The following is a 105080-nucleotide window of genomic DNA, read 5'->3' as shown; positions in this document are numbered from 1 at the left end:
GGGGGGGTCGCAAGCGCTTTTTCAAAAGAAATACGAAGTTTTTGGGGAAGTGAATAATTTCAATATGTTATGCGGACAAAAAGTTCCCACTCTGCCATGTATTCGGCCTCCGAGACCGATATCTGGCTCAGAATCGCCCGTTTTTTCGCCGGATTCGGATTCGAAAACCTCCAGAATCCCCGGAATCCCAGCCACGACTCGCCCTGGATCCCGCGACAAACGCCGGAAGTTCCGTCCCCTGGAGGACGCCGATACGAGCCCATCTCTACAGGCGCTATATATAAGTAGTATAACATCGCGGATCTGCCCCCGGTTTCTGCGCTCCCGGTGCGTGTCGCTGCAAAAGACATGGCGCCATGCAGAATCCTCCCTTCCCCCGCGTCGGCCTCGCTGATATGAGGCCCGCGCACATAGTAGGAGAAGGACCGATGGGTTATCGTGTCGTTGTCGCCGGTGCCACGGGTAATGTGGGCCGCGAAATGCTGAATATCCTGGCCGAACGCCAGTTCCCCGTTGACGAGATCGTGGCTCTCGCGAGCCGAAAATCTCTCGGCACCGAAGTCAGCTTTGGCGACAAGACTCTCAAGACCAAGGATCTCGACACGTTCGATTTCACTGGCTGGGACATGGCGCTTTTTGCTGTCGGCTCTTCCGCTACCAAGACCTACGCGCCCAAGGCGGCCAAGGCTGGTTGTGTCGTGATCGATAACAGCTCGCTCTATCGCTACGAGCCGGACATCCCCCTGATCGTGCCCGAGTGCAACCCGGATGCGATTGTGAACTACAAGAACCGGAACATCATCGCGAACCCAAACTGCTCGACGGCTCAGATGGTCGTGGCGCTAAAGCCGCTGCACGACCGGGCCCGCATCAAGCGGGTGGTGGTTTCGACCTACCAGTCCGTTTCCGGCGCAGGCAAGGAAGGGATCGACGAGCTCTGGGATCAGACCAAGGGCATGTATGTCCCCGGTCAGGAAGTCGCGCCGTCCAAGTTCCAGAAGCAGATCGCCTTCAACGTCATTCCGCATATCGACGTCTTCATGGATGACGGCTCGACCAAGGAAGAGTGGAAGATGGTCGCCGAGACCAAGAAGATCATCGATCCGTCGATCAAGGTCACCGCGACTTGCGTGCGCGTGCCGGTCTTTGTTGGCCACTCGGAAGCGGTGAACATCGAGTTCGAGGACTTCCTCGACGAGGACGAGGCCCGCGATATCCTGCGCGAAGCCCCCGGCATCATGGTCGTCGACAAGCGCGAGGATGGTGGCTACATCACTCCGATCGAGAGTGTAGGCGAATACGCCACATATATCAGCCGGATCCGCCAGGACTCGACGATCGAGAACGGCCTGAACCTGTGGTGCGTCTCGGACAACCTGCGCAAGGGCGCGGCGCTGAACGCGGTGCAGATCGCCGAACTGTTTGGAAACCGGATCCTCAAGAAGGGCTAAGCCCCTTCGATGAAATGAAATTCGGGATCGGGCGGGTTTTCCCGCCCGTTTTCATTCCCGGCATTTCAGACCGGGGTGAACTCCCCCAGCTCGGGCAGGTAATGCTCCAGCGTCCCCGCGCCGATATCGACCCATAGTCCGTGCAGCGACAGTCGTTCCGCCTCGACCGCTTCACGCACGAAGGGGAAATCCCAGAGGTTCTCAAGCGAGACCACGACGGTCTCCTTCTCCAGGGCGCGCAGCAATTTATCTTCTTCCTTGATATGGGCCACGCGTTCGTGACCGGGCCGCAGGATTTCCAGCCACCGGCCGACGAAGCTTTCCTTGGCCTCCAGTGCCGGCGCGTGCCCCGAGCACATGTCGTGGCAGCCCTTGACGCCACCACAATCCGAGTGGCCGATCACGATCACATGCGCCACCCGCAGCACACTGACTGCATATTCCAACGCCGCCGATGTGCCGTGCGGATCCCCGTCCGGCAGGTAGGGCGGGACGACATTGGCAATGTTGCGATGCAGGAAGATATCACCCGTTTCGGCGCTGAAGATACCATTTACATTCACCCGGCTATCGCAGCAGGCGATGGCCATGATGCGCGGGTTCTGTCCGTCCTCGGCGAGCCGGCGATACCAGACCTTGTTCTCGGTATACTCCGTCGCGCGCCAGCCGTTGTAGCGTGTCGCAAGGTAGGGCGGCAGTGCGGCCGCGTGAACAGTGCTACTCAGCTTCTTTTCACTCTCGTCGGTCATAGCTTCTCTTCCTGTTGCTTACACTTACCTAGGACGGGATTTTACGAAATTCGAGTGCAATTATCGGTTTGATCCTAACCGAATGTTCAACCACGGCGCCGATGCTGTTGTCCACCCGTGGGGGCGGTGCAAGCTTGTTGAGAGGTGTCCGGTGGCGAATTACGCAAAGCTAGATCATGACGAACCCATCCGGCTCGATCCCGATAGTCTCGAGTCCCTTTATCTCGAACTCGGGCCGGCCGGCGCAGAGAATGTCGTTTGCCGCGCAATGGAAGAACTCGCCCTGCGCCTGTCGGACCTGCCGAAGCTTCACCGCGCGGGCCGTTGGGAGGAACTTTCCCGCGTTGCGCGCAGTATGATCGCCATTTCCCGACAAGTCGGGCTGACCGGTTTTGCCCGTGTCGCGGGCGACGTTGCCAAATGCGCCGCGACAGGCGACCCGATAGCGCTGAGCGCCACGCTGTCGCGACTGGAACGTATCGGGGAGCGCTCACTCACAGCCGTTTGGGACCTTCAGGATCCACCGATCTGATACCCCTTGCGGGCAGGACCGGAAACGCTACCTTTTCCCCAGCCCGAAACCGGTCCGAGGACAGCCACCATGACGCTTCGTTTTGCCGACGAATCCGCCCCTTCAACGCCGCTTCATCTCGTTTCTCAAAACGAATTGGACAGCTGGCGGGAGACGCTGGACGAAACGGCGAGGGGTTGGCTCGAGCGTATCGCATTCGGCGCGGCCCTCGGTGAAACGGCGCTGCTGCCAACCGGTGACGGCGCGATCGCGGTGGCGGGCTACGGGACGGAGCAGGCTCGCCTGCGCGACCGGTTCCACATTGCGACTGTCGCCGCCAAACTGCCCGCCGGAACGTACGAGCTGGTCACGCCCCTGCCGCAAGCCGCTTTGGAAGAATGCGCCCTGGGCTGGCTCCTCGCAGGATACAGCTTCGAGCGCTACAAGGCGAAGCCCGCGCCGCAAGCCCGGTTGAAGGCCCCGACCGGCATCGATGCCCCCCGCGTGGAAGCCATTGCGGCCGGCGAAGCGCTGACGCGGGACCTGATCAATACGCCCTCCAACGACATGGGTCCGGAGGAACTGGAACAGGCCGCCCGCGAACTGGCCGCGCGCCATGGGGCGCGCTTCTCCGTGGTGCGCGGTGACGACCTGCTCTCCGAAGGCTTCCCCCTGATCCACGCCGTCGGACGCGCTTCTCCCCGCGCACCACGGCTGATCGAGTTTACGCATGGCACCGATGGGCCAAAGCTCACGCTGGTCGGCAAGGGCGTCTGTTTCGACACCGGTGGGTTGAATCTCAAGCCGGGCGCCTCGATGGGTTTGATGAAGAAAGACATGGGCGGGGCGGCAACCGTGCTGGGCCTTGCCAGCATGATCCTGTCGCTCGGACTGAAACTGCACCTTCGCGTGCTGATTCCGGCGGTGGAAAACAGCGTCTCCGGCAATGCCTTCCGTCCGCAAGATGTTCTCCCCTCGCGAAAGGGGTTGAGCGTCGAGATCAACAATACCGATGCGGAAGGCCGTCTCGTTCTGGCCGATGCCCTCGCGCTGGCCTGCGAGGAGGATCCCGACTGCCTGATCTCCATGGCCACGCTCACCGGCGCCGCCCGTGTCGCCGTCGGGCCGGATATCGCACCCTTCTATTCGACCGACGAGCGCTTCGCCTCCACGCTTGCGGCCTCCGCAGCGCGCGTGGCCGATCCCGTCTGGCGGCTGCCCTTCCATGATCCCTACGAGACCATGATCGAACCCGCGGTTGCCGACCTGGACAATGCGCCCAAGGGTGGCATGGCCGGTTCCATCACCGCCGCGCTCTTCCTGCGCCGCTTTGCCGAAGGGGCCCGTAGCTACAACCATTTCGACATCTATGGCTGGCAGCCCACTGCCGCGCCCGCCCGCCCGGTTGGCGGCGTGGGCCAAGGCGCGCGCGCCATCCTTGAAGCCCTGCCAGAGATTCTCGACCTATGACCGATCGCCGTTTGCATCCCGCCAATGACCAAGTCGCCGCCTCCGAGCTTGAGGGAACAGTCGAGTCTCTCCGTTTCGTCGATGGCGACGGGCACCGTATCGCCCCGCCCGTCGCGGACCTTCTGGCTACGCCCGGCGGCAAGCGCGACCGTCAGCTTCTGCATGGCCAGCGCGTTCGGGTCCTTGAAATCCACGATGGCTTCGCCTTCCTGCAATCCGGGCGCGACGGCTATGTCGGCTATTGCCGCGCCAACGCGCTGACCGAAGACGCCGCAGCAACGCACCACGTCGTCGCCCCCGCAACCCACCTCTATTCCGCGCCCGATCTGAAATCGCCGGAAACAGGCTGGCTCTCCCATGGCAGCCAACTCACCATCACGGGGACATCCGGCGACTGGTCCGAGACGGATTTGGGCCGCTTTGTCTTCTCCGCCCATCTGAGTCCGCACAACGCCGCCCCGGTCGATCCGGTCAAGACGGCGCGGCTCTATCTGGGAACGCCCTATCTCTGGGGCGGCAACTCCCGCGACGGAATCGACTGCTCCGGCCTCGTTCAGGCGGCCCTGCTCTCGGCCGGTGTAGCCTGCCCCGGCGATAGCGACCTTCAGCAGGAAGTCCTCGGGCGCTTCCTGCCGGAAGGAACGCCTGCGCAACGCGGTGACCTGTTCTTCTGGAAGGGACACGTTGCCATGGCGGCCGACGCCGAAACACTCATCCATGCCAACGCGCACCATATGGCCGTCGCGCTCGAACCGCTCGACACTGCACTGACTCGTATCGCTGCCCGCGAGTTCGGCGCGTTGCTGGCGCATAAGCGCCTGGACTGAGCCCTGCCGCGTTTCGAGTTCCCCCCGAAACGCTCTATTCCACTGCGCGGATCAGCTTGCGTTCCAGCACGCGCAGCACCACCTTCAGGTCTTGCCCGCGCTTCAGGATCTGCCCATCCATGCCGATCACGCAATACATCCCCTGTTTGTGCCGCAGCTTGGGGCGTTTCTCGATCCGGTAGAGCGGAGATTCGGCGGTACGACGAAAGATCGAGAAGACGGCGACTTCTCTCAGGCAGGAAATGCCATAGTCGCGCCATTCCCCCGCTGCCACCATGCGCCCGTAGAGGGTGAGGATTACGCCCAGTTCCTTGCGGTCGAAGGCCACCTGTTCTGGCAGGTGGCCGGGACGAAATGGGGTCGTGGTTTCCATGTTCATGTTGCAACATTGAATCAGCGCAGGCCCCCAAATCAACCCCCGCCGCATTTCAGCCACAAAATGACCGCGAGTCTTTCACCGTTTGCTCGCATCCGCGCCAAAGGTTGGAGTCAATCTATCAACATGTAGAGAGCTTTGGCTCAGTCCGGTGCCGCGGAGCAACAGCCCCCACCCAGTTCGCGGCACCGGAGCTACATCCCTCCCCAGAATCCGGATGCACAGGCCCTCCACGGCTTGGCTTCGCCATTGACAGCGGCCCACTCCGCGCGATACCCCGCCGCCCTTAACGCACGAGGGGCATTCCATGGCACGCAGACGCAAGGGGCGCGATATTTCCGGTTGGGTGATCGTGGACAAGCCGTCCGGCCCGACCTCCACGGCGGTCGTCAACAAGGTCCGCTGGGCTTTTGACGCGAAGAAAGCGGGCCACGCCGGCACGCTGGACCCTGCCGCAACGGGCCTTCTCGCCATCGCGCTCGGAGAGGCGACCAAAACTGTTCCCTATGTCACCGACGCGCTGAAGGCTTACCTTTTCACCATACGTCTCGGCCAGGCCACCAATACCGACGATGCCGAAGGTGAAATCATCTCGGAATCAGATGCCCGCCCCTCCGATAACGAGATTCGCGCCGCGCTGCCTCCCTTCATCGGTGACATCATGCAGGTGCCACCGAAATACTCCGCCGTGAAGATCGACGGTGAACGTGCTTATGCCTTGGCCCGCGACGACGAAGATTTCGAGATCGCCGCCCGCCCGCTCTATGTCGACAGCCTTGAGATGATCTCCCGGCCCGATGCGGACACGGCCGTTCTGGAGATGGTCTGCGGCAAAGGCGGCTATGTGCGCTCCATCGCACGCGACCTCGGCGAGGCCCTCGGCTGCTACGCCCATGTAACCGAACTGCGCCGCGTCTGGTCCGGCCCGTTCGAGACCGAAGGCGCGCTGAGCTGGGAGGAAATCGAAGAGAAAGCGCGCACGCCCGAGCTCGACGCGCATCTGCGACCGCTTGAGGAAGGTCTCGTGGACCTTCCAATGCTTCGTTGCACGCCCGAGGGCGCCATCCGGATGCGCAATGGCAACCCGGGCATGGTGATGGCTGCAGCCGATGTCGAATATGGCGACACCGCCTGGGCCAGTTACGAGGGCAAGCCGGTCGCCATCGGCATCTATCGTAGCGGCGAGCTGCACCCAGCCCGTGTGTTTAACCTGACCGAAGAGGCATGATCACCCGCTCTCACGTGAAGGAGGACGCCCCCTCAACCGCGCTCTATTCTGATTGCGAGATCTATCGCTATGCACTCACCCGTTGCTGGGACGAGGGCGGCAAGCGGCTGCTCTACATCATGTTGAACCCGTCCAAGGCGACGGAAATTGCCAATGACCCGACAATCGAGCGCTGCGAACGCCGGGCCCGCGCGCTCGGATATGGTGCTTTCCGGGCCTGCAACATCTTCGCCCTGCGCGAGACCGACCCGGCTGCCTTGCGCCGGGCCGCCGAGCCGACCGGCCCCGAGAACGATGCGATCCTTGCCGAAAGCGTGGGTTGGGCCGATGATATTCTCTGCGCATGGGGCGCCCACGGAGAGCATCGCGGTCGTGGCGCAGAGGTTTCAGAGCTGCTTCGTCAAACGGGCCACCCGCTGCTGTGCCTCGGACAGACCCGCGCCGGCCACCCGCGTCATCCTCTTTATATCTCTTATGGAACAAGGCCTGAGCCTTGGTCGGCCACGCCCTGAACAGGCTCCCTTCGCAAGATCCAGATCCGTTACCCGGAGATTGCGGTCGCTATTCACGACCCCTTCCATTTTCCGGAAATTTCCATTACACGCGCCCATCCTTGTTCCGAATCCGGGCAAGGACCTTCTCCAAGGGCTCTGCTGGACGACATCCCGGCTTGCGCCATGAACACCAACCAATAGGAGACCCCGATGTCGATTACTGTTGAAGAAAAGAACCGCGTCATTGCCGAATACGCAACCAAGGAAGGCGACACCGGTTCGCCCGAAGTTCAGGTTGCGATTCTGACATCGCGTATCAACACCCTGACCGAGCACTTCAAGACCCACAAGAAGGACAACCACTCCCGCCGTGGTCTTCTGAAGCTCGTCGCCCAGCGTCGTAAGCTGCTGGACTACCTCAAGGGCAAGGAAGAGAGCCGTTACCAGGATCTCATCCAGCGCCTCGGCATCCGCCGCTAAGTTTCCCGATCTCCCAAGATCGGACAACGCCCGTTCCGCAAGGAGCGGGCGTTTTGCGTTGATGAACCGGCCGCATATCCTGTGGCCGAATCCCCGGCACCATGCTAGCTCTTGTGGCATGAATGCTACCCGCCCCAACATAGGCCAAGATCGCCAACTTCCGATCATCCGGCAGCTTGACGAGACGATCATCAACCGGATCGCCGCCGGCGAGGTGGTTGAGCGCCCCGCCTCCGCCGTGAAGGAACTGGTGGAGAACGCGCTCGATGCCGGCGCTACCCGCATCGAGGTGGCCTTTGCCGATGGCGGCAAGCGGATCATCCGGGTGAGTGACGACGGCTGCGGGATGTCCGCCAGCGACCTGCCGCTGGCCCTCGCACGCCACGCCACGTCCAAGATCGACGGCTCGGACCTGCTCGATATCCGTTCCTTCGGTTTTCGCGGCGAGGCGCTGGCCTCGCTCGGCGCGGTCGGACGGCTCACTGTCACCAGCCGCGTTCGACACAGTTCCGAAGCCGCGCGCATCGCCGTCACCGGCGGCGAGATGGCGCCCGTCAGCCCTGCCGCATTGGCGCGTGGAACGGTGGTGGAGTTGCGCGACCTGTTCTACGCCACGCCGGCACGTCTCAAATTCATGCGCACCGACCGGGCTGAGGCGCAGGCGATCACCGACGTGATCAAGCGGCTGGCCATGGCCGAACCCGCGGTCTCCTTCACCTTGCGCGACATCACCACCGATGGCGAAGGGCGCATCACGTTTCGCGCCGATGCCGAGACAGGCGACCTTTTTGATGCGCTGCGCGGACGGCTCTCGCGCATCCTCGGCTCCGAGTTCACCGAGAACGCCATCGCCATAGATACCGAGCGCGATGGGTTGCGACTCACCGGTTTCGCCGCGCTGCCGACCTACTCGCGCGGCTCCGCCGTTGCGCAATATCTCTTCGTCAACGGCCGTCCCGTGCGGGACAAGCTGCTCACCGGCGCCCTGCGCGCCGCCTACATGGATTTTCTCAGCCGGGATCGGCACCCCGCCGCGGCCCTGTTTATCGACTGCGACCCGCAACTGGTGGATGTGAACGTCCACCCCGCCAAGGCCGAAGTGCGATTCCGTGAGCCGGGCACGGCGCGCGGGCTTATCGTCTCCGGGCTTCGCCATGCGCTTGCCGATGCCGGGCACCGCGCCTCGAGCACCGTTGCCGGCGCAACGCTCGGCGCCTTTCGACCCGAACCGAGCGGTCCGCCGCGAGTCTACCAAATGGACCGGCCAAGCCCCGGCGCCCTGCGCAGTGCCTACGCGGCGCAGGCGCCACTGGTCGAACCCGAAGGCTTTGCCGAGGCCGCCTCACCCTCGGCCCGAATCGAACCGGCGCCCGCCGATTCCCCGATTCAGGATCTGCCGCTCGGCGCAGCCCGCGCACAGGTGCACGAGAATTACGTTATCGCCCAGACGCGGGATGGCATCGTCATCGTCGACCAGCACGCCGCGCATGAACGCCTCGTCTATGAACGGCTCAAGCGACAGATGGCGGAGAACGGAGTCGCGGCACAGGCGCTGCTCATTCCCGAGATCGTGGAGCTGGGTGAAGGCGATTGCGCCCGGCTGATGGCTGTCTCCGACGAGTTGCGTCTACTGGGCCTGACCATCGAGCCTTTCGGCGGCAGCGCGGTCGCCGTGCGCGAAACTCCGGCGATCCTCGGCGAGGTAAACGCTAAAGCTCTGCTGTCGGACATTCTCGACGAAATCGCCGATCTCGGAAACTCCACCGCGCTCGGCGCCCGAATCGACGCCGTCCTGAGCCGCGTTGCCTGTCACGGCTCGATTCGCTCCGGTCGGCAGATGCACGCCGAGGAGATGAACGCGCTCCTGCGCGAAATGGAAGCCACCCCGCATTCGGGCCAGTGCAACCACGGTCGGCCGACCTATGTCGAACTGAAGCTGGCCGATATCGAGAGGCTTTTCGGCCGGACATGATCACGATTGGCGAGACGACATTTGCGCTGGATGACCCGGCGATGATCGCGGCGCTGCTGACGGCTTCGGTCTTGGTGATCCTGATCGTGCTTCTGGTGCTGACCGTCCGCCGCGCCGTGCGGGCCGCCGATATGGCACAGCCCATGATTGAGCATATGGACGCACTTGCCGGCCGGATCCAGATGCTCTCAGACGGCCAACATCAACTCGCCGGTGGCCTCACCCATGTTTCCGAGGCGCAGGCGCAATCGCAGGTGCAGATGCTGCAACTCATGGAAACCCGGCTCGCCGAGGTGACGTCCAAGATGGGCGAGAGCCTGCAAGGATCCTCCACCCGCACCGCGCGCTCCCTGGGCGAGCTGCACCAGCGACTGGAAACCATCGACCGCGCCCAGGCCAATATCGAGAAACTCTCCGGCGACGTTCTCTCGCTGCAGGACATCCTGTCGAACAAGCAGACCCGCGGTGCCTTTGGCGAGATCCAGCTCAAGGATATCGTCTCCAAGGCCCTGCCGGCGGACAGCTACGAATGGCAAGCGACTCTCTCCAACGCCAAGCGCGCCGATTGCCTGATCCGCCTGCCGAACCCGCCGGGGCCAATCGTGATCGACAGCAAGTTTCCGCTGGAAGCCTATGAAGCGCTGCGCAATGCAAACACGCAATGGGAGCAGGCCGAGGCGACCAAGGCGATGCGCGTCGCGGTCAAGGCGCATATCAAGGCAATCTCGACCAAGTACATCATCGAGGGCGAAACCGCCGACGGCGCGCTGATGTTCCTGCCCTCAGAGGCCGTCTATGCCGAATTGCACGCGAATTTTGGTGAACTCGTGCGCGAAGGCTTTGCCGCCCGAGTCTGGATCGTTTCGCCAACGACCTGCATGGCCACGCTCAACACCATGCGCGCGATACTCAAGGATGCCCGAATGCGGGAACAGGCCGGCGCCATTCGTAAGGAACTCAGCCTGCTGCACGCCGATGTGGAACGGCTGGAGATGCGAGTCGGCAATCTCGACAAGCATTTTTCCCAGGCCGCCAAGGATCTTGGCGAAATCCGTATCAGTGCAGAGAAGGCCGGGAAACGGGCCCGTCGGCTGGACAGTTTCGACTTTGAGGAACTGGAGGCGGAGGTTTCGCCCACGCCCGTGCCCGGACGCAGCCCGGTCCAGATTCTGCGACCCGGGCAGGAGAGTACGGCAGACTGACCGCCCGCGGGAAATAGGCCTCCAGCGGCAAGATGTTTGCGCTCTCCGCTACGCTTTCTCTTGCAGTTGTCGTCAGGGCACGTGAAAAATGAGAAAACAACATGTGAAAAGGGGGAGGGCCATGCTGGAAATCAGCACCGGAAAGTTGGTGAGGGTTATTGCACTGGCGCGCGAATACGGCCCCGAAAACGCGCATCTGCGCGACTATATCTCTGGGTTGAACGTGGACGAGCAGGTGAACCTCGTGGCGCTTGTCTGGATCGGGCGTGACAGCTTCGCCGCGGACGAGCTGGAAGACGCGCTCGACACCGCGCGACGCGAACGCTCCGCGCCGACCGAGGACTATCTCGGTGGCATGCCGGACCTGGCGAATTTCATTGAAGACGGCATGGAAGCGCTCGGAATGAACGTCGCCCACGAGGAAGACCATCTGCGCGAACGGGACTAACGGGTGATGTGCAAAGCCAGTTGACCGAATCTCGATTTTACGGCATAGCCCCGATCGCTACGTTATAAGCTATCGATCTGCATTCTCCTTTCCGGCGACTGGCATTCGATCTTGCCTGACGACGCCGAGCTGTCGCATGTTGCGGACAGTGATACTTTTAAGGAGAACACGGAATGGCCACTGGCACCGTAAAATGGTTCAACTCCACCAAGGGTTACGGCTTCATCGCCCCGGATTCCGGCGGGAAGGACGTTTTCGTCCATATTTCTGCTGTCGAACGTTCGGGTCTGACCGGCCTTGCTGACAATCAGAAGGTTACCTACGACCTCGAATCCGGTCGGGACGGGCGCGAGAGCGCAAAGAATATCAGCCTCGCCTGATTTTCCACGATACCTTTTTCGAGAGGGGCGCGCTTCGGTGCGCCCTTTTTCATTTCGGGGCATTGTCAGCGACTCGACCGGGTTTCATCGGTTGAAGGGGGCGCTGCCCCCGCGCCTAAAGGCGACTGTCACCGCCAATCACGCCAGATGATCGACGACCATCATATGTTGCGCCTGTACATCCACCGCCTCGAGCCACCGCTCGACGAGGCGCGGATCACTCGGGGCCGCGCTGACACCGGGAGCAATCTCGCGCGCCTTGGCCGATTCGACGGCCAGCGATACTGGCTGCGAGACGAGACGCGCCATCGCACTGCCGCGCGCGTCGCCCCAGGCATCGAGAAGGTAGGTCTTGTGATAGCGGGTCTCGCCCTGCTGGCTCACCTTCAGGGCGACGCAAAGAATCACCCGGTCCGGCTCGCCTTCATCATACGCATTCGCGGCCCAAAGCTGGTCGGACATCTCCTTGAGGCGGGCATCGCCCTCTGGCCCTTCCAGCGTCTCGATCTCGGAGAATATCTCCGCCCAAGCCTCCGCCCAGCCATTCAGACGGAGCGTTCCCCGCACGAACTGGCGTAGTTTCCAACCTTCATCGAAGCCGTATTGCTTCATGAAAGGGAGCGAATCGCGGTTTGGATAGACCTCGAAGCTCTCCGGTTGCGGCAGCGGCGCGTCATAGCGCGAAACGGCATCCCAAGGGCGCGCGATATCGAGCACGGAATAGTCGCGGATAGAGCGTGAGGGCGAACGCAACGCCTTGAGAACGCCCAGCGGCGACCAGCTGAACTTGTAGCGGAAAGCGTTGGGTTCTTTCGGCACGCCGCCGCAATAGGAGATGAATTCATACTCCGCATCGGGTTGCACATGCCCGCCCTTGCGCATGTCGGCCACCAACCAATGGGCCATGAGATGGTCGATCCCCGGATCCAGCCCCACCTCGTTGACAAGACACACCCCGGCTTCCTTTGCAGCACCGTCCAGCGCGGCCATTCCGGGCGAGATATAGGAAGAGGAGACGAAATGTGCCCGTTCCTCGATACATGTCTTGGCCAGCGGCACATGCCAGTCACCGGGCAGCATCGAAACGACCACGTCACCGGGGTTCAGCGCCTCGCGCAATGTCGGCAGGTCGAAGGGTTCGATCCAGTCGGTCAGATCTCCCACCGTTTCGTGCGCCTTGGCGACGGTACGGTTCCAGACACAGACCTCGTTGTTGAATTCCAGCAGCCGGCGCAGGCCGGGAATGGCACTCAAACCGGTGCCGCACCAATGAATCGTCATCTGTCTTCCCCTCAAACTTCGGCGACGTGCCGGTCGAATTCGGCCTTTGCACGCCCCCAGACCCCGGATTCGAGTTTGTCGAGGCCCATAAGCGAGGGCAAGAGTTGCGTGGCGAAATCTTCGGAGCTCTCTGCCGGCAGCATGGAGGGCAGGTTGTCGATGGCGGTTACATCCAGCACCGGATCGTCATGGACACGCAATGCGGGCGCGGCCCAGTCAGTCACCCGATCATAGACCTTGATCGGAGAAAAAGCGCTCGACGGATCACAGGAGATATCGCCGATCACCGAAAGCTTTCGCGGATCGGTCTTTGCGGAAGCCGGCACGAAGACCGGCGTTCCCGGGCGGGCGAGGATGCAGTTCAGGAACAGCTCATGCCCAAGAACCTCCGGGAAGGGGCCGCCATGGGCGGTTTCCTCCATGTCCCAGCGGGTCGTGGCGACGCCCATCGCCTCGCAGAGATCGGCCGAACCGGTACCCACGCGCCCCATGGCGCCAATGATCAGCGCGGAAGGCCGCGCCCGGCCGGTGGCCGCAAGCTCGGCTCCCAGTTCCTCAAGCAACGCGGCTTGCCCGGAGTAGACACCGACCGGCCCGCAGATGTCGCCCCGTTGCTGCGCAGCCCAGCACTTCAACAACACTGCCGCCCCGGCATAGCCCGCCCAATAGCCGAAAGCCGCCACGCGGCGGCCGGACTCATCGACGAGATATTCGAGGTCATAAAGCGCCCCACCACCGGCCTTGAAGAGTTTCAGCAACTCGCGCCCATCGGCCTGCCCCTTGTAGGCATGACCGAACATGATGTGGCGGTGCCTGAGCGGCTGTCCGTCCAACGGCAGCTCCTTGAGGCCAAAGACGATCGCATCGTCGGGCGCCTGCCGCCAACTGCCGGCTTCGGCAATCTCGGCACCTGCCGCACGGTAGGGTTCCAAAGGCAACGCGCGGACCGGGCTGTTTTCCACAGTCACCCGGAACCCAGCGTCGCGCAGCGCCTTTACGCCCTCGGCAAGGATGCCGACCCGCTCTTCATTCGGCCGTTCCTCGGCGCGCACCCACAGATGTGTCATCGGAAGCCCCCATCTTTCGCGTCTTTCCTGTTGGCGCGCACAAAAGAGGGGTTCCGAGGGGATTGCAAGGGGCGCGGCAGAGCGCCGCCATGGCTCAGTTTGTCGCTTCCAGCCCCTCGGGTTTTCCGACCACGACGAAGTGCAACTGCTCCGGATCGACCAGTTCGGCGGCCACGCGGCGGATATCCTCCACTGTCACCGCGTTGATCTTGTCATTGCGGGTGCGGAGGTAATCGGGCGTCAGCCCGTCCATCTGCATGCCGACAAGGATATTCGCGATTCGGCCATTGCCGTCGAAGCGCAAAGGATAGGCACCGGTGAGGTAAGTTTGGGCACGATCCAGCTCTTCCTGGCTGACGCCTTCCTCGGCCAGCCGTCTCCACTCGTCCTGTACCACGGCCACGGTTTCCGCGGCGCGGGCGTTGACGGTAGAGACCATGCCCATGAACATCTCCGAGAGGTCCATCGGGTAGATATAAGCCGCAACCCCGTAGGTCAGGCCGCGTTTCTCCCGCACTTCCTCCATCAGCCGCGAGCTGAAGCCGCCACCGCCGAGGATCTGCGCCATGATATAGGCGGGGAAGAAATCCGGATCATGCCGTTTCATACCGCGTTGGCCGAAGATCATGACCGATTGCGGGGTGTCGAAATCGACGACCGTCACGCCGCCACCGAGCGTGTAGTCGATCCGGTCGGGCATGGGCGCCCCTTCGGCCGGCAGTTCGCCCAGCAGCGTATCCAACAGGTCTGACAGCTCATCCGCCGTGATGTCGCCCACGGCGGATACATAGACCCGGTCGCGGGCCAGAACGGCCGCATGGGCGGCAACGAGATCATCCCGCGTCAGCGCCGCGACACTCTCCTCGGTGCCATCCGAAGACGTGCCGTAAGGGTGATCGCCGAAGGCCAGCGCGTGGAATGTCTTCGAGGCGATCGCGTCCGGATCCGTCTTGTCGGAATCGATGGAGGCCAGGACCTGCCCGCGCACCCGCTCGACGGCATCACCGTCGAAACGCGGGCTGACAAGCGCCTGCCGCAGCAGCTCCATGGCCTCATCGCGGTTCTCGGTCAGCACCTTGGCCGAAACCGAGAGCGAATCGTCTTGGGCACGGAAACTGAATTCGGCGGCAAGGCTCTCCACGGCGATCGCAAATTCCTGCGAGTCGCGCTCGCCCGCGCCCTCTTCGAGCAATGCCGCCATCAGGTTCGTGGCCCCACGCTTGCCCGGGGCATCAAGGCTCGTGCCGCCGCGAAAGCGCAGTTCCAGCGCGACGAAGGGAATGGAATGCTCTTCGACCAGCCAGGCGTCGATGCCGCCTGGCGTCGAGACTTCCTGGATCTCGATCTCGGCCTGCGCCGGCAGGGAGGCCAGCACGGCAAATGCAAATGCGATCAGCGCGCGCATCATTGGTTCACCTCCTCGGCCATGGCCAGGTCCGTTTCTTGCAGATAGCCCGTCACCGCCTTGCGCTTGTCAAAGAGCCGCGCCGCGGCGGCCTCGACATCCTCGGGCGTTACCTGTTGCAGGATCTCTGGCCAGGCCTGCACATCCTCGACCGTCAGCCCCGAGGTCAGCGCCTCGCCATAGGCGCGCGCGAGTCCTTGCAGCGAATCCTTGCGGTAGATCTCGGAGGCGCGGAGCTGCATCTTCAGCCGCTCGAAGGTCGCCTCGTCCACGCCTTCGGCCAGGAAGGCCTCGATCACGCGGTCCATATCGGCTTCGGCTTCCGCAAGGCTCCGCCCCGGCACCGGCATGACCAGCACGTCAAAGGTCGTCGCGTCGAGCGACACGCCGTCATACATCGCGGTCGTGTAAAGCGCCGTCTTCTCGTCGAATTCGAGCGTCTGTCCCAGCAGCGACGAGGCGCTGGAGCCACCGAGCAGCTCGGCCAGGTAAACCAGCGCGGCCGCTTCTTCCTGAGACCCGGCCTTCCGCTGCGGCGCGAGATAGCTGCGCGTAACATAGGGTTGGCCGACGCGCGGGTCGCTATAGGCGAGGCGGCGCTCGGCGCGTTGCGGCGGCTCGCTCGGGCGGACGCGCTCCGGCAGGTCCGGATTGGCGGCGATCGGCCCGAAATGCTCTTCGGCCATCCCGCGCACATCTTCCGGCGTCACATCCCCGGCCACGATCAGGATCGCGTTGTTGGGCGCGTAAAACTCCTTGTAGAAATCCAAGGCGTCCTCCCGTGAAAGCGTCTCCATCTCGTGCTTCCAACCGATGATGGGAATGCCATAGGGGTGGTTGAGATATTGCGCCGCGCGTCTTTGCTCGCCGAAAAGCGCGCCGGCACTGTTCTCGATCCGCTGGTTGCGCTCTTCGAGGATCACGTCGCGCTCGGGCAGCACCACCTCGTCGGTCAGCACCAGCCCGATCATACGGTCCGCTTCCATCTCCATCATCAGGTCCAGCCGGTCGGCAGCCACGCGCTGGAAATAGCCGGTGTAATCCTGGCTCGTGAACGCATTGTCCGAGCCGCCATTCTGCTCGACCGTGTCCGAGAACTCGCCAGGCTCCAACGTGTCGGTGCCCTTGAACATTAGGTGTTCGAGGAAATGGGCGATGCCGGACTTGCCCGCCGGCTCGTCGGCGGCGCCGATGCGGTACCACACCATGTTCACGGCCACGGGCGCACGGTGATCCTCGATCACCACCACATCCATACCGTTTTCAAGGGTGAAACTCGTGACCTCCTCGGCCAGGGCCGGCAGGGTCATGGCGAAACTCAGAAGAAAAGCGGGCGCAATGCGTCGGTCCATGGAATCCTCGTGTTTCCTATCTGGGCAAAGATACGGTCAGGCGCGGCGCAATCAACCGACCCAACGAGGATGTGACCGACAGTGGCGGATTATTCTTCGACTTCAGGGTCCGGCGGGGCGGCCGAGGTCGGAACGCCCTTGGAGCGATATCTCCACAACACGCCGTGCTGGTCCATTTCCTGCTGCTCGTAGGCACTGTAATAGGTCGGCACGTTCAGCCAGCGTTCCAACAAGCGACCGCGGTTCTTCTTGCGGTATTCGAGATCGGCGATAGCGAGCTCCTTGCGGATCTCCGGGCTCACGCCGTAGCGGGTCGCCTGGCTGATCAAGGCGCCATCCGAGCCCAGCTTTCCGTCTGTCTCGACACGATTCGGGTTTCCACCCAGTGCGGCGACGGCCTCGGCCTTCGGATTCACGTCGGTGCGGTTGCCTTCCAGCGGCGCCGGCGGAGGAAGGGCGGTGAGATCTTCCGGCATCTCCATCGGCTTGCTCGGCAGGATCGCGAACTCGTCCGGCGTCACCTGACCACGCTGTGGATACATCATCTGGGAAACATCGCGTGAGCAGCCTGCCGCCAGAACGCAAAGTGCAAGCAGGCCACCTGCCCTTGCTACACTCGCTACCCGCATCCTTGCCTCCTGCACCGGTTTTTTGTTTCTTTACCGCAAGCGTGCGCCTTCGTCACGAGGGCTTTTTGCTGCGTTTCTTCTCTGTGCCGAAAATCACCAACCCGATCGCCCCCGCAAAGATGAAAACATCGGCCAGGTTGAAGACATAGGGGTTGGCGATCCCGCAGCAGGACATGTTGAGAAAGTCCCGCACGCCGGGGAAAATCAGCCGGTCCATCACGTTGCCCATCGCTCCGCCGATGATCAGCCCGGCGGAAAAGCGCTCGATCTTGAGCTGGAAGGCGCGCCGCGCCCAGATCCAGAGCGCGGTGCACAGAAACACGGACAGGCCAATCAGGAGCCAACGCTGCGCGTCGGAGCTGTCGGAAAGCAGGCCGAAATTGATGCCCGTGTTCATCCCCCTGCGGAAGACGAGCAGTGGCGGTGCGATCTCGATCCGGTCCACCATCTCCCGGCTGAACATCCCGAAGACGTAGAACTTGGACCATTGATCGAGCAGGAAGGCGGCAATCGCCGCCAGCCAGAGACCCCGCATGCGCTCAGTGCCGGAAATGGCGCATGCCCGAGAAGACCATGGCAATGCCGGCCTCGTCGGCCGCCGCAATCACCTGGTCGTCGCGCATGGAGCCACCGGGCTGGATCACCGCCGTCGCACCGGCCTCGGCTGCGGTCAGCAACCCGTCGGGGAAGGGGAAGAACGCGTCGGAGGCCACGACCGAGCCTTTGGTCAGCGGCTCCGACAGGCCCAGCTCGGCCGCCATGTCCTCGGATTTGCGCGCCGCGATCCGGGTCGAATCGACCCGGCTCATCTGGCCCGCACCGACACCGACCGTGGCGCCGTCCTTGACGTAGACGATGGCGTTGGATTTCACATGCTTGGCCACTTTCCAGGCGAAGAGCAGGTCCTTGAGCTCTTCCTCCGAGGGCGCGCGCTTGGTCACCACCTTCAGGTCCTCAAGCGAGACATGGCCGGTGTCCTTGTCCTGCACGAGGTAACCGCCGGAAACCTGCCGGATAGTCTGCGCCACCGCGCGCGGATCAGGCAGGCCGCCGGTTTCCAGAAGGCGCAGGTTCTTCTTCTTGGCAAAAATTTCCGCCGCCTCGGGGTCGATCTGGGGCGCAATGACCACCTCGGTGAAGATCTCCGAGATCACCTTGGCCGTTTCCACGTCCAGAGTTTGGTTCAGCGCGATGATGCCACCGAAGGCCGAGGTGCGGTCGCAATCGAAGGCTCGCGAGTAGGCCTCTTTCAGGGTCGCGCCACGGGCCACGCCGCAGGGATTGGCGTGCTTGATGATCGCGACAGCCGGCCCATCGGCCGGGTCGAACTCAGCCACAAGCTCGAAAGCTGCGTCGGTATCGTTGATATTGTTGTAGGAAAGCTCCTTGCCCTGAAGCTGCTTCGCGGTGGCCACGCCCGGACGGTCCGAACCGTCCTTGTAGAACGCCGCTTTCTGATGCGGGTTCTCGCCATAGCGCATGGTCTGGGCGAGCGTGCCGGCCACGGCGCGGCGACGCGGGTTTTCGATACCGATCGCATTCGCCATCCAGGTCGAGACGGCGGCATCATAGGCCGCCGTGCGGGCATAGGCCGTCTGCGCCAGCTTGCGGCGGAATTTCGGGCAGGTCGCACCGTCATGCTGGTCCATGTCGCCCAAGAGCTTCTCGTAATCCTCGACATCGACCACGACCGACACGAAGGCGTGGTTCTTGGCTGCAGCACGGATCATGGCCGGCCCGCCGATATCGATATTCTCGATGCAGGTGTCGTAATCGGCGCCCTTCGCCACGGTCGCCTCGAACGGGTAGAGATTCACCACCAGCAGGTCGATTTCGACGATGCCGTGCTCGGTCATCGCGGCGACATGCTCGTCATTGTCACGCAGCGCCAGAAGCCCGCCATGCACCTTCGGGTGCAGCGTCTTCACGCGGCCATCCATCATCTCCGGAAAGCCCGTCACCTCGGAAACATCGATCACCTCAAGTCCCGCCTGGCGCAGGGTGTGAGCGGTGCCGCCGGTCGAAAGCAGCTCCACGCCCCGGGCGGCCAGCGCGCGACCAAGGTCCACGAGCCCCTCCTTGTCGGACACGGATAACAGCGCGCGGCGGATCGGACGATTCTCGGACATGGCAGCTTTCCTCAGATTTCTTCGTCTTTCAGATGTTCGTCGTCATTGCGTATGACGTCGCGGATCGCCTGCGGGGTATCCTGTGCCTTCGCCAAGGTCCAGTCGATCCGGCTCGCACTGTCCAGAACACGCCCGGAAAGAACGATCTGTTTGCTTGCGCGCGGCTTCAGGCGGCCGGGTTCGAGGTAGACGCTCGGCTCCAGCGCCAGATCGGCCGGCCCGGTATAACGCAGCACCCAGATCTCGCCGCTGACCAGCGCCATCGAGACGGCACTCCCGCCCATGTCGAGCGTCGCATCCACATCCGGGTGCAGATGGAAGCGGATGGAATAGGGGACGCCTTGAAGCTGCGCCTCGGTCATGTGGCGTTCGAATGTTTCCTGGTCGGTTTCGGTCATCGCGCCGAGCGTGTCCACGCCTTCGAGCGTCCGGCCATCGCGCGAGAGCGTCAGTTCGCGCACATGGGTCAGGCCATGGGTGGCCACATAGCCGTCATGGCCGGCCAGCACGTGCAACGCCTCCGGGCTGGCCTCCTGCTGCACCCGGACCTCGGTCGGCAGGTCGTGCAGGATCTCGCCGCGCTTGCCGCGCCCGAGCCCCACGACCCCCAGCCGCGAAGAGGAAAACCCGTCGATACAGAGCGTGGAATGGCTTGGCGTGGCGCGCCCCGCCCGCCGCCATGTCTCGCCAAAGGTTGCGCCCGGACCGCAATTTACGATGACCGGGCGTCGGCCCGATGTCAGCTCGAAGGCAAGCGTGGAGGCATGGGCATTGACCGAGGCCTCGCCGGAGGGGGGAAGCGCCGCATCGAGGATCACCGAGCTGCGTCCCGAGGCCAGCCGGGCAAAGCCCATTGCCAGCCCCTCATGCGGTTCCGGTCGGATGCCCGAGGCCGCAAGCGCATGATCGAGCCTGCCCTCCATCCCGCGCGAGCCGCCATGGAACCGCGCCAGCGCGCCATCGGCATGGCGCAGCGCGCGCAGCGTGGGCGCCATGCGCAGCACGGCATTTTCCAACGATTTCTCCGGCCGCTTGCCAATATCCATCATCGCCTGCGCCGCCCAGATCAGCAGCGAGAAGACCTCCAGCAGCTCCTCCGGATTGCGCGTCGGCAGCCCGCCCTCGGCATCGATGCGGGCCTCGCATTCTTTCGAGAGCGCCTTGATCGCGGGTGCCGCGAAACGCTCCTGACCGGTCAGGGACAGGCTGGCATAGATCAGCCCGGCCAGCGCCTCGAAACGCGGCAGTCCGGGCGCGGCCACCTGCCAGCGACGCCCGAGAAAGGTCGTCTGCGCCGCGAGCGCGCCGAAGAACAGCCGCGACTGCTCCGGATTGCGCCCCTGCAGCAGGAAAAGCGCATGGCTGACCCAACGGATCAGCCGCCGTCCGACCAGGTCGGGCGTCCATCCCGGCCCCGCGCCGCGCCCGTAACGCGCGATCCATTCCCAGGTCCATTCCTGCGCCTTGGCCCGCGCCTTCGCATCGCCAACGGCGGCGAGATCGTCTAGCCAGCGAAAGCCGTGCAGTTCCGCCTCGAATCGCGGCGAGGGCATGTCGAGATCCCACATCGAGGCGCCAGGCGCCTCCGCGAGATGACCGGCAAAGAGGAAATTGCCCGCCGCAAGCTGTCGCCCCTTGGAAAAAACGCCGATCATGCGCGGCTCGGGCCGGGAAACGAAACCGGTCGCGGGTTGCGTGCGCGCCGCACGCCGGGCGTGCAGGCGGTTCATCAGGCGAATGCGCCGTTCCTGCCAGCTGGGTGTTCCCTCGACATGTTCCATGGCAGCGGCGGCGGCCCCTCGATCCTGTGTGCATCCCCGACGCGCAGAATAGGCGCCGCGGTCGGGAGTGTCAGGCCTTGCGCAGGGCGGCGATGAAGAATCCGTCCAGACCGCCGCGTTCGGGCCACATCTCCGGCGTCGTTCGCAGCGCTCCGAGGGCGGCCTGCCAGTCCGGTTCAAACCCGGCCAGGGCGTCAATGGCCGCCTGATCGGGCGAAAGCGCAGGATGGCGTTCCAGCATGGCTTCGAGCTGTTTCTCGCCCTCTTCGGGCAGCAGGCTACAGGTGCAGAAGACCATCCGACCGCCCGCTGCAAGCAACGCGACCGCGCGGTCGATCATCTGCGCCTGCAGGGCAAAGAGCGGTTTGATCCTCGCGCCGTCCTTGGCAAAGGGCAGGTCCGGGTGGCGGCGGATGGTGCCGGTGGCCGAACAAGGCGCATCGAGCAGGATCGCGTCGAAAGGGGCTTCCGGCTCCCATTCCAGCGCGTCGGCTTCGACGACATTGGCGGTCAGGCCGGTCCGGGCGAGATTCTCGTGCAGCCGCTCAAGACGCGCCTCCGATATATCCAGCGCAGTCACCTCGGCCCCGCTTGCCGCGAGTTGCAGCGTCTTGCCGCCCGGCGCGGCGCACAAATCCAGCACGCGCTCGCCCGGTTTTGGGGCCAGAAGGCGCGCGGGCAGCGCGGCGGCGGCATCCTGCACCCACCAATCGCCGGTTTCAAAGCCGGGCAGCGCGGAAACCTGCCCCGCCCTGGCCAGCCGCAGCGTGCCTGTGGGAAGCATCTCGCCCTCGGGCAACGTCGCGTTTTCGGATTTCGGTGTCAGGTCGAGCGGCGGGGTGGCTTCGAAAGCCGCTTCCATCCGGGACACCCGCGCATTGCCATAGGTCGCGCCGAGCCGTCCGCGCAGCCAGTTCGGCAGGCGCTGCGGCTGGGTCTTGTCCCAGCCCTCCTGCCCACCCTCGACCACCCGGCGCAGCACGGCGTTGACCATGGGCGCAGCCTTGGCATGTTCGCGCTTGGCCAGCGTCACGGCGGCATTGACCACGCCATGCGGGGCCTCGCCCTCGGCCAGAAGCTCGACCACGGCCAGCCGCAAGAGCGCCTGGATGCCGGGGCGCGGCGGGCGTTGCAGGAAAGGCTTCATCGCCGCGTCAGCGCGTCCGGCAAGCCGCAGCGTTGTCCGCGCCAGTCGCGCGGCGCGGGCGCGGATCTCGGCCGGTTTCTCGGCAAAATGCGGGTGTTGCTCCAGCTCCGCGAGCAGCATCTTCTCTTCCCAGACGCCCTGAAGCAGGTCCAGCGCCAGCTGTCGCGGCGCGGTGCCGCTCGGTTGCCCTTCGCCCATGCGACGGCCCTTCCCATTGATCCTTGATCCGCGGGAGGTATATCACCCTTGGATCATCGACAAGGACAAGCGCATGAGTGACGACACGCAGGAGCCGGTTCAGGAACCGCAGGAAATCGACCCCGTTGCCGCCGCCGAGGCAGAGGCCGAACGCCGCAAGGCGCTTCCGCCCGCCGCTCTGCGTGCGCTGGAAGAGGCCGAGGAACGACGGGCCAAGGCAGAAGCCGAAGCGGAAGAGATGCCCACGGAACTGGGCGGCCGTATCAAGGGCCTTGAACCCATCCGGTATGGCGACTGGGAGAAGAAGGGGCTTGCGATCGACTTCTAGTCGGCAGCCTCGCGGGCCGGTCGTTTCGCTCCCTCGGGCGGGCGTATCGCCATGAATTCGCATTCGACGGGCGCGAAACCGCAGCGGCGATAGATTCGGCCCGCTGCGCCATTGGTCTCGGCCAGGATGACCGGCAAGGCCTCCGGATCGTGCGCCGCCGCCCAGTTCAGCCCGGCCGAAACCATCGCCGCACAGATCCCGCGCCGCCGGTGGCTCTCGCGCACCTCGACATCCTGGAACCGTGCAAGCCCGTCGCCAACGAAGATACCGAGATCGCCCACCAGAAGATCGCCCTCAAAGGCGCCAAACCAACGGCCCCAGCCCTCGGCAACCTGCCGGCGGCGTGTCTCGAAACGTCCCTTGATGTAAGCGACGTAGCTCGCGCGCTCGAAGCCATCCGAAACGCCGATTTCGACCTGCAAATCAATGACCTGCGCCCAGTCGTTCTCTCGCTCCAGCGGACGGATCATGATGCCTTCGGGCGGCAATGTCCGAACCAAGGGTCCTGTCAACGTCAGCACATCGGTCCGATCGGGCTCAAAGCCCAGTTGCCTCAGGCTTGCCTCCTCCTCGGGCGACGGCATCTCGCCACTGTCCCACGCCAGCGCCACGTGTTTCGCTTCCGGAAAATCGGCCCGGAACTGCGCGATCTGCGTCTCGGCAGCGATTCCCGGCGCGCGAAAGATGACCATGTTCCCGCACCAAAAATCCGGCTGGGACGGGGTGCGCAGCACGATCCGGTCGGCATGGTCCTCGACCACGCTCACCCCACGCAGCACCATCAGGTCGCTGCGCAGGCCGAGGCTGCGCAGAGAGCTCATAGCCCCAGAACGTCCAGCATGGAGTAATGGCCGGGCATCTTGTCCTGCCCCCAGAGCGCGGCCTTGAGTGCACCGCGGGCGAATAGCGCGCGGTCCGAGGCGATGTGGCGCAGCACGATCCGCTCGCCGGCCCCGGCAAAGATCACGTCATGCTCGCCCACGATATCGCCACCGCGAATCGCCGAATACCCGATGGAACCGGGCGCCCGCGCGCCGGTGATGCCATCGCGCGCGGCGACGTAGCTGTCCTTGAAATCCAGCCCACGGCCTTCGGCGGCGGCCTCCCCAAGCATCAGCGCGGTGCCCGAGGGCGCATCGACCTTGTGGCGGTGATGGGCCTCGACCACCTCGATGTCGAACTCCTCGTCCAGCGCCGCCGCCACCTGCTTGGTGAGCTGCGTCAACAGGTTCACGCCAAGGCTCATATTGCCGGCTCGCACGATCACGGCATGGCGCGCAGCGGCGTCGAGCTTCTCGATATCCGCATCGGTCATGCCGGTGGTGCCGATCACATGCACCGCCCGCGCCTGCGCGGCGATCACCGACAGGTCCACCGTCACCTGCGGCGTGGTGAAATCGATCACCCCCTGCGCGCCGGCCATCGCCTCCAGCGGATCGTCGGTGACAAAGAGGCCGGTGGGCCGCCCGCCCATCGCCGCGCCGAGATCCTGGCCGATCCAGTCATGGCCCGCGCGCTCCACGGCGCCCACGAGCTTCATCTTCGGGTGCGCCGTGACCTCGCGGACGAGCATCTGCCCCATCCGTCCCGACGCGCCCATCACCACGATCCCCGATATATTGCTCATCTGCCTGCCTCCTGAAACTTGCGCCCGGTTTAGCCGAGCGTGACGTCACGCGCAAAGCCCTGCTTGCGCAGCGGGCCGCAGGGCCCTAGTTGAAGGACATGGCCAAGAACAAGTTTCATAGCGGGTCCGGCCCGTCGCAACGTCAGCTCCGAGTGGGCGAATTGATCCGTCGCAGGCTCGCCGATGTCCTGAACCATGGCGACGTGCACGACCCGGACCTGAACCGTTTGTCGATCACCGTGGCGGAGGTACGCACCTCGCCCGACCTGAAGATCGCCACCGCCTACGTGATGCCGCTCGGCGGCGACCGCGCGGACGAGGCGATGGAAGCGCTGATTCGCAACCGCTACGAGCTGCGCAAGGTCGTGGCCAAGGGTTTGGCGCTGAAACACACGCCGCAACTGCGCTTCGTGCTGGACGACACCTATGACCGGATGGACGAGACGCGGCGGATGTTCTCCGAAGAACGCGTACAGCGCGATATCGCCGCGACCCACGAGGATGACGATGCCTGACGAGCCCTTGCGGCGTCTCGGTGCCGCGCTGATCCTGCTCTGCGCAGGCGCGCTTGCGGCCAAGGCCGAACCCGATTGCCGCAAGATCGCCCATGACGGCAACCGCTACACCGTTTGCACCCTGCGGGCAGATCAGGACGAGATCCGGCTGTTTCACAGCGATGCGGATGGGAACCTTTTCGGAAGTTTCTCCAGCATCGACTCCGCGCTGGCCGCAGAGGGCAAGCAGCTCTCCTTTGCCATGAATGCCGGCATGTATCACGACGACCGCAGCCCGGTCGGGTTCTACCTGGAACGGGGCGTGCAGAGCGGCCCGCTGGTGACACGCGACGGGCCGGGGAATTTCGGCCTGCTGCCGAACGGCATCTTCTGCATCCGGGACCACTCGGCCGAGGTCATCGAAAGCCGACGCTACGCGGCAGCCCCGCCCGAATGCGTCTACGCCACGCAATCCGGCCCAATGCTGGTGATCGACGGCGCGCTGCACCCCCGCTTCCTGCCCGACGGGACCAGCCGTTACATCCGCAACGGGGTCGGCGTGGAAGCCGATGGCGTGACCGTGCATTTCGTCATTTCCGACAACCGGGTGAATTTCGACAGCTTCGGACGCTTCTTCCGCGATGCGCTGAAAACCCCGAACGCGCTCTATTTCGACGGCAAGGTCTCGCGTCTGCATGCGCCGTCACTTGGCCGCTCCGATAGCGGCTTCCCGCTGGGGCCGATCGTGGGTGCTGTTGCGCCGGTGGAGTGAGACCGGCCACAACCGTATTGGGCATTCAGCAGAGCACGAGGTAACGTCTCTGGCGTTTTGGCCGGCATCGCCGTATTGCCCGCATCTCTGCCGCCAAAGAACACAACTCGGCTATTTTCCCCGACGGTAAAAAATCGCCACCAATCAGTTTTTTACCTTCACGCCAAGAACTGATCGCGCAGCATCTCTCATTTCGATTCGTTTCTCGCCAGGAACCGCAAAAAGTTTACACAACGCGTGGGGTAATGGTGCGCATCCAGAAAGGCATCCTGAGATAGCGCTGGCGCGTCATGGGCCAGGCGATCCGGAGTGAAAACCGAAAAGCAGTGATCGTCGAAAAACTGCCACAAGCCTTGAGCGGAATATCCCAGACTATTGTCACCGACACCGGCGCTTTCGAACATTATCAGCGGACGTGAGCGCTCAAGAAGTTTCACTCCGCCGCGCAAGGCACCAAGCTCCGCGCCTTCGATGTCGATCTTGACAACGTCCACCGTCGCGTTGGGAAACAAGCGGTCCAGAGTTTCGACCTGGACATTGATTTCGCGCGTGTCTTCTATGTTTTTTGCCATTGAGTTATAGCCGGATTTCTTCTCGCAAATGAAAAAGGTCGCAATTCCTGCTTCCTCTCCAACGGCTTTCTCGATGACGGAGCAATAGGGAAATCTTTCCCGCAATGCTGACGCTTTTTCAGGTTCGGCCTCAATGGCAAATATCTCGATATCCGGGAAAGCGTAATGAACAGCAGAAAAAACGGAGCCAATATGCGCGCCAATGTCAAGAAATACAGATTTCCCCCGGCAAAGCCCTATGAGCAGCCGTTCGGCCAGGATGGCGTTGCTCACCGCGGCCGCCTGCTCCGGATTGGAAAACGAAATGCTGCGCAGGTTGAGATAGGATCGCCCCCACAGTAGCGCACGCCCAATGGAAGTTCCAACTAACCTCTGTTTCATTTCGCACTCCATGAGACGCTCGGCAGCTAACTAGCCCAGACCGGAAAGCCCCACAACTGCTTCACCCAGCCATGTTTGACCGTTTCGTTTCCGAGCGGGCGTCCGAGGCATTTTGCCGGAAGTCCATATGCCGTCTTTCGCTTTTCTCCGGGCTTTTTCCGTGTCTGGCCGGATCGGTTCTCACGCGAAACTCCCCTGGCAGAACCACCCCGCCGAGAGCGCTCCGCCATGGGCATAGAACAGCCAGAGTCGCTCGCCACTGCCAACTTCCATCCGCCAGTAATCGCGCGTGCCCGAGCGCCATTCCGGCTCGTCCAGCCACCATTCCGGCGCGATCCGCTCCGGCCCCGTCGCGCCGGTGATCTCGAAACGCCGCCGCCGCCAGCGGAAGCTCTCCGGCGGACGCACCGGCTGGGTGGGCGCGGCGTCCACATGGACCGGCTCGGGGCGAAAGAGCAGCAGCGGGCGGGCGAGCGGCGGCTGCGCCGTCCAGTCCCGCGCGGGTTCCGACCAGGCGGCAGCCAGTACCTTGCTGCCCTTTTCCGGGATATGGCTGTCGGCCGGGTGCAGCCGGGTGATCGCCTCCAGCCCGACCCGCGCCCCGAGTCGCCCGATCAGGTCATCGAGTCCCACGCCCGCCCCAGCCCGGCCACGCCGCGCCAACCCGTCGGCCGCAGCGCCCAGATGGCCGCGATGCTGCGTGGCGTGGACCGGTTCGGTCACATGCGCCTCCAGCCGGAGCACGTCGATGCCCGGCCCCGCCTCGATCTCGCCGAGCTTCATCGCCAGCAGCGGGCGCAGCCGCTCCGGATCGGCCGAGGGGCGGGCGAGGCCCACCTCCACCGGCTGCATCGTGTGATCGCAACGAAAGGCCTGTAGCCGCACCCGCCGCGCGCCGCGCCCACGCGCACGCAACCGCTCCGCGAGCGCCGGCAGCAGTCGGTCCAGCCCGGCGCGCACATCCTTCTCCAGCCCGATCGGCTCGGGCAAGGTCAGGCGGACGGCGAAATGATCCGGAGGGCGGGCCGGCGAGACCGGCTCCGGCACCAGCCCGAGCGCCTGATCGAGCCGCAGGACCACTTCCTGCCCGAAGCGACGCGCGAGCCCGGCGCGCGGCTGTCCGGCCAGTTCCTCGACTCGCCGCAGGCCGAGCCGGGTGAGCTGCACCACCGTGGCCTGCGGCAGGCGCAACGCGGCGATCGGCAGCGGCGCAAGGGCGGTGCGCGTCTGCCCCGGCGCTGCGATGCGCGACATTGCCTCCCCGGCCGATTGCGCTTTTGGTGTCGCGCCCCCGCGCTCCCAATGGCGCCGCTTCACCGCCCTTGCGCGGGTTGCGCGCGCCTCCTGGTCGATCGCATCGCCCGAGCGGCCCGCCTCCGCGCCGCGTCCGGCATAGCGCGCCAACGCCCAGGCCGCGCCCACCGTGTCGGCGATCCCGCCGCAGGCCGTGACGCCGAAATCGGCGCATTCCGCCTCGACCTGCGCCAGCAGCACATCCTCCCCACCGAAAAGATGCGCACAGCCGGTGATATCCACCATGAGCGACGCCGCCTGCCCCTCCGACACCCAGGGCGAGAACTTGCCTGCCCAGCGGCGCAGCACGGTCAGAAAAGCAGCCTCGGCCTGAGGATTGGACAGCCGAGTCAGCAGGTCTGGGCACATCGCCTGCGCATCGCGCAGCGGCTGCCCCTCCACCAGCCCGGCCTGCGACGCCTCCACGGACAGCGCATGCAGAAGCTGCATGTTCCCCACATCCCGCACCACGGCAAAGGGCCCCTCCAGCGTGCCGGCCTCCAGCCGCAGAACGCGCTCCGCTGCAAGGCGGGGGAACCACAGGGAAAGGATGCGCTTGGTCGTCATGGAGGGAATCGGGATATCTACATGTTCGCTATTTGTTCTAAATTTATCATTCACGGTTGGAGAGTCGAGTCACGGCTGATCGACCCAGCCCGGAAATCCAACTGGCAATCATCTTTCGACAAATATCCTGGGGGTTTGGGGGCAAAGCCCCCAATTTCCAATCGCTGACAAACCCGTCTCCAGACGGTTCAGAGATTATCCTCGACCCGGAAGCCTTCCGGAATCGCGTCCTTTCCTTCGAGCACCAGATCCGCCATCACCTGCGCCACCTTGGCCGCCATGCCGAAGCCGATCTTGAAACCGCCATTGGCGACGAATTGCGCGTCGCGTTCCGGCCACGCGCCCAGGATTGGCGCGCGGGACCGGGAGCGCGGACGAAGGCCGGCCCAGCGGGCGATGATTGGCGCGTCGGCCAGCGCCGGGCAGGCCGCCTTGGCGCGTTCCACCACATCATCGATCTGGGAATCCGTGCTGAACGCGTCGTCATACTCGCGCTCGGTGGTCGAGCCGATGGCAAAGGTCCCGTCAACATGCGGAATGCCGTGCGTGGAATCGGCGAGATATTGTGGTGCATCAGGCCGGTCGAGTTTCAGCAGCGCCGCCTGCCCCTTGATCGGCGCGCCGATCGTCTTGCCCATGTCGGCACTCAGGTCGGACAGGCCCTCGACGCCCGTCGCCCAGAGCAGCGCGCCCTCGTTTTCAGCCTCGCCGATCACCAGCTCGCCGCCTGCGCTCTCGAAGGCGGCGGCCAGCGCCGCGCCGGCCTTGCGCGGGTGCAGCCGCGCGGTCAACGTATCGTGGATCAGCCAGCCGGTCGGTGTGACCGGCGCCCAATCGCCGAATTCCTCGGCCCGGACCACGTTCCAGACCGCCTTGCCCTGCCAGAGCGTTTCAGCCTCCAGCGCACGCTCGCGGGCGCGGGTCAGCCCCTCTTCGTCCAGGATCTGCTGCAACCGGCCCGTGCGGGCGTAGCCCGGATCCTCTCCGGAGGCCTGCGACACATCGCGCCAGAACTCTTCCGCCATGATCAGGCTTTCGAACTGGAAGGCCTTCTTCGCGTTCCAGCGTTCCGGCACATGTGGCGCCAGCGCGCCCACCAACCCACCGGAACAGCCCGCGAACACGCCTTTGGTGTCGATCACGCGGATTTTCGCGCCGCGGCGCACCATTTCCCAGGCGCATGCCATCCCGAAGATGCCCGCGCCGCGTATAGTTACGTCGATCCTTGCCAAGGTCTCACCTCTTGCCCATTGTCCGCGCGTTTGAGGCCGGGATCTAGGACAGATGACAGACGAGGACCAGAGCAACTGCGTGATCTGGCAAAGCGGAGACGTTCCCGTCTCGCCGCGTTTCGACGATCCCTATTACTCGCTGGAAAACGGGCTGGCCGAGACACGCCATGTCTTTCTCGACGGCAATGACCTGCCCGCGCGGCTGCACCCCGGGTTTCATGTGGCCGAATTGGGCGTTGGCACCGGGCTGAACCTGCTGGCGCTGGCGCTGTGTGCGCAAGCGGCCGGGGTGGAGTGTGTTCGGTATACCGGGTTCGAGGCCTATCCATTGCCCAAAGAGGATCTGAAGCGCGCGCTTGCGCCCTTTCAGGAAGTGGCCCCGCTTGCCGGGGCGCTGCTTGATGCCTGGAACCCGGCCGGGTTCGAGGCCCGGATTGGCCCGCTCACGGCACGCATGATCGTGGGCGATGCGCGGCAGCGCCTGCCGGAATGGGACGGGGCCGCCGATGCGTGGTTTCTCGACGGCTTCGCGCCGGCGAAGAACCCGGAACTATGGGAAAGCGATCTCATGACGGAGGTCGGGGCGCATACGGCGGCAGGCGGCAGTTTTGCCACCTATACCGCGGCGGGCGACGTGAGACGCGCCCTCGCCGCGGCGGGCTTCGAAGTGGAACGCCTCCCCGGCTTCGGCCGCAAACGCCACATGAGCGTCGGAAGGCGGCCATGAGCCAGGAACAGAACAACCGGCTCGGCATCCTGCTGATGGTGTGCACCTGTTTTGTCTTTGCGATCCAGGACGGGATCTCGCGCCACCTTGCGGCGGAGTACAACGTCTTGATGGTGGTGATGATCCGCTACTGGTTCTTTGCCGCCTTCGTTATGACCGTCACCGCGCGGCGGGAAGGCAGCCTGCGTGCTGCGGCAAGGACGGTGCAGCCTGTCCTGCAGATCACGCGCGGCGTGCTGCTCGCTGCCGAGGTTTGTGTCATGGTCACGGCTTTCGTGCTGCTCGGACTGGTCGAGAGCCTCGCCATCTTTGCCGGCTACCCGTTGATCGTGGCGGCGTTGTCGGGGCCAGTGTTGGGAGAGCAGGTGGGCTGGCGACGTTGGACAGCGATCGGGATCGGCTTTGTCGGGATCCTCGTGATCCTGAAGCCGGGACACGGGGTGTTTTCTCCCTACGCGCTCGTCGCGCTTTGCTCGGCGACGCTTTTCGCGATCTACAGCCTGCTGACCCGACTGGCGGCCCGCAAGGACAAGTCGTCAACCAGCTTCTTCTGGACCGGCACGGTCGGTGCCGTGGTGATGACGGCGATCGGGATATTTCACTGGGAGCCGATGGCCACGAGCAATTGGGGCTGGATGGCGGCGCTCTGCGTAACTGGCGCGTTCGGGCACTACCTGTTGATACGCTGCTATGAAGTCGCCGAAGCCAGCGCGGTGCAGCCCTTCACCTATCTGCATCTCGCCTTCGGGGCGACGTTTGGCGTCGTTATCTTCGGCGAAGCCCTGCGCAGCAACGTTCTGGCTGGCACCCTGATCGTCGTTTCGGCCGGGATCTTCACCCTGCTGCGCGAACGAGGCCAGCGCTGAGGGCTCCGGGGGGGCTCCCGCCCACGGCACTGCGCGCAAGCGCTTGGCCGCGGTTGGGGGTGGCCGCGCCTGCGGCGCGGCAGTGGTGCGCATGCCGGTCCGGTTTTGCGGACGGTCAGCCTTTGCGCAGAAACTCGATCATATTGACCGAGGGCATCACGCCGTTCAGGCGCGCACGATAGACCATGATCGATTCCGTTACCCGCATCACGTAGTTCCGGGTTTCACGGAACGGGATCATCTCGATCCAGTCGATTACGTCCACTTCCTGCCCACGCGGATCGCCATTCGCCTTGACCCAGTCAATCGAGCGGCCCGGCCCGGCATTGTAGCCCACAGAGACCAGCACAGGCGCAGGGCCGAACACCTCGATCAGACCGGCGAGATAGGACGTACCGAGCGTCACGTTATAGGTCGGGTCTTGGGTCAGCGCGTCGCGGTCATAGGGGATCTTCAGTTCGCCAGCGACATCCTTGGCCGTGCCCGGCATGACCTGCATCAGGCCGCGCGCGCCGGCGGGGCTGACAACGACCGGGTCGAACTCGCTTTCGCGCCGGGCGATGGCGAGGGCGAGTTCCTTTGAAACCGGCAGATCGCGCTCCATCAGCGGACTGAGCGGGAAATAGGCCGCTGGCAGAACGACTTGGTTCCGGGCCGCCCGTTTGGCGATCATCAGGGCGATATGGGGCTGTTCCAGCGACAGTATGAGGTCCGCCAGCGTTCCAGCGCGCTCGCGATCAAGGGACTCGACCAGATGGGTCAGAAAGCGCTCCGCCAGCACCAGATTCCCGGCATCGAGCAGCAGCAGCCCGGCGACAAGCACGGAGTTTCCGCGAAGGTCGCTTTCGGCGAGAGGCGGGAAGCTCTCCGAGCCGTCCAGTGTCGGGTCCATCGGCAAGCCGGCCGCCTCGGCGGCGAGCAGGCCGTAGAAGCTCGTCTGGTGCTGTGCACCGTCGGCATAGGCGAGCTTGGCGGCTTCGGTATCTTCCATCGCGGCATAGGCGCGGCCCTTCCAGTAGCCGGCGCGACCGAGGCTGATCGGGGTCTCCACCGCGGTCTCGAAGCTGGCAAAATGCGTCAGGGCCTGCTCCGGGTCGTTCAGGAAGCGCAACGCGATGAAGCCAGAAAGCCATTCCAGATCGGCAAAGGCCGAGCCCTCGACCAGGAAATGCCGGCTCGCCAGCACATAAGCGGTTTCCGCCTCGCCATCGCGCAACGCGCGCCGTGCATAGATGCGCCGCCAGTTGGACCATTCCTCGGGCCGGCCGAGCGCCTCGAGCGAGGTGGACCGGGTCGCCAGAAGCGCCATGGCCTCTGCATGGCGCCCCTTTCGAGCCCGCCAGATGAACCGCTCATAGGCCAGGCCGGGATCGTCCTGCAGCTTGTCCGGCACCGCTTCGATCCGGGCATCCACGCCCGGCGCGCGGGCTGCCAACGTCAGGCGCGCCTCCGCCAGCTTGTCCCAGCCCTCCGGCGCCCGCGCGATGTTGCGCCGCGCCGCCGTCTCCTGACCACGCCAGAGCAGATCGTCCAGCCGAGCCGCATGGTGATCGGCCAGCGTGTCGCCGAAGCGCTCCAGAAGCGCGGCTTCTGTCTCGGCGGTCATGGTCCGGCTGTGCCAGGCCAGAACCGCCGTCGCCTTGGCCTCGCCCGGCTCGTCCAACGCGATATAGGCATCGACCAGCCGCAGGACGCCGGTGCCGGTGTTCGGCAAATCCCCGTCGAAATAGGCGACCACTTCCTGCGGCGCGGCGTCTTCGGGGATGGAGCCCTCACCCCGGGTGCGCAGCAGGTCCAGCCCCGGCCAGTCGGACCGGCGGGCAAGGAAGTCCCGATAGGCGTCGAACTCGGCCTGCCCGCCCCTGCGCAGCCGATGCCACTCGACGATGTCGCGCCCCTCGTCGCCGGCGGGGCGCGCGGAAACAGCCGCCGCGCGCCAGTTCTCAGTGCGGACATGTTCAAGCGCTTCGGCAAGCGCCTGCCCCTGTTCGGTGGGAGCGGCGAGGGTCGAGAAGGGCATACAGACTAGCAGGGCGAGTCCGACAAGAAGGCGCATTTTGAGGCCTGATCGCAGTTAACCGGGAAAACGTGCAACAAGAGTAGCTCACGCACATGCATCCGCAACTCACAAACTTGGCAAGGCGATTTCCTGCCTATAGGGTCCGCCGCGATTTACGTACACGACTCGGCCCGTCCCGGGCCACCTGACGCGCCGCGTGGCGCGGGAAACGGAGAAAGATCATGTTCAAAGGCTCACTTCCCGCTCTGGTCACGCCGTTCAAGAAAGGCGCGGTGGATTTCGAGACCCTCGATTCGCTGGTTGAATGGCATGTCGAACAGGGCTCGAACGGCCTCGTTCCGGTGGGAACCACCGGCGAGAGCCCCACACTGACCCATGCCGAGCACCGCGAAGTTGTCGAGCGGGTGATCAAGGCCGCCGCCGGTCGCATCCCGGTGATTGCCGGCGCGGGGTCGAACAATACCGCCGAAGGGATCGGGCTGATCCGTCATGCGGCCGAGGCGGGCGCCGACGCGGCGCTGATCGTCACGCCCTATTACAACAAGCCGACCCAGGCCGGGCTCTACGAGCATTTCAAGGCACTGCATGATTGCTGCGAACTGCCGATCATCATCTACAATATCCCCGGCCGCTCGGTCGTGGACATGTCGCCCGCGACCATGGGCAAGCTGGCGGAGCTGCCTCGGATCGTAGGCGTCAAGGATGCCACCGGCGACATCACTCGCGTGAGCAAGCAGCGCGAAACCTGCGGCAAGGATTTCGTGCAGCTCTCGGGCGAAGACGCATCTGCGCTCGGCTTCAACGCCCATGGCGGGGTTGGCTGTATCTCGGTCTCCGCGAACGTGGCGCCGAAGCTCTGCGCCGAGTTCCAGGCGGCGACGCTCGCCGGGGACTATGCGAAGGCGCTCGAGTACCAGGACCTGCTGATGCCGCTGCACACGGCGATCTTCCTGGAACCCGGGCTGGCGGGCGCCAAATACGGCCTGTCGCTGCTGGGCAAGTGTTCGGAGGATGTACGCCTGCCGCTGGTCGGGCTGACCGACGGCACCAAGGCCGCCATTCGCGCCGCGATGGAGCATGCAGGGCTGATTGACTGACAAGAGAGATCGCGGCGGTTGCGGGATCCCCGCACCGGAAGAATCTGTCCGTCACCGGAACAACACTGGACTGACCAGATATGAACGCCAAGCCAGTCGTCTACCACATCCCGGTCTGCCCGTTCTCGCAACGGCTGGAAATCCTGCTGGCGCTGCGCGGGCAGCTGGACGCCGTAGAGTTTCGTGTCGTGGACATCACCCGGCCACGCGCACCCGACCTCTTGGCCAAGACACGAGGCAGCACGGCGCTGCCAGTGCTGGAATTGCCCAACGGGACGATCCTTACGGAAAGCCTCGTGATCCTGCGATTTTTCGACGAGGCCCTAGCCGGCAGACCGCTTCGCCGGGTCGATCCCTGCGAACATGCGGTCGAATCCATGCTGATCGCCCGTGAAGGCGCCTTCACCATGGCCGGTTACCTCTTCGTGATGAATCAAGACCGGGCCCTGCGCGAAGAGCACAACGAAAAGCTTCTTGCGCTCTATCGAGACATCAACGGCTTCCTGTTGGAGCACAGCCCTGAAGGTCCCTACCTCTTCGACGCATTCGGTCTGGCGGAGGCCGTCTTTACTCCGATCTTCAAGCGTTTCTGGTTCCTGGACTATTACGAAGCCTTCGACCTGCCCGAAGGCACCGAATATGATCGCGTGCGGGTCTGGAAGGATGCCTGCATGTCCCATCCGGAGACCGGGCAGGTAACCCGGGAAGAGATCGTCAAGCTCTACTACGACTACGCGCTCGGCACGGGCAACGGCGCGCTGGTCGCCGGTCGAAGCGTTTCCAGCTTTACCTTCTCTCCCGAGTGGAAAGACCGGCCCTGGCCGCCCAGAGACAAACACGCGGGCTCGGCGTCCGACGCCGCATTGGGGCTGCTACCGGAGATCTTCTAGAGCGCCGCAACCACCCCGTCACGGACCTTCATTCGAAAGAAAAGGCCCGTACTTTCTCCGACAACCGACCTCGGTGCAGCAAAGCCTCTCTTGGAACTCTCCTGCAAAGCGCCTATATCCCGGCACCATGGCCAAACCGAAGGACAATCCCAACTACAAGGTAATCGCCGAGAACCGGCGTGCCCGCTACGACTATGCCATCGAGGATGACGTAGAGTGCGGCATTATCCTGACAGGGTCCGAGGTGAAGAGTCTGCGCACGACCTCGGCCAATATTGCCGAGAGCTATGCCGCGGTGGAAAACGGCGAGCTGTGGCTGGTAAACAGCTATATCGCGCCTTATGACCGCGCGATGTTCGGCCATGAAGAGCGGCGGCGGCGCAAGCTGCTGGTTTCGCGCAAGGAACTCAGCCGGTTGTGGAATGACACGCAGCGCAAGGGCATGACGCTCGTGCCGCTGGTGCTCTATTTCAACCACAAGGGCATGGCGAAGATCAAGATTGGCATCGCCAAGGGCAAGCAGAACCAGGACAAGCGTGCAACCGAGGCCAAGCGCGACTGGAACCGCCAGAAACAGCGCCTTCTTCGGCACGGAGAATAGCGCCGCCGGGCCGGTTACCCTTGCACCCGCCCCCGTCCGGGCTTAGCAATTTTGGACGAGAGCCGAGCTGGGAGGCCGATATGGACAATAGCGACCCGAAAACGCTTGTCAGCACCGAGTGGCTGGACGCCCATTTGCACAATCCGGACCTGCGGGTGATGGATGCATCATGGTATCTGCCCGCGATGGGACGTGACGCGCGTGCCGAGTACGAAGCGGGCCACATTCCCGGCGCCCGGTTCTTCGATATCGACGAGATTTCGGACCTGCGCTCCAGCCTGCCGCACATGGTTCCGCCGCCGGAAAAATTCATCTCCCGCATGCGCAAGCTGGGCGTTGGCGACGGGCACCAGATTGTCGTCTATGACGGGATGGGGATCTTCTCCGCCCCGCGGGTCTGGTGGCTGTTCCGCCTCATGGGGCATTCCGACATTGCCGTGCTGGACGGCGGTTTCGCCAAGTGGAAATCCGAGGGCCGGAAGATCGAAGACATGCCGCCGACGATCCGCGAGCGCCACATCACGGTCCGCCGCCAGTCGCATATGGTCAAGGACGTGACGCAGGTTTCGCTCGCGGCCAAGCTGGGCGACTGGCAGATCCTCGACGCCCGCCCCGAGGGCCGTTTCAAGGGTGTGGATCCAGAACCGCGCCCGGGCCTTGCGTCCGGCCACATCCCCGGCTCGATCAACATCCCCTGGGCGTCGCTTTCCAATGATGACGGGACGATGAAATCCACCGACGCCCTGCGCCGCATCCTGACCGGCGCCGGCGTCGATCTCGACAAGCCCGCCATCACCACCTGCGGCTCCGGCGTTTCTGCCGCGGTCATTTCGCTGGCACTCACACGGCTCGGCCATACCCAGAACGCGCTCTATGACGGGTCCTGGGCGGAATGGGGCGCCTATTCCGATCTGAAGGTCGCAACGGGATGAGCATTACTCCGGCCGGCACCGAGATTCAGTACACCGTCACCTGGCTGGAAATGACCGAGCGGCCCTCCTATGGCTGGCCGCACGAGCCAACAGGCGAACCCGCCTCGTTGCTCAAGGCCGACACCCCGCCCGCCTGGTTCTTTCTGATGCTCTACGATGCCGTGGGGCGGGACTATGCCTGGGAAGACATGCATGACAAGACTGAGGACGAATTGTCCGAGTGGCTCGCCGACCCGGCAACCTCGCTCTACACCTTGATGCGCAAGGGCTGGCCGCATGGGTTCTTCATGCTGGACCACCGCAAGCCGAGCATCTGTCATCTGGCCTATTTCGGGTTGGTGCCGCAGGCGATCGGCCGTGGCCTTGGCCGGTTCCTGTTGCAAAACGCGGTATTGACCGCGTGGGACCTGCCGGGCGTCAAGAAGCTCACCGTGAACACCAATACGCTCGATCATCCCCGCGCGCTACAGACCTACCAGCGCTGCGGATTCGATCCGGTACTGCGCACCGAGCACCGGCGCGTCCTGAAACGGGACGTTGACGCCAGCCGCATCCCCGACTGAGGACTTCCATGTTCGAAACCCACAAGGCTCCGGCGGCCGACAAGATTCTCCGGGTGATGAAGGTGTTCGCGGACGACCCCCGCGAAGGGAAGATCGACCTCGGCGTCGGCGTCTATCGCACGCCGGAGGGCCTTACACCCGTCATGACCGCCGTGAAGGCAGCCGAACGCAGGTTGCTGGAAGAACAGGCGACCAAGGGCTATGTCGGCCTCGCCGGCGATCCGGCCTTCCACGCCGCCCTTCGACAGCTGACGTTGGGCAACTCCGTTGCCGCCGACCGCGTCGCCGGGCTGGCCACGCCGGGCGGAACCGGCGCCGTGCGGCAGGCCTTCGAGTTGCTGAAGGTGCAGAACCCGGACGTGACCGTTCACACATCGGCGCCGACATGGCCCAATCACGAGGCAATTCTCGACACGCTGAACATCCGCTGGCAACCCTATCGCTACTACGATGCGGCGACCGGCGGGCTGGACCGGGAGGGGATGCTTTCCGATCTGGCGGCGGTCAAGCGCGGCGACGTGGTGCTGTTGCACGGCTGTTGTCACAACCCGACCGGCACCGATCTGGACCTGCCGGACTGGCAGGAGATTGCAGATACCCTGTCCCGGACGGGTGCGGTTCCGATGGTCGACCTCGCCTATCAGGGCTTCGGGCTCGGGCTGGAAGAAGATGTTGCCGGGCTGCGGCTGCTCGCTGCCGCCATGCCCGAACTGCTGCTGACCGTATCCGCATCGAAGAATTTCGGGCTCTACCGCGACAGGGTCGGCCTGTTGCTCGTCGTTACGCAAACCCCGGCCATCACCTTGGCGGTTCAGGGAACGCTGGCATGGCTCAACCGGCAATCCTACGCCTTCCCGCCCGATCATGGCGCCCGGGTCGTGACCGACATTCTCACCGACCCGTCCCTTCGGGCAGATTGGACAGACGAATTGCGTGAAATGCGCAACCGCGTCCTTGCCATGCGCGAGGCCCTCGCCAAGGCTCTGAAACTGGAAACGCAGTCGGATCGCTTCGATTATCTCCTCTCCCAGAAGGGCATGTTCTCGCGCCTGCCGGCCAGCGAGGAACAGGTCGAACAGCTTCGCCGCGACCACGCTGTCTACATGATCGGCGACGGCCGCATCAACATGGCGGGCCTCGTTGCGGAAACGGTCCGCCCTGCCGCGAGCGCCATTGCCCGGGTTCTGGGCTAAAAGAACATTTGACACACAGCTTTTTTGATTGACCCGCCGGCAAGGCGGGACCAAATCTCGCAGCATAGCCCCTCCATCATGCTCAGGAGATGATCATGCAAATCGAATCCACCCCGTACGGCGACCTGGAAACCTGGACCCCCGACGAGGTCGCCACGGCAATGCGTGCCGGCGAAGTCGCCATTATCGACGTGCGCACCATCCAGGAATACGCCTTCGAGCACATTCGCGGCGCCCTGCTGCTGCCGATGCATTTCTTCGAAGCCGAACGGCTGCCCTCGCAGGAAGGCAAGCGGATCGTCTTCCATTGCGGCTCGGGCATCCGTTCCGAAAAGGTCGCCCGCGCCGCGCTGCAGGCGGGCTTTGCGCCGGTTGCACATATGGCCGGCGGGTTCGCCGCCTGGAAGAACGAGGGGCAGGCCTATATGGGCACGGACATGGCGACCGGGAATACGGTTCGCGTCCCTGGCAAGAACGGCTGAACAGCGCGCCTGGCTCTTCATCTTTCAAGTAAATTCCTCCGCCGGAGGCACGATCCGAAGGGTCGTTTCCGGGAACAAAAAGGCCCCGGATGCGATGCATCCGGGGCCAGTCTTGGCTGACAGGAAGGGAGGTCAGCCTTTGTGGAACTCGGGGTAGGCTTCGATGCCCAGTTCGTGGATGTCGAGACCGTTGATCTCGGCTTCCGGATCGACGCGGATACCCATGGTGACTTTCAGGATGAACCACATGATCGCGGAGACAACGAACATGAAGGCGCCGATGGTTGCGAAACCGATGATCTGGGTGATGTAGGACGTTTCCGGGTTCGACCAGGCAACGATGAACGTACCCCAGAAGCCGGCGATCAGGTGCACCGGGATGGCGCCGACCACGTCGTCGATCTTCATCTTGTCGAGCATCGGGACCGCGAAGACCACGATCACACCACCGACCGCACCGATCAGGGTGGCTTCGGTCAGCGACGGCATCAGCGGTTCGGCGGTGATGGACACCAGGCCGGCCAGCGCGCCGTTGAGGACCATGGTCAGGTCGACCTTGCCATACATGACCTGGGTCATGATCAGCGCGGCGATGGCACCACCGGCAGCCGCCGTGTTGGTGTTGGCGAAGATGCGGGAAACGTCGGTCACGTCAGAGACGGTGCCCATGGCCAGCTGCGAGCCGCCATTGAAACCGAACCAGCCGAGCCACAGGATGAACGTACCCAGAGTGGCCAGCGCGAGGTTGGAACCCGGGAACGGATGCACGCGACCGTCCTTGTACTTGCCGATACGCGGGCCGAGGATGATGGCGCCAGCGAGGGCGGCGAAACCACCAGCAGCGTGCACCAGGGTCGAACCGGCGAAGTCGGAGAAGCCCATCTCGGACAGGAAGCCGCCGCCCCACTGCCAGGACGCCTCAATCGGGTAGAAGAAGCCGGTCAAAATGATCGTGAAGACCAGGAAGGGCCACAGCTTGATACGCTCGGCCAGCGTACCGGAGACGATCGACGCGGTGGTGGCGCAGAACATCAGCTGGAAGAAGAAGTCGGAGCCGACGGAAGCATAGTCGAGTGCTGCATCTTCCGCAGCCAGGCCAACAGGCTCAAGCGACGTGATGGAGAAGCTGCCGAGCACACCCGGGATGATCCAGGCATCGCCCGGGTACATCAGGTTGAAGCCGACAAGGTAATAGAGAATCGCGGCGAGAGAGAAGAGCGCCACGTTCTTGGTCAGCTGCATGGTGACGTTCTTGGAACGCACCAGGCCGGCTTCGAGCATGGCGAAGCCCGCGGCCATCCAGAAAACCAGGAAGCCGCCCACGAGGAAGAGGACAGTGGTAAGAATATAGGCGGTCTGCTCGCCCGGCGCCGCGGAGGCGGCCTCGGCGGCATCCTGCGCGAAAGCGAGAGCGGGGACCAGCGTGGCGGCCGCGGCAATCGCAGGAATGAACTTGGTAAGTTTCATGTCGTCTTGTTTTCCCTGTTTGGACCTGGGCTCAGAGCGCGTCGCCGTCGGTTTCACCGGTACGGACGCGAACGGCCTGTGCGACGTCGAGAACGAAGATCTTGCCGTCGCCGATCTTGTCGGTCTTGGCAGTCTTCTGGATGGTGTCGACAACCTGGTCGGCCATCGAGGCGGCGACGACGATCTCGAGCTTGATCTTCGGCACGAAATTCACGGCATATTCTGCGCCACGATAGATTTCGGTGTGGCCGGACTGCGAGCCGAAGCCCTTGATCTCGGTCACCATCATTCCGCGCACGCCGATTGCGGTGAGCGCTTCGCGCACCTCCTCGAGCTTGAACGGCTTGATTGCTGCAATAATGAGTTTCACTGTGCTCCCCTTCCGATTGGCCGGGAGGAGGACCCCGGCTGTGTGGTGATGGAGGAACACAGCCTTTGGACGCGGTGGGATTCAAGAAACGCCGGGGTAATGGACAGGCAGAAATCCGGGCTTGTTGCACAATTTTTGCACATTTTTGATTGCGTGCATAATTTTTAATCTATTACTGAACGCCAGATCCGACGCTGAGCGCTCCCAATCTGGCGCGTTTCAAGATAACAAGGCTTAAAACAAGAGCAGCAAACGGATCAGAGGCGCCAATGAGCTCCACAGGCGGAAAACGCCCGACTCTGCGGGCAGACAAGCGCTACCCATCTGGTGGAAGCGGCAGAAAACCCGCGAAAAAAAGTTCTCCCAAGGCGAGTTCGCCGAAGGCGGCTCCCGCGAAACGTACCGGTCGGAAGGCCACGGCACGCAAGAGAACGCGGACGCCGCGGCGCGGCGTAATCGGTTGGATTCGCGGCATGATCAGCTTCTTCCTGGGGCTGATATGGTCGACCATCTGGCGGAGTTCGGTTGTTCTTGGCCTCATTCTCGCGGGGGCGGTGCTGTATTTCTATGCACAACTGCCGCCCTTCACCGAGCAGATCGACGGACGCACGCGTGGCTCCGTAACCCTGCTGGACCGCAACGGCGAGGTCTTTGCCTGGCGTGGCGAGCAATTCGAATCGATCACCGATATCGGCCAGGTCTCCCGCCATGCCAAACACGCCGTCGTCGCGACGGAAGACCGCCGATTCTACTGGCATTTGGGCCTCAGCCCGCGCGGCATCGCCTCGGCCGTCCGAATCAACCTCTCCGAAGGGCGCTCGCCTCTCTCGGGTCATGGCGGCTCCACCCTGACCCAGCAAACGGCCAAGCTGCTCTGCCTGGGCGTACCCTATGACCCCGCCACGGGTATGAACGAAGCCGAGTACGAAGCCGATTGCCGCCGCACCACGATCGGCCGCAAGATCAAGGAAGCCGTCTATTCGATGGCGATGGAGCTGAAATACACCAAGGACGAGATCCTGGTGATCTATTTCAACCGCGCCTATCTGGGCGCTTCCGCTCGCGGCTTCGAGGCCGCATCGCAGCGCTATTTCGGTGTTCCGGCCAGCCAGCTTGAGCCCAGCCAGGCGGCGATGCTCGCCGGGTTGCTCAAGGCGCCCACGCGCTACGCGCCGACGAACAATCTGAAGCGCTCGCAGGACCGCGCCGATACGATCATCAAGCTGATGTATGACCAAGGCTACCTGACAGAGGCCGAGCGGGATCATGCCTGGGCAAACCCGGCCACCCTCAGCGAGGCCGCGCAGGCGCATGCCGGCGGCTATTTCGCCGATTGGGTCATGGATACCGGCCCGAATTTCCTGACGCGCGACACCACCGAGGACGTGATCCTGCGCACGACGCTGGATCAGGGCATCCAGCGCTCCGCCGAGGAAGCGCTGCAGTTCATCTTCCAGGAGAAGGTCCGCGACGGGTCGGAGGCGCAGGCCGCGATCGTGGTGATGTCGGCCGACGGCGCCGTGCGTGCCATGGTCGGCGGGCGCGAGACGCGTGTCTCGGGGGCCTTCAACCGCGCCACCATGGCCAAGCGCCAGACCGGCTCCTCCTTCAAACCCTTCGTCTATGCCGCCGCGCTGGATCTCGGCTACACGCCGCTGGCCACCGTCGTGGACGAACCCTATTGCATCTCGCTGCCGGGGCAGCCGAATTACTGCCCGAAGAATTACAGCCGCGAATTCAAGGGACGGGTGACGCTGACCAAGGCGCTCGCCGAGAGCCTGAACATCCCCGCCGTCAAGGTTTCCGAAGCGGTGGGCCGGGAGAACGTGCGCAAGATCGCCACGGATTTCGGCATCGACAACGAGCTGGCCGTCGGACCGGCACTGGCCCTCGGTGTGTCCGAGTCGACGCTTCTGGAGATGTCGGGTGCCTATGCGGGCATTCTGAATGGTGGCCGCTCGGTGACGCCCTACGGGCTGATGGAACTGCGGCTGGAAGGGGATTCGGAGCCGCTCATGGGCCAGGGTGGCGGTTTTGGCGAAAGGGTGATCTCGGATACGGCGGCACGCAATCTCGTCTACATGATGAACCAGGTTGTCGAGGCCGGTACCGGGCAGCGGGCCAAGCTTGGGGAACGCCCTGCGGCCGGCAAGACAGGCACGACGCAAGCCGCGCGCGATGCCTGGTTCATTGGCTTCACCGCTGATTACGTCACCGGCGTCTGGATGGGGTATGATGACAACACACCGCTCTCCGGCGTGACGGGCGGTGGCTTGCCGACCGAGATATGGCATGAGGCCATGGTGCGGATACACGAGGGAAAACCGATCAATCCCCTACCGATGGACATTCCGCAGAATGCCGCTCAACCCGATCCGCATAGCGAAGGCACGCCAGGAACCGCCCAATCGAGCAGCACCCAGGCGCCACCGCCGAAAAAGGACAACCTTGCGGAGCGCATCCTGCGCGATGTCGGTTCGATTTTCGGTCGCCGCAACTGACCTTGCCGCGCATGCGGCGCAGCCCCGCTCCCAAGCGGCGCTGCGCCTCCCGTAACGTCGCGACGGGTCAGCTTGCGGTCTTAAGATCCTGGATAAGCGCGTCGATATTGCCCTTGCGGCGATCCAGCATCGCACCGATCTCGGTGCGCTCCAGTTGCAGCATGTTCACGCCATCGATGGTCATGTTGTAGAACTTGCTCATCCCGTCGCGCACGAGGAAATCGACCTTGAAAGGCGACTCGCCCCTCAGATGCGCGACCGTGCGCACCTCGATGCTCTTCTTCACGGTTCGGGCGTCCTGCACTTCGAGGCGGCCACCGATGAATTCGCGGAACCGCTTGCCGTATTTGCGCGAGATATACCCCGTGTAGGCCTTTGTATAAGCGCTGAGCTGTGCCTTGCTCGCCCGACGGGCATCGGCGCCCAACGAATAGCGCGCAATGGTCGGCACGTCGGCATAACGGGTAAAAATTCTCTCGAATTCCCGGTACATCGCCGATTCGGATTTACCGGAGGAAATCACCTTGTTGATATCGGCGATAAGCGCTTCGACCAGCCGCACGGCTTTGTCGGGCGAAAGCGCCAGCGCTGCCCCCGGCATGGCCACGGCGGCAGCGCCCGCAAGTAGAACGCTAAGGGTGGAACGTCGGGAAAAATCAATCACCAAATAGCTCCTCATAAGGGTCAATATAGTCTTCTTCGGCCACGTCGCCTCGCCTCAACTCGAACCGGCGGTTCTGAAGGTAGATCAGGCGGGACTGGGCGTAGCTGTCCTCGGACTCATATAGGATCGATTCTACCGTATCCCCATAGCGAATGCGATCTGTCGCCTCCGCGGCCCAAGTGAACCCGTTCGCCACAAGGTTCTCCGGCCAGGGAAAAACATACCACAGCGGGTTGATGGCAAAGTCCACAACACTGCCAACCGTGTCACGTTGCGTGGACGGCCCCACGACCGGAAGCTCCTGGTAACTTCCCTCTCCCACGCCCCAGACATGCAGCGTTTCCCCGAAATCGGTGTCGATTTCCGGCAGGCCGCCGGCCCCGGCTATGTCCATCAGCCCGAGAATCCCGATGGTGGAATTGATACCGAAACGCATGGTGTTATGCGCCGCATCGCCGGGGCGCAGCTGAAGCAGGCTGTTCACGACCTTGCGCGGCGTATCGAGATTGGTGCCGAAATTGCTCACGGCGATCAGGAGCGGACTGGCCTCCTTGGCCGGCGCCTCGTCCTCCAGCGTCTCCACGCCGCCCTCGGACGCGTCTCCCGGCCCGCCGCCAAGCGCCTGATCCAGAGACTTGTTGAATTCGTGCACCCGACGGTTGGCGACCTCGTTGGGATCGTTGATCTCCGACGGGATCTGCGCGGGCCCACAGGCACTCAAGGCGAACACCGCCAGCAACGCCGTGGCACCGGCTATGCGCCCTCTGAAATCGGAATCGTGAAAGGACATACGTTTTATCAACAGGTTCATCATATTTTGCCATCCAGATCGACAGGCGACCCACCGGCCCCAAACGGACGGAAACCTAGCCGCGGCGGCGTCCGGAAACAACGTCTGAAAGCCACTGGAAGGCGAATATGCGCGAATCCGACATCGAAACAGGCCGGCGCGAATTGCGCAGGATCCGCCGGCAGAGCGGCGGGCTTCTCCTCGCTGCCTTTGTTTTCTCCATTTTCGTCAACATGTTGATGCTGACGGGCCCGCTCTACATGCTGCAGATCTACGACCGGGTGCTCAGCTCCCGCTCGGAGGAGACCTTGCTCGCCCTCTCGGCGCTCGTTGTGTTCCTCTACGCGATGATGGGCCTGCTGGACTATGCCCGCGGCCGGGTCATGGCCCGCATTGGCGCCCGCTTCCAGGCCCGGTTGGATCAACGTGTCTTCACCGCCGCAATCCGACGGGAGACCGGTGCGCCGGGGGCAACCGCACCCGCCGCACGTCTGCGCGATCTCGAGAATATCCAGCGGTTCTTCGGCTCCCCGGCAGCATTGGCGCTGTTCGACCTGCCATGGACGCCAGTCTTTCTTCTGGCGATCTATGTCTTTCATCCCTGGTTGGGCGGGCTCGCGATCTGTGGCGGCATCCTGCTGGTGTCCCTCACCGCCCTGAACCAGGCCCGCATCCGGCACCCGCTGGCGGAAGCGACGCAAGCCAGCCTGACAGCCGAGCGGATTTCGGGCCAGATTCTGGACGAGGCGGAGACGGTGGAGGCGCTCGGAATGCGTGCGGCGACGTTCGAACGCTGGCAAAGGGCGCGTTCCAGGAGCCTGCGCACGATGCTGGCCGCCGCAGACAGGGCGGGCACCTATACGGCGGCCTCCAAGGCGCTTAGGTTGCTGCTGCAATCGGCCATGCTGGGGCTGGGGGCGTATCTCGTCCTGCAACACGAGTTGACCGGGGGGGCGATGATCGCCGGTTCCATCCTGCTCGGGCGCGCTCTTGCCCCGGTGGAGCTCGCGGTCGGGCAATGGGAAGCCTATCAACGCATGACGCGCGGCTGGCGCAGCCTGTCCCAATTGCTGGGCCACGTCCCGCCAGAGACAAAGCGAACGGCGCTTCCCAAACCCGCAGCGCAGCTTGAGGCGCTGCAGGCAACGATCATTCCACCCGGAGACAACCAGGCCACCCTGCGCATGGTCAGTTTCCAACTGCCGCCAGGGCAGGCCATGGGCGTCATTGGCCCCTCTGGCTCCGGCAAGACCACGCTAGCGCGCGCCCTGACCGGCGTCTGGCCCTGCGCCGGCGGCAAGATCCGCCTCGATGGCGCGGCATTGGAGCAATATGACCCCGATGTGCTCGGCCAGCATATCGGTTACCTGCCGCAACGGATCCGCCTCTTCGATGGCACGATTGCCGAGAACATCGCACGCCTCTCTGCGAGCCCGGATGCGGAAGCCGTGGTCGCGGCCGCGCGCAAGGCCGACGCCCACGAGATGATCCTCAAGCTGCCGAACGGATACGACACCCCGCTCAAGGCCGCGTCGAATCGGCTCTCGGGCGGGCAGATCCAACGGCTCGGGCTGGCCCGCGCGCTCTATGGCGACCCGTGCATCGTGGTTCTGGACGAGCCGAATTCCAACCTGGACAATGAGGGTTCCGAGGCACTGAACCGGGCCATCCGCCAGATCAAGGAGGAGAATCGTTCGGTCATCATCATGGCCCATCGCCCCGCTGCCATCCGCGAATGCGACCTGCTTCTGGTGCTCGACAACGGAATTCGGCGTGCCTTCGGGCCCAGGGACGAGGTCCTGCGCGACACCGTCCGCAACGCCAAGCAGATCCATGCATTCAAGGGCAAGGGGGGCATTCAATGAACCGTCGCAACCGCCTGAGCGCGCGCTTTCCGCTCTGGCTAGGCCTGATTTCGATCGCCTTGCTGCTGGGCGGGTTCGGGAGTTGGTCGTTGACGAGCCGGATCGCCGGCGCCGTGGTCGCCTCCGGTCATGTCGAAGTCGATCAACACCGGCAGGTCGTGCAGCATCTCGATGGCGGGATCGTCAAGCGGCTGCTGGTCCAGGAAGGAGACCGAGTTCAGTCCGGGCAGAAACTTATCGAGCTGGAGGATTCGGAAATCCGCTCCGAGTTGACCATTGTCGAGGGGCAGGTCTTCGAGCTCATGGCCCGCGCCGGACGGTTCGAGGCCGAAAGAGATGGCGCGCAGGAGATCAACTACCCCGCCGAGCTTCTTGCCGCGGCCAGCACCCGTTCGGAGATCGCGGATCTTGTGGCGGGGCAGACACGGCTTTTTCAGGCGAGACTGGGAACACTGCAGAAAAAAGCCGATCAACTGGCGCGCCGACGACAACAGATCGAAAGCCAGGTCGACGGGATCGATGCGCAACGAACGGCTCTCACGGAACAGTTGTCCCTTATAGGGCAGGAGCTTCAGGACCAGCAGCACCTGCTGGACAAGGGGCTGGCCCAGGCCTCGCGCGTCTTGTCCCTGCAGCGGGAGCGGTCCGGGCTCGCCGGCTCACTCGGCGAACTGGCCGCCAGCCGGGCCGAAACCCTCGGGCGCATGACCGAGATGGATATCGAGATCCTGAAGCTTGAAACCGACAGGCGGGAAGAGGCCATTTCGCAATTGCGGGATCTCAAATCCAGCATCGTGGAGTTGAACGAGCGCCGGCATTCGCTAGGCAAGCGCCTCTCGCGGCTGGAAATTGCCGCGCCGGCGGCCGGGATCGTTCACGGGCTGGTCGTCAACACGCCGCGCTCGGTGATTCGCGCGGCGGATCCCGTTGCCTATATCGTCCCGCAAGATCGTCCACTGGTGATCACGGCCCGCATAGATCCGTTGCATGTCGACGAAGTTTTTGTCGGTCAGGAGGTGACCTTACGCTTCCCCGCCTTCGACTCGCGCCGAACCCCGGAGCTCGCGGGGCGGGTTTTCAGGATCTCGGCGGATGCCTTTTCCGACGAGCGCAGTGGCCAATCGTTTTATCGCTGCGAAATCGTCCTGGACGAGGACGAGATCAAAAAGCTGGGCGAAGGCAAGGAAGTACTTCCCGGCATGCCGGTGGAGGCCTATATCCGGACCGGTGAACGCTCGCCTCTGGCCTATCTGGTCAAGCCTTTCACGGACTATTTCAACAAGGCCTTCCGCGAGAGCTGAGGCCGCCGAAAGGAGCCTGCCAATGCCCGGCACGATCGAAACCCGCCTTGCCGAACTCGGCGTCACCCTGCCCGACGCCCCGGCTCCCGCCGCCAATTACGTGCCCTTCGTGCAGGTCGGTGACATGGTCTATGTCTCGGGCCAGGTGTGCAGCGGACCGGACGGGCTGATCATCGGCAAACTCGGGGCCGACATGGAAGTCGAGGCGGCAGCGGCAGCAGCAAAAAGCTGCGCGATCGCGCTTTTGGCGCAATGCAAGGCGGCCTGCGGCGGCGACCTGGACCGGCTCAAGCGCGTGGTCAAGCTGACCGGTTTCGTCAATTCCACCGCCGATTTCGGCGACCAGCCCAAGGTCGTCAACGGGGCTTCAGACTTCCTCGTCGAGGCGCTTGGCGATGCCGGCCGGCATGCACGCTCTGCCGTCTCGGCCGCCTCGCTGCCCTTTGGCGTTGCCGTTGAAATTGAAGCGATCTTTCAGATCGGCTGACGGTGTCGGACATGGATTTGCATTCGGACTTTCTCGCCCGTCCATTGGCTCATCGTGCCCTGCATGATGTGACCGACGGACGGCCCGAAAACTCTCGTGCTTCCGTGCGCGCGGCAATCGAGGCGGGCTACGGTATCGAGATCGACCTGCAATTGTCAGCCGATGGGCGCGCCATGGTGTTTCACGACTATGCGTTGCAGCGCCTGACGGCCAAAAACGGGGCGCTCCGGCAACGGAGCGCTGCCGAACTGGCCACTATTCCGCTCAAGGGCGGCGGCGAGGGCATCCCGACATTCGCCGAAATCCTGGCGCTGGTTAGGGGCCGCGTGCCGCTTCTGGTGGAGATCAAGGATCAGGATGGCGGCCTTGGCTCGAATGTCGGCCAACTGGAGCAGGCCGTCGTTCGCGATCTCGCGGGATATGACGGGCCGATTGCGTTCATGTCCTTCAACCCGCACTCGATGATCGCGCTCGGCCGGCTGGCCCCCGACACCTGTAGAGGACTGACAACAAGCGCCTTTTTACCGAAGGATTGGCCCGGCGCCCCCGAACCAACTCTCGCAAGGCTGGCCGGCATCCCCGATCTCGCGGAGGCCGGAGCCAGGTTCATCAGCCATGACGCCCGGGACCTGCACGCGGATCGCGTTTTGGAGATCAAGCAATCGGGACTACCCGTGCTGTGCTGGACAATTCGTTCGCAGCAGGCGGAAATCGCCGCGCGCGAGATTGCCGACAATGTGACCTTCGAAGGCTATCGCCCGGCTTGATCCCGCGCCCTCGGCGGGCAAACCTGTGCCGACGCCACCCACCGGATGCCCATGACCGAAACCGCGATAGACGTTGAACTCCTGCCCTCCATCGACGCCATCCCGGCGGCCGAGTGGGATGGCTGTGCCTGCCCCGAGGCGGCCGACGGGTTTCGCCCGGTCGATCCGTTCACAACGCATCGCTTCCTGAAAGCCCTGGAGGACAGCGGTTCGGTTGGCCCCGGTTCCGGCTGGCAACCCTCCTATCTCGCCGCGCGCCGCAATGGAGAACTCATCGCCTGCGCGCCGCTCTATGCCAAGGGGCACAGCCAGGGCGAGTATGTATTCGACCATTCCTGGGCCCATGCCTACGAGAATGCCGGCGGTACCTACTACCCCAAGATGCAGCTTGCTGTGCCCTTCACGCCCGTTACCGGCCGCCGTTTCCTCGTCAAGCCGGGGGCGGAGGCCATCGGCATGCCTGCGCTCGTGCAGGCCGCGGTGCAGTTGACGGCCAACAACAACATGTCCTCGCTCCATGTCACTTTCTGCACCTCCGACGAAGCCGCGGCTAGCCAGAAGATGGGCCTGATGCATCGCCGCGGCCAGCAGTTTCACTGGGAGAACGCCGGATACGAGAGTTTCGACGGCTTTCTCGCCGCGCTCTCCTCACGCAAGCGCAAGAATATCCGCAAGGAGCGGGCCACGGCGCAGGCGTTTGGTGGCACGATCCGCAACCTGACCGGGGACGAGATCGAACCCGGGCATTGGGAGGATGTCTGGGCCTTCTACCAGGATACCGGCAGCCGCAAATGGGGCAGCCCGTATCTCACGCGGCACTTCTTCGACATCGCGCATGAAACCCTGCGCGACGATATCCTGCTCGTTCTCGCCGAACGGAACGGGCACAACGTCGCTGGGGCGCTGAACTTCATCGGCAGGCACGCGCTTTTCGGCCGTTACTGGGGCGCGCTGGAGCATCACCCCTGCCTTCATTTCGAATTGTGCTATTATCAGGCAATCGACTACGCAATTGAACACCAATTGGAAACGGTGGAGGCCGGCGCGCAGGGGGAGCACAAGCTAGCGCGTGGCTATCTTCCGGTGCCGACCCATTCGCTGCATTGGGTGGCTGATCCGGGATTTGCCAAGGCTATCGCGCAGTTTCTCGACGCAGAGGCCAGAGCCGTGGATGAGGAGATCGAGATTCTCACCAGCTACGGACCGTTTCGCCAGACAGGGGAGGATCACGATTGACCGAGAAACTCACGGATCGCACGTCGCTCGAACCATTTCTAGCCGGCGGATGGAGCCTCGATGAGCATCGCGATGCGCTTGTGAAGACTTTCCTTTTCGCCGATTTCATCACCGCTTTCGGCTGGATGACACGTGTTGCCATTCACGCAGAAAAGATGAACCATCATCCCGAATGGGAAAATGTCTATCGCCGCGTGCGCGTTACCTTGACGACGCATGACGCGGACGGGTTGAGCGCGCTGGATATTGCTCTTGCCCGAAAGATGGACGAGGAAGCTGACCGTTCCTGAATGGGCGGTTTAAACGGTGTTTGAAGAAAGGGAATTTCCGAGATGGACGAACAGGTCATCATGAACGCGCTTTTGGCGCTTGGCACGGCCATTGGCGGCATCTGGCTCAGCGGTTTCGTATCGAAGCGCATCCTCAAACTGCCCGAGCAGAACGATAAATTCGACCCGATGCTGGCGCGTTTCATTGCCAGCGTCACCCGTTGGGCCATCCTGGTCTTTGCCGGCATTTTCGTGCTCGGCACCTTCGGCATCCAGACCACCTCGCTGGCCGCGGCCATCGGTTCGGTCGGTATCGCCATCGGTCTGGCCCTGCAGGGGACGCTCGGGCATCTGGCCGCCGGTGTCATGCTGGTTGTTTTCCGCCCCTTCAACCTCGGACAGTTCATCGAAGTCGCCGGGCATTCGGGGACCGTCAAACAGATCACGTTGTTCACGACCGAACTGGCCACACCCGACAACGTGCAGATCATCATTCCGAACGGCGATGTCTGGTCCTCCTCCATCATCAACTACTCGGCACATGACACGCGTCGCGTCGATCTCGTCTTCGGCGTCTCCTATGACAGCGACCTGAAGAAGACCGAGGAAATCCTGAACGGGCTGATCGCCGCCGACGATCGGTTCAAGAAGGACCCGGAGCCTTTCGTGAAGGTGACCAACCTGGGCGACAGCTCGGTGGATTTCACCGTGCGCGTCTGGTGCGACGCTCCCGATTACTGGGATCTGAAGTTCCAGCTGACACGTCAGGCAAAGGAAGCATTCGACACGGCGGGAATCGACATCCCCTTCCCCACGCAGTTGCAGATCAATCGCGAGGTCTGACCGGTCGGAAGCGATTGCATTCGCCGGCGCCGACGCTAGGTTCGCCCCAGCACAAATCAGTGGGGAGGATTGGCCATGCCGGGGATCGTGATCGTGGGTGCCGGACAGGCCGGGGCCTCTCTCGCGGCCAAGCTGCGCGCGTCGGGCTACACGGGCAAGGTGACGCTGATCGGCGAGGAGCATGCTCCGCCCTATCAGCGCCCGCCCTTGTCCAAGAAATACCTGCTGGGCGAGATGGAGCCGGAGCGGCTCTACCTGCGCCCCGAGAGTTTCTATGCCGAGAACGACATCACCCTGCGCACCGATTGCCGGGTGGATTCCATAGACGCAGCGGATCGCAAGATCGTTCTGGGCACCGAGACGCTGGAATATGAACATCTGGCCCTGACAACCGGCTCCGTGCCCCGACGCCTGCCGCCGGCGATTGGCGGATTACTGGAAGGCGTCCACGTTGTCCGAACCCTGCGCGATATCGACCGGCTCGCCCCGGAAATGGTGGCGGGAAAGCGCGTGCTGATCGTGGGTGGCGGCTATATCGGGCTTGAGGCCGCCGCGGTGGCCAGCAAGCTGGGGCTGGACGTGGTGCTGGTCGAGATGGCCGAACGGATCCTGCAACGGGTCGCCGCGCCGGAGACGTCGGACTATTTCCGCACCCTGCACCGCTCCCACGGCGTGGATATCCGCGAGGCAACCGGGCTGGAACGCTTGACCGGGGAGGGGCGCGTTTCCGGCGCCGTTCTGAGCGACGGGACGGAGATCAAGGTCGACCTGGTGATCGTCGGTGTTGGCATTTCGCCTGCAACCGAACTGGCCGAGGCGGCGGGGCTTGCGCTGGACAACGGCATCGCGGTGGACGGCATGGGGCGCACGTCCGATCCGCATATCTGGTCCGCCGGCGATTGCGCTTCTTTCCCGAGGCGCGGGCAGCGCATCCGGCTGGAAAGCGTGCAGAACGCGATTGATCAGGCAGAGTTGGTCGCGTCCAACATGCTCGGGGCCGAGGCGGAATATGATCCAAAGATCTGGTTCTGGTCTGATCAGTTCGACGTGAAGCTGCAAATCGCGGGGCTCAACACCAGCTATGACCGGGTCGTGGTGCGGCCGGGCGAGAAGGAAGGATCCGTTTCTCATTGGTATTTCGCCGGCAACGCCCTGCTGGCCGTAGACGCGATGAACGATCCGCGCGCCTATATGGTCGGCAAACGGCTGATCGATGCCGGCCGGAGCGCGGATCCGGCGGCGCTGGCCGACCCGGCCACCGATCTGAAGGCACTGATGCGCGGATGAGGATCATCGGCGGAAAAAACAAGGGACTGGCACTGGCCTCGGTTGGCAAAGGCGATACGGCGGCGCATCTGCGACCCACGTCGGACCGCGTGCGCGAGAGCCTGTTCAACCTGCTGGCGCATGGCCACGGCGATCCGGTCCCCGATGCGCGGGTGCTGGACCTGTTCGCCGGCACGGGCGCGCTTGGACTGGAAGCGCTCTCGCGCGGCGCGGCACAGGTGACCTTCATCGACGAAGGCGCCAAGGCGCGGGCGCTCCTGCGGGAGAATATCGAGAAGCTCCGCGCCTATGGCACAACCAAGCTCTATCGGCGTGACGCGACGCGGATGGGCGTCAATCGTGGCAGCGGTTTCGACCTGGTTTTCCTCGACCCGCCTTATGGCAAGAGGCTCGGGGAACGCGCGATTGCGTCCTGTGTCGAAGGCGGCTGGTTTGTGCCCGGGGCGCTGATCGTCTGGGAAGAGAATGCACCGCAACCGGTGCCCGAGAGCTTCGAGCTGCTGGACCGCCGGGAATATGGCGACACGCATATCACGATCCTGCGGGCCCCAGACGACGCGGCGTCATAGCTGTTCCCGGGACGTGACCTCTTCCCCGGTCCGCCCTTCACACTCGATTCTCCTGAACGGACGTTAAGGTTAACGCAGGTGGTCGGGGCACGCGGGCGCAACAAGAGCGACAAGATCGGTCGGCTTTTAATTGCTCGGCCTGTCGCACGGCCTGCTCCCATCCGGGCGCCTACTCCCAGGTTGGGTGGAACTTGCCCGCCGGCGACAGGGTAAAGATCTCGAAGCCGTCCGCCGTCACGCCGATGGAATGCTCGAACTGCGCCGAGAGGGATTTGTCCCGCGTCACCGCGGTCCAGTCATCTGCCAGAACCTTGGTCTCCGGACGGCCGAGATTGACCATCGGCTCGATGGTGAAGATCATCCCTTCTTCGAGCGTCGGGCCCGTGCCGGGGCGTCCGTAATGGAGCACGTTGGGCGGGGCATGGAATACGCGGCCCAGCCCGTGGCCGCAGAAATCGCGCACCACGCTCATCCGCTGGCCTTCGACATAGGATTGGATCGCGTAGCCGATATCGCCGAAGGTGTTGCCCGGCTTCACCGCCTCGATCCCCTTGAACAGGGCATCATGCGTCACCTGCACGAGGCGCTCGGCCTTGCGGGAAATCTTGCCGGCCACGTACATCCGGCTGGTATCGCCAAACCAGCCATCGACGATGACCGTCACGTCGATATTCAGGATATCGCCGTCATGCAGCGTCTTATCACCCGGAATCCCGTGGCAAACGACATGGTTCACGCTGATGCAGGTGGCGTGCTGATACCCCTTGTACCCGATCGTGGCCGAGGTCGCCCCGGCCTCGTTGACCATGTCCTCGACCGCCTTGTCGATGGCCGCCGTCGTCTGGCCGGGCACGACGAGCGGCGCCACGCGGTCCAGAATATCGGCAGCCAACCGGCCTGCCGCATGCATTCCCGGAAAATCCGACTTCTCGTAGAGCCGAATTCCGTCCTTGGTCAGCCGTGCCCGCGTATCGTCCACGTCGCCCTCTGTCTTGATCGTTTCAGTCCCGCGGAACATAGGGATATCCCGCCGGAAAGGCCAGATCGTGCTGCAACGGCAAAACGCAGCGGCGCGAAGACCCAGCTTCAGCCTTCTTCGTCCCAGTGTACCGAGTCCAGAAGCGAGGTTCGGGCCGACTGCAAATGCCTCCTGAAGGCGTCCCGCGCCTTCTGCCGGTCCCCCTCCCGTAGCGCTGCGATGATCTCCAGGTGTTCGCGCGTCGCGAGCCGGTTGCGCGCCAGTTCCCCTGATTTCCGCCACCGGTAGTGATAGTGAAAGACCATGGTGACGACGCCGAAGAAATCCTCCACGAAGCGGTTCTCGAGCTGTTCGAACAGCAATTTGTGGAACGCCTCGTCCATCCGCGGGAAATCCATGTAGCGTTTGTCGATATCCGCGCCCATGCGTTCGAGCGCGCCCTGCATGGCGACGAGCGCCTTCCAGGTGTTGTCCTCGGGGCCGCGTTCGAGCATCCGGTCAAAGGCGCGCTGCTCGAAAAGCTCGCGCACATCGAACAGCTCCTCGGCGAAACTGCGGGTGAAGCCGCGCAGAACCCAATGCCGGTTGGGTTCCTTCTCGATCAGGCCGAAACGGGAAAACCGGATCAGGAACTCACGTACCGCCGACGGGCTGGTGCCGAAGGAGCGGGCCAGTTCGCTCTCGCGCAGGATCGTACCGGGAGCAAGATCGCCGCCAAGGATTAGCTCCATGAACGCGGTTTCGACCTTCTCCGCCGTGGTGATGGTTTCCTCGTTGGTAAAGAAATCGTTGCCGCGCGGCAGCCGCAGGATCGCCTTGCGTCGGCCCTCCCAATCGATGATCCCGGTCTTGCTCAGCCTTTGCAGCACCGCCCGGACCGTCGTGCGGGAGATGCCCCATGTCTCGGCAATCTCGGTTTCGGGCGGCAGGTTGCCGCCGGTGCCGATCTCGGCGATGGCCTCAAGGCAGCGATTATAGCTGTCCTTGTAGACGGCGTTGCTGCGCGGCATGGTGCCTCCAATGCTCGGTGCAATCGCAGAAAATGCGCAAGCGGCTTCGCTGGGGCCAACCGGCGCGCCCCTTTATTGCATGTCGTGAGTAGGGTTTTCGCCCGCCGGGCGTCAATGTCCTTTCTCGAATAAAAGCAGAAAACCGGCGCTAGCGCGATACTGCCACTTGCCGGACCTCCTCGGCAATCTGGCGGAGTTGCGCATCCAACGGGCTGCTCTTGCGCCAGATCATGCCGATACTGCGCGACGGCCCCGGCGCGGGAAATTCGGCCACGCTCACCGGGGCGGCGCCCGTCTCGACGCCGACGGCCATCTCGGGAATGAGCGTCACCCCCATCCCGGCCCCCACCAGTTGTACCAGTGTCGAGAGCGAGCTGGCATCGAGCATTTCGCGCGGCTTGGCGGTCGATGTGGCGCAAAATGCCAGCGCCTGATCCCGGAAACAGTGCCCCTCCTCCAGCAGGAGCAGCTTCATCTCCCGCATCCCCTCCGAATCGGGAACGGGCTTGTCGGCATCTTCACGCGGCCGGACGAGGACGAAATTCTCCGAGAAGAGCGGAACCTCGGTCAGCGTGGGTTCCGAAACGGGGAGCGCAACGATAGCCGCGTCGAGCGCCCCCTCGGCGAGTTCCGCGATCAGGGTCTGGGTCAGGGTTTCGCGCACGCGAATATCCAGCCCGGAATGGCTCCGTGACAGGCTCGCCACGAGGCGCGGCAACAGGTAGGGCGCGATGGTCGGGATCACGCCAAGGCGAAACCGCCCGATCAGGCCATCATGCGCGCGCCGCGCAAGATCCCCCAATTCATCCACCGAACGGAGGATTTCCCGGGTTTTCAGCGCCACTTCCTCGCCGATCCCGGTCAGGCGGACCCGCCGCGTACTGCGGTCGAAAAGCGTTGTTCCCAGGGTTTCTTCCATTTCACGGATCTGGACGGAAAGCGCTGGTTGCGAAATGGAACAGGCCTCTGCGGCACGCCCGAAATGACCGTGACGGGACAGCGCTTCGAAATAGCGGAGCTGTTTCAGAGTGAGATTTATCATAGTTTTAAATTATCACGTCAATGAGTTAATGCAATTTCCTTTAATCATTCTTCCCTGCTAGCTTGGTGTTCGAACAGGGACTCACGACAAACCAGGGAGATCAAGATGGACGGCAACGACGCCCCGAACACCGGCAAATGCCCCGTCATGCACGGCACCACCAATGTAGGTATGCGTTCCAATAGCGACTGGTGGCCGAACCAGCTCAACCTACGGATTTTGCACCAGAATGCGCCTGCAACCAATCCTTTGGGCGCTGATTTCGACTATGCGGATGCGTTCCAGAAACTCGACCTGGCGGCAGTGAAGGCGGACCTCACCGCGCTGATGACCGATTCGCAGGATTGGTGGCCGGCCGATTACGGCCATTACGGCGGCTTGATGATCCGCATGGCTTGGCACAGCGCCGGCACCTACCGGACGGCCGATGGCCGTGGCGGCGGCGGTTCGGGCCAGCAGCGTTTCGCCCCGCTCAACTCCTGGCCGGACAATGGCAACCTCGACAAGGCACGCCGCCTGCTCTGGCCGATCAAGCAGAAATACGGCAACGCGCTGAGCTGGGCCGACCTCTACATTCTCGCCGGCAATGTCGCGCTGGAGAGCATGGGCTTCAAGACCTTCGGCTTCGGCGGCGGCCGTGCCGATGTCTACGAGCCGGAAGAGGATGTCTATTGGGGCGCCGAGACCGAATGGCTTGCCACCTCTGACGCGCCCAACAGCCGTTATTCCGGCGAGCGCGATCTGGAAAACCCGCTCGCGGCCGTGCAGATGGGCCTGATCTACGTCAACCCGGAAGGGCCGGACGGCAACCCCGACCCGCTCGCCTCCGGCGCCGATATCCGCGAGACCTTCGCCCGGATGGGAATGAACGACGAGGAGACCGTCGCGCTCACCGCCGGCGGCCACACTTTCGGCAAGACCCATGGCGCCGGTGACGCCGCGCTTGTCGGCCCCGAGCCGGAAGCGGCGCCACTGGAGGAAATGGGCTTCGGCTGGAAGTCCGCCTATGGTTCCGGCAAGGGCCGCGACGCCATCACCTCCGGTATCGAAGGTGCCTGGACGCCGAACCCGACCCAGTGGGACAATGGCTATTTCGACGTTCTTCTCGGCTATGAGTGGGAGCTGGTGAAGAGCCCGGCCGGCGCATGGCAGTGGACGCCGAAGGACATCAAGCCCGAGGACATGGCGCCGGATGCCGAGGATCCCTCCAAGCGCGTGCCGATCATCATGACCACCGCCGACATGGCAATGAAGATGGACCCGATTTACGGCCCGATCTCCAAGCGGTTCCACGAGAACCCCGAAGAGTTCGCCGACGCCTTTGCCCGCGCCTGGTTCAAGCTGACCCACCGCGACATGGGACCGAAAGCGCGCTATCTCGGCTCCGAAGTGCCCGCCGAGGACCTGATCTGGCAGGATCCGATCCCCGCTGTCGATCACCCGCTGATCGATGCAGCTGACATCGCGGCGTTGAAGAAGACTGTTCTGGCCTCCGGGCTGAGCGTGCCGGATTTGGTGTTCACCGCCTGGGCCTCGGCTTCGACCTTCCGCGGTTCGGACAAGCGCGGCGGGGCCAATGGTGCCCGCATCCGGCTTGCCCCGCAGAAGGATTGGGCCGCCAACCAGCCCGCGCGTCTGGCCAAAGTTCTGGAAGTGCTCGAAGGCGTCCAGGCCGACTTCAATGCCGCTCAAAGCGATGGCAGGAAGGTGTCGCTGGCTGACCTGATCGTTCTGGGCGGTGCTGCTGGCATCGAACAGGCCGCGAAGGAAGCCGGCCACACAGTCGAAGTGCCTTTCACCCCCGGCCGGACCGATGCCAGCCAGGAGGAAACGGATGTCGAGTCCTTCGCCTACCTGGAGCCGGAAGCGGACGGTTTCCGCAACTACCAGCGCACGTCCTTCACGGTGCCGGCGGCGGAACTGCTCGTCGACAAGGCGCAACTCCTGACGCTCTCGGCCCCCGAGATGACCGTTCTGGTCGGTGGCCTGCGCGCCATCGGGATCTCCGCTCCCGAAAGCTGCCATGGCGTCTTTACAGACCGTCCGGGCGCGCTGAGCACAGATTTCTTCGTCAACCTGCTCGACATGGGTACGGTCTGGGCGCCTGTCGCCGGCGAGGACAACCTGTTCGAAGGGCGCGACCGCAAGAGCGGCGAGTTGAAATGGACCGGCACCGGTGTCGATCTGGTCTTCGGCTCGAATTCGCAGCTGCGCGCGCTAGCCGAGGTCTATGCCCAAAACGGCTCTGGAGTCGCTTTCGTGCAGGACTTCATCGCCGCCTGGAACAAGGTGATGAATGCAGACCGTTTCGATCTGAAGTGATCTGTAACGCGTGAAAGAACCGAGGGGCGCGTCCGGAAAACGGGCGCGCCCTTTTCGCGCCTTGTCTGGCGGAGGGAAGGGCGAAACAGTGTCGCCGGACAAGGGGAGGCCAGCGCAATGTCAGAGATCGGGTCCTGGATCGGACGACGCGAAGCGCGGGATGACGTGCTTCTACTGCAACCAGCCCGCTTCATGCAGGCAACGCTAGACTGTGCACCCGACCTGTCTGACGGCGATCCGTTGCCGCCGCTCTGGCATTGGCTCTACTTCCTCGAAGCGCATCCGACATCGCAGCTTGGGCGCGACTCGCACCCGAAAAAGGGCGGCTTCTTGCCCCCGGTTGCGTTACCGCGTCGGATGTGGGCCGGCGGGCGGTTCGAGTTCCACTTGCCACTGCGGCTCGGCCAGCCCGTGCGCAAGGTTTCCACGATCACGGATATCGCCAAGAAGGACGGGCGGAGCGGAAAGCTCTGTTTCGTGACAGTCCGGCACGAGATATTCGACGGTGACCGCCTCGCCCTGACCGAAGAGCATGACATCGTCTATCGGGAAGACCCGTCGCCGGATGCCCCGCCGCCGGTTCTGCGCCCGGCACATGATGGGGCGGATGTGTCGGAAGAGGTCGTGCCGAGCGAGGTGATGCTGTTTCGCTATTCCGCGCTCACCTTCAATGGCCACCGCATCCACTACGACGTGGACTATGCCCGCAAGGTCGAAGGCTATGACGGGCTGGTCTTTCACGGCCCGCTCACGGCGACGCTGCTGATCGACCTCGCGATGCGCCATACGGGGCGGATGCCGCACAGCTTCTCCTTTCGCGGCCTCGCCCCGATTGCCGGCATGGCGCCCTTCCGGATCGAAGGTCGCAGCGATGGCGACGGGTTCGAGCTGTGGGCAAGGCGGGCCGATGGCGCGCTGGCCATGACAGCGCGGGCGGAGTTCGCCGGGTAAGTTCGTCAGAGACCGGGATCGACCGCTGCCGGCCGCCCGGGCAGCGTAAGCTTCGCCGTGCCGGCCGGGGTCTCGGAAATGACCTTGCCGGCGCGGATCACGGCAAGACGGGTCGCACGCAGGCGGATCGCTTCAATCGGATCGGGCGCTTGCAGGATGACGAAATGGGCTTTCTTGCCCTTGGCGAGCCCGTAGCCCTCCAGCCCCATGATCTCGGCCGAGTTCACCGTGACCGCGTCGAAGCACCAGCGCATGTCCTCGCGGCTGGATAGCTGGCCGACATGCAGCCCCATCGACGCCACGTCAAGCATGTCGGCGCGGCCCAGTGAATACCACGGATCCTTCACGCAATCGGAGCCGAAGCCGACCGTCATGCCCGCATCGCGCAGCTCGCGCACACGGGTCTGGCCGCGGCGCTTGGGGTAGGTGTCGTGGCGCCCCTGCAGCATGATGTTGATCAGCGGGTTGGGGATGACGCGCATCTCGCTCTCGGCCATCAGCGCAATGAGCTTGGAGACGTAGTAATTGTCCATCGAATGCATGGAAGTCAGGTGCGAACCGGCAACGCGACCTTGAAGCCCGAGCCGTTGCGTCTCGTAGGCCAGCGTTTCGATGTGGCGGGAATGCGGGTCGTCGCTCTCGTCACAATGCATGTCCACCATCAGCCCACGTTCGGCGGCAATCTCGCAAAGCTGACGGACGGACTCGGCACCATCGGCCATGGTGCGTTCGAAATGCGGGATGCCGCCGACGATATCCACACCCATGTCGAGCGCGCGGATCGTGTTGGTCATCGCCGTCGGGTCGCGCAGGACACCATCCTGGGGGAAGGCCACGAGTTGCAGGTCGATATAGTCCTTCACCTTCTCGCGTACTTCGAGCAGAGCCTGCACGCCGGTGAGTTTGTCATCGCAGGTGTCCACATGGGTGCGGATCGCGCCGATCCCCATGGAGACGGCGATATCGCAATAGTCCAGCGCGCGAGCGACGATCTCGTCCACGGTCTGGATTTCCTTCAGCTCGCCCCAGAGCGCGATGCCTTCGAGCAGGGTGCCCGAGACGTTCATCCGCGGGCGGCCGAGCGAGAGCGTGGCGTCCATGTGGAAATGCGGATCGACGAAGGGCGGCGAGACGAGGCGGCCGGTGGCATCGATGGTCTCGGCGGCTTGCGCCGTGATGTTCGGTTCGATGGCAGAGATGAAGCTGCCCGCGCAAGCGATATCCGCGATGGATCCGTCGGGCAGGGTGGCGTTTTTGACGAGAAGGTCGAGCATGTCAGTCCTCCACTGATGATCTGGAGCGAGAAGGGCGGCGCCCGACCCCAGGTGGGCGCATTCTGCCTATGAACGATGTGGCCCGGTTTGGGCACTCAATACAATGGTGTGGCGCGGGACGTGTACGATGCGCCCTCCCGGAGGGAGGGTCGGGCGCCGCCCGGCGTGCCGCCGGGCGATACCGGATTGAACGGTGCGCCATTCTTTAACGTTGTCCTTTGAACCAAGGCTTCAACAGCGCCCGCGGGTAATCCGCCTTCCGCGCCGCAATGATCAACGCGATGATCGACAGCACATAAGGCACCATCAGGAAGACCTGCCCCGGCACGACAGCGCCGGCCATGGTTTGCAACCGTACCTGCAACGCGTCGAACATGCCGAAGAGCAGCGCCCCGAGGAGCGCCTTGCCCGGCTGCCAGCTGGCGAAGATCACCAGCGCGATACAGATCCAGCCGCGCCCATTGACCATGCCGAAGAAGAACGCATCGAAGGCGGACATGGTCAGGAAGGCCCCGCCAAGCGCCATCAGCGCCGATCCCGCGACCACCGCGCCCATGCGCAGGCGCATCACCGACAAGCCTTGCGCGTTCACCGCGTCCGGGTTGTCGCCCACCGCCTTGATCGCGACGCCGAGCGCGGTGCGGTCCATCAGCCACCAGACGAGCGCCACCATTACCAGCGCCAGCCAGGTGAGCGCCGTCTGCTGGAACAGCACCGGGCCCAGAAACGGCAGGTCCGACAACACGGGGATGTCGAGCGCGCGGAACGGCTCGATGCGCGGCGGGGTGGCCACCTGCGGGAAGATCGTCCGGTAGGCAAAGGACATCAGCGCGGTGGCGAACATGGTTATCCCGAGGCCCGAGACATGCTGCGAGAGGCCAAGTGGCACCGTCAGAATGGCGTGAAACAGGCCGAACAGCCCACCCGAGAGAGCCGCCGCGATCACACCCAGCCAGAGCGAGCCGGTCAGGTAGGCCACGAGCCAGCCCATCATCGCGCCGACGACGAAGATACCCTCGATGCCAAGGTTCAGAACCCCGGAACGCTCGCACATCAGCGCCCCCAGCACGCCGAAGATCAGCGGCGTGGCGATGCGCAGCGACGCCGCCCAGAAGCTGTCGGAGAGGAAAATCTGGAGAAGGTCGATCATGCTGCGCCCTCCGTCCGCACACGGCGGATCTGGAAACGGGCGAAGAAACCGCCCAGCAGCACGCAGATGAGCGACATGGAGACCGTAAGGTCCGCGAGGAAGGAAGAGACTCCCATCGCCCGGCTCATGGAGTCGGTGCCGACGAAGACGGAGGCGATGAAGAGCGCCGCCGCCACGACCCCGAGCGGCGAGAGCCCGGCCAACATCGCCACGACGATGCCGGTATAGCCGAAGCCCGGCGAGAGGTCTGTGGTCAGGTATCCCTTCAGCCCCGCGACCTCCGAGACACCTGCAATCCCGGCCAGCGCGCCCGAGGCAAAGGCGACAGCCAGGAAGATCCGCTTCACCGGCATACCGGCGTGGCGCGCCGCGGCGGCATTCTCGCCCACGGCGCGGATGCGCAACCCCCAGACGGTCATCGCCATGATCACATGAGCGACGACGGCGGTGCCGATGGCCAGCAGGAAGCCCGCATGCAGGCGCATCTTGGCGATGAGCTGCGGCAGCACGGCTTCGTCGATGATCGGCTCCGATTGCGGCCAGCCGAGGCTCATCGGGTCCTTCAACGGGCCTTCCAGCATCATCTGCACGAAGATCAGGATGATGAAGTTCAGCAGCAGCGAGGTGACGACCTCATCGGCGCCGAAACGTGTCTTGAGCACCGCCGGGCCAAGCATCCCCAGCCCGCCCGCGATGGCACCCGCCAGCAGCACCAGCGGCACCATCAAAATGGGCGGACCCTCGATCATGCCGGAGCCGACCCAGACAGCGGCCATGGCACCCAGATAGAGCTGCCCCTCGCCGCCGATATTCCAGAGCTTCGCGCGAAAGGCGACGGCGGCGGCCAGCCCGGTGAAGATCAGCGGCGTCGCCCGCGTCAGCATCTCGGTGAAGGAAAACAGCGAGCCGAAGACGCCTGTGAACATCTGCCCGTAGGCCTCGATGATCGGCGCGCCGGCAAAGGCGAGCGGAATGGCCGCCAACAGCAGCGAGCCGATGGCGGCCAGCAGCGGTACGCCCGCCGTCAGGCGCCTCGATGGTTGCTCTCTTGGAACGATCTCGATCATGCGGCGTGCCCTGCCATGAGTTGGCCGATGGAGGCACGCTCCCGGCTGTCCGTTTCGACAAGCTCGCCGGCATGCATCACCAGCACGCGGTCGGCGAGCGAGAGGACCTCGTCGAGATCCTCGGAAATCAGGATGACGCCCGCGCCCCGGTCGCGCGCCGAGATGAGCCGGCGGCTCACCTCCGCGGCGGCGCGGAAATCGAGCCCGCGCGTCGGCTGGTTGGCGAGGATCACGTTCGGCTCGGTCTCCAACACGCGGGCCAGGATCATTTTCTGGATATTTCCGCCCGAAAGCAGCGCGGAGCGGACATGGATGCCGGGGCCGCGCACGTCATAGGCCTCGCTCAGAGCCTCGGCATTTTCCGCCATGGAGGCGCGCCGCAGGAAACCGCCGCGCTGCACATCCGCGTCGTCCAGCCGTTCGATCACGAGATTCTCGGCCACGCTCAACGCGGCGATGATACCGTCATGGTGACGATCCTCCGGAATTCGTCCGATCCCATGCGCAAGCGCCGCGCGCGGGTTCAAGGCGGAAAGGCTCTCGCCCCCCACTTCGATCCGGCCGGAATCCGGCGCCAGCAGGCCGGACAGGATTTGTGCCAACGCACTCTGACCATTGCCGGAAACACCGGCGATGCCCACGATCTCGCCGCGGCGCAGATCGAGAGTCACGTCCCGCAACCCCCGGGTTTCCCGTTCGGGATGCACCGACACGTTGTCGAGGCGCAACACCGTGTCGCCGGGCGTTCCGGGCGTGCGTTCCGGCATGTCATGTTCCTCGCCAATCATCATCCGGATGATCGAGGCGGTATCTGCCTCGGCGGTGCGCATTTCGCCGGTCTTCTTGCCGTGGCGCAACACGGCGATCCGGTCCGAGAAGGCAAGAACCTCGCGCAATTTGTGGGAGATGAAGATCACCGACAGCCCGTTTTCCACCATGGAACGCACAGAGGCAAAGAGCGTGTCGGCTTCCTGCGGGGTGAGCACGGCGGTGGGTTCGTCGAGCACGAGAATGCGCACATCGCGGTAGAGCGCCTTGAGGATTTCCACCCGCTGTCGTTCGCCGACCGAGAGGTCGCGCACCTTCCGGTCGAGCGGAGCCTCCAGCCCGGAATGGATCATCAGCGCTTCCAGCTTGGCCCGCGCCGCGCGGCGGTTGCGATGGAATTGCAGCAGACGCTCGGTACCGAGCAGGATGTTGTCGATGACAGTGAGGTTCTCGGCCAGCGTGAAATGCTGGTGTACCATGCCGATCTTGGCCTCGATTGCCGCCTGTGGCTGGCCGGGCGGCAGGATGATCTCGGCACCGCCTTCGTGCCAGACATGCACGCTGCCCGCATCGGCCGTGTACTGCCCGAAGAGCATGTTCATCAGCGTCGTCTTGCCAGCGCCGTTCTCGCCGAGAAGCGCAAGCACCTCGCCGCGGGCGAGATCGAGGTCGATATGGTCCGCGGCAAGGACCGAGCCGAAGCGCTTGGTCATGCCGCGAAGCGAAAGGACGGGTTTTGAAGTGGTCATCTCGTGACGGGTGTCCGAAGCGATGAGGGCCGCGCCCGACCCTGGGAGGGCATGCAGAACAGGCGAGATTGGCAATGCCATCGCAATCCCCCCGAGCGCCTGAACCGATTGAGCCGTCGCAATGCGCCCTCCCGGGGGGAGGGTCGGGCGCGGCCCGGCGTTTCCGCCGGGCCATATCCTTGAACGGACGCTTTCGCGCCGCTCGGCTTGCCTACATGTCCGAAACCGGGGCTTCGTCATTCACCTCGACGGTGAAGGCGCCCGAGAGGATCTCGGCTTCCTTGGCCTTCACGGCCTCCAGAACCTCGGCCGGCACCAGCGCCTCATCGACCGTGATCGAGCCGCCATCATGTTCCATGTAGGAATAGATGCCATAATCGGCGGCCTCGTAGCTGCCGTCGGCAACCTTTGCGATGGCCGTGTCGATGGTCGCTTCCATGTGCCAGATGGCCGACGCCAGGATCGTTTCCGGGTAATCGGCGGAGGTGTCGATTACGTTGCCGATGGCCTTCACGCCACGCTCGACGGCGGCGTCGGACACGCCGAAGCGCTCGGCATACATCACGTCCGCGCCGGCATCCATCATGGCGAAGGCGCTCTCCTTGGCCTTCGGCGGATCGTACCAGCTGTCAATGAAGTTCACGAGGAACTTGACCTCCGGGTTCACCTCGCGCGCGCCTTCCATGAAGGCGTTCATCAGCCGGTTCACCTCGGGGATGGCATAGCCGCCGACCATGCCGATCACGTTGGACTCGGTGGCCGCACCGGCGATCATGCCGGTCAGGTAGGAGGGCTCGTGGATGTAGTTGTCGAAAGCGGAGAAATTCGGCGCTTCCGGCCCGAAGGAGGAGCCCATCAGGAAACCCGTTTCCGGGTAGTCGGCCGCGACCTTGCGCGCCGCGCGTTCCAGACCGAACACCTCGCCCACGATCAGCTGGTGGCCGGCTTCGGCATATTCGCGCATCACGCGTTCATAGTCGGTATTGGAGACGTTCTCGGAGAAGACATACTCGATATCTCCCCGCTCGGCGGCGGTATTCAGCGCCATGTGAATGCGGCTGATCCACTGCTGCTCGACCGGCAGCGTGAAGATCGCCGCGACCTTCACCTTGTCGGCGGCAAGCACCGCGCCGCTGGTCGCAACCAGCGTCAAAGCCGTCGCGCCGGCGAGCAGCGCACGCCTTCCGATCCGGGACGTGAAATCGATCATCTGAACCTCCTGTTCCGTGGTGGGTCTTGGTTTACCCTTGTGTGAGTGGATCTGAGCGCCCGCTCGCAATCTTGGCAATTCCTTGCAGCGGCTTATCCGTTAACAAGGCCACCCGAACAGGGTTGAGCGCATGGTTGCGACACTATTAGGCGGGCGCCGCCCAATTCTTGCGCAGTCAGCAGGCATGAAAGGCATCGCCCCGTCAAGTTGCCGAAAAAAGCGGCAGCGAACCGCGACGGGCGTTCACGCGCCGCTACCGGCCAGCCGCCTCGGCCTGAAGCGCCTTGTTGTCATAGGTGAACCCGGCCTCCAGCTCCGCCGCCCGGCCGCCGAGGAAGGTGCAGGTGCCCGGCATCGCGCTGTCTGGGTATCGCTCGGCCAGATGCGCCAACCCCTCGCGATACCGCTCGGTGATCCGGCCATAGGAATAGTGCTGGAACCGCGCGGGCAGAACCATCACCGGAAGCCCGTGATTCTCCTGTGCGTTCAGGCAGAATTCCTCGGCATAGAGGTCGAAGCTCAACCCCTCGTCGAAGCGCAGCGTGGGCCGCGCGCGCAGCATGGCGGTGTGCAGCAGGATGCTCTGGCAATCCAGCGTGTCGACCCATGTCGGACCCGCGATCTCGATGCCGGTCTTGCGGGCATTGCTGCCATCCTTGTTGGAACAGGTATGGCGGCCATACATGCGCGGCTTGCGGCCTTCAAGCCGGGCGCCGAACGTGCCATAGACGGCCTCGGTCCGCAGCGCGGACAGCTCCGCCAACGGGCCAAGAAACTCGAAATCCTCGTGCAGGAAAAAGAGCCACGCATCGCGTTCCAGGTTGGCCGCGATGAATTCGTTATAGAGTACAGGCAGCCCCGCCCCGCGTTCGCGGTTGTCGAGCGGCGTGATGTCCACGCCTTGCAGATGCGGGTTCCCGATGAAAAACCGCTCCAACATTTCTTCGTTGATGAAGGGAACGGCCAGCCGGACGGGTGTGCCTTCGCTCATTGCGCTCAAGCCCCGCCGTTGAGACGATTACGGAGCCGATCCTCGAGCCGGCGCTGGTAACGGCGCAGGGTCGCCCAGCGGCCGATCTTGAACGGATTCTTGCGCAGCTCCTGACGCCAGTCGAGACCGGCAAGCGCGCCGCTCTCGGCCAGGCGGACAAGATCACGGGGCAACAGGTCGCGCAGCGTCTGGTTGAGGCGCAGAAGCTCGGTGTCGGGCGGCAGCGCTGTGTTGGCCGCGACCTGCCGGGGTTCGACGCAATCCGCGAGCGTTCCGGTCTGCGAGGTTGGCACGGTTGCCAATGCGGAACGTTCCGCCTCGCTCGGCGCCATCAGAAGCCGCATCAGCGCCGCACGGTTGGTGGTGCGAAAGGCGTCGGCATCGAGTTCGGCAAGGTCCGCGGAGGCATGGCGCAGGAAATCCAGCGTTCCGCCCTGCGCGTCCAGCTTTCCGGCCGCGCGCCGGGCGGATGCAATGCCGGCCATTTGCGGGGTGACGGAAAAGAGGAAATCCAGGATTTCGGACCCTTGCAGAAGGATCGCCGAGGTATCGTCCATTTCGGACCAGTCGATGAGGAAACCGGCCGGACCGTCGCCACTATGACCTCCCCCGATACCATCGGCGATAACAAGGCGGGACAGGGTCGCCTGTTTGGCCCCCATGATTTCGAGCCCTTGCTTGACCAACCGCGCCGCCTGCGCCGAAACAGCGACCGACCCGTCGCCGCCGTTCCCGAGCCTTTGCATGAGATCGAGGCAAAACCCCAGAAGGATCGGACCGCCCAGAAGGTAACCAAGCTGGTAGATCGGGGTCTCCTCGGCCTCCGACAGGGGCGTATTCAACGCCAACTTCCCAGCGATGAATGCTGCGGCGGGCCCCTCGACGGGCACCGCGAAACTCGGCGGGTGGTCCTGCAGATCCTCGCTCCGGCTCCGCATGGACAATGCGGTCATGCCAGCGCTTATGGCCGCCTCGGTCTCGGTCGTCTCGCTGCTGCCGACATGCAGCATGGCCACCGGCTCCACCTGTTCCATGGGAGCAATAGAGGCGAGGAAGGATGCCCGGTCCGAAGACGCCTGCGGTTCGTGCAAGCCGTCCAGCTCCAGCCCGCCCTGCTTCAACAGGTCGTCGAGATACGCCAGTGGCAAGGGATGCACATTCAGCCCGACAACGCGCCGGCCCGCCGTGCGCGCGGTCTCCAGCAGAGTGCGCATGGCCGGATCGGGAAGCAGGAAACGGCCCGCGGCCTCCTGCTCGATTTCGACGGTGATCTTGCCCTCGGGCATGAGTTCGGACAGCACTTCATGAATCTGCGGCAGCGAGACATGGGCATCGCCCCCCGTCCCGGACCGCCGACGGGCAAGCCACTCGGCTTTGATCCGCGCCTGTGCAAAACCGTCTGCCTGATGCTGGCGCTCCAACCAGTCGAACAGCCCCGCCTCGTCGCGCAGGCGCCAGCACAATAGCCCGTCGACAATCGGCAGCAGGACGACCTCATGCTGGGAGATCAGCTCCTCGATTGCGGGAAAGGACAGCGTGCTGCGCCGTGCCAGGCTCCTCTTTTGCCAGTTCATCCGAGCGCCTTTCCTGCCGCCAATTCGCTTTGGAGACCGCATATCGCCTGCCGCGGAACAAAGCCAGCGTGACGGCGCCTCAGGCCCGTTCGGTCAGCCAGGCCTCGACCGTGTCCAGTGCCGCGCGAATGGTGACATCCATGTCCATGTAGCGATAGGTGCCGAGCCGGCCGACAAATGTCACGTTGGGCTCGTCCTCGGCCGCCGCCTGATACCGCTCGAGCGTCTCGTCGCCCGAGACCAGATGCACCGGGTAGTAGGGAATGTCGTCCGCCTCGCAGGCGCGGCTGAATTCGCGGAACAGAATCGAGCCCTCGTGGCTCTCCCAGGGCGCGAAATGCTTGTGCTCGGTGATCCGCGTCCAGGGCACCGTCTCGTCGCAGTAATTCATCACCGCGCAGCCCTGAACGTCGCCCTCGGCCTCGATGCGTTCGAAATCCAGCGTGCGGTATTTCAACCGGCCATGGCGATAGTCGAAATAGCCATCCACCGGGCCGGAATAGAAGACATGGTCGTAGCTGGCGACATCATCGGCCGTGAGGGAGGAATTCAGCACCACCCGGATCCGGTCGTGATCCAGAATGCGCTCCACCATCGCGGTGTAGCCGCCCTCGGGCATGCCCTGGAACCGGTGCTCGAAATAGTCGTCATTGTAGTTGAACCGCACCGGCAGCCGTTTGAGGATGCTGGCCGGGATCTCGGTCGGCTCCAGCCCCCATTGCTTGCGCGTGTACCCGAGGAAGAACGCTTCGTAGAGTTCCTTGCCGATGAAGCGCAGCGCCTGTTCCTCGAAGCTCTGCGGGTCCTCGATGGAGCTGTCGGCGCGCTCGGCGATGAAGGCGCGTGCCTCTTCGGGCGAGAGCGTCTGGCCGAAGAACTGGTTGATCGTCAGAAGGTTGATCGGCAGCGAATAGACCCGCCCCTGTGTCGTGGCCTTGACCCGGTTGGTATAGGGCCGGAAGCGCTCGAACCGGTTGACGTAGTCCCACACCTCCTCGTCATTGGTATGGAAGATATGCGGGCCATAGGCATGGACGAAAACGCCCGTCTCGCCGTCGCGTTCCATGTGGCAATTGCCGGCGACGTGATCGCGCTGCTCGTGGATTTCGATGTCGTGGCCGGCCTCGGCGAGGGCGCGCGCGATGACCGCACAGGACAGGCCGGCGCCGGCCATTCCGATATGCATTCTCTCTCTCCCTCGGCCGGTCGGGCGCCTTCGACGAACGCGCCGAAGGCCGCCCTGTTACCTCATGACGATCAGAAGGTCTTCGTCTTGAACCCGTTGCCCTCGGCCAGGATGCAGATGATCCGCTCGATGGCATGGGGCAGCGTTCCGTCGGCCAGCCCGCGCTCGATATCGAAGGCGTTCAGGTCGATCTGCGTCAGTTCGGACAGCGCCTCGGGGCGGAACCAGAACATCGTACCGGCGGGGAACCAGCTGCCGTAGAAGCTTCGACCCATATCGGCGAGCAGTTTCTCGACCGTCTCCTGGTTGAAGCGCATGTTGTCGAACTTGTGCGGTTCCTTGGAATTGGGAACATCATGTTCGAGTTTCGAAGCTTCGGCGGCAAGGATGCCGAGATTCTCGTCCTTCTCGAACATCTCCACTGCTTCCATGCGCATGAGCGAGTCAAAGGCCTTGATCCGCAGCTCGTCGCCATCGGCGCGATAGACGGATTTCTTGCCATGCAGCTTGCAGACCACCTTGTAGCCCAATTTTTGCACCAGCTTGAGATGGGCGATGAAGGGACGCACGTCGCGGCCTCGATTGTCGAAGATCTCGACATGGGCATCGGGGTATTCGGCCACGACCATCTCGGCCAGTTTGCCGGAAGTCACCGAAACGAAGAGGTCGAACTGAACGCCATCCATGCGCTTGAGCGCGTCCGACAGCGCCTCCCAGGTGTCGGGATAGTGGCAGTGGAAGATCAGCGCGATATCGGATTTGCGTTTCTTCGGCGGTTCGGGTTGCAGGAAACGTTCCGAGGACTTCGGATAGCGATTGCAGACCCGCCTTGTGGTTTCGAGGTAGCCGAAACCGTATTTCTGGTCCGGTTCAAGGTGGGTGCCCTCGGCCCATTCGTTCCAGGCATTGACGAAGACGAAGCGTTCGTCGGGCGAGAGCTTCTCGTTCTTCACCACGCGTTCGCAGTTATGCGACAGCCATTGCGAATAGCGCAGCAGCGAGAAGCGGGCCTGCAAATGGCTGGCCTTGCCCTTGCGCGCGGTGTTGTCCCAGGACAGCATCGCCGTGGGATAGCACTTGTAGTCCTTCTCGGGCTGCTGGACGGACTGAGTAGCGAAATTGTCATAATCCCAGATCTTGCCAGTATGGCCCGCGACCAGGTTGGGCGCCTCTTCAGTGATTTCCTTGACGTGGATCTTGTGCGGCGGGAACTCCATCGCGGCCTCGAAGCCGTCGGCGGTGGGGTCTTCGTAGCCGAAAGTCTGGGCCGCGATCAGGTGCAGGCCGGGGAAACCCATGGCGCGGGCCTCATCCTGGAAGATGTCCATTGTCTCGTGCAGATCGGGTATGATCTCGGCACGATAGATCGACAACACCGGCTTGCCGTCGACGCGGATATAGCGCGGATCTTCGAAATACTGCTTCAGGTGGCGGATGAAGGCGCGCGAATCCTCGGGGGAATGGTCCTGCCCCATGAGCACGTCATGCTCCGCGCCATCCCATCGGCGGGTCCAGTTCTCGTTCGCCCAGATGAAGAAGAAGGGAATGTCCACTTCCGGCGTCTTCAGCATGTTCTGCAGCGGCGTCTCCAGCAGGGTCGTGCCCCCGAACCAGTAGAAGTAGTAGGCAAAGCCGTCGATGCCGTAATTCTTCGCCATCTTGGCCTGCTCGACCATGTTCTCGACAAGGCGCAGGTCGTAATAGCCCAGGTGGATCGGGCAATGCGGCTGGTAATGGCCGTCAAAGAGCGGCGTTGCCTTGCCGACATTGGTCCATTCGGTGAAGCCCTTGCCCCACCATTCGTCGTTTTCCGGGAAGGGGTGGAACTGGGGAAGGTAGAAGGCAATCGTCTTGATCGCCTTCTCGATCGGTTCGTGCTCCTGATAGGCGACGTATTCTTCCTTGATGTCGGAATAGTTCACCATTGGTATATGATAGCCGGAGCCGGGAAAGACAAAATTGCCGTCCACCACGCGGGATCCGCCGGAATAGGGCGATTCGGACGGGGGAAGCTGGAACACGTTTTCGGCGTCTGCGGACGGACCGGTCCGCTCGAGATAGACAACCGACAGCTTCGGCACTTCCACGGGAACCGGCACCTTTGCCAGCACTCTTGCCGCGGTTTTCGGCCATTTCTTCTTCGGCCGCCCCCGGCGTTCGCGCAGCCAGTTCGATGTCAGTCGCAAACCCTTGGTCCGCCGCCACCACTTGTCCTTGAGAACCTGGTCAAGCGCCTGGTAGAGCGCACCGACGCGCGCCTGCTCGCCGCCAAGCGCCGTCGCGGTTTCCCCGCGGATCCTTTCGAGTTCGACGTTGAAGTTCCGCAAATGGCCGAACTCATTGACCAGATTATCGTATTCTATCGTGAGGTTCTCGGCATGATCGCGCAGCCGCTCGTGGTGTTCGGCCATGGTCGAAAGCTCGGTGCCGACCTTGTTGCTGGCTTCGCGCTCTGCCGCGAGTTCGGCCTGCAATGCGGCGCTCTCTTCGCGCAGCGCCTGGGCGGCGTCGCGTTCTTCTTGAACCCTGTGTTCGATTTCCTGGCGCAGACCGAAAATCGCCTCGTCCTTTTCCTTGAACAGGCGTTCGGCGGTTTCCGGCACGACATCGCTGTCGCGCTCTTCGTAGATCGTGACGCCGATTTCCGGCAGATCTGAATCTGAGGCAAGGATCACGTCGTAACGGCGCAGCGCACCCGCATCCATTTCCTCTTCGTCGCGCATCAGCTTGACCGAGCCGTTTGTCTGGCTGTCCATGATCAGGGAGCCGCCGACAACACGCTGGCCAAGAAGGCGCGACTGGGCGAAATAGCGCCCGACCAGCGCCTCGAATTCCTCGGTGTAGAGTTCCTTCACATGGAAGGGATTCCGGTACCCCGTCTTGTCGGTGTATTCTTCTTTGTTCGGGCTCGAGATCATCAGCAAGCCACCGGGCTTCAGCACCCGCCGGATCTCTTCCATCATCTGTTCCTGCTCGGCCAGATGCTCGATGGTTTCGAAGGACACGACGACATCGACACTCGCCGGACGGAGGGGAAGTTCGGCGGCGCTGCCGACTCGGAAATCCAGCTTTCGGTCCGTGTAATGGTGCTTGGCATGGGCAATGGCATCTTCCGATATGTCGACCCCGATCACCGAATTGGCCTGATCCGCAATAAGGGCGGAGCCATAGCCCTCGCCGCAGGCAACATCGAGAACATCCAGCCCCTCGACCAGTTTCCGGGCCAGCCGGTAACGGTGCAGGTGTTCAAGGCGAATGGTTCCCTTGAATTCGGGGAGATAACGTTCGCCGGTCGTGGGCAGTTTGATGTCTGTCACGTGCGTAAACCTTGTGTCTTTTCCTACCGCTTGGCCAACGGCAATTGTCTGATCTTATGAACAACCACGGCCGCTAGAGCCATGTGCTAATGGATCGCTGCGGCTTTAACTGCTTGAAGCCACTTCACAGATCAACCGTTTTCCACCATTCAGGGCGGCAGTGCGGCGGAGCGTTGCCCAGAAATGGCAAAGCGGGACGCCAGAACGCCCCGCTTTTCAGACTGCGATGGTCCGAGTTCTCCGAACAGCCGGACCATTATTCCTCGAGCAGGGATTTCAGGTACTGGCCATAGGCGGTCTTCTTGAACAGATCCGCACGGGCGGTCAGGGCCTCGTCGTCGATCCAGCCATGCGACCAGGAGATCTCGTCCGGGCTGCCCGATTGCATGCCCTGCCGCTCGGTCAGGGTGCGGACGAAATTGCCGGCATCGAGCAGCGAGGCATGGGTGCCGGTATCAAGCCAGGCAAAGCCGCGCCCCATGGTCTCGACGTCGAGCAGTTCCTCTTCGAGATACATCTCCAGCAGCGAGGTGATCTCCAGCTCGCCGCGCGGCGAGGGCTGGACCTCGCGGGCCCGCGCCGGGGCGTCGCCGTCGAGGAAATAGAGCCCGGTCACCGCATAGCGCGAGGGCGGCTTTTCCGGCTTCTCGATGATGTGACGTACCTTCTTGCCCTCGAAAGCGACCACGCCGTAGCGCTCCGGATCGGCGACGCGATAGGCAAAGACCGTGCCGCCCTTCTGCTTCTTGTCGGCCGAGGCCAGCAGGTCCGGCAGGCCGTGACCGAAGAAGATGTTATCGCCCAGGATCATGGCCGAGGGCGCGCCGGCGAGGAAGTCCTCGGCCAGCGTATAGGCCTGCGCCAGCCCGTCCGGCGAATCCTGTACGATCCAGGTCAGCTCCAGCCCGAATTGGCTGCCATCGCCAAGCAGGCGCTGGAACTGATCCTGGTCTTGCGGAGTGGTGATGATCGCGATCTCGCGGATGCCCGACAGCATGAGCACGCTTAGCGGGTAATAGATCATCGGCTTGTCATAGATCGGAAGCAGCTGTTTCGAGACGGCCATCGTGATCGGGTAAAGCCGCGTGCCGGAGCCGCCTGCGAGGATGATGCCCTTGCGTTGCATGAATAGCTTTCCTTCTAATTCGGTTTCGTCGCGCCCAGTTCGGACAGAACCTCGGCCAGCGCAGCTTTCCAGTTGGGCGGCTCGATTCCGTGGGTCCGTGTCAGGCGCGAGCAATCCAGCCGCGAGTTCAGCGGACGTGCGGCGGGCGTCGGATAGGCAGATGTCGGAATATCCTCGACCGCGCAGTCCACCCCGGCCTGGGCAAAGATCTCGCGGGCAAAATCGGCCCAGCTTGCATCCGGCACACCGGCGAAGTGGAACAACCCGCCTTCGGCCTCTGGTCCGGCCTTGGCAATCGCCAGAAGCGCCTCGGCGATATCGGCGGCGGCGGTCGGCCCGCCGACCTGATCGGCAACGATGGTGAGCTTGTCGCGGTCGGCGCCGAGCCGCAGCATGGTTTTCACGAAATTGCCGCCATGGGCCGAGAAGACCCAGCTCGTGCGCAGGATCGCGTGCCAGCCACCGGCCGCGGCCACCTGACGCTCGCCATCGAGCTTGGTGGCGCCATAGACGCCCAGCGGCCCGGTCGGATCGTCGGTGGTGAAACGCGCCTCGCCGGAGCCGTCAAAGACGTAATCGGTGGAGATATGCAGGAAGGGAATGCCCTTCTCCGCCGCGACCTTCGCAACCGCGCCCGGCCCGTCGGCATTGATCAGCTGCGCGAGCTTCTCCTCGCTCTCGGCCTTGTCGACGGCGGTATAGGCGGCGGCGTTGATGATGACGTCGCAGTCCTTGCCACGCACCAGCGCGGCCGCGCCTTCGGGATCGGTGAAATCCAGCTCGGGCACTTCGAGCGCCTCGACCTCGATGCCATGCGCGCCGGCGCGGCGCAGGATCTCGGTGGCGACCTGTCCGTCACGGCCCAGCAGAAGCGCCTTCATTTCGACACCCCCAGACGCTCGCCCACACCCTGGCGGGCCTGAAGCTTCTTCCACCAGTCCTCGTTGTCGAGATACCACTGGACTGTCTGCTCAAGACCGGTTTCCGGCGTGTGCGACGGACGCCAATTCAGCTCCTTGCGGATGCGGCTCGGGTCGATCGCGTAGCGGCGGTCATGGCCCGGACGGTCGGTGACGAAGGTGATCAGCTCGTCATAGGGCCGCGCGCCCGGGCGCAGCATGTCGAGCACCGAGCAGAGCATCTTCACCAGGTCGAGATTGGTCATTTCGTTCTCGCCGCCGATGTTGTAACTGCGGCCCAGTTCGCCCTTTTCCAGCACCAGCAACAGCGCCTCGGCGTGGTCCTCCACATGGAGCCAGTCACGGATATTGTCGCCCTTGCCATAGATCGGGATCGGCTGGCCGGAGAGCGCCTTGAGGATCACCACCGGGATAAGCTTTTCCGGGAACTGGAAGGGGCCGTAATTGTTGGAACAGTTGGTCAGGACCACCGGCAGCCCATAGGTCTCGGCCCAGGCGCGCACGAGGTGGTCGGAGCCGGCCTTGGACGCCGAATAGGGGGAGTTCGGCTGGTAGGGGCTGTCCTCGGTGAAGAAGCCGGTCTCGCCCAGCGAGCCGAAAACCTCGTCGGTCGAGATGTGGTGGAAGCGGAACCCTTCGGGCTTGCCGCGCGCCATCCAATAGGCGCGGGCGGCCTCCAGCAATACGTAGGTACCGGTGATGTTGGTGTCGATAAAGGCGGCGGGGCCATCGATGGAGCGGTCCACGTGGCTTTCGGCGGCAAGGTGCATGATCGTATCGGGTTCATGCTTGTCGAGCACTGCGGCCATGGCCTCCGCATCGCGGATATCGGCCTGCTCGAAGGCATAGCCCGAAGCGTCGGCCACGCAAGCGACATTGTCCAGGCAGGCGGCATAGGTCAGAACATCGACATTGACCACGGAATGGCCGTCAGCGATGGCCCGCCGAATGACAGCGGAGCCGATGAAACCGGCGCCGCCGGTAACCAGGATCTTCATGCGTTTTCCTCAAATGTGAAGGGGCTGTCCAACGCGCGCAGAAGCGGCGCGACGGCGTCCTTGCCCGAAAGTTGCGGCTCAGTCGCGTCCAGAGGCCAGTCTATTCCAATATCCGGGTCATCCCAGCGGATCGCGCCCTCGGTCTCGGGGGCGTAGGTATCGGAGCATTTGTAGATGATCTCGGTGCCCGGCTCGAGCGTGACGAATCCATGCGCGAAACCCGCTGGCACCAGCAGCATCAGGCCGTTTTCGAAGCTGAGTTCTTCGCCCACCCATTGGCCGAAGGTCGGCGAGCCCTTGCGGATATCCACCGCAACGTCGAAGAGCCGGCCCTTGCCGCAACGCACCAGCTTGTCCTGCGCCCTTGGCGGGGCCTGGAAATGCAGGCCGCGGATCGTGCCGACGGTTTCGGACAGCGAATGGTTGTCCTGAACGAAATTCATTCCCATGCCTTCGGCTGCGAAAACGTCCCGATTGTAGGTTTCGGAGAAAAAGCCGCGATGATCGCCGAAACGCTGCGGCGCGATCAGTTTTACCGCGGGAATGGCAAGGGGGGTAACGTCTATGCCCATAGAATGTCTTCCGGCTTTTGGCCCGTCTTTTCAGGGCGCGAATTTAGGTCGCATGCAAATGGCAATACCTCACCCTTGCTGTCAACCGACAAAGGGGTTTTGGGCAAGTCCTTGCGGAAGGACGGCTATCGATGCGCTTGCAAGATGCATCTTTACGCCGAAAACACCCCTCCGGCCGGACTGCGCCTTGACAATCCGACCGCGTCACTGGCGTATTCGCGCCAAATAACGGCATGCGCTCCTTCCTAACGCCATCCCGGCCGGGGGAGGGCGTCATTGTCATTTTAGCAGCTCGGACACTCCAGACAGATGAACCCGATCCAGAATACCAGCGACGTCGACAATACTAGCGACATCGACAACTATACGATCGCCAAGCGTCTCATCCTCGAGTCGATCCCGCCACGCTGGAAGACCTACGTCCTTTCGCTGATTCTCATGGCCGGGGTTGCTACCTTTACCGCCGCGCTGGCCTGGTCGACCAAGCTGATCGTGAACGAGGTCTTCGTGGCCGGCAGCCTGACCAAGGCCTGGTCGGTGGCAGCACTCGTGGTCGGCGTTTCGGCCGCACTCAGCCTGTGCCAGTACGGCAATGACGTGATCGCCAAGGTGCTCAACCGCTCGATCTCGTCCATGTACCAGCGCAAGCTCTTCAACTCGCTGATCGACAAGGACCTGTCCTTCTTCGCCTCCGGCCACCCGGCCTCGACCATGCAGCAGGTCTTCATGTCCGGCCGCATGGGCGCCAGCGTCGTGGTCAAGCTTTGCAACGGGATGCTGACGGATTTGCTGACTCTTGTCGGCCTCGTCGCCGTCATGGTGGTGCAGGATCCGGTCATGTCGGTGACCGCGATCATCATGTTCCCGCTGATTTTCCTGCTGATCACGACGCTCTCGAAAAAGATCAAGGCTATCGCGAAATCCGAGGCCACGCTGCTCGGCAAGGTCCATTCGGTGGGCGTCGAGGCCTTCCAGGGCATCAAGACAGTCAAGAGCTACCAGCTCGAGCCGGGCACCAAGGGCCGTTTCTCCGAGGCCGTCCAGGCGCTGGAAGACCGGATCCTGAACATCGCCCGCATCACAGCCGCCACCATGCCCTTCATGCAGATGCTGGGCGGGCTCGTGCTCGGCCTCTACGTGCTCTATGCCTCCTGGCAGACGGTAGCCAACGGCAAGACGCCGGGCGAGTTCACTGCCTTCATCTCGGCCTTCCTGCTGGCCTACCAGCCGGCTGAACGGGTCTCCAAGGGGCTCGTCGACATCCAGAACGCCATCGTGCTCTCGGACTACATGTTCAAGATGATCGAGATCCCGGTGAAACTGAGGGCGACTGGCACCGAGACGCTTGAAGGCCGCCCCGCCTCGCTCGATTTCGACAATGTCTCCTTCAGCTACGAGGGTCGGATCCCGGCGCTCAACAATGTCAGCTTCCATCTCGATGCCGGACAGAACGTGGCCATTGTCGGCCGGTCGGGCGCCGGCAAGACCACGCTGATCGACCTCGTCCAACGCTTCTACGACCCCACCCATGGCGCGGTGAAGATCGGTGGCGAGGACCTGCGCTCGCTGTCGCATGACGCGCTGCGCAATTCGACCGCGCTGATCTCGCAGGAGGTCTTCCTTTTCGAGGGAACGATTCGGCAGAACATCCTCGACGGGCGCCGCGATGCCACCGAGGAGGAGATCATGGAGGTCGTCCGCGAGGCGCAACTGGCCGAGGTGATCGCCGAGATGCCGATGGGGCTCGACACCCAGGTCGGCGCCAATGGCAACGCGCTCTCGGGCGGCCAGAAACAACGCGTCGGCATTGCCCGCGCCCTGCTCAAGGACGCCAAGATCATCATCTTCGACGAGGCGACCAGCGCGCTGGACGGCGAGAGCGAACGCGAGATCCTTGGCCGTGTGGTCGCGTCCAACCCGGACAAGACCCTGCTCTTCGTCAGCCACCGCCCGGCCATCCTGCAATGGGTGGACAAGGTCATGCTGATGGATGGCGGACACCTGATGGCGATGGACAGCCACGAGAACCTGATGGCGACCAACCCCATCTATCGCAGCCTCTTCAACCTGCAGGCCGAGGAAGGCGCCGAAGTCGGGTCCGAGGCCGCCGACGGCACCATCGGCTGACACCACACCGCTGTCCCAACCGGGCAGCGGGCGTCTTGCCGGGGAAACCGCGGCTTCTTCTGACCGGAAATATCCCCGGCGGAGCCATGATCCGACGGATCATCCACGCGGAAAACCTGCCGGGTCGCACGACGCGCCCAAAGATGGAAAGGCACCGAAAACAGGGTTTGAACCGAGGCCAGAACTCGCATTTCCACCAGCCTCTTCGCGGCGACGAGCCGCGTTTCTTCAATGGGTTCCACGGTTCCGGGGTTGAGTTCGGCCGCCGCTTCCATCACATTTAAGCTGCCGAGCGGCGCGCTGTTTTCTGCGTCTCCCGCCGTGAGTCCAGCTCGGAGGTTTTTGGATCCTATGCCTGATTTCAGCACCGAAACAATTGGGATCGTTCTGCCGCGGGTAGCCACGCCCGCACTGTTCCGCAGGGCGCTCCAAAGTATCCGCGCGCAGAGCGTCGGTGACTGGAGACTCGTCATCACTCAATCCCCCGAGGCCAATGAAAACATGCGCCGGGTGGCCGAAGTCGTGCTCTCGGAACCGGACCCGCGCATCGCGTTCCTGCCCGACATGGATGTTGAGACCGAGTCGGAAGCGATCAACCGGGCGCTGGACAGCCTCGATACAGAGCTCGCGATCATCCATTCGGAATGCGATAGCTGGTCGCCCGATTTCCTTGCCGTCATGACACGGATCTATGACACGAAACGGGCGCTTCTACCCGGGCTGAAGGGCATCGTATCGGGCGTGGCGGCGGTCGAAGAAACCGTGAGCGGCGCGCATATCACCATCGATTCCGTCACCGACTGGCACCCGCCGGGATCCGTCGACGACCTGCATGACGGAGTGCTCGACATCCGCCGAATCGTCGTCGGGAACCCATTTCCGGCCATCGCTTTCCTGTTCGACCGAAGGGAAGCGCGCGAAATCGGCTTCTACGACACGACACTGCCGCTTCTGGCCGAATGGGAGTTTCACCAGAGATTCTGCCTGCGCAACGATGTCTGGGTGCATGCGGAACGGCTGGCCTTCCACCATGTCGCCACCGACCGGACGGACCCGCTCGATCAGGCAGCTTATGGCGCACTGCTGACAAATCGCTGGGTGCGTCGGGAAGGCGAGGCCGGGCTCGGAACGCTCCGAATCCTTCAGGCGCTCTCTGCGCTGCCCAGAACCTCTGCGCCCCCAAAACCGCCCCGGAAGGATGACAAGGAAACTCCGAAGCCACCCACCAACCCGCGCACGCCCGCCAAGAAGCAGAAAGGGAAGATCGGCACGGCGCTGTCCAAGCTCAATCGGGCGAGGAAACGCTGGATATGAGGCCCTGGAACGAGCTGACAGACCAGGTTCAGGTCGTCACATTCGACATTTTCGACACCCTGCTCCACCGCAAGATCCGTGCGCCCGTGGACCTGTTCGAACTGGTGCGCCTGAAGGCTTTCGAAACGGATTTCGCCCTGCTCCACCACGACTTTCTCGACGGCTATGCCGGCTACCGGCGCGCGGCCGAACAGGATGCCCGCAAGGCGCAACTGCTGCATTCCGAGGAGGGCGAAATCTGTCTGGACGAGATTTTCGAACAGCTTCGCAACGATCACGCCCTGCCTGATCCGCTTGTCGATTACCTGAAGGCGACCGAGCTCGAACTGGAAGACACCGTGCTCTTTGCCAGCCCGGACGGGATGCGCCGCTACGATGTCGCCCGCGGAAAGGGCCTGCAGATCGGCTTTATCAGCGACATGTACCTGCCCGGTGACTGGCTTTCGCAGAAGCTCGAACGCGTGGGCTTCCAGGGCGCCGCGCAATATCCGCTCTATGTCTCGGGCGAACACCGCGTCACGAAACGTTCGGGCGCACTCTACCGCAAGGTTGGCGCCGAACAGGGCTGGGCTCTGAACGACACCTGGCTGCATGTCGGCGACAATCGCATGGCGGATGTAGAGCGCGGCGAAGCGCTCGGGTTGCGCACGACCTATGCGGACTGGGCCGATGTGGACAACCGCCCGCTACCCGACGAGACCGCGTTCGGGGTAAACGCCATCACGGCCATCACCGGCTTCATCGACAAGCGTCCCTCGATTGTATTCCAGCCCGATGGCATGCTCGAACGGATCGGATACCGCGTCTTCGGCCCGCTCATGTTCGGCTTCACCCTGTGGCTCCTGCATCAAAGCCAGCAGCAGGACCTGAAGAAACTCCTGTTCATCGCTCGGGACGGCAAGCTGCCGATGCGGCTCTTCAACCGTCTCAAGGCGCGGGCGGGTCTCGCCGACATCGAGACCGAGTATTTCTACATGTCGCGCAAGGTCGGCTACCTGACCGGCATGCGGGAATGGGACAGCGAACAGACGCGACGCATAACCATTGGCCGCGGGGCCAAGAGCGCAAGGCGTTCCTTCGGCGCGGTCGGGCTGAATGCCGAGGAGTATCGCGAGGAGCTGGACCGTTTCGGCGTCGAGGATATCGACACCCCGATCGCCCCGGCGGAAGCCTGGCGGGTCATGAAGGCAATCGACACCGCTTTCGCCGATGTGCTGCGCAACAATGCCGAAACCCGCGCCGCGCTTCAGCCCTATTACCTGCAGGCGATGGAAGGCGCGGATCGGATCGGGTTTGTCGATATCGGCTGGGTCGGCAATATTCAGCGGCTCTTTGCCAATTCGCTGCCCGACGCCAATGCGCGCGACCGTCTCGTCGGGCTTTACCTCGGCCAACTTCCCAGCAGCAGCTTCAACGAGGCGCGCGGCATTCGCATGCACAGCTTCCTGACTCAGGGTGCTTACAAGAAACCGGTCCAGAAGGCGCTGCACCAGGGCGGGATCGAGCTGCTCGAATTCGCCATGACGGCCGATCACGGAACGACGATCGACCTGTCACGCGACGAGGCGGGCCATATAGCGCCGGTGCTGGAAACACCCAGCGCCGAGGAGACCGATTATGCCCGCAAGGCCGTGAGGGTTCAGGATGGCATGGAATACTTCCTGGACGAGCATGCCTACCTGCTGGAGCATTTTCGGCTGGAGACCCTGGCGACGCCGCATTGGGCATTGCCACTTCTAAAGCTCGTGGACGACCCGACGCCGGAACAGATCGGTGCGCTGGCCGGACTGACCCATTCCGACGCGCTTGGCAGCAATGCCGAGCGGTTACCGCTGGTCTCGCCGCTTTCGGGCTGGAAGCGTTACAGCCCGTCCCACCGCCGCAAGGCGCGCAGGAGTTCCTATTGGAAAAGCGCGTTCGACCAGCTCCTGCGCCGCCCCTGAACCCGGATTCAAGACCCGGTCAGCGCGCTAGAATCCGGCGCATTCGCCCCATGATCCCGGTAGAAGCATCGGCGGAACGACGCCGGGGCGCACGGGCCGCCGCCCGGTCCAGATCGCGGCAGAAAGCGTCGAAGTCGCCGTTCCGTGCCGCCAGCAGAAGGTTGGCCGTCCGTTTGCCGATGGCCGCTCGCGTCTGAGGCGATCCCAGCTCCTCTTCCGCGTGCAGCGCGACAACCGCCTGAACGGCCTCAAAAAGCTCCCGCCGCAGCTCGGTTGGGCATTTGCGTCCGATCCACGAGAGCTGCCGTGAAGCCCAGGACAGCAGGTCGCCGCTGAACTCGGTATCCTGGCCGTTTTCCTCCAGCCAGCGCTTGATGATCCCGTGATGGCGGAACATCTTCAGCAGCTTGCTGTCGACGGTGGCCGTGGTCTGCCCGATCCGGTTCACCCGGTGGCGGCAGAGCCGCTCATCGACAAAGGCAACGCGGTTCGCCGAGAGCGTGTTGAACCAGTGGAACGGGTTATCCTCGAAGAAGAAATCCCCCACCGGAAAACGCAGCCCCTGCTCCTGCAGCAGCGCCGCACGATAGATCTTGCGCCAAGGCACCGCATTGAGCGGTAGGAGCCGATGGCGGCCGGCCGCGTCGAGCTCCAGCACGGACAAGGGCGCCAGTTCGTTCCATCGCTCCTCGTCGGGCGGCATGGCGGTCTGGCCTGTCACCGCGTCCCAGTTGAGATAGCTGCACATAGCTAGGTCCGCGTCATGCGCCTCAGCGGCGGCGAGCAGTTTCGCGAACATTTCGGGCTCGTAGCGATCATCCCCGTCGGCAAAGCCGATATAGGCGCCACGCGCCTGTTCGATGCCGGCATTCGCTGCCGTCGCAACCCCGCCGATGGTATTCTCTTGCAGAAGCACCGGAACGATGCGGTCGTCACAGGACGCGAACTCGGCGATCTTCCCGGCTGTTCCATCCGAGGAGCCGTCATCGACCACGATGATTTCGATATCGTCGAGGGTCTGGCCGCAAATATCCGCCAGGCATTCGCCGATGAAGGCTTCGATATTGTAGGATGTCACGACAATCGACAGTCTTGGCATGGATCTTCCGCCCCTGTTTCGCACCACAAGCCTAGACCATTCGCAAGGCTGCTGCCATCGCTCGAAGCCGGCATGCGCCGATTTGCAGCCGCTCGCGCCGGAAACTCGGAAATCTTCCAAAAAGTCTTTTAAATTTAGAGCTTTATTGAAATTTCTTTGCATTCTGCGCGCCCCATTCGCGACACAATTCGCAACAGAATGTAGTCCCCGCGAATAGCTGCGTGCTGCGCAGCGAATCCCATGGCGGAGAAGGAAGCAGTGCAATGACCGAATTCCCGCATGTCCTGGCGGCTCCGCCAGACAGCCTGCCACCGGGCACGGAGCTTCTGCGCGGGCAATTTCGGGTGGAATCCTTCCTGAATGCCGGCGGTTTCGGGATCACATACCTGGCGCGCAACAGCCTCGAACGGCGGGTCGTGCTAAAGGAATGCTACCCCAGCTCGATGTGCTGCCGCGCCGATCACGAGGTCCGGGCGCGCACCCGCAGCCAGCAGGTGGAATTCGACACCGTGGTTCGCCTGTTCGTCGAAGAGGCGCGGCGTCTTGCCAAGCTGGACCACCCCAATATCGTCGGCGTGCATGATGTCTTCGAAGATAACAGCACGGCCTATATGGCGCTGGATTATGTCGAGGGGCGGGACCTGCTCGACGTGATCGAGGCCGAGCCGACGCGCCTCGGCCCGCCGGAAATTCGCAAGATCACCCGCAGGCTTCTGGACGCGGTCATCCATGTGCACGATCTGGATATTCTGCACCGGGACATCTCGCCGGACAACGTGCTGCTGGACCGGAACAACGAGCCGATCCTGATCGATTTCGGCGCCGCGCGGGACACGGCGCGGCGGGCAAGCCGCGTCCTGTCGGCGCTGCAGGTGGTCAAGGACGGCTACTCGCCGCAGGAATTCTACCTCGCCGGAAGTCCGCAGAGCCCGGCGGGCGATCTCTACTCCCTCGGCGCCACGCTGCACCACCTGCTGACCGGGGAAGCGCCCGCGAACAGCCATATGCGGCTGGCCGCGCTGGCCGAACAGAGGCCGGACCCCTACGTGCCGCTGAAAGGCCGCATGCCGGGCTATGACGACCGCTTTCTTCTGGCCATCGACCGGGCCCTGAACGTCTTTGCCAAGGACAGGGTCCAGACGGCTCGCCAATGGCGGGACATGATTGACGAAACCACGACAGGGGCCGCCTCTGCGCCGCTCATGGGCGAGACAGAGGTCGCGGCCCGTATCCAGCGGCTGGTGGAAGACACCAATGCCGTGGTGAAGGTCGAGCAGGAACGCGCGGAAAAGGAGCGGCAGGAACGCGAAGCGCTCGAAACGCAGGAACGAGAGGCGCTCGAGCAGAAACGCATAAGGCTCAAGCAACAGGCCATGCGGGAAGCCGAGGAGGCCGCGCAAGCCGTCGCTGCGGCCCGCGTCGGGGCCCTGCCGGAGGAGGCCACAACCTGCGATCCCGCAAACCATTCCGAAACCTTGTGCGAGCATAAAGGAGGCACCGCCCGTCCTCGGCTGTTTGGCCGGATATGGCGCGGGTTTCGCCGTCAGGGCGAAACGGATCAGGTTGGCCAGATGGAGGGCTACGGAGCATGAAATTCTTTCGTAGAAAGCACCCTGTACCGGCGGCGACCGACGCCTCGGGCGGGCTCGTTGCAGCCGAGGCACCATTCGACCTTCCTCCGGACGTACTGACCGCGGAGCCCAATGAGGACCTGGCCCCGGCGGAGCGGGAGCGCGAAGCACAGCTTGCGTCCCTGTCGATGGAAAGCCATGGCGGAATCGCTCGGCCAAGGGTCACGGGCAGTGAAGCCGATGCCGCGCGCCCTGCGCCCTGTGCCGAAGCGACCGGTGACGTTCCGGCACGGCGTCGGATCTGGGACATCGAAGCGGAACCGCAGGCGGGTCCCGCCCTGCCAGACACGGCGGAGGAACCTGCGCTGCCTTCCGCCGCCTTCGCGCCTGATGACGTCGCCCTTGCCCGGGCGCGAATCGCCCAGTTTTCGCAGGCCGGCCTGTCACCAGCAGAGGCCCCGTCCAACGGTCACCGCGCCAAGACGCGCCTGCTCGGTTTCCAGACCGCTGATCTTGCACAGAAGGACCCGTTCGCCGCCGGCCCCCAAGCCGGCCCTCGCGTGGAACAGCGTTTTCCGGTCGGTTGGCTCGTTGTCGTGGAGGGGCCGGGACGCGGCGCCTGTTTCACGCTGACAAACGGTGTGTCCAGTATCGGTCGGGGCGAAGACCAGTCCGTCTGCCTCGACTTCGGCGATGGTTCCATTTCGCGCAGCAACCATGCAGCCATCGCTTACGATGACGAAACGAATTGCTTTTTCCTCGGCCAGGGCGGCAAGTCCAATATCGTGCGCTTGAATGGCCGACCGGTCCTGTCGACCGAAGACCTTTCGCATGCCGACCGGATAAAGATCGGGGAAACCAGCCTGCAATTCGTTGCTTTTTGCGACGAGGACTTTTCCTGGGCTGCCGCGGACGACGGCACGGAGGGCCAAGATGCCGCCCACCAGTGAGCTGTGCCTTGACGCCGCCACCGGGTTGAGCCTCGGCGCACGGGAGGCGCAGGAGGACGCGGTGCTCTGCGATGTCCCGCAGGGTGGGGCGAGCGGAATCGTCGTGCTGGCCGACGGCTTGGGGGGCCATGTCGCCGGTGCGTTGGCCAGCCGCATTGCCGTGACGACCGCGCTGGACGAACTGGCGGCCCGGCGAAACGCGCAAGGGCGGCTGGAAACCGACATTCCCGGCCTGCTGGTCAACGCGGCACAGGCGGCCAATCGAGCGATCCTTGCCCATGCATGTTCCAACCCGGAAACACACGGCATGGGAGCAACGCTCCTGCTCGTCATCGTCGATGGCGGGCGCCTGTTCTGGCTGTCCGTCGGCGACAGCCCGCTTTTCCTGCTTCGGGACGGACAGATCCGCCAACTCAACGAAGTGCATTCCCTCGCCCCGCAATTCGACCTTCTGGCCCGCGCGGGCGAGATGGACCCGGAGATCGCCGCGAGCCACCCGGATCGCAGTTGCCTGACCTCGGCGCTTGGGTTCGATCCCCTGCGGCGAGTCGATTGTCCGCAAACTGGGTTCGAGCTCGCACCAGGAGACCTCCTCGTCGCGGCCAGCGACGGCATTCTGACCTTGTCGCCGGAAATGATGGTCACGACCTTGTCCCGGCCGGACAATGGCTTTGCGACAGATCTGGTCGACCGGCTCTTGCGGAAGGTCGCGGCCAGCGGTGCGCGCGAACAGGACAACCTGTCGGTTTCCGTCCTGCGGCTCTTTCCAGACACCGAGCGCGCCGTGCAACCCCGGCATGGCTGGGCGCGACGCCTGTTTCAGCGGTTCCGCCAGCTATCGCCGGAACCTTCCCCGCTTGGCGTCTCGCTCCGTCAGGATCTGCCCGCACCCACCAGCGTTGAGGGGTCGGGATGATACCTGATCAAACCGGGCAACGCCTGGTCGAGCAATTGTCCGCCGCCATCGCCACGGATTCGATTCCAAGAGATGCGCGCATCTGGGCAGAAGGCGTTCTGGCGCGCCTGTCCGCGCCGGTGCGGGTTGGTGTTCTGGGTCCGGAATACTGCAATCTGCCATCGCTGGCCAATGCCCTGATTGGCGCAGACATCCTGCCTGATGGCGCGGGAATGCCTCCCATGTTGGTCCACCGCGGCACCGCAGAAAGCATCACCACCGTTACGGCCTCCGGATCGCGGCACGAAATCCGGCCAGAGGAATTCCGCAAGCTGGATCCATGGAGCCTCGTCATGGCCGAATTCACCGCGCCGCTTCCTATTCTCGATCACCTTTCCCTGCTCCTTGTGCCGCTGGAAGGTGCAGAACGAGACGTGGCAGGTGCTATCAACTGGGCCGGGCAGCGCTGTGACATGGCGGTTTTCTGCGCGCTGCCGGCAGATCTGCGGGCGAGAGCGATCTGGAACAACCTTCCGCGCCCATTTCTCGATCACGGCTTTCTTTGCCTTTTGGGCGAGGATTGCACAGCAGTGGACAATCGGTTCGATCATCCGTTCCGCTCGCTCTTTAGGATCAACGGATTCGCCGGGGATGCCGCGCAGGTCCACCAGCTGACGACCGGGCTTCTGGACCATGTCGCATCCGCGCGACGCGAAGACCTGGAAGGCGCTTTGCTGCTTCTGGAGCGATATTGTCCGCCCGATGGCAAGAACAGGCTTCGTGCTGTCGCGCCGCCGCAGAACGCGCAAGATCAACCGGATTTCTCCACGCTTCTGGATCCCCCTCCACAGGAAGAACCGGAATGCCGGGATCGCGCAGAGACGTCCGCGCCCACCGCCGAGATCATATCCTTTCTCGCGGCCCAGGCTGACGAACTGGTCCTCCTGTGCGAGACGACGGACCCCGCGCGACTGGACCGGGCCAAATCGGGCGTTCTGGCGCTTTGTATGGAGTCGATCGAAGCCTGTGCGGAGATGGCGATGCAGGACGGGCCGGAGGTGATGGAGCTTTTCGCCGAAGCCACGGACCTTGTCGTGTTGATGCAGATCGAGTCCACCAAGGAGGCCATGGCAGATGCAGTCGCGCTCATGCTGCAACTGCGCCACGAATGCGAAGCCCGGCTTTGCGCATGAAACAGGAACCGCACCAATTGCACAGATGCGCCATGTTTTCGCCATGTTTTCGCCACGCCCGAAGCGAGCCGGACGCGCAGCGTGGACGGAGACCTTGCAACAGGAGGGATCATGCTGGGTAACACCGCCACTCTCGATGACAGGCCGGCCACCGGTAGGGTCGAAGCTTTTCCCTCGCATGGCTGCGAATCGGCGGAGGCCGACCCGCTCGTTCGGATGTGCCTTGAAGGGCTGTCCCCCGTCTTGGCGCAAAGGGGCGAAGTGTCGGCGGTTCTGGAAGAGCTTTCCGCAGCCGCCGACGGCAAAACGGTCGAGGCAGCGGAGCGCCTTCGGCACAGTCTCTTTTCCCTTGAACCGGCGGTCACCTTCATCGGGCAGGTGAAAGCCGGCAAGACATCGCTGGTCAACGCCATGATCGGCGAGCCGGGTCTGCTTCCGGCGGATGTGAACCCATGGACGTCGGTCGTGACCTCTCTGCATATGGGCCCTTCCGCCGACGCGGCCCCCTACGCGGCCCGATTTACCTTTTTCGAGCCGGAGGATTGGGACAGGCTGACCCGCAGAGGCGGGCGCGTGGGCGAACTGGCGGGCCGCTCCGGGGCTGAGGAAGAGGCCGAAAAGGTCCGCCTTCAGATCGAGGCGATGCGCGACAAGACCCGCCGCCGCCTTGGGCGGAAATTCGAGTTGCTGCTCGGCACCAGCCACAATTACGCGACCCTGACACGCGAGCTTGTTGAACGTTATGTCTGTCTTGGCGACGATTTCGAGGAGCAATCGCCACTTCCGGGATCGGAGGCGCAGGGACGTTTCGCGGACATCACCAAGGCCGCGGACCTGCAGATCGCCCGCCCCGGCTGGCCGATGAACCTTTGCCTGCGCGACACGCCGGGCGTGAACGACACGTTCATGATGCGCGAGCAGATCACCATCGGGGCGATCCGCGACAGTCGCCTCTGCGTGGTCGTCCTGTCGGCGCACCAAGCGCTCAGCACGGTGGACATGGCCTTGATCCGCCTGATCTCCAACGTGCAATCCCGCGAAGTGGTTATCTTCGTGAACCGGATCGACGAACTCGCTGATCCCGCAGGCCAGATTGAGGAAATCCGCGACAGTATCCGGGCAACACTGGAATCCCATCACGGCCCAAAGGACGCCAAGATTGTTTTCGGAAGTGCCCATTGGGCGACGCTGGCACTGAAGGGAGACCTGTCTGCCCTTGATGAAGACGCCAGCGCGGTCTTGCTCGGCTATGCCGAACATGTTGCCGACAAGATGGAGCGTGAACTCGGCGCTTTGGAATTGATCTGGTGGCTATCGGGCGTGCCGGAGTTGTACAGCACGATTTGGAGCCGGGTGACAGAAGGCGCGGCCCGTGAACGCATCTGTTCCGTGGCCCGCGATTCGATGAACCTGGCCGTGGGACTTTCTGCCGCGATCGCCGCCAATCCCGCGCATCTGGCCGCCGCGCACGACAAGTCGATCGACACAAGGCGGATGCAGCTTGCCCTGTCGGAGCTGGAAGCGCGCGTCTTGTCGAAACTCGACAGGGACCTTGCCGTTGCGCTTGAAAGCGCCGCTCAACGGCTCGAACGTTCGCATCGCAGCTTCTTGGACCGTGCAACGATGGCGCTCGTGCAGCACCTGGATAGCTACGGAGAGCTCGCGCCCTGGAAGTACGACCCCACCGGCCTCCGACTGCTTCTGAGATCCGGCTTCCAGGTCTTCTCCCGACAAGTGAAGGACGCAGGAGCGCTGGCCGCCGAACAGGCCGCCGATGGGCTCTCCGAAATCTACGCCGCCGCCCTTCAGCGCCCGGCTTCGGATTTTGCGATTCAACCCCCAACTATGCCGCGGGTCGCGCCTCCGGTCCTGATCGGACAGACGATCGCGCTGGACCTGAAGGGAAACTGGTGGCGGCGCTGGTGGAGCCGAAGGCGCGGCTACAAGGCCTTCGCCCCGGAGTTTCACGCCATGATCGACGCCGAAACACGCCCGATCCTCGACGGGTTGCTTTGCGGACATTGTCAGCCGTGCATCGTAGAAATTCAGCGCGTTCTTAAAGACTTCCTTGACGAACAGAGAGCTATCCTCGCCACGCTCGAATCCCGTGGATCCGGGCGCACAGGGGTACCGGATCAGGTCGGCCCCGCAACGGAAGTGCTGGCTGATGCGGTCGCGCGGCTCGGCCGTTTCGTCGCCTGAGAGGAAAGGAGTCGCAATGTTTCACAATCCGCAACTCAAGGTCGAGTCGCCCCCTTTGCCGAACAGTCGCGCAGCGATTCCCGATTGCGCGGAGGAGCGCGTCGCGCGTCGTCCGCGCATTGCGGTCATGGGCGAGTTCAGTGCCGGAAAGAGTACGCTGACCAATCTTTTGATCGGCTCGAACGCGCTGCCGGTAAAGGTAACGGCCACCCAGTTGCCGCCGGTCTGGCTCAACCATGGAACGGGCGCGCCATACGGGGTCGACAAGAACGGTGACCGTTTCGATGTCGATCTCGCGCGCATCGGCGACATACCGCTGGAGAACACGCAGTATCTGCACGTCGAACGGCATTCCAATGTTCTGGAACTTTGCGACATCATCGACTTTCCGGGGATCTCGGACCCAAACATGCCGGCAGATCTCTGGCAGCGGGTGATTGCCGAGGTGGATGCAGTCTTGTGGTGCAGCCATGCCGTTCAAGCCTGGCGCCAGAGTGAGGCGGCGGCCTGGGAGGAAATGCCCGTCCATTTGCAGGAACGGAGCCTGCTGTTGCTGACACGGATGGACAAGCTCGTTGAGGAACGGGATCGGCAACGTGTCCTGTCACGCGTACGGCGCGAGACAGATGGTCTTTTTGCGGATATCTTCCCGATCTCGCTTACCCGGGCACTCGCCGCCGGAGAGGACCGCGACGCATGGGAAGCAAGCGGGGCCGAACGTTTGATGACCGCCCTACTCGAACTGATCATGTCTTTCTCGCCTGCCGGGGAGCGGCCAGCCGTCTGCGTGAATGCGAGCATTGCCAAAGGTACGTCTTCCCTGGAAGTTTCGCCTTCCGCAACGGCGGAAGCTGTGTCGTTGCCGTCCCGAGAAACGGAAACACCCCGGCAATCGGAGCTACAGCCCGAAGCCGATCAAGCCCCCCGGATCGTACCGCGGCGCGTGAGCCTGAAGGGCCCCTCCCGTCGTGGCGCCCAGACCAGGCCACGATCGTAAAATGCGCAAGGAGACTCGAGCGAAACCTGTACGGGTCAAGCTCCGGTAGGGTTCCCGAAAGGTTTCTGCTGCATATCTGGAGGGACTTCACATCGAATCTACTCCGGCGAGACCGCCTCCAATGAGCATTGTCGAGCAGCTGAACAGATTATACCGGGAGATTCCCGGATGCCTGGCGGTTGTCTTTGGCGATATGCAAACGAAAACGGTGCTTCGGTCCGTTGCGAAGGACATTCTCTGCCAGGAAGATCATGATCGACTTCTGGAAGCGGCCGCATTCTGGCTGAACCCATCTGCCGAAAATCCTCCCGGCCAACCGGCTGGGTCCGCCCCGCCAACGCAGGTTTTGCTGCAGGGACGGAAGTCGACCCGCGTTTTCACCCGTTTGTTTCCGGAGACCTCCGACGTGCTGTGCATCCTTGCCGTGGCCGAGACACCTCTGGCGGAGCTGCACCGTTGCTTGCACGTCATGGTGACGGCGGATGACTGAACATACCCTCATAGCGCAAGTGCCGGAGGACGAATTGTTTCGCCGGGTCAGCCTGTCACGCATGATCGAACGGCTGGGCGCCTGTAGTGGAGACGGATTCCAGACCGGCCAACGGCCCTTGCAGGCCAGCCTCTCCGGCATCCTCGATGAAATTGACGAAACCGTCATGGCGCGCCGGCTGGTCTTTCACAATGACCGGGGCGAAGAGATGACTCTCGAAATTCGGAGCCGTCGCCTGTTCTGGGCGGAGTTCGGACCGGTCGCCGGGGCGATCGGGCATCCCGCTTCCGGCCTCGTGCAGAGCCATGCGGCATCGGAGGAGATTTCGGCGCTGATAGACACCCTGCAGCGATTCGCCGTGGCAGGAGAGCTTTCAGTCGAAAGCCGGCAACCCATGTACCAGGCCGCGCCGGATGAAGCAGGCCTCCCCGTCTCTGCACTTTATCGCGTTTCGGGGCACGGAGGCTCTTCGATCGGTGCCGACGGCACCACGGATCGGGATCCGTCTCTGGAAGATTTCGCCGAGACGTGCCACCCTTTGAGTCTGGCTCTCATGCTGTGCGGGCCGGACGGAGATTGGCGTGATTGCGGCGAGACGGCCTTGGTTGCAGAACTCGGGGAGGCATTGAAGAACTTCCCGTGTTTTCAAACGGATGCCCTCGATGAGATGCCCCTTGGGGCAACGCTTTCCCGCCCCGGAACGGCCGGTGCCAGCCTCGCCCTGTTTGCCGATGGGCAGAGCCAGCTTGCCGTATACGTGGCGCCTGAACAAGACGCCGCGCTCCAGGCCGCATGGGCCGATTGGCTGGCAAGACAATCGGGACCGTAAGCCTTCCGAGACCTTGGACCAGGGCGACCATCACTGCCGAAATACGACTCCCAATAAGAACAAAACGTGAATATAAAGATTGGAAGGGGCACAACCCAGACCGGCCGCATCGCCGCCCACGCGCAACGCCTCGACGGCCTTCCCTGCAGAAGGTGGAGGCCCAACCGGAGACCGTCACATGGGCTTCGTGGAGCTCTCGGCGACATCGAATTTCACCTTCCTCACCGGGGCCTCGCATCCGGAGGAGTTGATGGAGCGCGCCGCGCTGATCGGACTGCACGGGCTGGTCGTCGCCGACGAGAACTCGGTCGCCGGGATCGTGCGGGGGCATGTGCAGGCGCGCGAGATCGCGCGGATCGTGGCGGAACGGGAAACCAGCGAGGCGCGCACGGGGCTGATCGGCCCCCCCGCACCAGAGGGCTACCCTGCCAGCCCCGGCCCCGACATCCGCAACACCCCGCGCCTGATCCCCGGCGCCCGCATCGTCACGCGTGACGGCTTCACCGTGACCGCGGTCCCGCACGATCGGGCCGGCTGGGGTCGCCTCTGCCGGCTGATTTCCTTGGGGCGATTGCGCGCCGGCAAGGGCGACTGCCTGCTCGAACTGGAAGATATCCTCGAATGGGGAGAGGGGATGGAATTGCTGCTCCACCCCGCCGTCCCTTCCCCATCTCCACAGGCGCCCGGCTCAAAGCGCGGCGCGAGCGGATGGTGGTCACAGGCGCAACGGTTGACGCGCCGCTTCGATACGGCCGTGCACCTGCTCCTGGCCCCGCGCTATGACGGACAGGATCGCGAGCGCTTCCAGCGCCTCTCGCGACTTGCCCGTGAACTTGGCATCACTCCCGTCGCCTCGGCCGCCCCGCGCATGCATGTCGGCCGCCGCCGGAAACTGGCCGACGTACTCACAGCGATACGCAGCGGCTGCCGGATCGAGGATCTGGGCCGCGCCGCCATGAGCAATGGCGAGCAGCGCCTGCGCAGCGAGGCCGAGATGCGCCGCATCTTTGCCGAGCATCCCGACGCCGTGGACCGCAGCGCCGAGATCGCCGCGCGTTGCCGCTTCTCACTCGACGAGCTGCGTTATGAGTACCCGTCCGAGGTGACGGGCGGCGAGAGTGCCGCCGAGCGGCTGGCGCGGCTCGCCCATGCCGGGCTGCGCTGGCGCTACCCTTCCGGCGCGCCGGAGCGCGTCCGCAAGCAACTCGCGCATGAACTCGCCCTGATCGGAAAGCTGGAATACGAGCCTTATTTCCTCACTGTTCACGACATCGTCGCCTTCGCCCGCGCCCAGAACATCCTCTGCCAGGGTCGCGGCTCGGCGGCCAATTCGGTGGTCTGTTATGCCTTGGGCGTCACTTCCGTCTCGCCGGAGATCGGTACCATGGTCTTCGAACGATTCGTGTCCGAGGCGCGTGGCGAGCCGCCTGATATCGATGTCGATTTCGAGCATGAACGCCGCGAAGAGGTGATCCAGCATATCTATGAGCGCTACGGTCGCCACCGCGCCGGGCTCTGCGCCACCGTCATCCACTATCGCGGCAAGCGCGCCGTGCGCGAGGTCGGCCGCGCGATGGGGTTGAGCGAGGATACCGTCGCGGCGCTCTCCAGCCAGATCTGGGGCTGGGGCTCGCTCAAGGGCACGGAAGCGCAGCGGATGCGCGAGATCGGGCTGGACCCGACCGACCGCCGTCTGAAACAGACCATGGAACTGGTTCAGGAGATCCAGGGCTTCCCGCGCCACCTCTCCCAGCATGTCGGCGGCTTCATCATCACCGAGGGCCGGTTGGACGAGCTCTGCCCGGTCGAGAACGCCACCATGGAGGACCGCACGGTCATCCCCTGGGACAAGGACGATATCGACGCGCTCGGCATCCTCAAGGTCGACATCCTCGCCCTTGGCATGCTCTCCGTCATCCGCAAGGCCTTCGAGATGATCTCGCGCCATCACGGCACCGGCTACACGCTCGCCACGCTCCCCCCCGAGGACCCGGCCGTCTATGACATGCTCTGCAAGGCGGATTCCCTCGGCGTCTTCCAGGTCGAGAGCCGGGCCCAGATGAACTTCCTGCCGCGCATGCGGCCGCGCAGCTTCTATGACCTCGTCATCGAGGTCGCGATCATACGCCCCGGCCCGATCCAGGGCGACATGGTCCACCCCTATCTGCGCCGCCGCAATGGCGAGGAGGAGGTGATCTTCCCCTCCGACGCGCTTGGCGCGGTGCTGGCCAAGACGCTGGGCGTGCCGCTCTTTCAGGAACAGGCGATGCAGATCGCCATCGTCGGGGCTGGCTTCACGCCCGAGGAAGCGGACCGCCTGCGCCGCTCGCTCGCCACCTTCAAGAAACACGGCAATGTCTCCGAGTTCCACGACCGCTTCATGTCCGGCATGCGCCGCAACGGCTATGACGAGGAGTTCGCCGCCCGCTGCTTCAGCCAGATCGAGGGCTTCGGCTCCTACGGCTTTCCCGAGAGCCACGCCGCGAGTTTCGCTCTGCTGGTCTATGCCTCCGCCTGGCTCAAGCGCCACCATCCCGGCATCTTCGCCTGCGCGTTGCTGAACTCCCAACCGATGGGCTTCTACGCCCCCGCACAAATCGTGCGCGACGCCCGCGAGCACGGGGTGGAGGTGCGCCCGGTGGACATCAACCTGTCCTATTGGGACAACGTGATGGAGCCGGACCAGAAGGGCGGGCTGGCCCTGCGCCTTGGCTTCCGGCAGATCCGCTCCCTGCGCGAGGAGGAGGCGCATTGGCTCGTCGCGGCGCGCGGCAATGGGTATCGCGGGGTCGAGGATGTCTGGCGGCGCGCAGGCATCTCGCCGGCGATGCTGGAAGCGCTCGCAGAGGCGGATGCTTTCGCCTCGCTGTCACTCTCGCGCCGGCAAGCGCTCTGGGACGCACGCGCGTTGCGCGCCACCCGCCCGCTGCCGCTCTTTGCGCGGGATATGGAGGGCGAGGGCATCGACGAGCCCGACGCCAACCTTCCAACCATGACGCCTTCGGAAGAGGTGGTGGAGGATTACGTCTCGCTGCGGCTTACCCTGCGCGCCCACCCTCTGGCTCTGCTGCGCCGGAAGCTCACGCCGGAGACGCCCCCGCAAAACAAAACCGCCGCCAGCACGGGGCCGGCGGCGGCACAATCCGCATCTGGTGCTGAGGGTTTCAGGCTTTCGGGACCGACAACAGGGCGATCTGCATGAAATTGCCATCGGAGACGAAAGACACTGCATGGCCGGTCGAGTCCGCCGCAAAAGCTCGATCCCCCGCACCGGAACCAAACGTGTCGCCGTAGTTGGTCCAGCCGAGACGCGTGTCGATCCCGCTCCACTCCATGCTCTGGCTGGCCGGGTTGATCGAGATACCGGCACCGAGCACGACGCCCTCGGCCGTGGCATCGATGCTTGCCGACGCTGAGGACGCCAGAGCCGCGATCGCCGCTGCGGGATCGGCATTCTTGAGCACCCAGACATGCACGCCGGCGCGCCTCTGCCAGCTATCATGCTGCAGTCCGATATCCACAAGCCCCGCCGGCACATCCGTCAAATAGCCGAAACGAATATAGTTTCCCAAATACTCGCCGCGAGCGAACAGGGTCGCCGCCTGCCCGCCGATAGTGATCCCGGACAGGCCCTTATCGGTCGCGTTGTTTCGAGACGCACCGGCAACGATCACCGTACCGCCAGGTCCAACATCGACATCCGCAAACAGATGCGAAGCCCCGTCATCCGTGGTCGCGGCAAAGGCGGTCGTGAGAACGCTGGCCGCGCCGGCCTCCGGAACCGCGCTCACGACATTGGAATAGGGGGCCGTTCCGATCTCGTTCACGGCGAACAGTCGGTAAAAATAGGTCGTGCCATTGACCAGCCCGGTATCCGTGAAACCGGGCGAGGCAGACACCCCGTCGACGATCTCGGTCCAATCGACACCGTCCAGCGAGCGTTCGATCACGTAATCCGAAACAGCCTGCCCCCCATTGGCGGGCGCGGACCAACTCAGGATGATCTGCTGGTTGCCGGCGAGCGCCGCCAGGTCCGAGATCGCGTCCGGAATCGTCGGTCGATGCGCCGCAGCCACCGACAGGGCATCGAAGTACCGGCTGCCAAGCAAACGCAGGGAGGCCGCATCGAAATGCAGGTTATCGCCGAGATCGGTCAGCAGGCTTGGCGCCCGCGAGCTTGCCACGGCAGTATAGAAATGCCGGTTCGGCATGTCCGCGATCACTTCGTTTACCGCGTTGTTGTTCGCGCTGGCATTGATGAAATCCGGAGCAAGTTCGCCCAGAATAAAGGGCGTGGTGCCATCTGCCGCCGAAATCTCGCTCCGCAGCCCGTCGATCATCGCGTCCAGATCGTCCTGAAGGCTGGCATAACCGGAATCCGCTTCCCCCTGGTGCCAGAGAATCCCGCCCATGCGAAATGTGGGGTTGTCGGCAAACAGCGCATTCGCCCTTGCAACGAGATCGGCGTAGAGCATGCCCCCGACCGCCCACTCACCGCTGGAGAACCCGGTGCCTCCCTTGGCGGCCGGAAGGAACACAAGCTGTTCACCGGGGAAGGCCGCCTCGAAGTCGATCGCGAACTGAACATCCAAGCCCATGTCGCCGGCAATGGCGTCATGGTGGTCAAGCGGAACGGTGGCCGAGGTGAGAGTGTCATCCATGCCGAACTGCATCACGCCATCGGGCATGCCCTGACCGCCATCGAAATCCGCGCGTCCGATCATGTTGCTTTGCCCCGCGAGGATGAAAACCCGGGTTACCGTCTCGAACCCTGCCATCGGGCGAACAAGTCCGCGGACAAGCGGCCGAACAATGGAAATCGCGTTGGTCATGGGAAGGTCTCCTTTTCAAGGCGATTTTCGCGAAAAGGATTAACGAAGCAGAAACGGGCCGCGCGCTACAAACGCAACAAGGCACGTTCAGGCGGGCCTAAAACGTCACTTGGAAAGGAAAGATCGGGACTGGGTTGAAAGTGTAACGTCCCGAATCGGGCTGTTCGGCCACGAGCGCTGCAAGCCCTCGCTCCGGGAGGCCAGGTCACATTGGTGATCGGTCTTCCTCGCCTGGGCGCCAAGGAAAGCCCTGGCTGACAGCGCTCTGCTGGCCCATGAGATTTGGGTGGCTACCTGTTTGCAGCCGCCGCCACCGCCAGCGCATCCGCGCTGTTGGATTCTCTCTGGGCACGGATCGCTTCCTGTTGTCCCGAAAGTGGTAGCCACATTCCAGCCCAACTGTCGCCGTCCGTGATGAGAAGAGCACCCATGAGGTTCGAGTTCCGCAAGATGTCAGAAATCGACCTAGCCATTACCAGTCCCCTTTCGCCCCGGTTTATGCTACTGGCCCGGATACTCCTAACAAATGATTAACCCAACGTCGTCGCAACGTTCGCACGTCAGCCATTTGCGCAACGTCGGCGAGAATCCCCGGCCACTTTTTTCCACCTACCGTGAAGCAGCCTGACAAGCTCGTCTTCCTACTAAGTAAATGACCCTAGGGAATTATAAAGACATTTTTGCACATTCAGTATGACGGGGACATGCCTCGAGATGGTCGTTCACCATGCCAACGGCCTGCATGAAGGCATAAACGATGGTTGGTCCACAAAAACGAAATCCCTTGGCCTTCAGGTCGCGGGAGATCTCCACGGAAAGCGGTGTTTGAGTCGGAACTTCGGCGAGTGTCTGCCAGTGATTCTGTATCGGTTGCCCGTCAATCCGGTCCCACAGAAAGGCCGAAAAGCCCTCCCGCGTCTCGATTTCAAGCCAGGCCCGCGCGTTCCCAATCGTGGCTTCGATCTTGCCTCGATGGCGCACGATCCCGCTGTCCTGCAACAGAAGCGCAACCTCTGCCTCGCCCCATGTTGCAATCAGTTCGGGGTTGAAATCACGAAAAGCCGCCCGAAAATTGTCCCGTTTTTTCAATATCGTTATCCAGGACAAGCCCGCCTGGAAGCCGTCGAGAACAAGCTTTTCCCACAGCGCACGGCTGTCGAATTCCGGCACACCCCATTCCTCGTCATGATAGGCGACATAGATGTCTTCCTGCCCGACCCAACCGCATCTTTCGCCCATCGTTTTCTCCTGATCCGTTCCGACTTTCGGAGAATGCCGCTGTTTACCGTTCCTTCAACCCTTGGTGCGCAACTAAGGCGAGCCAGTTGCGGAGAAGGCAATGCAATCCGGATTCGACGAATATGCCTCGATGAGTGTCGAACGCGCAGCAAACCCGCTGGATGCGGCCATCGCCGAACGGGACGCCGACATCCTTTCGATGGTACGCCGCTCGCTTGATCGAAAAGATGTGCTGCTAGCCTTTCAACCCGTCGTTACCTGCAGGAACCCGGACCGCATAGCCTTTTTCGAAGGACTGATTCGCGTGCTCGACGATACCGGCAGGATCATTCCCGCTGCCGAGTTCATAAATGCTTGTGAGAACACCGAGACCGGCCGCATCATTGACTGCCTTGCCCTGGAACTCGGGCTGGGGATCCTCGCCCGGGCGCCGGAGCTGCGGCTTGCAATAAACATGTCCGCGCGCTCGATCGGCTATTCCCGCTGGATGAAGACGCTGCATGCCGGGCTGGATGACCGACCGACGGTCGGGGAGCGTCTCATTATCGAGATCACGGAATCCTCGACCATCGCCATGCCTGACATCACCAAGGCCTTCATGGAGGAAATGCAGATCATGGGCGTGAGCTTTGCGCTGGATGATTTCGGCGCCGGCTACACCGCTTTCCGCCATTTGCGCGACTTCGATTTCGACATCATCAAGATCGCAGGAGAATTCATCCGTGGCATTCATTCCGACCCCGACAACCGGGTTCTGACCCAAGCCCTCGTTACTATTTCCAAACAGTTCGACATGTTCACGGTCGCCGAAGCCGTCGAATGCGAGGAGGACGCGAAACTCCTGATCGAAATGGGCGTCGATTGCATGCAAGGCTACTACTTCGGCGTTCCGACAACGCGCCCCCCCTGGCCGGTTTTCCCGCGGGAGGTTCTACAGGCCGGATAGGCGACCGACGGACTCCGCCTTGGGAAGGGCCCGCGCAGGAAGCCGTCCTGACGCCATCTCTACCCCTCCCGAATCCCCCTCCGATATTCCAGTATCCGCGCATCCCGGCAGTTCACTCGACAACACAAACGATCTGCGGACTTTCTCCCAAACCGCTTGCAAAAGCGTTGTTTTTCGTCATTTTCCGATGCCTGAGCCTTTATTTGAGGCTCCTACGGGGGTGGGACACCCTGTCCGTTGCCAGAGTCCCCCCCGCCCCCTAACCAAGATACGGACTGGAGGGGGAAATGAGGGTGGTCGCCATGACGGCGGCAAACCCCTCCTGCGAGATTTGAAGAGGAGCCATCATGACCAACGTCGTTATCGCGTCGGCCGGCCGGACCGCCGTAGGATCTTTCCTGGGATCATTTGCCAATACTCCGGCCCATGATCTCGGCGCCGCCGTTCTCAAGGCGGTTGTCGAACGCGCCGGGATCGACCCGTCGGAAGTTTCAGAGACCATTCTCGGGCAGGTTCTGACCGCCGCCCAGGGCCAGAACCCCGCGCGTCAGGCCCATATCAATGCCGGCTTCCCGCAGGAATCCGCCGCCTGGAGCATCAACCAGGTCTGTGGATCCGGCCTGCGCACTGTTGCGCTCGCGGCCCAGCATATCCAGCTCGGGGATGCATCCATTGTCGCCGCTGGTGGCCAGGAGAGCATGTCGCTCAGCCCCCATGCTGCCGCGCTGCGTGCCGGTCAGAAAATGGGCGACATGAAATACATCGACACGATGATCAAGGATGGCCTCTGGGATGCCTTCAACGGCTACCACATGGGTCAGACCGCGGAGAACGTGGCCGCCAAGTGGCAAATCTCTCGCGAGCAGCAGGACGAGTTCGCGCTGGCCTCGCAGAATAAAGCCGAGGCCGCACAAAAGGCCGGCAAGTTCGCCGATGAGATCGTTCCCTTCATCATCAAGACCCGCAAGGGCGAGACGGTAATGGACGCGGACGAATACATCCGTCACGGCGCCACGATCGAGAACATGCAGAAGCTGCGCCCGGCCTTCATCAAGGACGGCACCGTGACCGCGGCCAATGCCTCCGGCATCAATGACGGCGCGGCTGCCGTGCTCTGCATGTCCGCCGACGAGGCCGAGAAGCGCGGCATCGAGCCGCTCGCACGCATCGCCTCTTATGCCACGGCCGGTCTCGACCCGTCGATCATGGGCGTCGGCCCGATTTATGCGTCGCGCAAGGCGCTGGACAAGGCCGGCTGGTCGGTTTCCGATCTCGACCTGGTCGAAGCCAACGAAGCCTTCGCCGCGCAGGCCTGCGCCGTGAACAAGGACATGGGCTGGGATCCGTCCATCGTGAACGTGAACGGTGGCGCCATCGCCATTGGCCACCCGATCGGCGCCTCGGGCTGCCGCGTTCTCAACACGCTGCTGTTCGAAATGAAGCGCCGCGACGCCAAGAAGGGCCTCGCCACGCTCTGCATCGGTGGCGGCATGGGTGTCGCACTCTGCGTCGAACGACCCTGACGTTCGCGCCCTGCGGAATACTCACCAAGGGGCGCCGGACAAGGCGCCTCTTTTTTTAGAAACGACATTGTTACCTACTGCGTCATCCTGCCGAAGTAATATTGTTGCGCAAGATGCCCCAGTTGATTTAACAGTGTTGCCAAAGAATTACGCCACAGTGGAGGGAAACCATGGCAAGAGTTGCAGTCGTCACCGGAGGTACCCGCGGCATCGGGGCCGCCATTTCGGTCGGTCTCAAGGAAGCTGGTTACGAGGTCGCCGCGAACTTCGGTGGAAACGAGGAGGCTGCCGCCAAGTTCTCCGAGGCCACCGGGATCAAGACCTACAAATGGTCTGTCGCCGATTACGAAGGCTGTGAGGCGGGTATCAAGCAGGTCGAGGCGGATCTCGGTCCGGTCGACGTCCTCGTCAACAACGCCGGCATTACCCGCGACGCCATGTTCCATCGCATGACCGTCCAGCAGTGGAATGACGTCATCGACACCAACCTGCACGGCGTGTTCAACATGACCCACCCGGTCTATCCGGGCATGCGCGAGCGCAAATGGGGCCGCATCATTAACATCTCGTCGATCAATGGCCAGAAGGGCCAGGCCGGCCAGACCAACTACTCCGCGTCCAAGGCCGGCGATCTGGGCTTCACCAAGGCGCTGGCGCAGGAAGGTGCGCGTTTCGGCGTCACCGTCAACGCCATCTGCCCAGGCTACATCGCCACCGAGATGGTCAAGGCGATCGACGAGCAGGTCCTGAACACCAAGATCATCCCGCAGATTCCCGCCGGCCGCCTTGGTGAGCCGGAGGAAATCGCGCGCTGCGTGGTCTTCCTCGCCTCCGAGGATGCCGGCTTCATCACCGGTTCTACGCTTTCGGCCAACGGTGGTCAGTTCTTCGTCTGATCCCGCTCTAACGCTGAACTCGGCCCCCGCGGATCGTCTCTGCGGGGGCTTTTTCGTCTCTGGACAGCCAATGTCATGAACCGGCGGACGGCGCTGCAACGAAGCCGGTCACGCGGGGTTGGAAATCATCGCCGCGCGGGCCTATACCGATTTCACAGGTCAGAAAACAGGAGGGCGCCATGGCCAACCCGACAGCCGCAATGCTGGTGATCGGCGACGAGATCCTTTCGGGCCGGACCCGTGATTCGAACATGCATCACCTTGCGGGCGCGCTTACCAATCAAGGTATCCGCCTCACCGAGGTGCGCGTGGTGGCCGACAAGCCCGAGGCGATCATCTCCGCCGTGCGAGAACTCTCCGAGGCGTATGACCATGTCTTCACCTCCGGCGGCATCGGGCCAACCCATGACGACATCACGGCCGAATGCATCGCCGCCGCCTTCGACACGCCGATTGGCATTCGCGACGATGCGCGCGCGCTGCTTCAGGCCCATTACGACGCGACAGAACAGGAATTGAACGAGGCCCGCCTGCGCATGGCCCGCATCCCCGACGGCGCGACGCTGATCGACAACCCGATCTCGGCCGCGCCGGGCTTCATCCTCGGAAATGTGCACGTCATGGCGGGCGTTCCCGTGATCTTCGAATCCATGGTCGCCACGGTTCTGTCAAAGCTGACGGGCGGCGACCCGATCTTGTCGCAGTCGCTTCGGATCAACCACGGCGAAGGTGAGATCGCAACGTCCCTCGCCGCGTTGGCGGAGGACTTTCAGGATCTTTCCATCGGCTCCTATCCCTTCATGAAGGACGGGATCTACGGCACACATATCGTTATCCGAGGCACCGATGCAGCCCGAATCGACGCCGCCATGACGCGCCTCGCCCGCTCCATGCCGGAGGATGGCATGTGACAGCGCCGGATCTGGCGACACTCTTCGCCGCGATCGATGCGACCTGGCCCGCACGCCGCATCATCGAGCTACCCGGTTGGCGCGTGCGCGAAGGGGCCGGAGGCGGTCAGCGCGTATCCACGGCCTCGGCAACGACGCGCGCTCCCTCCATCCCGGCGATGGAGGGAGCACAAGCCGCGTTGCACCAGGTGCCGCTCGTCATGGTCCGTCCCGGAGACGAAACGCTGGACGCGGCGCTGGAATCGGCGGGCTACCGGATCAAGGATCCGGTGACCTTTTACCTGTCGGAGATCGAGACGCTTGCCCTGCCGCCGCCGCCGGTCGCAGCCTTTCACGTTTCCTGGCCGCCAATGCGTGTTCAGGAAGAGATCTGGCACGAAGGAGGCATCGGTCCAGAACGCCTTGCCGTGATGGACAGGGTTGAAACGACGAAATGCGCCATACTCGGCCGCAACAGCGACCGGCCCGCCGGAACGGCCTTCGTGGCGCTGGACGGGCAGATCGCCGTGCTGCACGCATTGGAGGTCTCGCCGGGGCTTCGTCGGAAAGGCGCAGCCGTCCATATGATGCGGGGCGCCGCCATCTGGGCGCGCGATTTCGGTGCGAAATGGTTCTGCGTTCTGGTCACGAAGGCCAACACACCCGCCAATGCGCTCTACTCTTCTCTGGGAATGCGCCCAACGGGCGGCTATCACTACAGGATCAAATTGCCCGACAGAGGCTGATCAAGGAAGGTAAAAGCATGGGTGACGACGCGCCAACGGCCCTCGACCTGCCTCCGGTGGATCCGCTGCCGGAGCATACGCAGGCCTATTTCGACCTCTGCGCCGAAAAGATCGGGATGGTGCCCAATGTTCTGCGCGCCTACGCCTTCAATATCGCGAAACTCGATGCGTTCTCGGCGATGTACAACGAGTTGATGCTTGCCGACAGCGGCCTGAGCAAGCTGGAGCGCGAGATGATCGCCGTTGTCGTCTCCTCCGAGAACCGCTGCTATTACTGCCAGGCCGCACATGGCCAGGCGGTTCGGGAATTGTCGGGCGATCCGGAGCTTGGCGAACAGATGGTCATGAATTACCGCGCTGCCGATCTGTCGGACCGGCAGCGGCAGATGCTCGATTTCGCCGTTCTGCTGACCCGCGAAAGCGCGAGCGTTTCCGAGAGCCACCGGGAAGCGCTGCGTTCGGTCGGGTTTTCCGACCGTGACATCTGGGACATCGCCTCCGTCGCCGGCTTCTTCAACATGACCAATCGAATGGCCTCTGCCACGGATATGCGCCCCAACAGGGAATATCACAGCCGGAACCGATGAAACCTCGCGCCCTCGCCCCTTGCTTTCTGCTTTGCCTCGCCTGCTCCGCAGCCAGCGCCCAGCTGTCCGGTCTTCCGGCGGGGGCAAGACTGGAAGAGGAGCAGAACGCAGCGCTGGAAGACCTGCGCCTGCCGGTCGCGCCACTGGCGGGAAATGCGCTGGAAACCAAATCCGTGCAAGGTGCGGTGACCCGCCAGGCCTGGCAAGTTCCTGGCACGGACCTGTCCACGTTCCAGATCCTGTCCCCTCTGAAGGAAGGTCTGTCTGAAGGCGGATTCGAGCCCCTGCTTGAATGCAAGGATCGCGACTGCGGCGGTTTCGGTTTCCGTTACGCGATGGACCTGCTTCCGGAACCCGCGATGCATGTGGATCTGGGCGACTTCCGCTACTTCCTCGCAAAACGGGAGACGGAGCAGGGCCTTGATTATGTGGCCCTTGTCGTCAGCCGGTCCTCCGATCGTGGCTTCATCCATTTCACGGGCGTCGGGCAAGCCGAGCCCCGCCTGACGACACGGTCTCGCGACATTGACGGATCGTCCGAGGATTCCCTTCGCCCCATGCCACGCGCTGACACATCTTCCGACACCCCCGCTCTCCCGCTTCCGTCCGGGAATGGCTCCACTCTGGTCGGAACACTCGTGCAAACGGGCCGGGCCGTCCTCGAAGGGTTGAATTTCGAAACCGGCTCCTCCCGGTTGACCGAGGATGACTTCGAATCCCTGCAACAGCTTGCGGACTGGATGAACCAGAACCCTGAAATACGGATCGTTCTTGTCGGCCACACGGACACCGAGGGCGCGCTGGCGAGCAATATCGAGCTGTCCCGTGCACGCGCCAAGGCCGTTCGGGATCGCCTCGCACAGCAATACGGGATTTCCGGCACCCGGATGGATGCGGAAGGGGTGGGGTATCTGTCGCCAATTTCCTCGAATGCCGGCGAAAGTGGCCGGACCCAGAATCGCCGGGTCGAAGTTG

At 63.5% G+C, this 105080-nt stretch carries 94 protein-coding genes (1 of these 94 running past the window's edge); 54 read left to right on the top strand and 40 right to left on the bottom strand.

The genetic code is table 11. From position 1 onward, the window contains the following. Positions 1-428: 428 nt before the first annotated feature. On the top strand, positions 429-1451 hold the full coding sequence (locus tag AX756_RS15090; RefSeq protein WP_068313166.1) for an aspartate-semialdehyde dehydrogenase: 1023 nt from the start codon (positions 429-431) through the stop codon (positions 1449-1451). 65 nt (positions 1452-1516) lie between these two features. Here AX756_RS15090 and AX756_RS15085 read toward each other — a convergent pair whose 3' ends face one another. After that, on the bottom strand, positions 1517-2200 hold the full coding sequence (locus tag AX756_RS15085; RefSeq protein ID WP_068313164.1) for a carbonic anhydrase: 684 nt from the start codon (positions 2198-2200) through the stop codon (positions 1517-1519). 151 nt (positions 2201-2351) lie between these two features. Here AX756_RS15085 and AX756_RS15080 point away from each other — a divergent pair, with 151 nt between their 5' ends. The 3 genes from AX756_RS15080 (at position 2352) to AX756_RS15070 (ending at position 5008) form a co-directional block, all read left to right on the top strand. Then, on the top strand, positions 2352-2732 hold the full coding sequence (locus tag AX756_RS15080) for a hypothetical protein (RefSeq protein WP_068313162.1): 381 nt from the start codon (positions 2352-2354) through the stop codon (positions 2730-2732). 69 nt (positions 2733-2801) lie between these two features. Next, positions 2802-4181, top strand: coding sequence for a leucyl aminopeptidase family protein (locus tag AX756_RS15075; protein ID WP_068313160.1), 1380 nt, complete (start codon positions 2802-2804; stop codon positions 4179-4181). Further along, positions 4178-5008: a C40 family peptidase gene (locus AX756_RS15070; RefSeq protein ID WP_068313158.1), complete on the top strand. Its 831-nt coding sequence runs from the start codon at positions 4178-4180 to the stop codon at positions 5006-5008. The genes AX756_RS15075 and AX756_RS15070 overlap by 4 nt, the downstream gene beginning before the upstream one ends. Before the next feature lie 34 nt (positions 5009-5042). On the opposite strand, the gene AX756_RS15065 is transcribed toward AX756_RS15070, so the two are convergent. Beyond that, positions 5043-5381, bottom strand: coding sequence for a DUF2794 domain-containing protein (locus tag AX756_RS15065; RefSeq protein WP_438938405.1), 339 nt, complete (start codon positions 5379-5381; stop codon positions 5043-5045). A 310-nt stretch (positions 5382-5691) separates the two neighbouring features. Here AX756_RS15065 and truB point away from each other — a divergent pair, with 310 nt between their 5' ends. The 7 genes from truB (at position 5692) to AX756_RS15030 (ending at position 11588) form a co-directional block, all read left to right on the top strand. Next, positions 5692-6612 carry a tRNA pseudouridine(55) synthase TruB gene (truB, locus tag AX756_RS15060; RefSeq protein ID WP_068313154.1) on the top strand — a complete coding sequence of 307 codons (921 nt, stop codon included), beginning with the start codon at positions 5692-5694 and terminating at the stop codon, positions 6610-6612. Continuing rightward, positions 6609-7124 (top strand): DUF1643 domain-containing protein, encoded by a 516-nt coding sequence (locus AX756_RS15055; protein WP_068313152.1) that lies wholly within the window; start codon positions 6609-6611, stop codon positions 7122-7124. Before truB ends, AX756_RS15055 begins: the two co-directional genes overlap by 4 nt. Before the next feature lie 192 nt (positions 7125-7316). Next, a complete protein-coding gene (gene rpsO / locus AX756_RS15050; RefSeq protein ID WP_068313150.1) occupies positions 7317-7586 on the top strand; it encodes a 30S ribosomal protein S15 in 270 nt (89 codons plus the stop codon). 118 nt (positions 7587-7704) lie between these two features. Beyond that, positions 7705-9558, top strand: a complete 1854-nt coding sequence (gene mutL / locus AX756_RS15045) for a DNA mismatch repair endonuclease MutL (RefSeq protein ID WP_068313148.1) — start codon at positions 7705-7707, stop codon at positions 9556-9558. Further along, complete coding sequence (locus tag AX756_RS15040) at positions 9555-10760, top strand: DNA recombination protein RmuC (protein ID WP_068313146.1); 1206 nt, start codon at positions 9555-9557, stop codon at positions 10758-10760. Before mutL ends, AX756_RS15040 begins: the two co-directional genes overlap by 4 nt. 121 nt (positions 10761-10881) lie before the next feature. Next, entirely contained in the window at positions 10882-11208 is a 327-nt protein-coding gene (locus tag AX756_RS15035) for a DUF3775 domain-containing protein (protein ID WP_068313143.1), read from the top strand. A gap of 173 nt (positions 11209-11381) precedes the next feature. Next, on the top strand, positions 11382-11588 hold the full coding sequence (locus tag AX756_RS15030; RefSeq protein WP_068313140.1) for a cold-shock protein: 207 nt from the start codon (positions 11382-11384) through the stop codon (positions 11586-11588). A 138-nt stretch (positions 11589-11726) separates the two neighbouring features. On the opposite strand, the gene AX756_RS15025 is transcribed toward AX756_RS15030, so the two are convergent. From AX756_RS15025 to AX756_RS14985, 9 genes are all read right to left on the bottom strand, one after another. Beyond that, complete coding sequence (locus tag AX756_RS15025; RefSeq protein ID WP_068313137.1) at positions 11727-12869, bottom strand: saccharopine dehydrogenase C-terminal domain-containing protein; 1143 nt, start codon at positions 12867-12869, stop codon at positions 11727-11729. An 11-nt stretch (positions 12870-12880) separates the two neighbouring features. Continuing rightward, positions 12881-13936 carry a saccharopine dehydrogenase gene (locus AX756_RS15020; protein WP_068313133.1) on the bottom strand — a complete coding sequence of 352 codons (1056 nt, stop codon included), beginning with the start codon at positions 13934-13936 and terminating at the stop codon, positions 12881-12883. Positions 13937-14030: 94 nt separating this feature from the next. Beyond that, positions 14031-15341 (bottom strand): M16 family metallopeptidase, encoded by a 1311-nt coding sequence (locus AX756_RS15015; protein ID WP_068313199.1) that lies wholly within the window; start codon positions 15339-15341, stop codon positions 14031-14033. Beyond that, complete coding sequence (locus tag AX756_RS15010) at positions 15341-16693, bottom strand: M16 family metallopeptidase (RefSeq protein WP_068313130.1); 1353 nt, start codon at positions 16691-16693, stop codon at positions 15341-15343. Before AX756_RS15010 ends, AX756_RS15015 begins: the two co-directional genes overlap by 1 nt. A gap of 89 nt (positions 16694-16782) precedes the next feature. Then, entirely contained in the window at positions 16783-17322 is a 540-nt protein-coding gene (locus AX756_RS15005; RefSeq protein ID WP_068313127.1) for a DUF3035 domain-containing protein, read from the bottom strand. 52 nt (positions 17323-17374) lie between these two features. Further along, entirely contained in the window at positions 17375-17857 is a 483-nt protein-coding gene (gene lspA / locus AX756_RS15000) for a signal peptidase II (protein ID WP_068313124.1), read from the bottom strand. A 4-nt stretch (positions 17858-17861) separates the two neighbouring features. After that, positions 17862-19451 (bottom strand): bifunctional phosphoribosylaminoimidazolecarboxamide formyltransferase/IMP cyclohydrolase, encoded by a 1590-nt coding sequence (gene purH / locus AX756_RS14995; protein ID WP_068313119.1) that lies wholly within the window; start codon positions 19449-19451, stop codon positions 17862-17864. Between the two features lie 11 nt (positions 19452-19462). After that, entirely contained in the window at positions 19463-21232 is a 1770-nt protein-coding gene (locus tag AX756_RS14990) for a heparinase II/III family protein (RefSeq protein WP_068313117.1), read from the bottom strand. A 70-nt stretch (positions 21233-21302) separates the two neighbouring features. Continuing rightward, positions 21303-22577 carry an RsmB/NOP family class I SAM-dependent RNA methyltransferase gene (locus AX756_RS14985; protein ID WP_068313114.1) on the bottom strand — a complete coding sequence of 425 codons (1275 nt, stop codon included), beginning with the start codon at positions 22575-22577 and terminating at the stop codon, positions 21303-21305. Between the two features lie 73 nt (positions 22578-22650). Between AX756_RS14985 and AX756_RS14980 the strand changes: the two genes are divergently transcribed. Then, positions 22651-22905, top strand: a complete 255-nt coding sequence (locus tag AX756_RS14980) for a DUF1674 domain-containing protein (protein ID WP_082739128.1) — start codon at positions 22651-22653, stop codon at positions 22903-22905. Here AX756_RS14980 and AX756_RS14975 read toward each other — a convergent pair. Together AX756_RS14975 and dapB are read right to left on the bottom strand one after the other, a co-directional pair. Further along, a complete protein-coding gene (locus AX756_RS14975) occupies positions 22902-23726 on the bottom strand; it encodes a GNAT family N-acetyltransferase (protein WP_068313110.1) in 825 nt (274 codons plus the stop codon). The genes AX756_RS14980 and AX756_RS14975 overlap by 4 nt on opposite strands. Further along, a complete protein-coding gene (gene dapB / locus AX756_RS14970; RefSeq protein WP_068313107.1) occupies positions 23723-24532 on the bottom strand; it encodes a 4-hydroxy-tetrahydrodipicolinate reductase in 810 nt (269 codons plus the stop codon). Before dapB ends, AX756_RS14975 begins: the two co-directional genes overlap by 4 nt. 98 nt (positions 24533-24630) lie before the next feature. Here dapB and rbfA point away from each other — a divergent pair, with 98 nt between their 5' ends. Together rbfA and AX756_RS14960 are read left to right on the top strand one after the other, a co-directional pair. Beyond that, entirely contained in the window at positions 24631-25047 is a 417-nt protein-coding gene (gene rbfA, locus AX756_RS14965; protein ID WP_068313105.1) for a 30S ribosome-binding factor RbfA, read from the top strand. After that, positions 25040-25798 (top strand): phosphodiester glycosidase family protein, encoded by a 759-nt coding sequence (locus AX756_RS14960; protein ID WP_156461513.1) that lies wholly within the window; start codon positions 25040-25042, stop codon positions 25796-25798. The genes rbfA and AX756_RS14960 overlap by 8 nt, the downstream gene beginning before the upstream one ends. 188 nt (positions 25799-25986) lie before the next feature. Here the strand turns inward: AX756_RS14960 and AX756_RS14955 are convergent, their stop codons facing one another. The 3 genes from AX756_RS14955 to AX756_RS14945 all read right to left on the bottom strand — a co-directional run bounded on the left by AX756_RS14955 (position 25987) and on the right by AX756_RS14945 (position 29843). Continuing rightward, the gene (locus AX756_RS14955) at positions 25987-26751 is read right to left on the bottom strand and encodes an FkbM family methyltransferase (protein ID WP_163886811.1); all 765 of its coding nucleotides are present in this window, start codon (positions 26749-26751) and stop codon (positions 25987-25989) included. A gap of 180 nt (positions 26752-26931) precedes the next feature. Continuing rightward, the gene (locus AX756_RS14950) at positions 26932-28611 is read right to left on the bottom strand and encodes a Y-family DNA polymerase (protein WP_068313091.1); all 1680 of its coding nucleotides are present in this window, start codon (positions 28609-28611) and stop codon (positions 26932-26934) included. 188 nt (positions 28612-28799) lie between these two features. Next, complete coding sequence (locus tag AX756_RS14945) at positions 28800-29843, bottom strand: NAD(P)/FAD-dependent oxidoreductase (RefSeq protein WP_068313088.1); 1044 nt, start codon at positions 29841-29843, stop codon at positions 28800-28802. Positions 29844-29895: 52 nt separating this feature from the next. On the opposite strand from AX756_RS14945, the gene mnmC2 reads away from it, so the two are divergent. After that, positions 29896-30570 (top strand): tRNA (5-methylaminomethyl-2-thiouridine)(34)-methyltransferase MnmC2, encoded by a 675-nt coding sequence (gene mnmC2, locus AX756_RS14940; protein WP_068313085.1) that lies wholly within the window; start codon positions 29896-29898, stop codon positions 30568-30570. Continuing rightward, positions 30567-31436, top strand: a complete 870-nt coding sequence (locus AX756_RS14935) for a DMT family transporter (protein WP_068313082.1) — start codon at positions 30567-30569, stop codon at positions 31434-31436. Before mnmC2 ends, AX756_RS14935 begins: the two co-directional genes overlap by 4 nt. 115 nt (positions 31437-31551) lie before the next feature. Here the strand turns inward: AX756_RS14935 and AX756_RS14930 are convergent, their stop codons facing one another. Then, the gene (locus tag AX756_RS14930) at positions 31552-33492 is read right to left on the bottom strand and encodes a lytic transglycosylase domain-containing protein (protein WP_068313079.1); all 1941 of its coding nucleotides are present in this window, start codon (positions 33490-33492) and stop codon (positions 31552-31554) included. A 185-nt stretch (positions 33493-33677) separates the two neighbouring features. On the opposite strand from AX756_RS14930, the gene dapA reads away from it, so the two are divergent. From dapA to AX756_RS14895, 7 genes are all read left to right on the top strand, one after another. Beyond that, positions 33678-34553, top strand: a complete 876-nt coding sequence (dapA, locus tag AX756_RS14925; RefSeq protein ID WP_068313076.1) for a 4-hydroxy-tetrahydrodipicolinate synthase — start codon at positions 33678-33680, stop codon at positions 34551-34553. 80 nt (positions 34554-34633) lie between these two features. Beyond that, on the top strand, positions 34634-35443 hold the full coding sequence (locus tag AX756_RS14920) for a glutathione S-transferase family protein (RefSeq protein WP_068313072.1): 810 nt from the start codon (positions 34634-34636) through the stop codon (positions 35441-35443). 127 nt (positions 35444-35570) lie between these two features. Then, on the top strand, positions 35571-36044 hold the full coding sequence (gene smpB / locus AX756_RS14915; RefSeq protein ID WP_068313069.1) for an SsrA-binding protein SmpB: 474 nt from the start codon (positions 35571-35573) through the stop codon (positions 36042-36044). 80 nt (positions 36045-36124) lie between these two features. Further along, positions 36125-36976 carry a 3-mercaptopyruvate sulfurtransferase gene (gene sseA / locus AX756_RS14910; RefSeq protein WP_068313066.1) on the top strand — a complete coding sequence of 284 codons (852 nt, stop codon included), beginning with the start codon at positions 36125-36127 and terminating at the stop codon, positions 36974-36976. Then, the gene (locus tag AX756_RS14905; RefSeq protein WP_082739124.1) at positions 36973-37539 is read left to right on the top strand and encodes a GNAT family N-acetyltransferase; all 567 of its coding nucleotides are present in this window, start codon (positions 36973-36975) and stop codon (positions 37537-37539) included. Before sseA ends, AX756_RS14905 begins: the two co-directional genes overlap by 4 nt. An 8-nt stretch (positions 37540-37547) precedes the next feature. Then, the gene (locus AX756_RS14900; RefSeq protein ID WP_068313063.1) at positions 37548-38732 is read left to right on the top strand and encodes an amino acid aminotransferase; all 1185 of its coding nucleotides are present in this window, start codon (positions 37548-37550) and stop codon (positions 38730-38732) included. Between the two features lie 95 nt (positions 38733-38827). Next, on the top strand, positions 38828-39214 hold the full coding sequence (locus tag AX756_RS14895; protein ID WP_068313060.1) for a rhodanese-like domain-containing protein: 387 nt from the start codon (positions 38828-38830) through the stop codon (positions 39212-39214). 132 nt (positions 39215-39346) lie between these two features. Here AX756_RS14895 and AX756_RS14890 read toward each other — a convergent pair whose 3' ends face one another. Together AX756_RS14890 and AX756_RS14885 are read right to left on the bottom strand one after the other, a co-directional pair. After that, a complete protein-coding gene (locus AX756_RS14890) occupies positions 39347-40681 on the bottom strand; it encodes an ammonium transporter (RefSeq protein ID WP_068313057.1) in 1335 nt (444 codons plus the stop codon). Between the two features lie 31 nt (positions 40682-40712). Next, positions 40713-41051, bottom strand: coding sequence for a P-II family nitrogen regulator (locus tag AX756_RS14885; RefSeq protein WP_068313054.1), 339 nt, complete (start codon positions 41049-41051; stop codon positions 40713-40715). Between the two features lie 269 nt (positions 41052-41320). Between AX756_RS14885 and AX756_RS14880 the strand changes: the two genes are divergently transcribed. Continuing rightward, positions 41321-43552: a transglycosylase domain-containing protein gene (locus AX756_RS14880; protein ID WP_194247523.1), complete on the top strand. Its 2232-nt coding sequence runs from the start codon at positions 41321-41323 to the stop codon at positions 43550-43552. A 67-nt stretch (positions 43553-43619) separates the two neighbouring features. Here the strand turns inward: AX756_RS14880 and AX756_RS14875 are convergent, their stop codons facing one another. Together AX756_RS14875 and AX756_RS14870 are read right to left on the bottom strand one after the other, a co-directional pair. Then, complete coding sequence (locus AX756_RS14875; protein ID WP_438938407.1) at positions 43620-44153, bottom strand: MlaC/ttg2D family ABC transporter substrate-binding protein; 534 nt, start codon at positions 44151-44153, stop codon at positions 43620-43622. A 55-nt stretch (positions 44154-44208) separates the two neighbouring features. Continuing rightward, positions 44209-45027, bottom strand: a complete 819-nt coding sequence (locus tag AX756_RS14870) for an MlaA family lipoprotein (RefSeq protein WP_231701071.1) — start codon at positions 45025-45027, stop codon at positions 44209-44211. Between the two features lie 107 nt (positions 45028-45134). Here AX756_RS14870 and AX756_RS14865 point away from each other — a divergent pair, with 107 nt between their 5' ends. The 9 genes from AX756_RS14865 (at position 45135) to rsmD (ending at position 53630) form a co-directional block, all read left to right on the top strand. After that, positions 45135-46871: a type I secretion system permease/ATPase gene (locus AX756_RS14865; RefSeq protein WP_068313048.1), complete on the top strand. Its 1737-nt coding sequence runs from the start codon at positions 45135-45137 to the stop codon at positions 46869-46871. Further along, positions 46868-48172: an HlyD family type I secretion periplasmic adaptor subunit gene (locus AX756_RS14860; RefSeq protein ID WP_068313045.1), complete on the top strand. Its 1305-nt coding sequence runs from the start codon at positions 46868-46870 to the stop codon at positions 48170-48172. The genes AX756_RS14865 and AX756_RS14860 overlap by 4 nt, the downstream gene beginning before the upstream one ends. A 22-nt stretch (positions 48173-48194) precedes the next feature. Further along, positions 48195-48659: a RidA family protein gene (locus tag AX756_RS14855; protein WP_068313042.1), complete on the top strand. Its 465-nt coding sequence runs from the start codon at positions 48195-48197 to the stop codon at positions 48657-48659. A gap of 11 nt (positions 48660-48670) precedes the next feature. Then, on the top strand, positions 48671-49426 hold the full coding sequence (locus tag AX756_RS14850) for a glycerophosphodiester phosphodiesterase family protein (protein ID WP_068313187.1): 756 nt from the start codon (positions 48671-48673) through the stop codon (positions 49424-49426). A gap of 51 nt (positions 49427-49477) precedes the next feature. Beyond that, on the top strand, positions 49478-50662 hold the full coding sequence (locus tag AX756_RS14845; RefSeq protein ID WP_068313184.1) for a GNAT family N-acetyltransferase: 1185 nt from the start codon (positions 49478-49480) through the stop codon (positions 50660-50662). Beyond that, positions 50659-50952, top strand: a complete 294-nt coding sequence (locus AX756_RS14840) for a 4a-hydroxytetrahydrobiopterin dehydratase (RefSeq protein WP_068313039.1) — start codon at positions 50659-50661, stop codon at positions 50950-50952. The genes AX756_RS14845 and AX756_RS14840 overlap by 4 nt, the downstream gene beginning before the upstream one ends. Before the next feature lie 42 nt (positions 50953-50994). After that, the gene (locus AX756_RS14835; RefSeq protein WP_068313036.1) at positions 50995-51774 is read left to right on the top strand and encodes a mechanosensitive ion channel family protein; all 780 of its coding nucleotides are present in this window, start codon (positions 50995-50997) and stop codon (positions 51772-51774) included. Between the two features lie 75 nt (positions 51775-51849). Continuing rightward, positions 51850-53061, top strand: a complete 1212-nt coding sequence (locus AX756_RS14830) for an NAD(P)/FAD-dependent oxidoreductase (protein ID WP_068313034.1) — start codon at positions 51850-51852, stop codon at positions 53059-53061. Continuing rightward, positions 53058-53630 carry a 16S rRNA (guanine(966)-N(2))-methyltransferase RsmD gene (rsmD, locus tag AX756_RS14825; protein ID WP_068313028.1) on the top strand — a complete coding sequence of 191 codons (573 nt, stop codon included), beginning with the start codon at positions 53058-53060 and terminating at the stop codon, positions 53628-53630. The genes AX756_RS14830 and rsmD overlap by 4 nt, the downstream gene beginning before the upstream one ends. A 169-nt stretch (positions 53631-53799) precedes the next feature. Here the strand turns inward: rsmD and map are convergent, their stop codons facing one another. From map to AX756_RS14810, 3 genes are all read right to left on the bottom strand, one after another. Continuing rightward, the gene (map, locus tag AX756_RS14820) at positions 53800-54648 is read right to left on the bottom strand and encodes a type I methionyl aminopeptidase (RefSeq protein WP_068313025.1); all 849 of its coding nucleotides are present in this window, start codon (positions 54646-54648) and stop codon (positions 53800-53802) included. A 68-nt stretch (positions 54649-54716) separates the two neighbouring features. Then, a complete protein-coding gene (locus AX756_RS14815; RefSeq protein WP_068313022.1) occupies positions 54717-55619 on the bottom strand; it encodes a GntR family transcriptional regulator in 903 nt (300 codons plus the stop codon). Between the two features lie 148 nt (positions 55620-55767). Further along, complete coding sequence (locus AX756_RS14810) at positions 55768-56661, bottom strand: hydrogen peroxide-inducible genes activator (RefSeq protein WP_068313020.1); 894 nt, start codon at positions 56659-56661, stop codon at positions 55768-55770. Between the two features lie 105 nt (positions 56662-56766). Here AX756_RS14810 and katG point away from each other — a divergent pair, with 105 nt between their 5' ends. Both katG and AX756_RS14800 read left to right on the top strand, forming a co-directional pair. Further along, positions 56767-58983, top strand: a complete 2217-nt coding sequence (gene katG / locus AX756_RS14805) for a catalase/peroxidase HPI (protein ID WP_068313018.1) — start codon at positions 56767-56769, stop codon at positions 58981-58983. 117 nt (positions 58984-59100) lie between these two features. Beyond that, positions 59101-59934 (top strand): HTD2 family dehydratase, encoded by an 834-nt coding sequence (locus AX756_RS14800; RefSeq protein ID WP_068313015.1) that lies wholly within the window; start codon positions 59101-59103, stop codon positions 59932-59934. A gap of 5 nt (positions 59935-59939) precedes the next feature. Here the strand turns inward: AX756_RS14800 and AX756_RS14795 are convergent, their stop codons facing one another. From AX756_RS14795 to rfbC, 13 genes are all read right to left on the bottom strand, one after another. Beyond that, positions 59940-61208 (bottom strand): amidohydrolase family protein, encoded by a 1269-nt coding sequence (locus AX756_RS14795; protein WP_068313012.1) that lies wholly within the window; start codon positions 61206-61208, stop codon positions 59940-59942. A 205-nt stretch (positions 61209-61413) separates the two neighbouring features. Then, complete coding sequence (locus AX756_RS14790; protein ID WP_068313182.1) at positions 61414-62355, bottom strand: ABC transporter permease; 942 nt, start codon at positions 62353-62355, stop codon at positions 61414-61416. Next, complete coding sequence (locus AX756_RS14785) at positions 62355-63422, bottom strand: ABC transporter permease (protein WP_438938406.1); 1068 nt, start codon at positions 63420-63422, stop codon at positions 62355-62357. Before AX756_RS14785 ends, AX756_RS14790 begins: the two co-directional genes overlap by 1 nt. After that, positions 63422-64942: an ABC transporter ATP-binding protein gene (locus AX756_RS14780; protein ID WP_068313006.1), complete on the bottom strand. Its 1521-nt coding sequence runs from the start codon at positions 64940-64942 to the stop codon at positions 63422-63424. The genes AX756_RS14785 and AX756_RS14780 overlap by 1 nt, the downstream gene beginning before the upstream one ends. A 211-nt stretch (positions 64943-65153) precedes the next feature. Then, on the bottom strand, positions 65154-66152 hold the full coding sequence (locus tag AX756_RS14775) for a BMP family protein (protein WP_068313003.1): 999 nt from the start codon (positions 66150-66152) through the stop codon (positions 65154-65156). 253 nt (positions 66153-66405) lie between these two features. Next, positions 66406-67143, bottom strand: a complete 738-nt coding sequence (locus AX756_RS14770) for a hypothetical protein (protein WP_068313000.1) — start codon at positions 67141-67143, stop codon at positions 66406-66408. Positions 67144-67148: 5 nt separating this feature from the next. After that, positions 67149-68717, bottom strand: coding sequence for a hypothetical protein (locus tag AX756_RS14765; RefSeq protein ID WP_068312996.1), 1569 nt, complete (start codon positions 68715-68717; stop codon positions 67149-67151). A gap of 79 nt (positions 68718-68796) precedes the next feature. Then, the gene (glf, locus tag AX756_RS14760) at positions 68797-69903 is read right to left on the bottom strand and encodes a UDP-galactopyranose mutase (protein ID WP_068312993.1); all 1107 of its coding nucleotides are present in this window, start codon (positions 69901-69903) and stop codon (positions 68797-68799) included. A 71-nt stretch (positions 69904-69974) separates the two neighbouring features. After that, on the bottom strand, positions 69975-73220 hold the full coding sequence (locus AX756_RS14755; RefSeq protein WP_068312988.1) for a glycoside hydrolase family 99-like domain-containing protein: 3246 nt from the start codon (positions 73218-73220) through the stop codon (positions 69975-69977). 256 nt (positions 73221-73476) lie between these two features. Continuing rightward, positions 73477-74346, bottom strand: a complete 870-nt coding sequence (gene rfbA, locus AX756_RS14750) for a glucose-1-phosphate thymidylyltransferase RfbA (RefSeq protein WP_068312985.1) — start codon at positions 74344-74346, stop codon at positions 73477-73479. A 14-nt stretch (positions 74347-74360) separates the two neighbouring features. Then, positions 74361-75227, bottom strand: coding sequence for a dTDP-4-dehydrorhamnose reductase (gene rfbD / locus AX756_RS14745; protein WP_068312984.1), 867 nt, complete (start codon positions 75225-75227; stop codon positions 74361-74363). Beyond that, a complete protein-coding gene (gene rfbB, locus AX756_RS14740) occupies positions 75224-76264 on the bottom strand; it encodes a dTDP-glucose 4,6-dehydratase (RefSeq protein WP_068312983.1) in 1041 nt (346 codons plus the stop codon). Before rfbB ends, rfbD begins: the two co-directional genes overlap by 4 nt. Continuing rightward, a complete protein-coding gene (rfbC, locus tag AX756_RS14735) occupies positions 76261-76836 on the bottom strand; it encodes a dTDP-4-dehydrorhamnose 3,5-epimerase (RefSeq protein WP_068312977.1) in 576 nt (191 codons plus the stop codon). Before rfbC ends, rfbB begins: the two co-directional genes overlap by 4 nt. A 309-nt stretch (positions 76837-77145) precedes the next feature. Between rfbC and AX756_RS14730 the strand changes: the two genes are divergently transcribed. The 3 genes from AX756_RS14730 to AX756_RS14715 all read left to right on the top strand — a co-directional run bounded on the left by AX756_RS14730 (position 77146) and on the right by AX756_RS14715 (position 82220). Further along, entirely contained in the window at positions 77146-78963 is a 1818-nt protein-coding gene (locus AX756_RS14730) for an ABC transporter ATP-binding protein (protein WP_068312974.1), read from the top strand. 351 nt (positions 78964-79314) lie between these two features. Continuing rightward, positions 79315-80277, top strand: a complete 963-nt coding sequence (locus tag AX756_RS14720; protein WP_068312969.1) for a hypothetical protein — start codon at positions 79315-79317, stop codon at positions 80275-80277. Then, positions 80274-82220 (top strand): HAD family hydrolase, encoded by a 1947-nt coding sequence (locus tag AX756_RS14715; RefSeq protein ID WP_068312966.1) that lies wholly within the window; start codon positions 80274-80276, stop codon positions 82218-82220. The genes AX756_RS14720 and AX756_RS14715 overlap by 4 nt, the downstream gene beginning before the upstream one ends. A 19-nt stretch (positions 82221-82239) precedes the next feature. On the opposite strand, the gene AX756_RS14710 is transcribed toward AX756_RS14715, so the two are convergent. Next, positions 82240-83319 carry a glycosyltransferase family 2 protein gene (locus AX756_RS14710; protein WP_068312964.1) on the bottom strand — a complete coding sequence of 360 codons (1080 nt, stop codon included), beginning with the start codon at positions 83317-83319 and terminating at the stop codon, positions 82240-82242. A 263-nt stretch (positions 83320-83582) separates the two neighbouring features. Here AX756_RS14710 and AX756_RS14705 point away from each other — a divergent pair, with 263 nt between their 5' ends. The 9 genes from AX756_RS14705 to AX756_RS14665 all read left to right on the top strand — a co-directional run bounded on the left by AX756_RS14705 (position 83583) and on the right by AX756_RS14665 (position 95648). Next, the gene (locus AX756_RS14705) at positions 83583-84911 is read left to right on the top strand and encodes a serine/threonine-protein kinase (RefSeq protein ID WP_068312962.1); all 1329 of its coding nucleotides are present in this window, start codon (positions 83583-83585) and stop codon (positions 84909-84911) included. Continuing rightward, positions 84908-85840 (top strand): FHA domain-containing protein, encoded by a 933-nt coding sequence (locus tag AX756_RS14700; protein WP_068312960.1) that lies wholly within the window; start codon positions 84908-84910, stop codon positions 85838-85840. Before AX756_RS14705 ends, AX756_RS14700 begins: the two co-directional genes overlap by 4 nt. Next, positions 85824-86756 (top strand): PP2C family protein-serine/threonine phosphatase, encoded by a 933-nt coding sequence (locus AX756_RS14695; protein WP_068312958.1) that lies wholly within the window; start codon positions 85824-85826, stop codon positions 86754-86756. The genes AX756_RS14700 and AX756_RS14695 overlap by 17 nt, the downstream gene beginning before the upstream one ends. Beyond that, entirely contained in the window at positions 86753-87928 is a 1176-nt protein-coding gene (locus AX756_RS14690) for a hypothetical protein (protein ID WP_068312955.1), read from the top strand. Before AX756_RS14695 ends, AX756_RS14690 begins: the two co-directional genes overlap by 4 nt. A 111-nt stretch (positions 87929-88039) precedes the next feature. Further along, positions 88040-90130, top strand: a complete 2091-nt coding sequence (locus AX756_RS14685; protein ID WP_068312953.1) for a dynamin family protein — start codon at positions 88040-88042, stop codon at positions 90128-90130. 16 nt (positions 90131-90146) lie between these two features. Further along, a complete protein-coding gene (locus AX756_RS14680; RefSeq protein WP_068312951.1) occupies positions 90147-91127 on the top strand; it encodes a dynamin family protein in 981 nt (326 codons plus the stop codon). A 121-nt stretch (positions 91128-91248) separates the two neighbouring features. After that, positions 91249-91617 (top strand): hypothetical protein, encoded by a 369-nt coding sequence (locus tag AX756_RS14675; RefSeq protein ID WP_068312947.1) that lies wholly within the window; start codon positions 91249-91251, stop codon positions 91615-91617. Then, positions 91610-92446: a hypothetical protein gene (locus tag AX756_RS14670; protein WP_156461509.1), complete on the top strand. Its 837-nt coding sequence runs from the start codon at positions 91610-91612 to the stop codon at positions 92444-92446. Before AX756_RS14675 ends, AX756_RS14670 begins: the two co-directional genes overlap by 8 nt. Positions 92447-92624: 178 nt before the next feature. Continuing rightward, on the top strand, positions 92625-95648 hold the full coding sequence (locus AX756_RS14665; RefSeq protein ID WP_068312941.1) for an error-prone DNA polymerase: 3024 nt from the start codon (positions 92625-92627) through the stop codon (positions 95646-95648). On the opposite strand, the gene AX756_RS14660 is transcribed toward AX756_RS14665, so the two are convergent. Together AX756_RS14660 and AX756_RS14650 are read right to left on the bottom strand one after the other, a co-directional pair. Then, positions 95611-97278, bottom strand: coding sequence for a sialate O-acetylesterase (locus AX756_RS14660; RefSeq protein WP_068312938.1), 1668 nt, complete (start codon positions 97276-97278; stop codon positions 95611-95613). The two genes, AX756_RS14665 and AX756_RS14660, sit on opposite strands and share 38 nt — an antisense overlap. Before the next feature lie 666 nt (positions 97279-97944). Beyond that, positions 97945-98517, bottom strand: coding sequence for a DNA-3-methyladenine glycosylase I (locus AX756_RS14650; protein WP_068312931.1), 573 nt, complete (start codon positions 98515-98517; stop codon positions 97945-97947). Between the two features lie 100 nt (positions 98518-98617). On the opposite strand from AX756_RS14650, the gene AX756_RS14645 reads away from it, so the two are divergent. The 7 genes from AX756_RS14645 to AX756_RS14615 form a co-directional block, all read left to right on the top strand. Beyond that, positions 98618-99463, top strand: a complete 846-nt coding sequence (locus AX756_RS14645) for an EAL domain-containing protein (RefSeq protein WP_231701069.1) — start codon at positions 98618-98620, stop codon at positions 99461-99463. Between the two features lie 347 nt (positions 99464-99810). Beyond that, positions 99811-100986, top strand: a complete 1176-nt coding sequence (locus AX756_RS14640; protein WP_068312928.1) for an acetyl-CoA C-acetyltransferase — start codon at positions 99811-99813, stop codon at positions 100984-100986. Between the two features lie 170 nt (positions 100987-101156). Continuing rightward, positions 101157-101882: an acetoacetyl-CoA reductase gene (gene phbB / locus AX756_RS14635; RefSeq protein ID WP_068312923.1), complete on the top strand. Its 726-nt coding sequence runs from the start codon at positions 101157-101159 to the stop codon at positions 101880-101882. Between the two features lie 179 nt (positions 101883-102061). Beyond that, positions 102062-102793: a competence/damage-inducible protein A gene (locus AX756_RS14630; protein ID WP_068312919.1), complete on the top strand. Its 732-nt coding sequence runs from the start codon at positions 102062-102064 to the stop codon at positions 102791-102793. Beyond that, positions 102790-103518 carry a GNAT family N-acetyltransferase gene (locus tag AX756_RS14625; protein ID WP_082739122.1) on the top strand — a complete coding sequence of 243 codons (729 nt, stop codon included), beginning with the start codon at positions 102790-102792 and terminating at the stop codon, positions 103516-103518. The genes AX756_RS14630 and AX756_RS14625 overlap by 4 nt, the downstream gene beginning before the upstream one ends. Positions 103519-103535: 17 nt before the next feature. Further along, entirely contained in the window at positions 103536-104105 is a 570-nt protein-coding gene (locus tag AX756_RS14620; protein WP_068312916.1) for a peroxidase-related enzyme, read from the top strand. Next, positions 104102-105080, top strand: partial view of an OmpA family protein gene (locus tag AX756_RS14615; protein WP_068312913.1) — the 5' portion only. 20 nt of this gene lie beyond the right edge of the window; 979 of the gene's 999 nt are visible here — the first part of the coding sequence; it begins with the start codon at positions 104102-104104; the stop codon falls past the right edge of the window. Before AX756_RS14620 ends, AX756_RS14615 begins: the two co-directional genes overlap by 4 nt.

The sequence above is a fragment of the Aliiruegeria sabulilitoris genome (assembly GCF_001558155.1).
GTDB lineage: Bacteria > Pseudomonadota > Alphaproteobacteria > Rhodobacterales > Rhodobacteraceae > Tropicimonas > Tropicimonas sabulilitoris.
Note: the sequence above shows the minus strand (reverse complement) of the source record. Positions and strands in the feature narration are given on the sequence as shown.

What these genes read in the sequence shown, in the direction of transcription:
- AX756_RS14780 (WP_068313006.1), bottom strand. Translation starts at nt 64,942, where the DNA reads ATGACCACTTCAAAACCCGTCCTTTCGCTTCGCGGCATGACCAAGCGC.
- AX756_RS14870 (WP_231701071.1), bottom strand. Translation starts at nt 45,027, where the DNA reads ATGAACCTGTTGATAAAACGTATGTCCTTTCACGATTCCGATTTCAGA.
- AX756_RS14990 (WP_068313117.1), bottom strand. Translation starts at nt 21,232, where the DNA reads ATGGAACATGTCGAGGGAACACCCAGCTGGCAGGAACGGCGCATTCGC.
- AX756_RS14855 (WP_068313042.1), top strand. Translation starts at nt 48,195, where the DNA reads ATGCCCGGCACGATCGAAACCCGCCTTGCCGAACTCGGCGTCACCCTG.
- AX756_RS15005 (WP_068313127.1), bottom strand. Translation starts at nt 17,322, where the DNA reads ATGCGGGTAGCGAGTGTAGCAAGGGCAGGTGGCCTGCTTGCACTTTGC.
- AX756_RS14955 (WP_163886811.1), bottom strand. Translation starts at nt 26,751, where the DNA reads ATGAAACAGAGGTTAGTTGGAACTTCCATTGGGCGTGCGCTACTGTGG.
- truB (WP_068313154.1), top strand. Translation starts at nt 5,692, where the DNA reads ATGGCACGCAGACGCAAGGGGCGCGATATTTCCGGTTGGGTGATCGTG.
- AX756_RS14895 (WP_068313060.1), top strand. Translation starts at nt 38,828, where the DNA reads ATGCAAATCGAATCCACCCCGTACGGCGACCTGGAAACCTGGACCCCC.
- AX756_RS14620 (WP_068312916.1), top strand. Translation starts at nt 103,536, where the DNA reads ATGGGTGACGACGCGCCAACGGCCCTCGACCTGCCTCCGGTGGATCCG.
- AX756_RS14890 (WP_068313057.1), bottom strand. Translation starts at nt 40,681, where the DNA reads ATGAAACTTACCAAGTTCATTCCTGCGATTGCCGCGGCCGCCACGCTG.
- mnmC2 (WP_068313085.1), top strand. Translation starts at nt 29,896, where the DNA reads ATGACAGACGAGGACCAGAGCAACTGCGTGATCTGGCAAAGCGGAGAC.
- AX756_RS14850 (WP_068313187.1), top strand. Translation starts at nt 48,671, where the DNA reads ATGGATTTGCATTCGGACTTTCTCGCCCGTCCATTGGCTCATCGTGCC.
- AX756_RS14880 (WP_194247523.1), top strand. Translation starts at nt 41,321, where the DNA reads ATGAGCTCCACAGGCGGAAAACGCCCGACTCTGCGGGCAGACAAGCGC.
- purH (WP_068313119.1), bottom strand. Translation starts at nt 19,451, where the DNA reads ATGTCCGAGAATCGTCCGATCCGCCGCGCGCTGTTATCCGTGTCCGAC.
- AX756_RS14950 (WP_068313091.1), bottom strand. Translation starts at nt 28,611, where the DNA reads ATGACGACCAAGCGCATCCTTTCCCTGTGGTTCCCCCGCCTTGCAGCG.
- AX756_RS14980 (WP_082739128.1), top strand. Translation starts at nt 22,651, where the DNA reads ATGAGTGACGACACGCAGGAGCCGGTTCAGGAACCGCAGGAAATCGAC.
- AX756_RS15065 (WP_438938405.1), bottom strand. Translation starts at nt 5,381, where the DNA reads ATGGAAACCACGACCCCATTTCGTCCCGGCCACCTGCCAGAACAGGTG.
- AX756_RS14800 (WP_068313015.1), top strand. Translation starts at nt 59,101, where the DNA reads ATGTCAGAGATCGGGTCCTGGATCGGACGACGCGAAGCGCGGGATGAC.
- lspA (WP_068313124.1), bottom strand. Translation starts at nt 17,857, where the DNA reads ATGCGGGGTCTCTGGCTGGCGGCGATTGCCGCCTTCCTGCTCGATCAA.
- AX756_RS15070 (WP_068313158.1), top strand. Translation starts at nt 4,178, where the DNA reads ATGACCGATCGCCGTTTGCATCCCGCCAATGACCAAGTCGCCGCCTCC.
- AX756_RS14960 (WP_156461513.1), top strand. Translation starts at nt 25,040, where the DNA reads ATGCCTGACGAGCCCTTGCGGCGTCTCGGTGCCGCGCTGATCCTGCTC.
- AX756_RS14685 (WP_068312953.1), top strand. Translation starts at nt 88,040, where the DNA reads ATGCTGGGTAACACCGCCACTCTCGATGACAGGCCGGCCACCGGTAGG.
- AX756_RS14845 (WP_068313184.1), top strand. Translation starts at nt 49,478, where the DNA reads ATGACCGAAACCGCGATAGACGTTGAACTCCTGCCCTCCATCGACGCC.
- AX756_RS15030 (WP_068313140.1), top strand. Translation starts at nt 11,382, where the DNA reads ATGGCCACTGGCACCGTAAAATGGTTCAACTCCACCAAGGGTTACGGC.
- AX756_RS14900 (WP_068313063.1), top strand. Translation starts at nt 37,548, where the DNA reads ATGTTCGAAACCCACAAGGCTCCGGCGGCCGACAAGATTCTCCGGGTG.
- AX756_RS14630 (WP_068312919.1), top strand. Translation starts at nt 102,062, where the DNA reads ATGGCCAACCCGACAGCCGCAATGCTGGTGATCGGCGACGAGATCCTT.
- AX756_RS15020 (WP_068313133.1), bottom strand. Translation starts at nt 13,936, where the DNA reads ATGACACATCTGTGGGTGCGCGCCGAGGAACGGCCGAATGAAGAGCGG.
- AX756_RS15055 (WP_068313152.1), top strand. Translation starts at nt 6,609, where the DNA reads ATGATCACCCGCTCTCACGTGAAGGAGGACGCCCCCTCAACCGCGCTC.
- rfbA (WP_068312985.1), bottom strand. Translation starts at nt 74,346, where the DNA reads ATGCAACGCAAGGGCATCATCCTCGCAGGCGGCTCCGGCACGCGGCTT.
- AX756_RS15025 (WP_068313137.1), bottom strand. Translation starts at nt 12,869, where the DNA reads ATGACGATTCATTGGTGCGGCACCGGTTTGAGTGCCATTCCCGGCCTG.
- AX756_RS14795 (WP_068313012.1), bottom strand. Translation starts at nt 61,208, where the DNA reads ATGCTCGACCTTCTCGTCAAAAACGCCACCCTGCCCGACGGATCCATC.
- AX756_RS15090 (WP_068313166.1), top strand. Translation starts at nt 429, where the DNA reads ATGGGTTATCGTGTCGTTGTCGCCGGTGCCACGGGTAATGTGGGCCGC.
- AX756_RS14815 (WP_068313022.1), bottom strand. Translation starts at nt 55,619, where the DNA reads ATGCCGCGCAGCAACGCCGTCTACAAGGACAGCTATAATCGCTGCCTT.
- AX756_RS15010 (WP_068313130.1), bottom strand. Translation starts at nt 16,693, where the DNA reads ATGGACCGACGCATTGCGCCCGCTTTTCTTCTGAGTTTCGCCATGACC.
- sseA (WP_068313066.1), top strand. Translation starts at nt 36,125, where the DNA reads ATGGACAATAGCGACCCGAAAACGCTTGTCAGCACCGAGTGGCTGGAC.
- mutL (WP_068313148.1), top strand. Translation starts at nt 7,705, where the DNA reads ATGAATGCTACCCGCCCCAACATAGGCCAAGATCGCCAACTTCCGATC.
- AX756_RS14920 (WP_068313072.1), top strand. Translation starts at nt 34,634, where the DNA reads ATGAACGCCAAGCCAGTCGTCTACCACATCCCGGTCTGCCCGTTCTCG.
- AX756_RS14835 (WP_068313036.1), top strand. Translation starts at nt 50,995, where the DNA reads ATGGACGAACAGGTCATCATGAACGCGCTTTTGGCGCTTGGCACGGCC.
- rpsO (WP_068313150.1), top strand. Translation starts at nt 7,317, where the DNA reads ATGTCGATTACTGTTGAAGAAAAGAACCGCGTCATTGCCGAATACGCA.
- AX756_RS14715 (WP_068312966.1), top strand. Translation starts at nt 80,274, where the DNA reads ATGAGGCCCTGGAACGAGCTGACAGACCAGGTTCAGGTCGTCACATTC.
- AX756_RS14730 (WP_068312974.1), top strand. Translation starts at nt 77,146, where the DNA reads ATGAACCCGATCCAGAATACCAGCGACGTCGACAATACTAGCGACATC.
- rfbD (WP_068312984.1), bottom strand. Translation starts at nt 75,227, where the DNA reads ATGAAGGCGCTTCTGCTGGGCCGTGACGGACAGGTCGCCACCGAGATC.
- AX756_RS14690 (WP_068312955.1), top strand. Translation starts at nt 86,753, where the DNA reads ATGATACCTGATCAAACCGGGCAACGCCTGGTCGAGCAATTGTCCGCC.
- AX756_RS14975 (WP_068313110.1), bottom strand. Translation starts at nt 23,726, where the DNA reads ATGAGCTCTCTGCGCAGCCTCGGCCTGCGCAGCGACCTGATGGTGCTG.
- AX756_RS14985 (WP_068313114.1), bottom strand. Translation starts at nt 22,577, where the DNA reads ATGGGCGAAGGGCAACCGAGCGGCACCGCGCCGCGACAGCTGGCGCTG.
- AX756_RS15075 (WP_068313160.1), top strand. Translation starts at nt 2,802, where the DNA reads ATGACGCTTCGTTTTGCCGACGAATCCGCCCCTTCAACGCCGCTTCAT.
- AX756_RS14705 (WP_068312962.1), top strand. Translation starts at nt 83,583, where the DNA reads ATGACCGAATTCCCGCATGTCCTGGCGGCTCCGCCAGACAGCCTGCCA.
- glf (WP_068312993.1), bottom strand. Translation starts at nt 69,903, where the DNA reads ATGCATATCGGAATGGCCGGCGCCGGCCTGTCCTGTGCGGTCATCGCG.
- rfbB (WP_068312983.1), bottom strand. Translation starts at nt 76,264, where the DNA reads ATGAAGATCCTGGTTACCGGCGGCGCCGGTTTCATCGGCTCCGCTGTC.
- AX756_RS14865 (WP_068313048.1), top strand. Translation starts at nt 45,135, where the DNA reads ATGCGCGAATCCGACATCGAAACAGGCCGGCGCGAATTGCGCAGGATC.
- AX756_RS14765 (WP_068312996.1), bottom strand. Translation starts at nt 68,717, where the DNA reads ATGAACTGGCAAAAGAGGAGCCTGGCACGGCGCAGCACGCTGTCCTTT.
- AX756_RS14710 (WP_068312964.1), bottom strand. Translation starts at nt 83,319, where the DNA reads ATGCCAAGACTGTCGATTGTCGTGACATCCTACAATATCGAAGCCTTC.
- rbfA (WP_068313105.1), top strand. Translation starts at nt 24,631, where the DNA reads ATGGCCAAGAACAAGTTTCATAGCGGGTCCGGCCCGTCGCAACGTCAG.
- AX756_RS14775 (WP_068313003.1), bottom strand. Translation starts at nt 66,152, where the DNA reads ATGATCGATTTCACGTCCCGGATCGGAAGGCGTGCGCTGCTCGCCGGC.
- AX756_RS14875 (WP_438938407.1), bottom strand. Translation starts at nt 44,153, where the DNA reads ATGCCGGGGGCAGCGCTGGCGCTTTCGCCCGACAAAGCCGTGCGGCTG.
- AX756_RS14720 (WP_068312969.1), top strand. Translation starts at nt 79,315, where the DNA reads ATGCCTGATTTCAGCACCGAAACAATTGGGATCGTTCTGCCGCGGGTA.
- AX756_RS14770 (WP_068313000.1), bottom strand. Translation starts at nt 67,143, where the DNA reads ATGAGCGAAGGCACACCCGTCCGGCTGGCCGTTCCCTTCATCAACGAA.
- AX756_RS14695 (WP_068312958.1), top strand. Translation starts at nt 85,824, where the DNA reads ATGCCGCCCACCAGTGAGCTGTGCCTTGACGCCGCCACCGGGTTGAGC.
- dapA (WP_068313076.1), top strand. Translation starts at nt 33,678, where the DNA reads ATGTTCAAAGGCTCACTTCCCGCTCTGGTCACGCCGTTCAAGAAAGGC.
- AX756_RS15015 (WP_068313199.1), bottom strand. Translation starts at nt 15,341, where the DNA reads ATGCGCGCGCTGATCGCATTTGCATTTGCCGTGCTGGCCTCCCTGCCG.
- AX756_RS15085 (WP_068313164.1), bottom strand. Translation starts at nt 2,200, where the DNA reads ATGACCGACGAGAGTGAAAAGAAGCTGAGTAGCACTGTTCACGCGGCC.
- AX756_RS14675 (WP_068312947.1), top strand. Translation starts at nt 91,249, where the DNA reads ATGAGCATTGTCGAGCAGCTGAACAGATTATACCGGGAGATTCCCGGA.
- AX756_RS14860 (WP_068313045.1), top strand. Translation starts at nt 46,868, where the DNA reads ATGAACCGTCGCAACCGCCTGAGCGCGCGCTTTCCGCTCTGGCTAGGC.
- AX756_RS15035 (WP_068313143.1), top strand. Translation starts at nt 10,882, where the DNA reads ATGCTGGAAATCAGCACCGGAAAGTTGGTGAGGGTTATTGCACTGGCG.
- rsmD (WP_068313028.1), top strand. Translation starts at nt 53,058, where the DNA reads ATGAGGATCATCGGCGGAAAAAACAAGGGACTGGCACTGGCCTCGGTT.
- map (WP_068313025.1), bottom strand. Translation starts at nt 54,648, where the DNA reads ATGTTCCGCGGGACTGAAACGATCAAGACAGAGGGCGACGTGGACGAT.
- phbB (WP_068312923.1), top strand. Translation starts at nt 101,157, where the DNA reads ATGGCAAGAGTTGCAGTCGTCACCGGAGGTACCCGCGGCATCGGGGCC.
- AX756_RS14665 (WP_068312941.1), top strand. Translation starts at nt 92,625, where the DNA reads ATGGGCTTCGTGGAGCTCTCGGCGACATCGAATTTCACCTTCCTCACC.
- AX756_RS14935 (WP_068313082.1), top strand. Translation starts at nt 30,567, where the DNA reads ATGAGCCAGGAACAGAACAACCGGCTCGGCATCCTGCTGATGGTGTGC.
- AX756_RS14830 (WP_068313034.1), top strand. Translation starts at nt 51,850, where the DNA reads ATGCCGGGGATCGTGATCGTGGGTGCCGGACAGGCCGGGGCCTCTCTC.
- AX756_RS15040 (WP_068313146.1), top strand. Translation starts at nt 9,555, where the DNA reads ATGATCACGATTGGCGAGACGACATTTGCGCTGGATGACCCGGCGATG.
- AX756_RS14810 (WP_068313020.1), bottom strand. Translation starts at nt 56,661, where the DNA reads ATGATAAATCTCACTCTGAAACAGCTCCGCTATTTCGAAGCGCTGTCC.
- AX756_RS14680 (WP_068312951.1), top strand. Translation starts at nt 90,147, where the DNA reads ATGTTTCACAATCCGCAACTCAAGGTCGAGTCGCCCCCTTTGCCGAAC.
- AX756_RS14640 (WP_068312928.1), top strand. Translation starts at nt 99,811, where the DNA reads ATGACCAACGTCGTTATCGCGTCGGCCGGCCGGACCGCCGTAGGATCT.
- AX756_RS14930 (WP_068313079.1), bottom strand. Translation starts at nt 33,492, where the DNA reads ATGCGCCTTCTTGTCGGACTCGCCCTGCTAGTCTGTATGCCCTTCTCG.
- AX756_RS14650 (WP_068312931.1), bottom strand. Translation starts at nt 98,517, where the DNA reads ATGGGCGAAAGATGCGGTTGGGTCGGGCAGGAAGACATCTATGTCGCC.
- rfbC (WP_068312977.1), bottom strand. Translation starts at nt 76,836, where the DNA reads ATGGGCATAGACGTTACCCCCCTTGCCATTCCCGCGGTAAAACTGATC.
- AX756_RS14670 (WP_156461509.1), top strand. Translation starts at nt 91,610, where the DNA reads ATGACTGAACATACCCTCATAGCGCAAGTGCCGGAGGACGAATTGTTT.
- AX756_RS14905 (WP_082739124.1), top strand. Translation starts at nt 36,973, where the DNA reads ATGAGCATTACTCCGGCCGGCACCGAGATTCAGTACACCGTCACCTGG.
- AX756_RS14660 (WP_068312938.1), bottom strand. Translation starts at nt 97,278, where the DNA reads ATGACCAACGCGATTTCCATTGTTCGGCCGCTTGTCCGCGGACTTGTT.
- AX756_RS14700 (WP_068312960.1), top strand. Translation starts at nt 84,908, where the DNA reads ATGAAATTCTTTCGTAGAAAGCACCCTGTACCGGCGGCGACCGACGCC.
- dapB (WP_068313107.1), bottom strand. Translation starts at nt 24,532, where the DNA reads ATGAGCAATATATCGGGGATCGTGGTGATGGGCGCGTCGGGACGGATG.
- AX756_RS14645 (WP_231701069.1), top strand. Translation starts at nt 98,618, where the DNA reads ATGCAATCCGGATTCGACGAATATGCCTCGATGAGTGTCGAACGCGCA.
- katG (WP_068313018.1), top strand. Translation starts at nt 56,767, where the DNA reads ATGGACGGCAACGACGCCCCGAACACCGGCAAATGCCCCGTCATGCAC.
- smpB (WP_068313069.1), top strand. Translation starts at nt 35,571, where the DNA reads ATGGCCAAACCGAAGGACAATCCCAACTACAAGGTAATCGCCGAGAAC.